General features: G+C 58.5%; 118 protein-coding genes and 7 pseudogenes (1 of these 125 cut by a window edge). 57 read left to right on the forward strand and 68 right to left on the reverse strand.

Going from position 1 to position 112456, the window contains the following annotated elements:
* Window positions 1-143: 143 nt before the first annotated feature.
* From LDL32_RS16615 to LDL32_RS16640, 6 genes are all read left to right on the forward strand, one after another.
* Entirely contained in the window at window positions 144-776 is a 633-nt protein-coding gene (locus LDL32_RS16615; RefSeq protein ID WP_233069017.1) for a DUF3085 domain-containing protein, read from the forward strand.
* A gap of 227 nt (window positions 777-1003) precedes the next feature.
* A complete protein-coding gene (locus tag LDL32_RS16620) occupies window positions 1004-1159 on the forward strand; it encodes a hypothetical protein (protein ID WP_233069018.1) in 156 nt (51 codons plus the stop codon).
* A gap of 69 nt (window positions 1160-1228) precedes the next feature.
* Entirely contained in the window at window positions 1229-2128 is a 900-nt protein-coding gene (locus tag LDL32_RS16625) for an ArdC family protein (protein ID WP_233069020.1), read from the forward strand.
* Window positions 2129-2185: 57 nt separating this feature from the next.
* Window positions 2186-2569 carry a hypothetical protein gene (locus tag LDL32_RS16630; protein ID WP_233069022.1) on the forward strand — a complete coding sequence of 128 codons (384 nt, stop codon included), beginning with the start codon at window positions 2186-2188 and terminating at the stop codon, window positions 2567-2569.
* Window positions 2566-2955, forward strand: coding sequence for a hypothetical protein (locus LDL32_RS16635; RefSeq protein WP_233069023.1), 390 nt, complete (start codon window positions 2566-2568; stop codon window positions 2953-2955). Before LDL32_RS16630 ends, LDL32_RS16635 begins: the two co-directional genes overlap by 4 nt.
* A complete protein-coding gene (locus LDL32_RS16640; RefSeq protein WP_233069029.1) occupies window positions 2952-3458 on the forward strand; it encodes a hypothetical protein in 507 nt (168 codons plus the stop codon). Before LDL32_RS16635 ends, LDL32_RS16640 begins: the two co-directional genes overlap by 4 nt.
* Here the strand turns inward: LDL32_RS16640 and LDL32_RS16645 are convergent.
* Window positions 3455-3967, reverse strand: coding sequence for a hypothetical protein (locus LDL32_RS16645; protein WP_141261639.1), 513 nt, complete (start codon window positions 3965-3967; stop codon window positions 3455-3457). The genes LDL32_RS16640 and LDL32_RS16645 overlap by 4 nt on opposite strands.
* 368 nt (window positions 3968-4335) lie before the next feature.
* On the opposite strand from LDL32_RS16645, the gene ssb reads away from it, so the two are divergent.
* From ssb to LDL32_RS16700, 11 genes are all read left to right on the forward strand, one after another.
* Entirely contained in the window at window positions 4336-4800 is a 465-nt protein-coding gene (gene ssb / locus LDL32_RS16650) for a single-stranded DNA-binding protein (protein ID WP_141261638.1), read from the forward strand.
* A gap of 452 nt (window positions 4801-5252) precedes the next feature.
* Window positions 5253-6560, forward strand: coding sequence for a DUF3991 and TOPRIM domain-containing protein (locus LDL32_RS16655; protein ID WP_233069030.1), 1308 nt, complete (start codon window positions 5253-5255; stop codon window positions 6558-6560).
* Window positions 6557-7231 (forward strand): hypothetical protein, encoded by a 675-nt coding sequence (locus LDL32_RS16660; protein WP_233069031.1) that lies wholly within the window; start codon window positions 6557-6559, stop codon window positions 7229-7231. The genes LDL32_RS16655 and LDL32_RS16660 overlap by 4 nt, the downstream gene beginning before the upstream one ends.
* On the forward strand, window positions 7228-9282 hold the full coding sequence (locus LDL32_RS16665; protein ID WP_233069032.1) for an ATP-dependent helicase: 2055 nt from the start codon (window positions 7228-7230) through the stop codon (window positions 9280-9282). The genes LDL32_RS16660 and LDL32_RS16665 overlap by 4 nt, the downstream gene beginning before the upstream one ends.
* A 611-nt stretch (window positions 9283-9893) precedes the next feature.
* Entirely contained in the window at window positions 9894-10151 is a 258-nt protein-coding gene (locus LDL32_RS16670) for a hypothetical protein (RefSeq protein WP_233069215.1), read from the forward strand.
* 423 nt (window positions 10152-10574) lie between these two features.
* Window positions 10575-10826 (forward strand): antitoxin, encoded by a 252-nt coding sequence (locus LDL32_RS16675; protein ID WP_141261636.1) that lies wholly within the window; start codon window positions 10575-10577, stop codon window positions 10824-10826.
* Window positions 10823-11128, forward strand: coding sequence for a type II toxin-antitoxin system RelE/ParE family toxin (locus tag LDL32_RS16680; protein ID WP_233069033.1), 306 nt, complete (start codon window positions 10823-10825; stop codon window positions 11126-11128). Before LDL32_RS16675 ends, LDL32_RS16680 begins: the two co-directional genes overlap by 4 nt.
* Window positions 11129-11336: 208 nt before the next feature.
* Entirely contained in the window at window positions 11337-11690 is a 354-nt protein-coding gene (locus LDL32_RS16685; RefSeq protein WP_193557698.1) for a hypothetical protein, read from the forward strand.
* On the forward strand, window positions 11654-11920 hold the full coding sequence (locus tag LDL32_RS16690) for a hypothetical protein (protein ID WP_233069035.1): 267 nt from the start codon (window positions 11654-11656) through the stop codon (window positions 11918-11920). The genes LDL32_RS16685 and LDL32_RS16690 overlap by 37 nt, the downstream gene beginning before the upstream one ends.
* A 58-nt stretch (window positions 11921-11978) precedes the next feature.
* Window positions 11979-12338 carry a hypothetical protein gene (locus LDL32_RS16695; RefSeq protein ID WP_233069036.1) on the forward strand — a complete coding sequence of 120 codons (360 nt, stop codon included), beginning with the start codon at window positions 11979-11981 and terminating at the stop codon, window positions 12336-12338.
* Window positions 12339-12786: 448 nt separating this feature from the next.
* Window positions 12787-13221: a hypothetical protein gene (locus tag LDL32_RS16700; protein WP_200410003.1), complete on the forward strand. Its 435-nt coding sequence runs from the start codon at window positions 12787-12789 to the stop codon at window positions 13219-13221.
* Here LDL32_RS16700 and LDL32_RS16705 read toward each other — a convergent pair.
* Window positions 13215-13820 carry a nuclease-related domain-containing protein gene (locus LDL32_RS16705; protein ID WP_233069038.1) on the reverse strand — a complete coding sequence of 202 codons (606 nt, stop codon included), beginning with the start codon at window positions 13818-13820 and terminating at the stop codon, window positions 13215-13217. The two genes, LDL32_RS16700 and LDL32_RS16705, sit on opposite strands and share 7 nt — an antisense overlap.
* A gap of 154 nt (window positions 13821-13974) precedes the next feature.
* Complete coding sequence (locus LDL32_RS16710) at window positions 13975-14388, reverse strand: helix-turn-helix domain-containing protein (RefSeq protein WP_180967607.1); 414 nt, start codon at window positions 14386-14388, stop codon at window positions 13975-13977.
* Between the two features lie 100 nt (window positions 14389-14488).
* Between LDL32_RS16710 and LDL32_RS16715 the strand changes: the two genes are divergently transcribed.
* The 4 genes from LDL32_RS16715 to LDL32_RS16730 all read left to right on the forward strand — a co-directional run bounded on the left by LDL32_RS16715 (window position 14489) and on the right by LDL32_RS16730 (window position 17597).
* A complete protein-coding gene (locus LDL32_RS16715) occupies window positions 14489-15508 on the forward strand; it encodes a zinc-binding alcohol dehydrogenase family protein (RefSeq protein WP_019087275.1) in 1020 nt (339 codons plus the stop codon).
* 77 nt (window positions 15509-15585) lie between these two features.
* Entirely contained in the window at window positions 15586-16020 is a 435-nt protein-coding gene (locus tag LDL32_RS16720) for a cupin domain-containing protein (protein WP_110532226.1), read from the forward strand.
* Between the two features lie 523 nt (window positions 16021-16543).
* Entirely contained in the window at window positions 16544-17224 is a 681-nt protein-coding gene (locus LDL32_RS16725) for a hypothetical protein (RefSeq protein ID WP_113596152.1), read from the forward strand.
* A gap of 70 nt (window positions 17225-17294) precedes the next feature.
* A complete protein-coding gene (locus LDL32_RS16730; protein WP_233069042.1) occupies window positions 17295-17597 on the forward strand; it encodes a hypothetical protein in 303 nt (100 codons plus the stop codon).
* A gap of 352 nt (window positions 17598-17949) precedes the next feature.
* Here LDL32_RS16730 and LDL32_RS16735 read toward each other — a convergent pair whose 3' ends face one another.
* The 5 genes from LDL32_RS16735 to LDL32_RS16755 all read right to left on the reverse strand — a co-directional run bounded on the left by LDL32_RS16735 (window position 17950) and on the right by LDL32_RS16755 (window position 21197).
* Window positions 17950-18357: a hypothetical protein gene (locus tag LDL32_RS16735; RefSeq protein ID WP_233069043.1), complete on the reverse strand. Its 408-nt coding sequence runs from the start codon at window positions 18355-18357 to the stop codon at window positions 17950-17952.
* A 13-nt stretch (window positions 18358-18370) separates the two neighbouring features.
* A complete protein-coding gene (locus tag LDL32_RS16740; protein WP_233069045.1) occupies window positions 18371-19183 on the reverse strand; it encodes a hypothetical protein in 813 nt (270 codons plus the stop codon).
* A 110-nt stretch (window positions 19184-19293) separates the two neighbouring features.
* Window positions 19294-19788, reverse strand: coding sequence for a hypothetical protein (locus LDL32_RS16745; RefSeq protein ID WP_233069047.1), 495 nt, complete (start codon window positions 19786-19788; stop codon window positions 19294-19296).
* Window positions 19788-20618 (reverse strand): hypothetical protein, encoded by an 831-nt coding sequence (locus tag LDL32_RS16750; protein WP_014106792.1) that lies wholly within the window; start codon window positions 20616-20618, stop codon window positions 19788-19790. The genes LDL32_RS16745 and LDL32_RS16750 overlap by 1 nt, the downstream gene beginning before the upstream one ends.
* Before the next feature lie 3 nt (window positions 20619-20621).
* Window positions 20622-21197: a hypothetical protein gene (locus LDL32_RS16755; protein ID WP_048851688.1), complete on the reverse strand. Its 576-nt coding sequence runs from the start codon at window positions 21195-21197 to the stop codon at window positions 20622-20624.
* Window positions 21198-21577: 380 nt separating this feature from the next.
* Between LDL32_RS16755 and LDL32_RS16760 the strand changes: the two genes are divergently transcribed.
* The 6 genes from LDL32_RS16760 (at window position 21578) to LDL32_RS16785 (ending at window position 27361) form a co-directional block, all read left to right on the forward strand.
* Window positions 21578-22330: a Bro-N domain-containing protein gene (locus LDL32_RS16760; RefSeq protein WP_233069049.1), complete on the forward strand. Its 753-nt coding sequence runs from the start codon at window positions 21578-21580 to the stop codon at window positions 22328-22330.
* 59 nt (window positions 22331-22389) lie between these two features.
* Window positions 22390-22683 (forward strand): HU family DNA-binding protein, encoded by a 294-nt coding sequence (locus LDL32_RS16765; protein WP_233069051.1) that lies wholly within the window; start codon window positions 22390-22392, stop codon window positions 22681-22683.
* Window positions 22684-22809: 126 nt separating this feature from the next.
* Window positions 22810-23031, forward strand: a complete 222-nt coding sequence (locus LDL32_RS16770) for a hypothetical protein (RefSeq protein WP_370636785.1) — start codon at window positions 22810-22812, stop codon at window positions 23029-23031.
* Window positions 23031-26249: a MobF family relaxase gene (gene mobF / locus LDL32_RS16775; RefSeq protein WP_233069053.1), complete on the forward strand. Its 3219-nt coding sequence runs from the start codon at window positions 23031-23033 to the stop codon at window positions 26247-26249. The genes LDL32_RS16770 and mobF overlap by 1 nt, the downstream gene beginning before the upstream one ends.
* Window positions 26250-26406: 157 nt before the next feature.
* Window positions 26407-26631, forward strand: coding sequence for a hypothetical protein (locus LDL32_RS16780; RefSeq protein ID WP_167400902.1), 225 nt, complete (start codon window positions 26407-26409; stop codon window positions 26629-26631).
* Window positions 26632-26875: 244 nt separating this feature from the next.
* The gene (locus tag LDL32_RS16785) at window positions 26876-27361 is read left to right on the forward strand and encodes a MucR family transcriptional regulator (protein WP_110570002.1); all 486 of its coding nucleotides are present in this window, start codon (window positions 26876-26878) and stop codon (window positions 27359-27361) included.
* Between the two features lie 389 nt (window positions 27362-27750).
* Here LDL32_RS16785 and LDL32_RS16790 read toward each other — a convergent pair whose 3' ends face one another.
* Window positions 27751-29295, reverse strand: coding sequence for a Fic family protein (locus LDL32_RS16790; RefSeq protein WP_233069065.1), 1545 nt, complete (start codon window positions 29293-29295; stop codon window positions 27751-27753).
* Between the two features lie 306 nt (window positions 29296-29601).
* On the opposite strand from LDL32_RS16790, the pseudogene LDL32_RS16795 reads away from it, so the two are divergent.
* Window positions 29602-29830 (forward strand): annotated as a pseudogene (locus LDL32_RS16795) (MucR family transcriptional regulator); the annotation flags it as partial.
* A 79-nt stretch (window positions 29831-29909) separates the two neighbouring features.
* Here the strand turns inward: LDL32_RS16795 and LDL32_RS16800 are convergent.
* From LDL32_RS16800 to LDL32_RS16865, 13 genes and pseudogenes are all read right to left on the reverse strand, one after another.
* Complete coding sequence (locus LDL32_RS16800) at window positions 29910-30515, reverse strand: hypothetical protein (protein WP_007396654.1); 606 nt, start codon at window positions 30513-30515, stop codon at window positions 29910-29912.
* A gap of 5 nt (window positions 30516-30520) precedes the next feature.
* The gene (locus tag LDL32_RS16805) at window positions 30521-30700 is read right to left on the reverse strand and encodes a hypothetical protein (protein ID WP_233069067.1); all 180 of its coding nucleotides are present in this window, start codon (window positions 30698-30700) and stop codon (window positions 30521-30523) included.
* A 42-nt stretch (window positions 30701-30742) separates the two neighbouring features.
* The gene (locus LDL32_RS16810) at window positions 30743-32047 is read right to left on the reverse strand and encodes a DUF1173 family protein (RefSeq protein WP_233069069.1); all 1305 of its coding nucleotides are present in this window, start codon (window positions 32045-32047) and stop codon (window positions 30743-30745) included.
* The gene (locus LDL32_RS16815; protein ID WP_233069071.1) at window positions 32044-34386 is read right to left on the reverse strand and encodes a type IV secretory system conjugative DNA transfer family protein; all 2343 of its coding nucleotides are present in this window, start codon (window positions 34384-34386) and stop codon (window positions 32044-32046) included. The genes LDL32_RS16810 and LDL32_RS16815 overlap by 4 nt, the downstream gene beginning before the upstream one ends.
* Window positions 34387-34389: 3 nt before the next feature.
* Window positions 34390-34995: a hypothetical protein gene (locus tag LDL32_RS16820; RefSeq protein WP_233069072.1), complete on the reverse strand. Its 606-nt coding sequence runs from the start codon at window positions 34993-34995 to the stop codon at window positions 34390-34392.
* Window positions 34970-36151, reverse strand: coding sequence for a hypothetical protein (locus tag LDL32_RS16825; protein ID WP_233069074.1), 1182 nt, complete (start codon window positions 36149-36151; stop codon window positions 34970-34972). Before LDL32_RS16825 ends, LDL32_RS16820 begins: the two co-directional genes overlap by 26 nt.
* Entirely contained in the window at window positions 36148-36657 is a 510-nt protein-coding gene (locus tag LDL32_RS16830; RefSeq protein ID WP_048855563.1) for a lytic transglycosylase domain-containing protein, read from the reverse strand. The genes LDL32_RS16825 and LDL32_RS16830 overlap by 4 nt, the downstream gene beginning before the upstream one ends.
* A complete protein-coding gene (locus LDL32_RS16835; RefSeq protein ID WP_233069076.1) occupies window positions 36654-37076 on the reverse strand; it encodes a hypothetical protein in 423 nt (140 codons plus the stop codon). Before LDL32_RS16835 ends, LDL32_RS16830 begins: the two co-directional genes overlap by 4 nt.
* Window positions 37073-37321 carry an IcmT/TraK family protein gene (gene icmT / locus LDL32_RS16840; protein WP_233069085.1) on the reverse strand — a complete coding sequence of 83 codons (249 nt, stop codon included), beginning with the start codon at window positions 37319-37321 and terminating at the stop codon, window positions 37073-37075. Before icmT ends, LDL32_RS16835 begins: the two co-directional genes overlap by 4 nt.
* Window positions 37321-38484, reverse strand: coding sequence for a type IV pilus twitching motility protein PilT (locus LDL32_RS16845; RefSeq protein WP_233069086.1), 1164 nt, complete (start codon window positions 38482-38484; stop codon window positions 37321-37323). The genes icmT and LDL32_RS16845 overlap by 1 nt, the downstream gene beginning before the upstream one ends.
* A pseudogene (locus LDL32_RS16850) lies at window positions 38481-39263 on the reverse strand (type IV secretory system conjugative DNA transfer family protein); the annotation flags it as partial. The pseudogene LDL32_RS16850 and the gene LDL32_RS16845, both read right to left, overlap by 4 nt.
* 306 nt (window positions 39264-39569) lie before the next feature.
* A complete protein-coding gene (locus LDL32_RS16860) occupies window positions 39570-40736 on the reverse strand; it encodes an IS110 family transposase (RefSeq protein WP_051672012.1) in 1167 nt (388 codons plus the stop codon).
* A 324-nt stretch (window positions 40737-41060) separates the two neighbouring features.
* Complete coding sequence (locus LDL32_RS16865; protein ID WP_233069087.1) at window positions 41061-41519, reverse strand: DotD/TraH family lipoprotein; 459 nt, start codon at window positions 41517-41519, stop codon at window positions 41061-41063.
* A gap of 220 nt (window positions 41520-41739) precedes the next feature.
* Here LDL32_RS16865 and LDL32_RS16870 point away from each other — a divergent pair, with 220 nt between their 5' ends.
* Window positions 41740-42387: a DUF433 domain-containing protein gene (locus LDL32_RS16870; RefSeq protein WP_048855572.1), complete on the forward strand. Its 648-nt coding sequence runs from the start codon at window positions 41740-41742 to the stop codon at window positions 42385-42387.
* A gap of 4 nt (window positions 42388-42391) precedes the next feature.
* Entirely contained in the window at window positions 42392-42847 is a 456-nt protein-coding gene (locus tag LDL32_RS16875) for a PIN domain-containing protein (protein WP_082071067.1), read from the forward strand.
* Here LDL32_RS16875 and LDL32_RS16880 read toward each other — a convergent pair.
* Both LDL32_RS16880 and LDL32_RS16885 read right to left on the reverse strand, forming a co-directional pair.
* Window positions 42817-43182: pseudogene (locus LDL32_RS16880) on the reverse strand (aminotransferase class I/II-fold pyridoxal phosphate-dependent enzyme); the annotation flags it as partial. The gene LDL32_RS16875 and the pseudogene LDL32_RS16880 sit on opposite strands and share 31 nt — an antisense overlap.
* A gap of 27 nt (window positions 43183-43209) precedes the next feature.
* Window positions 43210-43824 (reverse strand): recombinase family protein, encoded by a 615-nt coding sequence (locus LDL32_RS16885; RefSeq protein ID WP_233069088.1) that lies wholly within the window; start codon window positions 43822-43824, stop codon window positions 43210-43212.
* Window positions 43825-43949: 125 nt separating this feature from the next.
* Here LDL32_RS16885 and LDL32_RS16890 point away from each other — a divergent pair, with 125 nt between their 5' ends.
* Entirely contained in the window at window positions 43950-46847 is a 2898-nt protein-coding gene (locus LDL32_RS16890; protein ID WP_233069089.1) for a Tn3 family transposase, read from the forward strand.
* On the opposite strand, the gene LDL32_RS16895 is transcribed toward LDL32_RS16890, so the two are convergent.
* Window positions 46761-47708, reverse strand: coding sequence for an aminotransferase class I/II-fold pyridoxal phosphate-dependent enzyme (locus tag LDL32_RS16895; protein ID WP_233069094.1), 948 nt, complete (start codon window positions 47706-47708; stop codon window positions 46761-46763). The genes LDL32_RS16890 and LDL32_RS16895 overlap by 87 nt on opposite strands.
* Before the next feature lie 211 nt (window positions 47709-47919).
* On the opposite strand from LDL32_RS16895, the gene LDL32_RS16900 reads away from it, so the two are divergent.
* A complete protein-coding gene (locus tag LDL32_RS16900) occupies window positions 47920-48291 on the forward strand; it encodes a helix-turn-helix domain-containing protein (protein ID WP_048855558.1) in 372 nt (123 codons plus the stop codon).
* Between the two features lie 95 nt (window positions 48292-48386).
* Here the strand turns inward: LDL32_RS16900 and LDL32_RS16905 are convergent, their stop codons facing one another.
* From LDL32_RS16905 to LDL32_RS16965, 13 genes are all read right to left on the reverse strand, one after another.
* On the reverse strand, window positions 48387-51470 hold the full coding sequence (locus LDL32_RS16905) for an ATP-binding protein (RefSeq protein ID WP_233069096.1): 3084 nt from the start codon (window positions 51468-51470) through the stop codon (window positions 48387-48389).
* Window positions 51471-51483: 13 nt separating this feature from the next.
* Window positions 51484-51885 (reverse strand): hypothetical protein, encoded by a 402-nt coding sequence (locus LDL32_RS16910; protein WP_233069098.1) that lies wholly within the window; start codon window positions 51883-51885, stop codon window positions 51484-51486.
* Between the two features lie 274 nt (window positions 51886-52159).
* Window positions 52160-52630: a hypothetical protein gene (locus tag LDL32_RS16915; RefSeq protein WP_023524230.1), complete on the reverse strand. Its 471-nt coding sequence runs from the start codon at window positions 52628-52630 to the stop codon at window positions 52160-52162.
* 187 nt (window positions 52631-52817) lie between these two features.
* Window positions 52818-53096, reverse strand: a complete 279-nt coding sequence (locus tag LDL32_RS16920; RefSeq protein ID WP_003625676.1) for a DNA-binding transcriptional regulator — start codon at window positions 53094-53096, stop codon at window positions 52818-52820.
* Window positions 53065-53337, reverse strand: coding sequence for a BrnT family toxin (locus LDL32_RS16925; RefSeq protein ID WP_014106829.1), 273 nt, complete (start codon window positions 53335-53337; stop codon window positions 53065-53067). The genes LDL32_RS16920 and LDL32_RS16925 overlap by 32 nt, the downstream gene beginning before the upstream one ends.
* A gap of 907 nt (window positions 53338-54244) precedes the next feature.
* On the reverse strand, window positions 54245-54790 hold the full coding sequence (locus LDL32_RS16930) for a hypothetical protein (RefSeq protein ID WP_014106830.1): 546 nt from the start codon (window positions 54788-54790) through the stop codon (window positions 54245-54247).
* Window positions 54791-54807: 17 nt separating this feature from the next.
* Window positions 54808-55362 (reverse strand): hypothetical protein, encoded by a 555-nt coding sequence (locus tag LDL32_RS16935; RefSeq protein ID WP_233069101.1) that lies wholly within the window; start codon window positions 55360-55362, stop codon window positions 54808-54810.
* A gap of 678 nt (window positions 55363-56040) precedes the next feature.
* Window positions 56041-57279: a DotG/IcmE/VirB10 family protein gene (locus tag LDL32_RS16940; protein ID WP_010511977.1), complete on the reverse strand. Its 1239-nt coding sequence runs from the start codon at window positions 57277-57279 to the stop codon at window positions 56041-56043.
* Entirely contained in the window at window positions 57279-58259 is a 981-nt protein-coding gene (locus LDL32_RS16945) for a DotH/IcmK family type IV secretion protein (RefSeq protein WP_029335992.1), read from the reverse strand. Before LDL32_RS16945 ends, LDL32_RS16940 begins: the two co-directional genes overlap by 1 nt.
* A complete protein-coding gene (locus LDL32_RS16950; RefSeq protein WP_141299359.1) occupies window positions 58256-58891 on the reverse strand; it encodes a DotI/IcmL/TraM family protein in 636 nt (211 codons plus the stop codon). The genes LDL32_RS16945 and LDL32_RS16950 overlap by 4 nt, the downstream gene beginning before the upstream one ends.
* A 132-nt stretch (window positions 58892-59023) precedes the next feature.
* The gene (locus LDL32_RS16955; RefSeq protein WP_180999767.1) at window positions 59024-59902 is read right to left on the reverse strand and encodes a hypothetical protein; all 879 of its coding nucleotides are present in this window, start codon (window positions 59900-59902) and stop codon (window positions 59024-59026) included.
* A 248-nt stretch (window positions 59903-60150) separates the two neighbouring features.
* Complete coding sequence (locus LDL32_RS16960) at window positions 60151-60954, reverse strand: helix-turn-helix transcriptional regulator (RefSeq protein ID WP_233069102.1); 804 nt, start codon at window positions 60952-60954, stop codon at window positions 60151-60153.
* A 355-nt stretch (window positions 60955-61309) separates the two neighbouring features.
* Window positions 61310-61687 (reverse strand): hypothetical protein, encoded by a 378-nt coding sequence (locus LDL32_RS16965; protein ID WP_233069104.1) that lies wholly within the window; start codon window positions 61685-61687, stop codon window positions 61310-61312.
* On the opposite strand from LDL32_RS16965, the gene LDL32_RS16970 reads away from it, so the two are divergent.
* From LDL32_RS16970 to LDL32_RS16990, 5 genes are read left to right on the forward strand one after another with little or no spacing between them, the layout of a single operon-like run.
* Window positions 61686-62075: a hypothetical protein gene (locus LDL32_RS16970; protein WP_233069106.1), complete on the forward strand. Its 390-nt coding sequence runs from the start codon at window positions 61686-61688 to the stop codon at window positions 62073-62075. The genes LDL32_RS16965 and LDL32_RS16970 overlap by 2 nt on opposite strands.
* The gene (locus LDL32_RS16975; protein ID WP_233069108.1) at window positions 62072-62659 is read left to right on the forward strand and encodes a hypothetical protein; all 588 of its coding nucleotides are present in this window, start codon (window positions 62072-62074) and stop codon (window positions 62657-62659) included. Before LDL32_RS16970 ends, LDL32_RS16975 begins: the two co-directional genes overlap by 4 nt.
* On the forward strand, window positions 62659-63843 hold the full coding sequence (locus LDL32_RS16980; protein ID WP_233069110.1) for a hypothetical protein: 1185 nt from the start codon (window positions 62659-62661) through the stop codon (window positions 63841-63843). The genes LDL32_RS16975 and LDL32_RS16980 overlap by 1 nt, the downstream gene beginning before the upstream one ends.
* Window positions 63844-63852: 9 nt before the next feature.
* Window positions 63853-65265 (forward strand): hypothetical protein, encoded by a 1413-nt coding sequence (locus LDL32_RS16985; protein ID WP_233069113.1) that lies wholly within the window; start codon window positions 63853-63855, stop codon window positions 65263-65265.
* A gap of 22 nt (window positions 65266-65287) precedes the next feature.
* Entirely contained in the window at window positions 65288-67033 is a 1746-nt protein-coding gene (locus LDL32_RS16990; RefSeq protein WP_233069115.1) for a DotA/TraY family protein, read from the forward strand.
* A 264-nt stretch (window positions 67034-67297) separates the two neighbouring features.
* Here LDL32_RS16990 and LDL32_RS16995 read toward each other — a convergent pair whose 3' ends face one another.
* Window positions 67298-67561, reverse strand: a complete 264-nt coding sequence (locus tag LDL32_RS16995; protein WP_233069117.1) for a hypothetical protein — start codon at window positions 67559-67561, stop codon at window positions 67298-67300.
* Between the two features lie 15 nt (window positions 67562-67576).
* Window positions 67577-68371, reverse strand: a complete 795-nt coding sequence (locus tag LDL32_RS17000; protein WP_233069119.1) for an IS5 family transposase — start codon at window positions 68369-68371, stop codon at window positions 67577-67579.
* A gap of 366 nt (window positions 68372-68737) precedes the next feature.
* Here LDL32_RS17000 and LDL32_RS17005 point away from each other — a divergent pair, with 366 nt between their 5' ends.
* The 5 genes and pseudogenes from LDL32_RS17005 (at window position 68738) to LDL32_RS17025 (ending at window position 71799) form a co-directional block, all read left to right on the forward strand.
* Window positions 68738-69250 carry an FkbM family methyltransferase gene (locus tag LDL32_RS17005; protein ID WP_233069121.1) on the forward strand — a complete coding sequence of 171 codons (513 nt, stop codon included), beginning with the start codon at window positions 68738-68740 and terminating at the stop codon, window positions 69248-69250.
* A gap of 50 nt (window positions 69251-69300) precedes the next feature.
* A complete protein-coding gene (locus LDL32_RS17010) occupies window positions 69301-70137 on the forward strand; it encodes an IS5 family transposase (protein WP_048856220.1) in 837 nt (278 codons plus the stop codon).
* The gene (locus LDL32_RS17015) at window positions 70124-70522 is read left to right on the forward strand and encodes an FkbM family methyltransferase (RefSeq protein WP_370636795.1); all 399 of its coding nucleotides are present in this window, start codon (window positions 70124-70126) and stop codon (window positions 70520-70522) included. The genes LDL32_RS17010 and LDL32_RS17015 overlap by 14 nt, the downstream gene beginning before the upstream one ends.
* Before the next feature lie 105 nt (window positions 70523-70627).
* Window positions 70628-71278: pseudogene (locus LDL32_RS17020) on the forward strand (DotA/TraY family protein); the annotation flags it as partial.
* 23 nt (window positions 71279-71301) lie between these two features.
* Complete coding sequence (locus LDL32_RS17025; RefSeq protein ID WP_233069125.1) at window positions 71302-71799, forward strand: hypothetical protein; 498 nt, start codon at window positions 71302-71304, stop codon at window positions 71797-71799.
* Between the two features lie 405 nt (window positions 71800-72204).
* Here LDL32_RS17025 and LDL32_RS17030 read toward each other — a convergent pair whose 3' ends face one another.
* The 5 genes from LDL32_RS17030 to LDL32_RS17050 form a co-directional block, all read right to left on the reverse strand.
* Window positions 72205-72741 (reverse strand): hypothetical protein, encoded by a 537-nt coding sequence (locus LDL32_RS17030; RefSeq protein ID WP_233069127.1) that lies wholly within the window; start codon window positions 72739-72741, stop codon window positions 72205-72207.
* Window positions 72738-73742: a thiol:disulfide interchange protein gene (locus LDL32_RS17035; RefSeq protein ID WP_233069129.1), complete on the reverse strand. Its 1005-nt coding sequence runs from the start codon at window positions 73740-73742 to the stop codon at window positions 72738-72740. The genes LDL32_RS17030 and LDL32_RS17035 overlap by 4 nt, the downstream gene beginning before the upstream one ends.
* Before the next feature lie 61 nt (window positions 73743-73803).
* Entirely contained in the window at window positions 73804-74190 is a 387-nt protein-coding gene (locus tag LDL32_RS17040) for a hypothetical protein (protein ID WP_233069131.1), read from the reverse strand.
* Window positions 74127-74963 (reverse strand): IS5 family transposase, encoded by an 837-nt coding sequence (locus LDL32_RS17045; protein ID WP_048856220.1) that lies wholly within the window; start codon window positions 74961-74963, stop codon window positions 74127-74129. Before LDL32_RS17045 ends, LDL32_RS17040 begins: the two co-directional genes overlap by 64 nt.
* The gene (locus tag LDL32_RS17050; RefSeq protein ID WP_233069133.1) at window positions 74926-75126 is read right to left on the reverse strand and encodes a hypothetical protein; all 201 of its coding nucleotides are present in this window, start codon (window positions 75124-75126) and stop codon (window positions 74926-74928) included. Before LDL32_RS17050 ends, LDL32_RS17045 begins: the two co-directional genes overlap by 38 nt.
* A 542-nt stretch (window positions 75127-75668) precedes the next feature.
* On the opposite strand from LDL32_RS17050, the gene LDL32_RS17055 reads away from it, so the two are divergent.
* Both LDL32_RS17055 and LDL32_RS17060 read left to right on the forward strand, forming a co-directional pair.
* Window positions 75669-75968: a WGR domain-containing protein gene (locus LDL32_RS17055; protein WP_110569789.1), complete on the forward strand. Its 300-nt coding sequence runs from the start codon at window positions 75669-75671 to the stop codon at window positions 75966-75968.
* 426 nt (window positions 75969-76394) lie between these two features.
* Window positions 76395-77021, forward strand: coding sequence for a MucR family transcriptional regulator (locus tag LDL32_RS17060; protein WP_233069134.1), 627 nt, complete (start codon window positions 76395-76397; stop codon window positions 77019-77021).
* Between the two features lie 45 nt (window positions 77022-77066).
* Here the strand turns inward: LDL32_RS17060 and LDL32_RS17900 are convergent, their stop codons facing one another.
* Window positions 77067-77198 carry a hypothetical protein gene (locus LDL32_RS17900; RefSeq protein ID WP_255673966.1) on the reverse strand — a complete coding sequence of 44 codons (132 nt, stop codon included), beginning with the start codon at window positions 77196-77198 and terminating at the stop codon, window positions 77067-77069.
* A 41-nt stretch (window positions 77199-77239) separates the two neighbouring features.
* Here LDL32_RS17900 and mazF point away from each other — a divergent pair, with 41 nt between their 5' ends.
* Entirely contained in the window at window positions 77240-77557 is a 318-nt protein-coding gene (gene mazF, locus LDL32_RS17065) for an endoribonuclease MazF (protein ID WP_233069135.1), read from the forward strand.
* Window positions 77558-77722: 165 nt separating this feature from the next.
* Here the strand turns inward: mazF and LDL32_RS17070 are convergent, their stop codons facing one another.
* The gene (locus LDL32_RS17070) at window positions 77723-78598 is read right to left on the reverse strand and encodes a LysR substrate-binding domain-containing protein (protein ID WP_233069136.1); all 876 of its coding nucleotides are present in this window, start codon (window positions 78596-78598) and stop codon (window positions 77723-77725) included.
* Between the two features lie 137 nt (window positions 78599-78735).
* Here LDL32_RS17070 and LDL32_RS17075 point away from each other — a divergent pair, with 137 nt between their 5' ends.
* From LDL32_RS17075 to LDL32_RS17110, 8 genes and pseudogenes are all read left to right on the forward strand, one after another.
* A complete protein-coding gene (locus tag LDL32_RS17075) occupies window positions 78736-80379 on the forward strand; it encodes a GMC family oxidoreductase (protein ID WP_233069137.1) in 1644 nt (547 codons plus the stop codon).
* 16 nt (window positions 80380-80395) lie between these two features.
* Window positions 80396-80803, forward strand: a complete 408-nt coding sequence (locus LDL32_RS17080) for a tautomerase family protein (RefSeq protein ID WP_233069138.1) — start codon at window positions 80396-80398, stop codon at window positions 80801-80803.
* A 276-nt stretch (window positions 80804-81079) separates the two neighbouring features.
* Window positions 81080-82450 carry an NAD-dependent succinate-semialdehyde dehydrogenase gene (locus LDL32_RS17085; protein ID WP_233069139.1) on the forward strand — a complete coding sequence of 457 codons (1371 nt, stop codon included), beginning with the start codon at window positions 81080-81082 and terminating at the stop codon, window positions 82448-82450.
* A 300-nt stretch (window positions 82451-82750) separates the two neighbouring features.
* A complete protein-coding gene (locus LDL32_RS17090) occupies window positions 82751-83758 on the forward strand; it encodes an aldo/keto reductase (RefSeq protein ID WP_233069140.1) in 1008 nt (335 codons plus the stop codon).
* A gap of 286 nt (window positions 83759-84044) precedes the next feature.
* A complete protein-coding gene (locus LDL32_RS17095; RefSeq protein ID WP_233069141.1) occupies window positions 84045-84944 on the forward strand; it encodes a LysR family transcriptional regulator in 900 nt (299 codons plus the stop codon).
* Between the two features lie 102 nt (window positions 84945-85046).
* Window positions 85047-85502: an SDR family NAD(P)-dependent oxidoreductase gene (locus tag LDL32_RS17100; protein WP_233069143.1), complete on the forward strand. Its 456-nt coding sequence runs from the start codon at window positions 85047-85049 to the stop codon at window positions 85500-85502.
* Window positions 85503-85534: 32 nt separating this feature from the next.
* Window positions 85535-86749 (forward strand): IS256 family transposase, encoded by a 1215-nt coding sequence (locus LDL32_RS17105; RefSeq protein ID WP_233069144.1) that lies wholly within the window; start codon window positions 85535-85537, stop codon window positions 86747-86749.
* A 66-nt stretch (window positions 86750-86815) separates the two neighbouring features.
* Window positions 86816-87145: pseudogene (locus tag LDL32_RS17110) on the forward strand (SDR family oxidoreductase); the annotation flags it as partial.
* A 140-nt stretch (window positions 87146-87285) separates the two neighbouring features.
* On the opposite strand, the pseudogene LDL32_RS17115 reads toward LDL32_RS17110, so the two are convergent.
* From LDL32_RS17115 to LDL32_RS17205, 19 genes and pseudogenes are all read right to left on the reverse strand, one after another.
* Window positions 87286-88635 (reverse strand): annotated as a pseudogene (locus LDL32_RS17115) (OB-fold nucleic acid binding domain-containing protein); the annotation flags it as partial.
* 335 nt (window positions 88636-88970) lie between these two features.
* A complete protein-coding gene (locus LDL32_RS17120; protein WP_233066064.1) occupies window positions 88971-91904 on the reverse strand; it encodes an IS110 family transposase in 2934 nt (977 codons plus the stop codon).
* On the reverse strand, window positions 91901-93439 hold the full coding sequence (locus tag LDL32_RS17125; protein WP_255673798.1) for a DNA polymerase Y family protein: 1539 nt from the start codon (window positions 93437-93439) through the stop codon (window positions 91901-91903). The genes LDL32_RS17120 and LDL32_RS17125 overlap by 4 nt, the downstream gene beginning before the upstream one ends.
* Window positions 93339-94115, reverse strand: a complete 777-nt coding sequence (locus LDL32_RS17130; RefSeq protein ID WP_159264396.1) for an ImuA family protein — start codon at window positions 94113-94115, stop codon at window positions 93339-93341. Before LDL32_RS17130 ends, LDL32_RS17125 begins: the two co-directional genes overlap by 101 nt.
* A gap of 322 nt (window positions 94116-94437) precedes the next feature.
* Entirely contained in the window at window positions 94438-94590 is a 153-nt protein-coding gene (locus LDL32_RS17135) for a hypothetical protein (RefSeq protein ID WP_233069146.1), read from the reverse strand.
* A gap of 432 nt (window positions 94591-95022) precedes the next feature.
* Complete coding sequence (locus LDL32_RS17140; RefSeq protein WP_233069147.1) at window positions 95023-95502, reverse strand: LysR family transcriptional regulator; 480 nt, start codon at window positions 95500-95502, stop codon at window positions 95023-95025.
* A 117-nt stretch (window positions 95503-95619) separates the two neighbouring features.
* Window positions 95620-96438 carry a formate dehydrogenase accessory sulfurtransferase FdhD gene (fdhD, locus tag LDL32_RS17145; RefSeq protein WP_019091902.1) on the reverse strand — a complete coding sequence of 273 codons (819 nt, stop codon included), beginning with the start codon at window positions 96436-96438 and terminating at the stop codon, window positions 95620-95622.
* Window positions 96439-96476: 38 nt separating this feature from the next.
* Complete coding sequence (locus LDL32_RS17150) at window positions 96477-96899, reverse strand: molybdenum cofactor biosynthesis protein MoaE (protein ID WP_010516127.1); 423 nt, start codon at window positions 96897-96899, stop codon at window positions 96477-96479.
* On the reverse strand, window positions 96896-97138 hold the full coding sequence (locus LDL32_RS17155) for a MoaD/ThiS family protein (RefSeq protein WP_010516126.1): 243 nt from the start codon (window positions 97136-97138) through the stop codon (window positions 96896-96898). The genes LDL32_RS17150 and LDL32_RS17155 overlap by 4 nt, the downstream gene beginning before the upstream one ends.
* Complete coding sequence (locus LDL32_RS17160; RefSeq protein ID WP_010516125.1) at window positions 97126-97788, reverse strand: NTP transferase domain-containing protein; 663 nt, start codon at window positions 97786-97788, stop codon at window positions 97126-97128. The genes LDL32_RS17155 and LDL32_RS17160 overlap by 13 nt, the downstream gene beginning before the upstream one ends.
* Window positions 97789-97800: 12 nt before the next feature.
* A complete protein-coding gene (gene moaA, locus LDL32_RS17165; RefSeq protein ID WP_010516124.1) occupies window positions 97801-98886 on the reverse strand; it encodes a GTP 3',8-cyclase MoaA in 1086 nt (361 codons plus the stop codon).
* A 14-nt stretch (window positions 98887-98900) separates the two neighbouring features.
* Window positions 98901-101204 carry an FdhF/YdeP family oxidoreductase gene (locus tag LDL32_RS17170; protein ID WP_233069158.1) on the reverse strand — a complete coding sequence of 768 codons (2304 nt, stop codon included), beginning with the start codon at window positions 101202-101204 and terminating at the stop codon, window positions 98901-98903.
* A 23-nt stretch (window positions 101205-101227) separates the two neighbouring features.
* A complete protein-coding gene (locus LDL32_RS17175) occupies window positions 101228-101731 on the reverse strand; it encodes a nitrate reductase associated protein (RefSeq protein ID WP_010516122.1) in 504 nt (167 codons plus the stop codon).
* A gap of 55 nt (window positions 101732-101786) precedes the next feature.
* On the reverse strand, window positions 101787-101936 hold the full coding sequence (locus tag LDL32_RS17180) for a hypothetical protein (protein ID WP_010516121.1): 150 nt from the start codon (window positions 101934-101936) through the stop codon (window positions 101787-101789).
* A complete protein-coding gene (gene cydB, locus LDL32_RS17185) occupies window positions 101923-102942 on the reverse strand; it encodes a cytochrome d ubiquinol oxidase subunit II (RefSeq protein WP_010516120.1) in 1020 nt (339 codons plus the stop codon). Before cydB ends, LDL32_RS17180 begins: the two co-directional genes overlap by 14 nt.
* 3 nt (window positions 102943-102945) lie before the next feature.
* Complete coding sequence (locus LDL32_RS17190; protein WP_010516119.1) at window positions 102946-104379, reverse strand: cytochrome ubiquinol oxidase subunit I; 1434 nt, start codon at window positions 104377-104379, stop codon at window positions 102946-102948.
* 800 nt (window positions 104380-105179) lie between these two features.
* Window positions 105180-105572 (reverse strand): hypothetical protein, encoded by a 393-nt coding sequence (locus tag LDL32_RS17195; protein ID WP_233069159.1) that lies wholly within the window; start codon window positions 105570-105572, stop codon window positions 105180-105182.
* Between the two features lie 191 nt (window positions 105573-105763).
* The gene (locus LDL32_RS17200) at window positions 105764-106702 is read right to left on the reverse strand and encodes a cupin domain-containing protein (protein WP_233069161.1); all 939 of its coding nucleotides are present in this window, start codon (window positions 106700-106702) and stop codon (window positions 105764-105766) included.
* Between the two features lie 103 nt (window positions 106703-106805).
* Window positions 106806-107642 carry an IS5 family transposase gene (locus tag LDL32_RS17205; RefSeq protein ID WP_048856220.1) on the reverse strand — a complete coding sequence of 279 codons (837 nt, stop codon included), beginning with the start codon at window positions 107640-107642 and terminating at the stop codon, window positions 106806-106808.
* 206 nt (window positions 107643-107848) lie between these two features.
* Between LDL32_RS17205 and LDL32_RS18095 the strand changes: the two genes are divergently transcribed.
* From LDL32_RS18095 to LDL32_RS17220, 4 genes and pseudogenes are all read left to right on the forward strand, one after another.
* Complete coding sequence (locus LDL32_RS18095; RefSeq protein ID WP_370636793.1) at window positions 107849-108124, forward strand: TetR/AcrR family transcriptional regulator; 276 nt, start codon at window positions 107849-107851, stop codon at window positions 108122-108124.
* Window positions 108124-109080 (forward strand): IS481 family transposase, encoded by a 957-nt coding sequence (locus LDL32_RS17210; RefSeq protein WP_370636796.1) that lies wholly within the window; start codon window positions 108124-108126, stop codon window positions 109078-109080. Before LDL32_RS18095 ends, LDL32_RS17210 begins: the two co-directional genes overlap by 1 nt.
* 14 nt (window positions 109081-109094) lie before the next feature.
* On the forward strand, window positions 109095-110345 hold the full coding sequence (locus LDL32_RS17215) for an IS701 family transposase (protein ID WP_233065037.1): 1251 nt from the start codon (window positions 109095-109097) through the stop codon (window positions 110343-110345).
* Between the two features lie 165 nt (window positions 110346-110510).
* Window positions 110511-111311 (forward strand): annotated as a pseudogene (locus LDL32_RS17220) (IS5 family transposase); the annotation flags it as partial.
* A gap of 100 nt (window positions 111312-111411) precedes the next feature.
* Here the strand turns inward: LDL32_RS17220 and LDL32_RS17225 are convergent.
* Window positions 111412-112146, reverse strand: coding sequence for an SDR family oxidoreductase (locus LDL32_RS17225; protein ID WP_110571303.1), 735 nt, complete (start codon window positions 112144-112146; stop codon window positions 111412-111414).
* Between the two features lie 142 nt (window positions 112147-112288).
* Window positions 112289-112456 carry the end of a TetR/AcrR family transcriptional regulator gene (locus LDL32_RS17230; protein ID WP_233069163.1) on the reverse strand. It continues 405 nt past the right edge of the window, so the window shows 168 of its 573 coding nt (coding positions 406-573); the start codon falls outside the window, past its right edge — the gene reads right to left on this strand; the stop codon is at window positions 112289-112291.

The following is a 112456-nucleotide window of genomic DNA, read 5'->3' on the forward strand; positions in this document are numbered from 1 at the left end:
CCATACTCCCGTGATTGGCCGGGGTCGCGGTCACTGCGGGCCATTCTCGCCCTGGCCCGGAATCACGACTGCGATTACGTCCTGTTTGACGCGGACGGCCCGGTCGATGCTTCGCTTCGTTTCTTTGATGACGATGAAAATGAATGATCGGCAACGGCATCGGGGGTACCACGGTCCAGATGTGCCGGTTCCCATTTCTTAAGGCGGGATACTTCGGTGTTCCGCCTTTTTTGTGTCTTCGCAAGAGGCTCACACAAAGGAATACTGCCATGAAACTTCATTTCGACCGTGCCCTGGTGGCGCGTATTCTTGCTCATGCGCAAGCCGCGAGCGAACATTCCCCTACCTATGATCAGCTTGTTGACCCGGCCTTTCTCAAGGCTGGCGTGTCGTCACGCCATCCGACCGGTGCGGATGTCGATCGTACCAAAATACCGGCAGGCCTCATGCTGGTTGGCGATCATGGGGTGTACCTGATGTCGAATGGTTATCCGGGCTTCAGTGACGCCGAGGGTCAGGCGAACCTTGTCGCCTATGCTGTCGAAGCGGACCCGCGCACATGTCCTGACGACTGGTACGATGTCAAACGCGCGTCGTTTGGCGGTGACGATGGCGCGGAATTTCTTTCCGCCGATACCATCCGCAAGGCACTGGAAGCGACTGCGGGCAGTCGTTTGTGGATTGATGTCACGCCTGCGCGGATCAGTTGCCCCTATCTGGCATCCCCGCAAAAAAACCGATCCGGACGACCGGATGGCGGATCTGGAAAGGCCTGACCTGAATAAAAATACAATAAAAACAAAATATATAAATAAATGAAACAGTAAAGGTAGGAGGCGGGCACCACAGTCCAGCCTGCCGCGCAAGGGGTGGCTCCTCGCCGTGCGCGATGGCTGCGCCATCTGTGCGCGGCTTCGGTGCCGCCGCTGCGCGGCGCCCTTGCCCGCCAGTCTGCCCTGCGGTCGCCGGAAGGGGTCGAAACGCCAGAAAAAAGGATCTGGACATGACTCAGAACCGCATCGTGCCGCCGTCCCGCCCTGCCGCCGAAATCGCCAAATTCGTCGCCATCGTGCTCCTCTGGACGGCCTCCCTGGTCACCTTCCTCCTGTTGCCCGACATCTTCCTCGATCCGTGCACAGGCATCATCGATCTCAGATGACACCCGCATCGCAAGTCGTCTATCCGCGCCGCCCTGAAGGGCGGCGTCTGCATATTCTGGAGACTGATCATGGCCAGAACCGAACGTACCGACATCCATCAGTCCGTCACCGACCGCATCATCCTCGAACTTGAAGCGGGAACCGTGCCATGGGTCTGCCCATGGAACCGCGCGAAATGCGGGATTGCGCTGCCGCGTAATGCCGCGACCGATCGGGCCTATTCCGGGATCAACATCCTGATGCTGTGGGGCGCGGTGGAGATGCAGGGGTTTTCCACCCAGAAATGGCTGACGTTCCGTCAGGCGCAGGCCGAAGGCGGCAATGTCAGGAAAGGCGAGAAGGGAACGACGGTGTTCTATGCTGACCGTTTCACGCCAAAGTCGGAAGCGGGCTCCGATGATCCCCGCCAGATCCCGTTTCTCAAGCGGTTTACGGTGTTCAATGTTGACCAGTGCGAGAACCTGTCAGAGAGCATGGTCGCGCCGACCGCTCTGTTGCCGGAACGCGAAATCGTGCCGCATGCGGAAGCGCTGATGAGCGAAACCGGGGCGGACATCCGTATCGGCGGCGACAAGGCATTTTATGCCCCGGATGCGGACTTCATCCGGGTTCCGCCCCGGCAGTCCTATTTCAACCAGATCGACTGGTACAGAACCGTCTTTCATGAGATCGGGCACTGGACCGGGGCTGAAAGCCGGCTGTCGCGCACTTTTGGCAGGCGGTTTGGGGACCATGCCTACGCGGCCGAGGAACTCGTCGCAGAGATGACATCAGCTTTCGTGTGCGCGGAACTGCAGATCGAACCGACGGTCCGCCATGCTGATTACATCGGGAACTGGCTGGAACTGCTGAAGGCTGACAGGCGCGCTATTTTCACCGCAGCGAGCGCAGCTTCAGCCGCGGCCCAATACATTTTCAGCTCATCGACACGTCAGCCGTCCGTCGGAGATGTGGCTTCTGCCGCCTGAAACCCAACCCTGGAAACCTGTGCGCCTGCGAGGGCGTGCCGGGTGATGGAGTTCATCATGCCTGTCTTTGCCCTGATTGCCACTCCCGCCGTGCGCATCCGTTCCGACGGCTGCGCCATCCTTAAGGCACTGCCGATGGAACACCTTGGTGCACGGGGGATGACAGAAGCCCGGACGCTCGCGGAAATCTCGACTGCCGTAACGCTTTACGGTGAGAGGATCGCCGGCGCGCATCCCGGGCGCTCATTTTCCATCAGTGTGCATATCCGTCGGGGCGATCGTAAGCCACGTGGCTTTGATGCGGCTTACCGCACTGGCGCCCTGGGGACCGACAGATGGGTTCTCATGGTCGATAACGACGCTGATGGCGCGCGGATCCTGCATGGACGATCCGCAGCCGAAACCGGAAACATGGCGTCCTGCAAAGGAGACATGGCATGATCCGCCAGTATTATACGTCTCCATTTCAGGGCGGTAATAACCCGCTCCGGGTCGGGACCATTGCCAGCGGAACCATCTTCCGTCTTCCGGCTCCTGTTTCGGGACGTCCCTATCGGACCCGGCCGTGGATCGTGGAATGCTTTCTGAACGGCACGATGGGGGCGGCTGCGCTGAACCCCGTCACCGGTCTCTGGGAAGACCGTTATATGCGAGGCCGCTCGGATCTGGTCGTATTGCGCAGCCTCGCCAATTCCCGCCGTGTGACCGTGGCAGTGCGCTATCTGGAAAGGATGAGTGAAGAGGGCCTGAGCGAGGGGCATTATCCAGAACTGCCGGATGTGAACCGCTTTCATAACGGCTATCGATGCCGGAGCCAGGTGTCATGACGGCGAGGCCAATCCTGTGCGAGCGGCTTCGGATCCCGCCTTTCGACCCGGCTGTCCTGAAACCCACCCAATGGGCGACCGCCCAGCAAAAGGCAAAGCTTGGTAATGCGATCCTGCGGTTCATCGCACTCGGAATGCCTGCAGGAAAATTTACCCCGGCCCTGTATAACCGCCTGAGCAACATGTTCGGATTTATCGCGCATTATAATCGGATCGGCTTTGCGCAGACATGGTTCGAGAATGCAGCCACACGTCGCGATTTCCTCGATCAGGTTGCGCGACATCCCTGCTGGGGCGACCCGTCTTTTGTCTGGTCGGATGTGGAGAAGGAAATCGGGCAGCGCATCCGCGAGAACCTTCTGGTCGAGGCATGGGCAGCCCGTGCCCGCGAAGAACAGATTGCGCGTGAGAAGTCAGAACTGGCTGGCCTGATGGCAAAGCATGGCGGGACCACAACATCCGCGGTTGCCCCCGCGCCTCCCGTGCAGCCTGGGCTCTTCTAGCCTGCATCCACGCTCCAGGACCCATGCCCATCAAGGCATCTGGCCAGGAACTCCAGCGCTGCGCGTGGGTATTTCCTGATTTCCAGCAGGCTGCCGGTGGGCACCTCCATATGGTAGGCGCCGAGCCGGGTGGCGCAGCGCGGCTGGCCGAGCAGGAATTTTACGCCCCTGCCAGTCCGGACGGCCTGACGCGGCCCGAAAACGCCGACGACGTGACGACCACCAAGGTAAATATCGGCGTTGAACTTGCGCCACAGTGGTGCCCGGACGTCCTGTTCGTCAACGTCGACCTGCACGGTGCAGCAGTCGTTCCACGCAGCCGGCGTGCCATCTACACCATACAGGGTCTGGCAGATCTGGCGGACCGCCTGCTCGTGTTCGGGGAGGAAGGACCAGCCGATTTCCTTGCCGAGAAACCGTCCCCTGTACCGCCCGGCCTGGGTCGACAGTTCGGGATGAAAATCCGCCTTCAGCGTGATGCGGTCTCCCGACACGGTAATCACAGCCATGATGAACCCCCACGTTGGCAACAGGGAAATTCTAGAATGAATACTTTCATTGTACAAGAGAAAACGATATGGGCACGAATAAAAAAAGAACAATAATATGAAAACAAAGACCCCGAAGAAACAGAATTTTGCATCAGTGCTCCTGCCGGGTCTCTGACCTGGTTCCTGCGGTCTGAAGCGGTCGTCGTCGGGCGCAACCCCCAGGCCTTCGGTCGGGACGGCACCGTGAAGCCGCAGGCGCGGCTTCCGCACCATTGCCGCCCCGAGGGGTTGCGCCCGCCGCCTGATACCCGCTTCCGCGTGACCGCACCAGGTCAGAGATCCGGCAGGGGCCGGAGAGGACCGGGAAGGAAAAAAGGAACAGGACCATGAGCCAGTCAGTCAATCGCGCCATCATCATCGGTCATCTGGGCAGGGATCCGGATCTTGCCGCACGCAGGGAGGGGGATGGAAAAATCGCGTCTTTCGGCGTGGCGACAAGCGAAACCTGGACCGATCGCGCCAGCGGCGAACGCCGGGAGAAAACCCAGTGGCACCGTGTCGTCTCTTTCAACGATCACCTGTCGGCCGTGATCGAACGTCGGTGCCAGAAGGGAACCCTGGTCTATATCGAAGGCCATCTGGAAACACGCAAATGGACCGATCAGCAGGGACAGGACCGTTATGTAACCGAGATCATCATCGACCGGTTTGATGGGAACCTGAAGGTGCTGGCCAATGGCCGCAGCACCAGCGATGGACGTTTTGATGAAGAGCGCCCGTCGCGTAGCGCCGCCCAACGACCTGCTCCTGCTGGCGGTGGCCAGGAAATGGAGGACGAGATTCCGTTCTAGCTGCGGTTTTGTCGGGCTGGAGACAGCCCGGCTTCTCTGCCAGGGATATCTTCCGGACAGAGGGTCAAATTCCGGCATTGCGCCTTGGAGATCCACAAGCGTAACTGCCCGAAGTCCCCGCGACGGTGCCTGATGATCGGGTCGGGGGACTGAAAAGCCGGCAGAACCGGTCTGTTATGATAGATTTCTGGGCGGATGGGAACGGGGCGTGCCCATGTTGTTGTACGGGCAGGAGTATCGCGCGTTTCCTCCTCCCGATCCCGGTTTTTTCTCGTTGGTCGCATGATGTGGGCGGACATGGGACATTCCACAGGGAGTGTCCCGTGTCGTGTACGTTCCAGTCTTCCCGTTCTGTCCGGATTGCAGGCGCCTGAAGGCTGCCTTGCCCCTTGCATCCATATCGGGAAGCCGGAACGAAGAAAACATATATGGATACGGACCTAAAGTAATAAATGCCGCTTTTATGCGGCTTGTATTGCTCCGTTCACTATTCTGTTCGCCGATATTATTCGGGAATCCTGCTGTATTGTTTCCAGAAAGGCGGAGCCATTCATGAAAGGATTTATCCCATGGCTTACGTATCGTCTCCAGAAGCGCAGCAAAGGGAGCTTGACGAGCTTCGCAATGCGGTAAACTGCGCGGTTGTGCTTGAAAAAGCCGGGTTCAGGCTGGATCGGCAGGCTACTGCACAACAGTCGGCCCGTAACCTGAAGTTCCGCCGCGACAATGATGTGATCATTGTCAATCATGGCGGCAAGGGCTGGTGGGATCCAAAAGGTGATGGAAAGGGTGACGTGTTCAAACTCGTCCAGTATCTCGATCCGTTAAAAAATCTTGGCCATGTCAGACGGGAACTTCGCGCACTGGTCGGGATGAACCCGACGCTGGAAGTCGCCCAGCGTATCACAGGTGCCAGTGACGGACCGCGCCGTGACCCTGTTGAATTATGGGATCGTCGTTCCGCACCCGGAAAAGGGACGGCAGCGTGGCGCTATCTGACGGAAGAACGGCGGCTGCCCGCCGATATCCTCGCTGCCGCAATCCGGCAGGGTGTGCTGAAAGAAGGCCCACGCGGGACCGCCTGGTTCAGTCACCGCGATATCAGCGGGCAGCTTACCGGGATGGAGATGCGTGGTCCCGAGTACAAGGGCTTTTCGACGGGGGGCGGGGGCAAGCGCCTGTTTGGTTTCCGGGCCGATGGAGGAACCGAACCCGTAACACGCCTTGTGGTCACCGAGGGGGCCATTGATGCCCTGTCTTTTGCCGCGCTGGACCATTTTCGTAAGGGAACATTCTATGCTTCGACCGGGGGCGGCATGAGTCCCGAGGGCGAGGCGAACCTGAAGCTGGTCATGGCGCGTGTCGCGCAGCAGCCGCATGCGCGACTGGTCATTGCCGTCGATAACGATCTGCAGGGTGATCGATACGTTTCGAAATTTACGACATTCGCGCAGGAAGCCGGTCTCTGGTCAGGCCGGATTTCGCCGAAAGTACCTGGAGATGACTGGAACAGGGTGCTGCAGGCACGCGAAGATAAGGCGCAGCCCGGACCTGCGCCTGCAGATCCGCTGTCTCGCCTGTCCGAAGCCCTGACTACCAGAACGGCTGCCAACCCGGCGGAAGTTTCGACGGGTTGGCTGGATCAGGCCGAGACATATCACGCGAAACATCAGAAGGTGCTCTCTGGTCCGGAACAGGGCGCACCACCGTCTCCGACCATATCGCGCTCAGCAGCCCCGTCGCCGGAAGCATCACCATGATCTGGTTCGAACCTTTTGCTTCCCGGATGTGGCGGAGCCGTATTCTTCGGGCTTTCCTGCTTCACGAGCAGGCCAGTACGATCTGGCAACAGCACCGTCCGTCCGGCTGTACCCTCCCTGACTGTTTTGTCGGGATGGGCAACGGGAGCGCCGAGTTCCGCGGTGTGGTGATCGGCGGGACGCGCGACACGTCGCTGCCCGAGGGGTGGGATCTCGAAGCGCTTACCGTTCTCTTCACTGACGATCACGAGGTGACCGTCATTTACGGCTGGCGGGCCACAGACGTGTCGGCCGAGCGATCCTGTTTTCAGGACCATCTCATGCAGGAGAAAGTGATGATGGCTATTTCCAGTTACGCGGATCTGGGGGTTGCGCGCCTGGCCATCAAGGAGGCCCTAGCCGGGGCTTTCGCCCGTTCTGCCCTGGCAGGGGCGATCTGGAACCGCCATGTGTGCTGCCGTGGAATGGGGATCGAAGATGACCTGCCGATCCCCGAGACGGCTGTCAGGCTCTATGAACGTGTCGGTTGTCCGGTCGGGCTGGTTATCGACGGGTGCTGGGAAAGGGGGTTCGGGAACTGGGATCTTTCCTGTCCCGTGACGCTGCTGCTCGCGAGCGGTGAGGTTACCCAGACCCGCGGCTGCCTGGCGGAAGGGATGGAAGAACTATGACGTCCGGGGATCTTTCTGTTCCGCATGCCCTGGCGTCAATCCTCAACGATCTGACGGTGCAGCAACGGTCTGCTGCCATGGCGCTGGGGCGTGTCCTGGTTCTCGCCGGTGCGGGAACCGGCAAGACCAAGACCCTCACAGCGGGTGTGGCGACGCGCATCGAACTCCACGGCATGGTTCCGGGCCAGATTCTCTGTGTCACGTTCACCAACAGGGCGGCGCAGGAAATGCGCAGACGCATTGCCAGTGTTCTGGGACCACATTCGGTACTGCCATGGTTGGGCACGTTTCACGCGCTCGCATCCCGCCAGTTACGGGCCGAGCCCGAGGTGGCGCAGTTGCGTAGCGGTTTCGACATTCGTGATGCAGATGACAGTCTCGCGATCATACGTCGCCTGATCAGGGCGGTTCCGAAGGCGCAACTCCCTGACCCGCAGGAAGGGGCTCCCGGGGATGCCAGGCAGATCAGGAAGATGGCCGAGCGGATCTCACGTCTGAAAGAGAATCTGGTAACACCCGAAACGGCTGCAGCGCATGTCGAGGCCATGATCCGCACGCGGCAGTCGGCAAACCGTTTTGTAGATCATGACAGCTGGCGTTTCGTGATCGGCCTGTACGCCCGGTACCAGGCCGTCCTGCGCGATCAGAACGCCGCGGATTTTGGCGACCTTCTTATGTGGCCAACCCTCGCCATGCTGCATGATCCATCCTATCATCGCCGCTGGACAGGCCGTTTTACGGCCGTCATGGCAGACGAATTTCAGGACGTGAATCATGCACAGCATCTCTGGCGTGCACTGCTGAGTAAAAAATCTGGCGAACTGTTCTGCGTGGGTGATGATTCGCAGAGCATCTATTCCTGGCGTGGTGCAAAAGTCGGGTTTCTCAGGAATTTCTCAACAGAGTTTCCTGGTGCGAAAATATTCAAGCTGGAAGAGAATTTTCGCTCCACCAGCCATATCCTTGATGCGGCGAATGCCGTGATTTCATACGATCCGTCCCGCATCGAGAAGAGCCTGTTCACGCGTCGGGGCGAGGGAATGCCGATCGAGGTACTGGGCTTTTCCTATGCCACCGAGGAAGCCGCCGCGATTGCCCGTGAGATCGGCCGTCGTGCGGCCGCGGGCACAGCCTGGCACGATATGGCGGTCATTTACCGTCAGAACAGGCTGTCGCGGGTTCTGGAGGAAGCGCTGCTTCATGCCCACGTTCCGCATGAGATTGTCGGGGACGTGGGGTTCTATCAGCGTATGGCTGTCAAGGACGCGCTGGCCCTTCTCACACTCTCCGCGTGTCCCGATGAGTCCCAGTCTGATGAGGCATTTCGCCGGGTCGCCAACAGGCCGGTCCGCGGACTTGGAGCAAAAGGCCTGGGAATGATCGAGGCCAAAGCCAGGGATTCCGGACTGTCGTTGTGTGCCGCTGCAACGCGGGTCCGCTTGCCCCTGAAATGTGGACGGGCGCTGGACAGCTTCGTTCAGATCGTCAGGCGGACGGCCTCTCGCGGGAGTGAAACCCTCGGTCAGCGTCTCAACTGGCTGCTTGAGGAAACCGGTTATCTGGACATGCTGCGCGCTGACGACACGGACGATGCAGTCTCACAGCGTGAAAATCTGGCCGAACTGGTTGCGTTGGCGGATGGCTTCCAACGTGTGGAGCATCTGATGGAGCATGCAGCTCTGGCGAGCGTGGCGCCTGGGGAAAAAGGAAAGGATCGGGTGCAGCTCATTACCATGCACCGGGCAAAAGGGCTGGAATTTCGCCACGTGTTTCTGCCTGCGTGGGAAGAAGCTGTCTTTCCTGGCGGCATGGTGCGTAATCTCGATGAAGAACGCCGCCTTGCCTATGTGGCGCTGACCCGGGCGATGGAGCAGGCTACCATCACTTTTTGTGATTACCGACAGGGCGGCTCTTCTGCGCCATCCCGCTTTATCGACGACATCCCACTGCAGAACCGGATTACCGGCTGGAACCATGTTCGGCATGAGCCGCGCCAGACCGGTGGGCGCTGGATGCAGGCTGGGCGCGCACTTGATGCGCAGGGGCTCTGATCATGAGCGATGAACCGTCGCAAGATTTCCTTGGAGGCAGGACGCCTGCGTCTGCGCGATCTGCCCCGTTTCACGGATATGCCCATAGCTGTAAGGCCTGTGGGAAAGGCGCGGTGTTCGGTTTCAATACCCGTGGCGGTGATGACTGGTATTGTGGGGAACATCGGCATCTTGGTCAGGCAATCCCGCCTTCCGGAGTGAAGCCGGGTAGCTGATGTGTTTTTTGATTGTTATTGCTGGCTCTGTTGTTACCTGCGTGATGTGGACCCGCTGGCACCGTCAGATGGGACTGGCATGCGTTCAGCCGGAAACATGCCATGCATCTTCACACCGTACAGACAGTCGTCGGCATAACTGCCCGGCGAGGGCTGTCGGATCATCTCGTCTGCAGGCGAAAACGGCGCAATGGCGCTCCTGCATTAAGGTGCGCTTCGGCCTGTCGGGAGGCAAACGGGTTTGCTCCGCACAGGGGCGCTGCGGTCAACTCCATTACAGTCGATCGGTTTCATTAGCCTGCCAGGCGTTGAACTCATTGAATTGATCTGCTCTGGTGGCCAGCACAGGGCTTTGGCCTTTAATCGTAGCCGCGTAGCTTTAAGGACGTCCGATTCATGGCGAAAACGCCAGTGTTGTCGATTGAACCTGAGGACTGGACTGACGATAAGGCGGCCTTCCTGTCGCTTCTTGAACCGCCGACACCCGTGCGGGATCCGAAGGATCTCCGACTGCACACGCGCCAGCTTGCTGACTTTTTGCGGGTGAAATTCCTGCAACGGTGGGTTGGCGTGGAGATTGGAACCCTTCCTCTTCGCTGTGAAATGGATAGTGGATTACCGTCCCACCGGGCTGACATCCGAGCCTCAGTGTGATCTGGCTCGCGAGAATGAACGTCTTCGTCTGGAGAATCGGACTCTGCGGGAGGAGAGGGAAATCTTAAAAAAACGATCCCGGGCGTATCAGCGCATCGGGTATGCTGAGACGCATCGCGCCGAGGAAAAGGGCCTTCGACGGGTTTACATGGTCAAGACACGCTCCGAACGTTCTTGTTCGCCGTGAGGGTGAATGGATCGTCAGCGATAACTGATCAAAATCCGGACAGGGAGATGGGAAACTGACATTACTGCGGCAGTTCGGGGGACGAGGGATAGAGTCTGCGAAAGACCCGCTCCCTGATCAGTTCCTGCACGATGACAGTTCGTTAAACGGTAGAGATGAGGCGGCTGCCGCGTTTTCCTCGCATCATACCCACATATGTGCTAATGTGGGTTTATGCTTCGCAAGAGAGATATATCATGAGCCGACTGACCATTGATATGACGGATCAGCAGCACCAGAGTCTGAAAGCACTGGCGGCGCTACAGGGCAAGACGATCAAGCAGTATGCCCTTGAGCGTCTACTCCCTGACAACCTTGATACTGACCATGCATGGCAGGAACTTAAAAATCTTCTTAGAGCCCGCGTTCAGGAAGGCCTTGATGGCAAGGTAAGTTCAAAGAGCATCAGTGCGATCCTTGGTGAGGAACTCGATGAGAAGCGTAATTGAAAAGCTACATCCTTACTGAAGCAGCGGAAGCTGACCTGCGTGCGGTCATCCGTTACACAGAAAAACAGTGGGGCGATGCTCAGGTCCGTCGATATGTTGCCGTGCTGGAACAAGGCATTGTCAGTCTCGTCGAGGGGCATAGCGCTTTCAAGGACATGAGCACGCTGTATCCCGGGTTGAGAATGGTGCGGGTCGAGCATCACTACATTTTCTGCCTGCTGCGTGAAGGTGCGCCAGCGTTGGTCGTGGCCATCCTGCACGAGCGCATGGATCTTCTGATCCGCCTAGCAGGCCGGTTATGATTTGACGTCTGCTTTCGGCAAACAGATTGCCGCGCCCTACGTCCGAGAAGAGGGCGACTGCCTGTCTATTCAATTCTCGAAGCAGGTAGGCAGATCAGGGGACCAAAGATCTTACCCGCTTATCAACAAGACAGCACGGCCTTTGCTGGCGTCCCTTGACATCCCATATGAACTTGAGTGGCGGGAGTTCTGGTGATGTTGTAAAGTCATGAGAGGTCTGACAGACGTTGAGTTTGAGCGTCTCTACAGCACGGAAGAAGCCTGTATCGAGGCGTTGATGATGGCGCGTCGGGAGGCATTGATGGCCTGCCCGTCCTGCGGCCACGATCGGAATTACCTCTGTGGTCGCCGGGTGGGGTGCACACGCTGCAACCGTCGCTGGTCGGTCACGGCCGGCACGGTGATGAACGGGACAAAACTCCCCCTCACGATCTGGTTCCGGGCCATGCATATCATGACCAGCACCAAACAGGGTGTTTCGGCCATAGAACTGGGCCGGCGGCTGGGCGTGAGCTATCCGACGGCGTGTGGTACCTCGCCAAACGCCTGCGTCGCGCCATGACCGAACGGGAAACCCGTTATGTTCTTGGTGGTTCTGGTCCGGGCGGTGCCCCGGTCGTGGTCGAGGCAGACGATGTCTATCTGGGGGGCGAGCGCAACCAGGGCTCGGGTCCGGGAGGCAAGACCAGAGTGATCGCCGCGACCGAGCGGTATGAAGACGGCCGTATGGGCCATGTCGCCATGAGGATGGTGGTCGGCTTTACCAGCAAGGCGGTGCGGGCATTACCTTGAAATCCATGAAGTCAATTCGTAGAATGATTGTCATTTTTTTTGGATTTGGAGAGTTGAATTGAAATTAAGAATATCATTCCCAGATAATTTTATATCAGAAATGACTATTGATCAGAAGTTTGTACCTTGCTTATGCAAAATATCACGTGATTTCGAGATAGAATTTAGGGCTCCTCTTCAGGAAGCGGTTGGTATTGTATCTGAATGGGATATTGAATTAATTAACGAAAGAGCTCCTGCTGGTATGGGAGGGAAATACACGTATTACGCAGATGGAGAAATATCTATCCAGCGGATTTCAGATGATATGTATCGTATATTAGATCTAAAGATGTTTTATCCAGCATCCGGGTGGCGTCCTGTTATAAAAGATGGAGATTATGCTGTTCCAAAGGAGGGGCTTTGGGAGATGGAGTAATTTCAGATATCATTTTTTGTAATTATAATTAGATCAATATATAATAAATTAAATATAACATTTGATTTTTAATACAAAAATAAACTAAAATTATAGTATTTATGAGATTTATGAACTTTTAAATTGGCCTCTCAAGTTTCGTGATCACTGGAATCTTGCGGATCAGGAATTGGATGCAGTCCGGATTGAGAATGCAGGAATGGGGTAATCGGGCGCGGGCGGCGCAGGACGGCGACCTGCTCTTGCATGGCCGGGTGCGGCCCAGACATATGTTGGCGAGCTTATGGATAACCGGACAGGACCGCGTTTCGATACAATACGCACGCAGTCACACAGCTGCGATATAATCGGCTTCACACGAGCGTCAGGGCATTGCATCAGACAGGCTGTCCCTGTCCGACGCGTCGGTCTTTAATTGCTTTTCTTTTGGTCGAAGGACGTCTGATTTATGGCGAAAAAGCCAGTGCCGCCGATTGAACCCGATGACTGGGATGATGACGAGGCGGGTTTCCTGCAGCCTCTGGAGCCACCGCCACCCGTCCGGGACCCGACGGATCTCAGGCCGCATACGCGCCAGCTCGCCGACCTTCTCCGGGCCAGATTTCCCGACAGATGGGTCGGTGTGGAAATCGGCACGCTTCCGCTTCGGTGTGAGGATGACCTGTTCTCCGATTTTATCGACCTGGGAGATGGCCTCGGGGTTCGCCTCGATTATGACCCCGAGGAGCCGGAGCGGGTACTCTGGATCAGTGCCGGCAACCGTGACCATGGTGGTGAGCCGCTCGATTTTCCCCGCGATAGCGAGGCCTGTCGCGGGCGCATGCTTTCAACCGGGGAAATCGCGGAACTCCTCGATTTTCTCGACAGGGAGGCTGCTTACTGATGCCTGCTGGCATGGCAGGCAAGCCCGATGCGCCGCCATGCGTCAATCAGTGTGCCCCGTGGCACGTGGCGCTCAAGACCATATAGCAGGGTTTCCAACCCGGAAAGGGAAAGGGTGCACGCCACAAGCGCAGGTGACAGGACCGCAGTTCCCGTCATCACGACGTGGCTGAAGACCTGAATGGTCGGGTCCACGAGGCGGGCCAGCGCGTAGACGGCCCGGCAATGGGCGGCATTCTGCATCACCGGGCTGTAAATCAGCCGGGGCGGGGCGTCGGGTGCCTCGCCTGCAAAACGCTGTCGCCACCGTTCTTCTTCCGGGTGTCCGGTCAGTTTGCCGCCATACCGCTTTGTCTCCACGACATGGATGCCCCGCGGGCTGAGGAACAGGTGGTCAATCTGGGTCGTCCTGCCGCCACCTGCCGGCAGCATGGCGTCGTGCAGCACGGCCAGGCCGCTCCGGTCGAGCACATGGGCTACGGCGCTCTCTCCTTTCTCGCCCTGGATGGCGGCGCGAAAGGACCGCCAGACCTGCGCCTCATGGGCCGTCAGCCGGCACCTGTCGGGAGGCTTCACGCGACGACGTCGAAGTCTTACCACGCAGTTTCCCCCTGTGGTTCCATGGCCCGATAGCGTGTCCCGTATATCTGTCCGTCATGCGACTGGGGCAGGAAATACTGGGAACCGTCTATGTTCCGGGTGAGGGGCCGGGTACATGTCTGCAGCGTGGATGCGGATCACCAACAGTGCCCGCTTACCCGCCAGCCTGAACGCAGGAGACCGGACAATCGGCGGCAGGCTCGTCCAGGTCCGCAGAGGATTCAGGATCCCGCCTGAACCCGGTATTCTCGTCCCCCCATTTCTTGAGGGCCATGATGACCGGCTCCAGGGTCCGTCCCCGTGCGGTCAGGCTGTATTCCACCTTCGGGGGCACCTCGGCGTAGACCGTCCGCAGGACAAACCCGTCCTGCTCCAGTTCGCGGAGCTGCGCCGTCAGCATGCGCTGGGTGATATTGGGCAGGCGCCTGCGGATTTCGTTAAAGCGCAGGGTTCCCTCAAGCAGGTGGTAGAGGATCACCCCTTTCCATTTCCCGTCGATGAGCTGAAGCGTCGCTTCAACGGCACAGCCGGGACTGCAATCAAGTGATTTATGCCGGATACGGGCCATGACGGTATCATTTCCGATACTATGGGCGTTAAAAGTGCGTTCTTGTCCGAACCCAGCATAATGCTCACTGTTCTCCTTCATCAACACAGGAGCAGACATCATGCGCGCCGTCGGTTACCAGACGCCTCTCCCGATCGACAATCCCGCGTCCCTTCAGGACATCGATCTGCCGAAGCCTGTTCCTTCAGGGCGGGATCTCCTTGTGGAAATCAGGGCTGTGTCGGTCAATCCGGTCGATACAAAAGTCCGTCGCAGCGCCGCGCCGGACGCGGGTCAGTGGCGGGTCCTGGGCTGGGACGCCGCCGGGATCGTTGTCGGCACCGGACCTGAAGTCACGGATTTTGCCATCGGGGATGAGGTTTTCTACGCAGGCGCGCTCGATCGCCCGGGAACCGATGCCGAATTCCACCTGGTCGACGAGCGGATTGTCGGCCGTAAGCCCCGTTCCCTGAACTGGGCTGAAGCCGCGGCACTGCCGCTGACAGCGATCACCGCCTGGGAGATGCTGTTCGATCGCCTGGATATCCGTCGGTCAGTCCCCGGCGTGAAGCCAGCCGTGCTGATTATCGGCGGCGCTGGCGGCGTCAGCTCCATCGCCATCCAGTTGGCGCGGGTCCTGACCGATGTCACGGTCATCGCCACCGCCTCCCGGCCAGAAACGCGCGACTGGGTAAAATCCCTCGGGGCACATCATGTGGTGGATCACAGCAGGCCGCTTGCCGCGCAGGTCGCCGCCCTTCCGACCGGCGCGCCCGGCTTCGTCTTTTCCACGACGCAGACCGATCGGCATATGCCAGAGATTATCGCGCTGATCGCGCCCCAGGGGCATTTCGGCCTGATTGATGACCCGGCCGCGCTCGACGCCCTGCCGCTGAAGAAGAAAAGCCTGTCGCTGCATTGGGAGCTGATGTTCACCCGCCCGCTGTTCGGCACAGCCGATATGGGCAGGCAGGGCGAGATTCTCAACGAAGTCTCACGCCTCGTGGATGACGGGCGTATCCGCACCACGCTTGGCAGGAACCTCGGCCTGATCACGGCGGCGAACCTGCGGCAGGCCCATGCCCTGATCGAGAGCGGCCAGGCAAAGGGCAAGATCGTGCTCGAAGGTTTTCCTGGCTGAAATGGAGAAGACCATGACTGAATCCGCAAAAGCGCTCGTCGAGACATGGTGTGGAACATGGGCGGAGAACAGGCCTCATGACTGATGAAGAGCATCTGATGACCCTGAACCGTACCGGTGGACGGTTCGATCTCAACAGGATTGTGGCAGCGTTCCCGCACACTGCGGATACGATGCTGCTGGATACCTATCTGACCGACAGGCCGGAAGCCAGTATCAGGGTGTTCCGGATCTATCGGGACGTGCCGCCGCATTATCATACCCAGTGTGATGAAGTCCTCCATGTGCTTTCCGGCGAAGGGACATTCTGGATTGATGATCCGGCTGAAGAAGCGCCGTTTGTTCCCGGGCACCTGCTGGTCTTTCCGCGGCGTGCGGTGCATGCGGTGCCGCGTATCCTGCGTGATCCTGTCACTTTTCTTGCCATCGACACACCGCGCCGGGCACCGGATGACGTGGTGTTTGTCGATCCTGCCGAAGGCACGCCTTCCGGCTTCATCAAGAGTATCTGAAGGAATGTCGCGGGTCACAGACGAACGGGAGCTGTGGCCCTGCAGCGCATGGCCGCAAAACGCGGCGCAGGTACAGGGCGTCTGGATACGGTTTCCTCTCCCGAAAGGGCCGGTCCGGGAAACATCTCTGTTCAACAGGAAAAAAAGAAAATCAGGGGCGGCCCCTTCGGGGTTCTCTCACTCTGGTTCGCTAAGCGGCTGCGCCGCTAACCTCACTGGAGCCCCCTGCGGGGTCTCCACGCTTTCACGCAACGGTTCGACCGCTCGCCCTGGGGTTCTTCAGGATGAATACTTATGAGATTCCTGATAATACTGCGATTGATAAAATGGGCATAAGGAAATAAAGGGAATAAAAACAATAGTAAACTAATGTTTACTCATAATATATTGTCTTTTTTATTGTATTTATATTCTGTCTGTACTATTCTTTATTTGTGGAGAGGGAAATGGTTCCCGCCACAGACGCCCCGCCCGGTGCTGACACACCGGACAGGGCTGACGCCAGACAGAAAGGCCTAGTTTCATGTCCAACGCTACCAACACAATGACCGCCGCCCTCGCTTCCGCGCAAGAGAAGAAAGCCGCCAGCAAGGCAAAAGCGGGCCAGAAGGCCCCCGCCGCCCGCCGTTTCGAGGAAGCGGCCCGGCGCGCGCCTGTCATCACCATCGAGGCCGCCGAAGCCCTGATCCCCGTTCCCGACCAGATCACCAAGATCGTTTCCCATTTCGGTCTTGAGGACTTCGACGCCGACGCCCTCGCGGAAACGGCCCGGCAGGCTTTCACCGTCATCGCCCGCAGCCTCTCGCCCGTGCTGGTCGTGACCACATGGAACGGCGAGCAGAACGACAAGGGGCTGGAAATGCACCTCCAGCGCATGGCTGGCGCCGCTGTCGCGTCCGCCTTCGGGGCCGCCCAGTTCTATGACGCCAAGCGCGCGCAGGCCCGCGAACTGTCCTCACAGTTCAACGAGTATCGCGAAGAGGACCGGATGGGCGTCGATGGGCTGGAAAACAGGGCGGCCAACGCCCGCCGCTTCGCAGCCGAGCAGGGGATCAAGGCCGCCGCTCTGGTCGCGTCCGCCCGCGGGGCCCTTGCGGCCTACGAGGACATGATCGGCACCCCGTGGAAGCCCTACACGGCCAGCAACGCCCGCACCATCGACCAGCGGGCCGCAGCTGCCGAGATGGACGCCCTCGGCTTCTGACCGACCCGGCCGGACCCACGGCGGGTCCGGCCACCCACGGCAAGGTACCTTTCCGCAAGGATCGACCCGCATGAGCGAATATGAATCCATGGCAGACCGCGACGAAGCCCTTGCGTTTTCGCGTGCTGCGCCCCACCACGCATGGGTCCTGACGGACCGGGACGTCTGGCATCGCAATCCTTTTTATCATGGCCCGGAAATGCCGCACCCCGAAGATGACGGCGCCCATGACTTTATTGCCGACCACGGCATCGACGCATGGCGGGAGGCGACCAGGGCCGCAAGGGCCGCAGCCATCGCCGCAGCCGAAGCGAAAGCGCGCGAGATTGCGGACGCTCCCGACCCCTGGTGGCCCGACGATCCGACGCCTTGAGAGCCCACGCCGCAGGAGCCCGGAAACCGGGTTCCTGCTTCTGGTGTCCGGGGTCGCCATCGTGCTTGCAAAAAAATGCCCTGAAACCAGCATGTCGCCGCGAGGCGCCCGCCTCAAGCCCGCTGCGCGCCGCGCTTCGCGCGGTGAGGGCACGCCCCTTTCAGTGAACAGGGCCACCCGGATCGCAGGGCGGTGCCCCGCGCTCCGGGCAACCCGGTCCACCTCAGGGGCATGCCCTCAGGCTTGACCCGGGCACCTCGCGGTCCTCCCGGCGGGCAGCGGCCTTCCCTGATCCGCTCCCGGGGAAAACAATGTAGGCCATGCAGCATGCCGGACTGTGGAGATGACAAACCTACTGTGTCGCCCTGCCGAACACGAAGCCAAGCTTGCCGTCATTCATGACATAGGGCGTGCAGGTCATGCCGGGATGGACCGCGTCGTAGGGTTTCAGCCACCTTGTGGAGACCCAGCCGGGACGCAATGCGAGGGTCATGCTCCGGACGTAGCCGTTCGTAGGCGGTGCGTCCGTGGCGATGGGGAGTACTGCCAGCGCAGGAGCAATGCTCGGGGCACCGTCCCGTGGTTCGCTCTGCAGCGGGATCGGATGCCTGAAATCCATCATGACCCGTTCCGGCGCATCAAGGGCCATGCATCTGTACCCGTCGAGCGCACGGACCGGGGTTCTGTGCAGCGCGAAGGCCGGGTGGCTGATGCTGCAGGTGAGGGCCGCAAGGATCGCGGCCCGATGGGAAAGCCTCATGCTGGACTCCTCGTCAACCGGTCAGGATCGAACTGGACGCGGCACTGCCCATTTTTGCTGCGACCGCCGCGCGCCATTGGCCGACCGTGGTGGTTGAACTGATATTGTTCCCCGACATCGCCGTACTCGATATGTAGGACGACATGAGGCTGCTGTCGTCGGCCGTCGCGATTTCAGCGCCCGCGCTCGGGCCAAAGTTATAATAGGCCCGGGCATCAAGGGCTGTCGGGTTGCTGATGCCACTCTGCTGCAGGCTGGTCGCGGCATCCTTGAGATACTGCGCTGCAGCTACCGCCTGTGTTGCCGGGTCCTGCTGGCCCGCCGTGCCGCTGGTGATGGATGAGGCCAGCGAGGGGTCTGCTGCCAGTGCCTCTCCGAGGGTCTGGCTGTAGGTCCCGTTGCTCATCTGGAACGCGCCGGTGATCGTACTGCCGTTTCCGGCCGTGTAGAGGTTCTGGCAGCCGGATTCCACCACGCAGGTCGCGGCGAGCGCTGATGGATTGACGCCCAGCGCCTCGGCGTTCTGGGCTGCCGCATAGCCCCAGGATTGCTGGTATAGGGTCTCGAGCGCATCGCTGTCGGACGTGCCTGCTGTCGCTGTCTGGGTGACGGCGCCGCTTCCGCTGGTGGCCTGGGCTGTGCCCGTCGTGTCCGGGGTCCAGCCACCGAGCCCCGGTTCCTGATAGGTTGCGTTGACATGTGTCGGGAGCCCGCCCGGCACGTTTACTGTCTGTGCGTGCCCGATCGGCGGCGCGACGAGGCCGCACGTTACGAGGACCACGGTCGCTTGCGTCGTGCGGCGGCATGGAAAGGGGAGCCGGATCACCTTGGCCTCCTGTTGCGAGGCGGACAGGATCGGCCAGCATCATGCGACCTGTGTCAGTACTTCGTACGGCGTTTCAGTTCTGGCCCTGAGCATGTCCGTTGTGGGCACGCTCAGGGCATCCGTCCGAGCGCAAATCCTGCTATCAGGACGATGGAACTGTAGCCCAGGATCCGAAAGGCCGTCTGCAGGTTGTACCGTCTGGTCATGGCCGTGGCCTGGCTCTCGATGGCGCCCCTTAATCCTTTCGTCATATCCGCCGTGATCGCGAGGAGTTTCTTCTCGACCAGTTTTTCGTTGATGGTGCGCAGCGTGTGCACCGCTTCAATGCCGTCCCTGAGGTGGCTGCGTATGGCGATCGTGTCCTGCGCCAGGGTTTCGCGCTGCTGTTCGGCCACCAGCCTGCTCTCGGCAATGGAGCGGATGGAGGCGCGCCTGGCTTCAATGCAGAGGGTGCCGATCTGGTCTATCGCTGCGACCAGCGCCGAAAGCACTTCGACTTCGGGCGCGATCGGACGCTCGATCCACTGGGCGGCGACCCGGCGCAGGTTCTCCATTCGGACCGCGAATTCACGGTCTGCCGCCTCGATGTCGCCCTGGGCTGCCATCAGACATTCTCCATAACCACGTCGGGCAGTCCCTTCGGCATCCGGGGCAGATAGTCCGCTCCGAGGTCGCGCAGGAAGAGGGGCACGTCCCGTTTGAGCCAGCGATTGACCCGTAGCCTGTCGAATACCGAGCTTTTCGGCTGTCCGGGAACCGGCTTGTTTGCAGCAAAATCCATGAACGACTGCCCACGATCGGCGATTTTCTTCAGCCCGTTGATCGCGGGGAACACACCGTGCGCGGCTCCTCGGTCCAGAGCGTTGAGCACCGCTTCGTTTTCGAGGATCTGGCTTACCGCCTGCGGTGTGTCGATACCGACGGGAAGCAGGCCTTCATTTATGACAATAGCCGTGCGGGGCGGCAGGAAACCATGCTGCTCCTGAAGGTCCTGCAGATAGTCGATGTCCGCATTCTCCATACCGATCATGAAGATCGTCACAAGCGAGACCCCGAGCTCGTCCAGCGCCGCGACAAGGGGAGATGAGCGGATCAGTTCGTGCATCGCGGTCCATCCTCCCCCGATGTCGAGAATCGCATCATGGCGGGATTCAACCAGTTTCTCGATCTGCCCTTCCAGCCAGGCAGCCTGCCCGGTCGGGGACATGCTGTCCGCTTCCAGAACCTGTGGACCAAGCGATGAAAGCGTATGCGAGCGGTTCATGGAATCCGTGTTCCAGATCTCCGGTCTGCCTCCCTGCTGGGCCGTGATCTCGGCCAGTGATTTGAGGAATGTCGTCTTTCCCACCCGCTGGCGCCCGATTGCGACGAGCAGGGTTGGGCGTGTCACCAGTTCCGTTGGTTCTGCGGCGTCTGTGATCGTGGCGGATGCCATGCCTTACTCCCGATGAAAACCGGGCTCCTTTCGCTTCAGCCGCGCAAGAAGATCCCGCTTGATGGCCTCGGCCCGGGCGCGACCAATGGGGAAGTTCTTCTCCCCGGTTGTCTCGCTGTCCGAGCACACTGGCACTGTCGCAGGCAATGATGCGACCTGTGCGTTTTCTTCGGCGGGCACTATTTGTGCGGGAACGCCAGTTCCATCGGGCGCGCAGCTTACGCGACCGTCATCGACAACAGCGGGCCTCCAGCCGCGAGGGAAGCGGCTGGGTTGCATGGCGCTTTCGGTGTCAGGAGATTGTGGAACCTGTTCAGCTTCCGGATGCATGCGGCGGGTGCCGGCCATACGGCGCCAATAGCGCTCCATACGCTTCATCGCTTCCTTTTCGTCCGGAAGGTCAAGGCCATCTTCTCGGGCTGCCGCAACATAGGGAGCCCAGGAATCCCCTTTTGATCGCAGTGCGCTTATGTCCTCGCAATTGGTGAGCAGCCACCGATAGAGAGGTGTCGCACTGTCTCGGGCCCTATGGTTCTCAATGAGCGATTTCAGCCGTTCCTTGCCGAACCTGCCTGTCATGATTCATCCCCTCCTGCATCATCATACCTGGGGCGCAACTTCGTCAGCATGCAGATTCTCACATGTGATCTGCGCGCGCATACTCATGAACGACCCATATCCCTACCCTTGACGCACGGACGGAACGACTGTTTCACGACCCAACGACTACCCTTACGACGACCCATTGACATACCCGAGGCCGACATCGCAGCTACCCATAAATAGCCGGTCCTCATACACCATTGCACCGTTGGTGCGGGCGGCTTCGCCGCCAGGAGCGGGGGAGTTGGAAAGGGTATAAGCAATGCTTAGACCCTTCCGGATGCCGCTGAGCCCATTTTAACAAGAGGTCGCATGTTCCCCGCGCACAATCTCCTTAGGAAAAGGGGAGATATGAGATGCGAGATACCATCCCTAACAGGCCACGAGTCAGGAAGCCGGTCAGTGATCCGGTTCAACCTATTCTGCATAAAAGCGAACGAGACTATCTGACATTCGAAGACACCCGGATCTCAGTTCAGGAAGTCACCGGAAGGCGATGGATTTCGGCGCGGGAGATTTGCTCCATATTGGGCCTCAGCAATCCTTCTGCGACGGTCAAACGGCTTGATGATGATGAATATTGCCGTATTGGCGTGGTGACGGCAGGCGGGATGCAGGACCAACTCTTCGTTAGTGAAAGCGGAGCCAATCACCTGACGTTCATTTCTCGAAAGCCTGTTGCCAAACGGGTTCGGCGCTGGATTACTGGAGAGGTGATGCCACAGATCAGTCGAACCGGTGCCTATATCCCCGGTGGATGCCCCGGAAGTGGCGTGCAACTTGCAGTCACCAGCAGCCAGATGGATCTTCTCAGGCGCCTTTCTCGGCCCGGTCCTCACATGGTTTTTGTGATGCCGGGACAGGAGCCATACATTGAGGAGGTTGATCCTCACCAGTTCATTCGCGATCTGGATCGTCACGACGTGGAGGGGCTGGTTCATGCCATGAACCTGATCGGGTCGGTCTGGAGCGTATGCCGCAAAATCGACGGGGTGATGTATTGTTCCGCCGTTCTGCAGAGTGGTATTGGTCGCCAGCTTGATGACGCCATTCGCATCGGGGTCGACCTGTCCCGCAGCATCATCGTGCCCACCCGAGAGAAATCATAAAGCCGCCACGGTTGTGATTCGATCTTTTCGTGTCACCTTAATTGAAAGAGACAACGTTGATGAAAATTACCGATCTGATTGACCGTATCGCCGAAGCCACGGGCGGCACGAAGGCCGATGCGAAGACCGCTCTTGAGACCGTCCTGACCTCTATCGTTCAGGCTGCAGAGGTCGGCGACGAGGTATCGCTGCCCGGCTTTGGCAAGTTTACCGTCCGGCACACCGCTGCCCGCATGGGTCGCAATCCGGCGACCGGTGCTGAGATGCAGATTCCGGCCTCGCGCAAACTGGTTTTTGCGCCGGCCAAGGCCGTCAAGGACCAACTCACCGGGGCCAACCAGAAGAAGGCCTGAACGGTCGCATGATTCCGCGTCACGCTTCCCGTGATTCTGACACGGGGGGTGACGATGATGAGCGAGTCAGTCGGAAAACCTAACACGACCGCAAGTTGGGACGACGATATCCGGGAACGGCTTCGAATGATCGAAGACAAGCTGTCCCTGATCATTGAAATTCTCGCCCCGAAGGAATCTGATGGTCCGACACTTGATGAGATCCTCGGCCGACTGGTGACACTTGTCGCCGCGCAGGGCCCTCTTCTCAGGCATATTGACGCCACAACCGGCAGAACCCTCGATATTCAGGAGGGCCGGGCGCCCCGCACCTCTCGACCCGAGGAAAAGGACGGAACGGGTGTCTGATGATGACGTTCCGGAAAATCTCGGCTGAGAGCAGCGGTCGCCTGATCACTGCCTATTTCACGCAGGAATTGCCAGATCCGGAACACGACTTCCGTACCCAGCCCGGAAAAGTGCCTGACGCGGATGGTGGCCGACTGACCAGCTATTACACCGGTCGCGATGGGCGGGCCTCGTGGCGACCGGACATGCGACCCGAGATTGCAGCGGCTCTTGGCATTGATCCGAAGACACCACCGAAGAACGCGCAACTCAATCGCCTGTTTGAAGCAAAGAGGGCCGATAATGGCGATGACTGGTCAAGGAATGCCCGCAAGATCAGTGCCTATGATCTGACCCTGGCGCCACACAAATCAGTTACGCTTGCGGCCGAGTTTGCGCCGACCGAAGCCGAGAGGGCAGCCCTCTGGCACGCCATTGATCGGGCAAACGACGCCACCATGCTCTATGTCGCGCGGGAAATCGGCTTCGCGCGGCGCGGTCATGGGGGCGAAGACGGTGCCAACCCGGGCGAGGTCGCCTGGGTGTCATTCCGGCATGATACCGCGCGCCCGACGGTCGAGGCGCGTGACGCGGGGACAGGCCAGACCTATCTGATCGATACGCCAACAGGCGGCGATCCCCATGCCCATATCCATAATGCCCTGTTCAATGTCGTGGTTACGGAAGAGGGACATGTGGGTTCACTCGACACGAAGCGGCTGCGATCGCGCGTTCACGAATTTGGAGCATATTTCCAGGCACAGCTCGCCGATGAACTGCGCCGGATCGGCATCGCCCAGCAATACGATGCGAATGAGCAGGCGACGGTCATCTCGGCCGTGCCGCAGGATATATCGGATTTCTTCAGCAAGGGACGACGGAACGTCATCAGGGCGGCCAAGGAGTACGCCGCGGCGGAAGGAGCGGACTGGGCGCATATGCCGATCGACCGCAAGCGCCGCATCCTGTCCATGGCCGGCCTGGCGGCCCGGCTCGACAAGGACAAAGGCACGAGTGACCATGAGATATGGCGCGCGCAGGCCAGGCGTCTTGGCTGGGAGGAAAAAAGCCTGCTTGGCACGCCAGTAGCGCCCGTGGGCGCCAGGGAACAACGATACGATATTGCCTACCGTTTCGCTGCCCGTCATCTCGCAGGGGAGTTTGAAACAGCCGCCGTGATCGATCACGACAAGCTCAGAACGTATGCTGCCCGGGGCCTGATCGGCACCGGTATCGAGGGTGGCGTGAAGGACATTGATCATGTCGTGGCCCTTATTGAACAGCGTGGTCTTGAACTCGGCGGGGAACGGGTCTCGCTGATTCAGGAGATGCGTGGCGACAGGCTGAGGGTGACGAATTCCGCGCAGATCGCCATCGAGGAGAACCTCGCGATTCAGGCGGCTCGTGCTTCAGGAGACCGAAGCGGGGCGCTGTCGGACCGCCAGATCACAGAAGCGATCGGACGATCATCTCTCGACTTCGCAAGCGATCATGGAAAGACCCAGAAGGCTGCGATCTACGCTCTCGGCCGGGGCGGTGCGCTCTCCATGCTCACCGGTGTCGCGGGATCAGGGAAGACGGCCCTGTTGTCTCCGCTGGTTGATGCGTGGAAACATGATACGCGTTATGACACGAATGGTCGCAGGGTTATCGGGATTGCCAATGCCTGGCGTCAGGCGGACGCATTACGTGAGGCCGGCATCTTTGACACGAGCGCGATGCTGCCCTTTCTGGCGCGGCTTGAGCGCGGTGACGTCGATGTGGACCAGAATACGGTGCTGGTGATTGACGAGGTCGGTCAGGTCGGCCCGCGCCAGCTGCTTCGCCTGTTACAATTGCAGCGCGATACCGGCTGCACGATCAAGGCGCTGGGTGACCATGAGCAGGCGCAGAATATCGAGGCAGGGGACTCCATCGAGATGCTGCGCCGGGTTCTGGATCCGGAAGATATGCCGGAACTTCTGTCCAGTGTCCGGCAGGTATCAGCGAGAAATCGCCAGATTGCTGATCTGTTTCGTGGCGCAGAGCCGGAAGATAGCGATCTGGAAGCCCACGAGTTCAGGGGGGCTGCGGCCAACGCGCATACGGACGAGGAAAATGATGACGACGTCCGTAACAGGTTCCATCTGAAGGAAGTCCGGAATGCGATCGATATGAAACGGACGGATGGAACGATCCGTCTGGTCGGCGGCGACCATGAGGAAGTCCTGCAGGATATTGCCCGGCTGTATGTGACGCGTCGCGATGCCCTGATAGCCGAGGGTGCCGGCCCGCGGCGTGGTCGGACCAAGACGATCAGCATGTCGGCGCTGACCAATCAGGATGCTGCCGATCTGAGTCGGGCAGTCCGTAAAATCCTGCAGGAGCGCGGCGAGATCTCGACGCATGAAATCACCGTGCAGGCTATTGATCAGCGTGGCGAAACCTATGATCTCGCGATCGCTACGGGCGACCGGCTTCGGCTGTATCGTCGGACATGGGGCAGCGTGGATGGAAAGGGCACCACGGTTGGAAATAACGGCGATGTGGTGGAAGTTCTGGCCCATGGCGATGCGGGGCTTCGCGTCCGCACGAAGGACGGGCTTGTTGCCGATGTCGAATGGCGGCGGCTTCGTGACGCGAAGACTGGTCGGCTACTGCTGGGGTTCGGGCATGCCATGACGATTGATGCGGCACAGGGGCTTACTTCAGATGAGCACATCAATGCCCTGCCGCGAGGCGTCGAACTGGCGACGGGATTTACCTCATACGTCGCGGAAAGCCGGGCGCGTGGAACCACATGGACCATGATCTCCGATGGCGCGACGTTTGAGGCGGTCCGGAACCAGAGGCCGCTCGGGGATACGACGCCCATCACCAGTGACGATCTGTGGAATTACGTGGCAAAGAAAATGGCGCATAAACCATATAAATCATTGGGCACGGATCTGGTTGCCCGAACCCGCAAGGCCCGGGATGCGAGGATCCGGGAACTGATCGTGCTTGGGCGCATGCAGGAGACACTGACGAAGTCAGGTCGCCCCTATGGAAGGGAGATTATTCTGGAAACGCAGGCGCGGCAGGCCGAGCGCCTGCATAAGGCGCGTCTGGCCGAGATCGACGCCAGGCTGCAGGTCATGATCAGGAACGCACCAGCGGTCATGACGGGTGCGGAGCAGACGCTTCGGAGCCAACGGGCCGCCCAGGTGCTGGGCAGGCGTCCCCCTGTGCCATCTGCGTCGCCAGGCGCCGCCAGCTAGAGCGTCCGGCTTTCTGCTGTTCTCACCCGTATCTGGATCCCGCTGACAGTGTGCCATACCGCGACAACGTCTCAGATCTGACGCACGCTTTGGTCATTTGCGCAACGAAGTCGGATGCGTATCGTTAGGCAGGCGGGGAGCAGCAGATAACAGGCCAATGATGGACGATGTGTCTTTCCGGGGAGATCCTGATCCGTTCGACTGTTGGTTGAAGAACGAATTGCGTGCGCGGTTCAATGATGTTGTGCGTGAACCGATCCCTGAAGGTCTGCTGCGCATTATTGGCGCGACTGAAGCTTCCGCTCATGTTCACGCCTCAAGACCTTCCTGGACCGAGGAGGAAGCTGTGTCTGAGTGTTCTGCTGACACCGACTCCAGATGATTTCGTATTGCAGATACGGCGTCTTGATGCTGTGCGGGAAACGGGTAACAGGATTGCTGTAGAAAGCAAGAAGTGTTGACGGTCAGATAAAATACAGATGAGCAGGCACAGGATCCTATCGGATATCTGCTCAAGAGCATACCTGTTTTGCAATCTGCCAAATCCTCGAAAACGTCGAGGAATATTCCCAGTAGCGGTGTTATATACAGGGCCAGAGTTTTTTCGTCTGTTGAGGTGATGGACAATGCCCGAAGAACAACAAAGACAGCTGGCGCTGACCGTGGAAATCATAACTGCTTATGTATCGGAAAATAAAATATCGCCGGACGAACTTATCAGGCTGATTGGGACTGTTTACAATTCATTGTCCGTCCCGACTGCTTCGGGCGTAAAAGAACAGATACCTGCCGTTCCCATCAAGCGGTCCGTATTTCCGGATTATATCATATGTCTTGAAGATGGGAAAAAGCTGAAAATGCTCAAACGGCATCTGCAGGCGTCCTATGGCATGACGCCTGAAGAATATCGGCGGAAATGGGGACTTCCACCTCATTACCCTATGGTCGCTCCCAATTACACAGTACGCCGATCGGAACTTGCAAGAGAGATTGGGCTGGGGCGGGATATAATGTCCACTGCCACCAAATCTGGTGATGAGGGCGCGACAGAACCTGCATTGTCTGACAGGCCGCAAGGACGTCGCCGGGGTAGAAAGAAGGCCGTCCACTAAAAGGGGAACGCGCCGCCGGACCAGGCGGCGCGGCGATCTCCTGGCTCAGGAACGCAGCAATATGAGAAGGCAGAACTTCTTGGCTACGCCGTAGGGTGCCGACTGGGGCTGTTCCTGTTTGACCGGACCATGATCCAGTTCGGGGCGTTACGTCGATAAATCCGGACGAAAGATGCCTTTTATACAATCCAGGTTGCGGATCGCGATCCTAAGCCCTTGCGTTATGCACCTTGTGGAAGAATTCAGTTCTCAGTGAAAACCCATAAGCGATGACTACAAAGTTGTGCTCTCACGAGGGAAGCCTGCCTTTTCCGCTCGGACAATCCTTTTGCAGATCCCATGTCTGGTGACGGACAGCTTTCTCCTTATCACGAGCGGTCCACGTGTAATCATTCAGAGAATGAACGCCTCAGCGCCTCAGAGATGGCGTTCCAAAGCCTGAATTTTTCGATCATGGGATATTCTTTCTGAATCTTGCCGCTGGGTATGAAACGAGTATCCCGTAATGACCTGATGATGCGGTCGGCATCCATATCCGGCATTTCAATAAGCTCCTTGAGTGCCTGCCGGGCATTATGGTGCGACCGGAGATATATGGCTTCCTCTTTCATGTGGTGCTTGATGGTCATCTCTAGTGCTGCGCTGAGATAGATAACGTGGGGGGCGAAATTGATATAGCGCCAGGCCGGTCTCGCCAGATCAGGGTTCGAGAAGTCGAGATTGGATTTTATCCCATCAGGATAGGTCTTCATGTCACGATCGAAAGAGACATGATCCGTGATCTGTCGCATCAGGGGTTTTGAAACCCTGTCCAGAATCTGGTCGTAGTTTCGCCTGCTTGTCGGGTCTCCAATGATCGTAGCTGAGATGGGGAGGATGATCTGGTCGGGGATGGCGCCGTCCCGCCTGAGAACATCATTTATCAGGAACCGGTGGACACGGCCGTTCCCGTCAGAAAGAGGATGGATGTAGACGAACCCGAAGGCTGCCACGGCGCTACGCATGACAGGAGACTGTTCTTCAGTCCTGTCGAGGAAAATTTTTAATCCCTCAAGCATATCCGCTACGTCTTGTGCGGGAGGCGCGAGGTAGTGAACAACATTCTCGTACCTCATCGTGTATTCTCCAACGAATACCGGAGACAGTCGCAAGCCAAAATGCTCGGTTATTGTGACGTCACCGAGGATGTTGCGTTGCAATTCGGCAAGGTCAGTATCTGTCAGGGGGACTGTCCCTTGCCCGGTTCTCGTGGCGAGTACGTGGCTGAAGCGCTGGATCCGGTCAAATTGATGCGCCTCGCCTTCAATGGTGAAACTTGCCTTGCTTTCACGATTTGTCAGCCACACTGCGGCCCGGGCAAGCATGCTCTCGCCGAACTCCTGCACCAGTTCACCGTAACCGGCAGATACGTCCATCTCCGCAGCCGTCTTGAGTTGACTGGAAAGCGGGATAAAGGGGCAAAAAAAGCGGTTCCCGGGCATGTTGTCACGGACGCGCCATCTGCTGACGTTGCTCGTTTTGTCCGGAGAAGCTGTTACCTGAAAAGATGCGTCCAGTGCGAAGACGTAGTTGCCGCCGAGGTCGACTGGCGGCACGAGCGTTTGTCCGGTGACGAACTCAAAGAGAAATGACGCCCGTCTGGCATATTGTCCGGTCGGTGCACTGTTTATCCACTCCTGGACAAAACCTGGTCCGGTCTTCGCAAAGACGCGCGCCAGTAACTCCAGGCTGGTGGGTTCGTGTCGCAGATGAAACTGCAGATGCGCGGCCGCCGTGTCGGCCGGACGCATGTTTTCGGGATATGTCTCGATGCTGTATAAATTATGATGACTGCTCGACCGGCGACTTCCAAGCTGGCTTTTGACAGCCAGTCCACCGAATGGCTCTGCATCATGTTTCAGTGCGAGCCACATGCCGCCAATCGGGTCCGCCATTGGAGTTAGATTCCTGCCGAGTTGTCCAAAACCGTTTATTGATGCTTAAAATCGCATATAAACGGTGCCTTGTGTAAAAAAATATATGTGGACAGCCGTGGCCACGCGTATGCTTTCGTCACTTCGTCTTTGTGATCAATAATTCCCATTCGCTGAAGCGCCCTCACGGCGTTGATTTTCACTGAGAACTGATGGTACGGATCAACTGCGGCGTGATGGTTTCCTCCACTGGACAGTCAACTCTTCAGCATCCTCTCAGGACCACTGCGAGCCGTCCACACCATCAGTTCTCAGTGAAAATCAACATCCTATGGCGTGACGCTTGAAGAATATCGGCGGAAGTGGGGACTTCCGTCTCATTATCCTATGGTCGCTCCCAATTACACAGTGCGCAGATCGGAACTTGCACGAGAAATCGGATTGGGGCGAGACATAACGTCTGCTGCTACAGAACCTGATGGTATGGGCGACGGAACCGGCATTGCCAGAGAGGTCGCAGGAGAAGCGTCGGGGCAGAAAGAAGGCCATCCGCTAAAAGCGGAGCGCGCCGTCAGACGAGGCGGCGTGGCTGTTCTTTTGATTCAGTCATGATGATGAACAGACGGCTGTCTACCTTATATCCCGACGCTAGAGTCCGGCAGACGAAAGATTCCTTTTATACAATCCAGATTGCGGATTGCGATCTGCGTGTGTGTCTTTTCCCGGAAGGCGCTACCGGGATAGAGTTCGCCGCCTTCCTGGAAAAGGCCGCGCACCGTATCATAAGGTGCGAGATGAGACCCTGTGGCTTCAATAGAATCGTGAAGATACCTGATAACAGCGCAGTCGAGGTTACGAAAAAGTTTATCACTATTTACGTCGTGCCGGGAATCATGATTCACCGGCATCGGTATATCATCCGTGCTTAATGTCTCTCGCAGGCCTTCATAGGCGGTCTTGAGCATCTCCAGGTCTTCGCGTGTCGTTAAATCAAGACAGTTGCCCAGATCTACGACCAGACCAATAACGAACGGTTTGAAACCGGAATCCCTGCGCTGTTTCTGATATGCCCATTCTTGCGCACGTAACGGGTCGGACTCCCAGACATAGAAACCCGGTCCAAGCCAATCGTAGTCGGTCTCCGACGGAGTTGGTGCGCTTTCTCCGTTAATCAGTTTCCGGCCGACCTCTTCAGAACAACCATGATAACCGAGTACAAAAGATGTATGAAGAGCTGTCAACGCAGTTACGCTTTAAGCATGCCCTCAATGCGTGGGTCACGCGTGTACTCTTTGGTAACCGCACCTTTGCTATCGATAATCCCCATTCGCAGCAAAGCCGCATGGGCTGTCCGCTTGCTCTTCGTGTTCGCAAGGGTTTGCTTTCTTATTGCTGCCAGAGCAACCTGATGGGGGTTCAGCTTCATGATGCTATATATAAGGCAGCCAAGTGAAGAAGTCACCCTGTTTTATCTCAGCCTGCCTGATGGAAAAGGCGGCATCCGGCTCCCTGTTGTCGCATCCCATGACCACCATCCACCCGCTCCGAAGGTCGCGTCGTAGTAATTTTCCTTTTCGGCTCGTCTGGTAGTGTAGGCCTCGTTCGTGCGACCGAAAACTTCCATTGGATATCCGTCATTCCGCGCCGTGTCCTGCAGGATGAAATCCGGGAAAACGAGATCCCGTTCCGCGTCGAAACGCAGTGGTTTTTCGAATGCGCGTCCCGCTGCCACGAGGGCATCGGCTACCGCCAGTTCATGGCCGCTTTCGAAAGGAAGCATGCTGCGAGAGACGGTCATCAGGGCAGCAGTCCTGACTTCCGCCTGGATCCAGCCCCTCCACCGGCTATTGGGGGCTAGGATGTTTCGTGCCGTCACATAGAGCAACGCCACAACATGTGCCTGCCGCGCCGTTTCGGGCAGGGCGAGTGTGGCTGCCGCCAGTTGGTGCGACCGGGCAAGACGGTTCCTCTCGGCCGCAGGCACTGTGAGAAAGCAGCGGTAACCGTTGCGCTGACCGCTCAGGGCCATCGTGAAATTGCCCCTGGGATCTGGTTCCAGAGCCTCCACGAACCCGATCAGGAACAGGTGGTTTTCCTGTCCTTCTGTCCTGACAATGGCGTGGAGACGCCGTCCGAACTTTTCATGCCCTGGGGCAACAGGGCATAGAAGATCGGAGATCAGTCGGCCCTGCGCCCGGATCCGGGTTCCGGCAGAGGCGATCCGGCCCAGGGCCACTGTCGGTGTGCGGTGTCTGGCAAATTGCGGCCGCCATTCGGTCAGCCCCGCCCGCTCCCACAGGAGATGGAGCAGCCCGAGAGGCGTCATCCGGCGCTGTCGCGCCTGTCCGGGCCGATCTGAAGCAGGCAGCGGCGTGTCATCGACTGGCCGGGGTGGTCCCTTGCGGCGCAGGCCGATCGACAGGGTCACAGCGACATCCCCATCCTCACCCTCGCGAATTACGCTATTTACATAGCTGGCGCGCCCACTTTTCTCCGGATCAGGCTTGTAGAAGGGGCATGTCTTTTCATGAAGTGGCCCTTCGTTTGGCCAGACGGCGAGGTGATAACTGTGACTGTCCGCCCGGTAACGGATCTGTAGAGGCAGTGAGGCCCCGCGATGCTGGCACAGGCATCGCGCCTTGTCAGAACGCTCCGCGCTCCGGCTCTCATCATATTTTGCCTTCAGGCGGCGTTCCCACCGCTCCGGGTCAGTCCGGCGCCATTCGAGCTGGAACCTTTCCCCGCCGGGAAGGATGATGATTGTGCCGGTCATGCCGAGGTTTTTTCTCGCAATATCCTGATCTGGGCGAGGATTTCCTTTTCGGTCACCCCGGTGCTGGCCGCGCCCTCCTTCGGTGCGCCTTTTGTCATCGCGTCCCTGACACCCAATATAAGCAGTGCCTGACGCCGGGCTACACCGGGCTGCTGGTCCACGCGGCGTTCAATAGCCTCCAGGCGTCCAAGCAGGTGACCGTCGATGGGAGGTATGGTGCGGGGCGGTGTCCGAAAACCGGGTTTCGGGGTGGAGGCAGCATCACGCAGCATATAGGAGAACGGTGTCAGCATGTCTGTTCCGGCTGTGTGTTCATTCCCCTCATCGTCACTGGCGGTCGCAACCCGGCGTGGTGCGGCGGCGACTGCTGCACCAATCTGCGCAAAATTGCGCAGGATGTCTTGAGAACCTGGACCGAGGCGGTCGACTGCTTCCTCGAGTGCGCGAACATCCGGTTCGTCGTGTACCGTGGTCAGTTCAGACTGAAACAGGCCACCTTCGATCGTCGCGAGGAGGGCGAGCAACTGCTGGTCCGGGGGCACCCGATTCAGGTCCAGCGGCGCTGCAAGCATGACCGGCTGGGCCATGCGGATCGCGCCTGACCGTCCATTGACGGCGGCAAAGAACGTCTTCGAATGGACGATGCGACCGGCATACATCGTTATGGCCTCGCCCTCGATGAGTGACTGAAGGTCTGCCCAGGGAATACGGGCGACTTCCCGGACTTCGGCACCCCGTCCTTCCCGGTAACTGCCAGCGGAGTTGCCTTCGAAATGCGTGGCCTGACTGACCTCGATCCGATCGGACTGCTTTTCGATCCACTCGCGCGTGCGCATGGCATCCTGCAGGCGCATGGCGTGGGTGAGGTTGGCGTTGCCGAGCAGGGTAAAGGCTTTGTCGCCGATGCGTGTCGTGAGACCCGGAAGATCCTGAAACCCCAGCCAGAACATGCAGTTCAGGCCGCGTCCCATGGCCAGCTGCCGGTCCATGCCGTCCGTGACGTAGGCGGAGAGTTCGTCGTAGAAAAAATGGAACGGCGCGTCGCCGCTGCCTGCCTTGAGCTTGAAGACCTGCTCGGCGGGGCCGTCAAGGCGGGCGCCAAGAAGCTGGGCCATGACGCCGCGACCGGCCGCGACCACGATCTTGCCCAGTCCGGCCAGCGTATCCGAGGAATTCTCCAGTGCGGGCAGTGTGACGACAAGAATGCGGCGGTTCAGCACCACATCGCGCATGTCGATATCAGGGATCTGGGCGCGGAAGATGTGCCCGAGACTGACGCCAAGCTGCGTGAAGACCCGGGTGAAATACATCTTGGCGTAGCCATGCTGCTCGCTCGGTTTGTTTTCCTTCTGCTCATTCCACGCCAGAGAGGAATCATATCCTGGCAGTTCGCCCAGATAGGCCTGGGCCGGATAGAGGATATCATCGGGAATTTCGGGAACGCTGATCTCGATGGGGTGATCGGAGCCGGGGTTGCGGATCAGGAACACACGATGGCGGGCCAGCGTGCCGATCCAGCGCAGTTCCATGGCGTAGCGCATGGTCTCGATGTTGATCGGCACGCCGTGCGTGTCGCGCATCCAGGTCAGCACCGGCGCGATCGTGCCGGCAAGGCCGACGGCACGGTCCCGAAAGACGCCGTTGGCGTCGTTGCTCGACGGCTCACCAAGCTGGCTGACCAGCATTTCACGTATGGCGTCGGCATTGCCGGTTGCAAACGGATTGAACGTATTGGACTGGCGGATGCCGCTTGCGGTCAGAAAATTGAGATTGAGCACCTGGTCATCCAGCCCGAAGCGGCGGGCAAGCGCCAGCACATCGCCGTGGACCGTGTTGTCACCCTTGCCGTCGATCAGGATGAACCCGGATCCGTGCGCAAGAGGATTGGCCAGCAGGGAGATGGCGGATGTCGTTTTGCCTGCACCCGTTGTGCCGGGCACGGCGGCGTGCTGGCGCCCCGCGTCGGATGAAAGCCAGAGTTGCTGGCCGGTCAGTCCGTCCGTTCCAAGATATATGATGCCTGCCGCCGCCCGCGGCCGACGGGTTTTGGGATCAAGATCGTGTTTGTCCTTCAGGCCGGAATACCTGGGCAGATGAAAAGGCAGCACGGGCTGGCGGGTCATGACCCAGAGCGTCAGGCAGAGGGCGAGGGGAAAGGTGATCCCGACGATCGCGGGAGCCAGCACGCTGAGCCCTGCCAGAATCATGAGGGCGAACCCGGAACTGCTGGATTGCAGCTCTTCGGCGATCCGGACCGTGAAGGGACGCGTGTCGCGATAGGTGGAGCCGTGTTTGAGTTGCTGGTGGACCTGCGGTCCGCCGATCTCGCGCTTCACCATGCGTCAGTCTTCCAGCCCGAAAGGAGATTTTCCCGTGTCGATCGTGGGCGCCACGGGAGCGGTTGGTGCCGTGGGGGAAACCGGCGCCGTCGGCGCTGTCTGCGCTTCGCCTGGGGGTTGCGGATAAGTGACGACAGGCCGCTGCGTCATGATGCGTCGTGCAGCATCGATTTCCGCGCTCGCCGGGTGACCGTCGGGATTGCCGACCACATTTCCATCGACCGGCATGCGCGCGCCCGGGACATAAGTTGAGCGGACCCCTGGCGCGCCTTCGTCCGTCATGGGCGCGCCGGAAAGTGGGGGTAGAATTGCCGGCGGCCGTAGCATGCCAGTGGGTCCGGTGTCGGGAACGGCGCGGTCGGAAACCATGGCCTGACGTGTGCCGATGATCAGGATGGCGGCCAGCCCCCCGGCGATGAGCGCGGGCAATGCTTTTTTCAGGCGCCCGCGCCGTGCTGCTGCCGCTTCTGGTAAAGTCGGTGCCGCATCGCTCGTCTCCGTCTGCCCGAAATCAGATCCAAGATGGAAATGGAGCGGCTGTAAGCCTGTCCCGTCGAGTTCAATGGTGATGGGCGCCCGGCCATCAGCGTGCAGGATGATACGGGTCATGGGAAGATCCTTGTGCTTCGGGCATCGGGCGCAGGACGGCGAGTGCGTTCTCAACCGCAGGGATGTAGATCGGACGCTGGTAGCGTCGCTCTTCGCTCCAGTGCGCACGCGCGCCGGCGGCCTCGATGCGGGGATTGGGATGAAGGTCTTCAGCGGGGATTTCAGCAGGAAAGCCGAGTGAGTGCAGCGCGTACCACAATGATCGGTCGATAAGCTTCACGATGGCGAATGAGGAGGGTGCCAGTACGCCCGCCTGACGCCGGGCCTCGTGCAGCAGGGTCATGAGCGCGGTCACGCTCCACCCGCTGCGCTCGCAGACCGTATCGATACAGTTTGTGATTTCCTTGTCCTGCAGGGCAGAGCGGGCGCTGCGCATAACGGACTCTGGCACCGTGAGCGGCGCCAGCGGACCATGCGGACCATCAAGGCCAGCGTCGGCCAGACCGGCAGAGAGTCCACCAAGCAGGGCGAGGGCTTCCAGGCGCCTCTGGAGGTAGTGCATCGCAAAGGCAACGAGAAGCACCTGTTCGACAGGGGATGCGGCGTTGATGCTGGACCAGTGGCGGCCCAGCTGGCGCGTGAACGCCTCGAGCGCGCCGGTTTCACTGTAGCGGCCCTGTGCATCGACAGCGAAGCGCGCGCCCCATTCGGCACGTGTCAGGGCCGGGTCCGCCGGCAGCGGGATACCATCAGTGGGCGTTACAAGCCTGTCCAGTCGGCGTCGGACGAAGCCTTTCAGTGTTGGAAACATTTCTGCCTGGACCGCGATCAGACCTTCCAGATCGAGCGCTTTTGCAAATCGGCCGGGGGCAGCACGCCACATGCATAACCCGCCCATGAGGGCAATCACGATGGCCACCGGCCATTTCAGGGCATTGCCCAGGATCGCAAGGCCATAATAAAGCTGGATCGCCCGCACCAGGTCCGGTCGATATTGCGCGGCCTGCAACTGGAAGCGCAGGCGCATCAGGTCGGGATTAGACGTATGCAGCAGGTTGATCTGCCCCAGCATGGCCCGCAGATAGAAGGCCGTGATCTGCGTATGCCACAGGCTCCAGGCCATGTAGCTGAACAGCAGGACCCCGACGATGATGATGATCGAGGAAAAGAGCAGATAGTCATCGCTGGATGACCATGGGACGCGGTTTGTGCTCATGAGCGATCATCCCTGCGGTTTCTGGCCATCATCGTGAGGGCGATGTCGTAGAAACGCCGGAGATAGGCATTGCCATGGCGTGGGGTATGAGAGTGATAGAATGCCACGGCCTGCCAGAGGTCGCCGTGTGCTTCGTGCATCGCCTGACCAAGGATCCAGGCGCCTGCCTCGATATTGGCGCACGAACTGTCGCGCAGCGCCGCATAGGTTTGCGCGGGCGTGCTGTGCCATCGCCTCGCGATGCGATCGACCCATGTCGTGTTGACCTGCATCGGCCCGAGATCCGCCGTGCCGTTACTGTTCGGGCTGACCATTCCGGGGCGGCCGGCCTCGACATAGAGGAGGACGAGCAGCACGCCACGGGGCACGCCGGAAATTTTTGCCGAAGCCTCCAGACAGGCTGCAATCTGGCGGCCATTTTCTTCGATGCTCGCGGCGCGGGCGGTCGTGCTGGCGGCAAAAAGGGGAAACGCCCCGAGTGCCGCCAGAGCGAGGCGGGGGATCATGTCGCCCCCTGCAAGGTCGGCGCGAAATCGGCAATCCGGCCATGGGCTTCGCCCCAGAAGTCGATCAGATGATTGAGGACCAGCGCGTCGTCCATCTCCGCAAGCCTCATCGTGACATCGATCAGACATAACATCACGACCGTAAATGAACCGGCGCGCACCTTGCGGACGGCATAGCCGAGCGCGCTGTCGGGCGTCCTGCTGACATCAAGGGCAAAGCCCGTTCCCGTCAGTTCCAGCCACAGGGTTTCGGCACTGATCAGGAAAACGGGCAGATAGGCTTCAGGGTGTGCGGCGTCAGCCGGTGATACGACCACCCGTTTTCCGGTGCCACGGTCCAGCAGCTCAATCGGCTTGCCGATTTCGGCCAGAAGCCGTGTCTGCGCCGCACTGATCGCCGCCAGGTCGATCGCGCTCATGAGAACCGCCTCCTTTGCCATGTCGGTAGGGCGGTGCGGACCGGCCCGATGAGGAAGCGTCGCATGGAGCGTATCGCGGCTGGCAGCGTCAGCCCAAAAAACGAGATCGTGCCGAAAAACACCACGCCGAAGACCCCGATCAGCAGGGTGGCGAGGCTCCAGTGTGTCACTGAGATCAGAATGGGAAAGCAGCTGCGGGCATCGAGAATGAAAACCCGGACAGGATAGGCCGTTGCACGCCACATCACGCGTCTCTCCTTTCTTCTGCCAGAGCGGTGTCTTCGGTGATCAGATCGGCATCAAGCAGTTTGCGGATGGCTCTGCCGAAGGACTGGCCCTGCGCCTCGACCGCGTCGGCCACGACGTCGGGCCAGTCCGTTGGCTCGGTCCGGGTCAGCTTGCGGCGCAGATCACGATCGAAAGTGAGGAATTCGCGGATCGCAACACGCCCGCCACCCTTGCGGGGCACAAGGCGCTGGTTGATGCAGAACCGGAGCGCCTGAGCGAGGGCCGAGACCAGGTTGTCACGTTCCGAGGGGGGACAGAGCGCGATCGCGCGCTGGATCATGAGGGAGACGCTGTCTGCATGCAGCGTCGTGCCCAGAATACCGCCCATCATGGCGATATTGATGGCTGCATTCATGGTCTCGCCGTCCCGACATTCCGTGATGATGCCATCGCTCATCTCGCGGCGTGTCAGGCTGCGGGTGAACGTGGGAAAAGTCAGGGTGGGGGGGCGGATCTCCGTCTGGCTGATCCGCGAGCCTGAAGGCGGTCGCAGGTCGTCCAGCAGGAACTCGATGGGTTCCTCGCCAGTTGCCATGTCGCAATATACGGTCGGGTCCATGAGTTTTTCGATGGCGAGCCCGAATTGCAACGTGGTCTTTCCGGAACCGGTTGCCCCACCAAACAGGACCATGCCGCTTTTGAGCCTGTTCGTGTCCCGGATTTCCTGCTCGACCATCTGCTGGTCAAGGCTTGCGGGGCGGGCGGGGATCGGACGCATGACGATGTGGACGCCGCTGCCCCGCTTGACCGAAATGGGTGAAAGATTGATCCGGAAACGCAGATTGACCTTGCGGTCCAGTGCCACGCTGTAGGCCGTATCGAGGATATGGCCGACACCAAGCATGGCCATCCCGTCAGAGGCATAGACATGGCCGACGATATCCGCCAGCGCGAGGGAGTCCGTCGCTTTGCATGTGGCGTAGCGGATCACGCCGTGCACCTTGATCGTGACCGGATGGCCGGTCTTAATGTCGATGCGCGAGGCGCCGAGGCCATGCGCCCAGCGAAGGAGGGAGTCCAGCCCCGGCGCGTTACGCCGTCGCTCCTCGACCCAGGCAAACGCTTTCCTGCCTTCATCCGGCCAGCATTCGTCGGTCGTGACGGGGACGGTGATATTCATCGGCAATGCTCCGGATAACCGTAATCGCTTCCGCGCCGGACGTGGCCCTGAAGCCCCGGCTGGCTCGCGATCCGGATCGTGCGGTCATTGAGGTGGAGGGTGTCTCCTCCTCCCACGGCGTCCTGGTGCTCGAACACGACGCGCGGTTCTTCGACGCGCCCTGCGTTCAGCAGCACCCGGTAGCGGGCCATGCCGGTAATGTCGCGCTGCAGGCGCGACAGATCGGAGAGGAAGATCTCGGTTGCCTGCTTTTCTCCATCTGCCCAGCCTTCGGCCACCCACTGGTTCCAGTGTGACACTTCCGCCTTTGTGCGAGGCAGGGCCGCCGCTACCGGGTGATGCGGTTTGCCCCATGTCCGGACGAGATACGTGCGCCAGTCCGGGGGCGCGGATGTCAGTTGTGCCTCCCGGGTGATCTCGAAAACACATTCTGTCTCGTGCGCCACCTGGCCGGTGTCATTGAGCGCAAAGGCCATCTGTGCCTCGGTGACGATCGGGGGCTGCATGAGGGTCTGGCCACTCCCGATCGGAAGCACGATCGATCGGAAATCATAAGTGGCGTCGAGTGTCTCCTCATGGCGCCGCAGCATCTCGTTGATGGCGAATGCCCGGGCGGCCAGACCGCCCTGCGCGCCGTAAATATGCGCGGCTTCCCGAAGCTGGGTGCTTCGGCCGGGTTTCAGGTCATCGCCTGGCTCGTCATTGGGGCGGGTGTTCTCAAGGGCCTCAAGAGAGGGGGGCGCTTCGCCGCCGACCACCTCGTCGAGCGTTGAGGCCCCTCACATGAGGAGTTTCACGTCAATGGCCACTTTCACTGCGAGATCATTTTTTCTTCTCCGTGTTTTGGATCCATGGTCTGAGCCTGTTTAACGACTACCGGCGCGATGCCGCACCTGTAGAACCTCACATCCGGTCGCCGCTCGCGCGCGGCAGCACCACTATCCCGCATTCGGGGCAAAGGCTCAGGAGAACGGGACCATTCTGAAAGGTCGGCATTGCAAGCCATGGGGCCGATCGGTCCGTTCACCTGGATCCACAGGACTGATCAGGTCCTGGGGATGGGGTTTATGTCTGTGGTGTTTCCATCAGCGGGACGCCGGATGCGCGCCATCGATAACGACACCACTCGTGACATATTTCCAGAGCGCAACAAGAAGCTTGCGGGCCAGGGCAACGATCGCCGTTTTGCGGCTCCGGTTACTTCTTGCGCCCACGTGTTCATGGAACCACTGCGCCAGCGCGGTGTCAGGCTGGTAGCGGAGCCACAGCCAGGCAAGCTGGATCATGGCCGTGCGCAGGCGCGGATTACCGGATTTCGAGACGCCTTGTTCACGGTCGATCGATCCGCTTTTCCACGGCGAAGGCGCCAGACCGGCATAAGCCGCGACCTGCCGCCTGTTGTCGAAATGCCGGAACAGTCCTTCCTGCGTCAGAACGGTGGCAAACTCGGCGCCAATCCCTCTGAGACCCTGCAACAGGACAACTGGCGAACATTGATTGTTGTCATTCACTTTTGCCAATTCGTCCCGTTCGCTCTCAACCATTTTAATCTGTTCCATGAGAAGTTCGATGCGGTCCAGTTCTCGTCCGATCTGCGCCTTGAGATGCTTCGGCAAGGGATGACCATCGCCCGTTCGCAACTCGTCGAGACAGGCACGCCGATCCCGTCGCAGCGGCCGGTAACCTCGAATGCCCTGGCTCAGCAGCAGGCCCTGGACGCGGTTGATATGCCGCGTGCGCTCGCCCACCAGAACCTTACGCTCCCGACTGAGACGTCGGCGGTCTTCCTCTTCCCGTGATGGAGGGCGGACCATTGAGCAGACCCGTGCCTCTCCGCGTTTGAACGCCAGCAGCGTACGGACCAGCATCTCCCCGTCGATACGATCCGTCTTTGCACGCCGGTGCTTGCGGGGAACTGCGATCGACGCCGCATCGACGACATGGCTCTCGATCCAGTCCTCCTGCTTCAAGGCTCTATCGATCCAGAATCCATCCAATCCGGCTTCCTGAATCACCACAAGCGGAAAAAGTCTTCCTTCCCGAGCGCGGGCCTTGTCACGAAGACTAGTGAAACAGCCGAACAGGCCCGCAATATCGCCACCTTGAACCGAGTGGCGCGACATCTTCTCGCTTCCGGGTGAGAGCGATGTGACCAGCCAACTCGATTTTCCAAGTTCCAGTGAAACGAAGATCGCGCCAAGATCAACGCGGATAGCGACCGGGGTCGTGGGATGATCAGATGCCTCGAGCATGGTTCTGCCCTCCAGAGAGTTTCAGCAAGCACACTCTGACACGGCGCGGCTCGCTATCCACTCCTCATGGAATCTGTCACCGGTTTATTGATGGGATTGGCAAGGGCGGGATCAGCCCCGTCCACCTGATCCGCACCCGGCTGGGGCGGCTGTGGCTCCGGGACCAATGTGCCGCTGCGGGCCGATGGCGGGGATGGAGACGATGTCGGTAGCCGGACGTGCTGCCTCTCCTCAATGACAACCTTCGCCGCGGAGACAGACGCTGCATGGGTCGGGCTGCCTGCGGCCGTCACGACGATGGCCGAAGATAGAAAGAGCGCCATCTTACGCATGCCAGGCCACCGTTATCGCGTGGTGAAGCGGGTCTACCGAGACCATGGCCTGATCTCCGGCCTGATCGCCCAATGTCCGAAGGATATCCACCACGGCGGCAACGCTGTTGGTCGCGACGCGCATTGCTCGGGGATGGCCGGTGACAGTCACGCTATAGCCAATCTCCTGGCCGAGTTTTGCGACGGCGTTGCCCAGCGGGCCGTCCCACACGAACCAGATCCGGCGGGTCAGGTCATCGGGGAGCGGGGGCGGGTTGGCAGATGCCACGACCGGAGACGGGCGGATACTGCCAAGTTCCCGAAGATCAGTCGTGGTCTCTGCTCTTGACCGCTGCAAGGCCAGTTCAGGATTGGCCATGCCGGTCGTCGCAATGGGAGAAGGTGACGACAGGCTCTGCGCACAGGCGTTGAGTGCCATGGGCAAAAGAAAAATGAGCAGAGAATGTTTCATGAGCTTCTCCGGATGATGGGAGAAGCTTCGAAGATCATCTTGCGACTGCTACAGCAAAAATTGGCTGCGTTGCTTTTTCTTCCATGTGAGTCTCGAGAGCAGATCTGGGTCTTTTTCGGGATTTTGTTTCACCAAATTGACCCGCAGGGTCATGGCAGGCGCTTAGTACGACTTGATATATCCTAATTATTCCCTATTATGGGATGCATTGGAGGCGCACATGATAGAAATCCAGGCCGTTACCCTACGCGAAGCGCAGTTTCTGATCGGTATGTCGGAAAAGGATATCAACCGGGCAATTGATCGTGGGGAAGTAGAGAAGATCAGCGAACCGGAAGAGAACATGCCGGTTCACGGCGTAAGGAAGGGGCGTAGGCGGGTACGAAAGATCGGGCTCTCGGAGTTGTTGTTTCTGGCGCTTGAAAAGCAGATGCATGCGGATCTAACTCCGATGGGGCGTCGGAAGCTGTATCAGGCCTTCAAAAAAAATGAAGCAAAAGCCAGAACCGTAAGATTTGGTCCTTTTAAAGCGAATATTACCGAAATTCATCGTAATTTTCTATCCAAATACAAGAAACTCCTCGACGCCAAGAAAAATATATTGGAGGAGGATGGGACTGATCCTGTTATAAAGGGAACGGATATATCTGCTTATCGTGTTGCTGCCCTCGCACAGGGACAGACAATCAAGGAGATCAAAGCGGACTATCCGACCCTGACCGAGGAACAGATTGAATCTGCTATTGCTTACACGGAAGCTTATCCCAAACCTGGGCGTCCATATCCGGTCCGTAGTTTCCGGCGGGCGGCTGGTGCGTTGGCGGAGATGGGTATTTTTGATGCCGTAGAAAGTGGGACTGAGTCCTGATCTCATGTTGCGTCCACTTTACCTGATTGACACGAATGTTTTCCGCGCGATGGGAGATGCCGGTAATTCTTATGTCAAGGCGTGGCTCGACACGATTGACGACGATCAATACCGGATCAGCCCCATCGTTTATCAGGAAATGCGTGAGGGGCGAGAAAGGGAACGGATCCGTCTCGAAAAAAAAGGACAGGATACTGCACGCGTGATTGCGCAACTCGCAGCATTGGACAATTTCGAACGGGAATATGCAGACCGTCAGATGCCGATCACAATGAAGATCTCTGGGGAAGTTGCCCGTATGCTGGGTGTAAAAGGAAAAAACGAGCGGGATGTCGTGCTGGCAGCTACCGCCCGAATTCACGGCATGATTATTGTGACTCGCAATGTGGCTGACTTTGCCGGTCGGGACGTGGATGTGCTTAATCCTTTTCAGCAGAATCCGCAGGTGCGGCGCGTCTGAGCTGGAGCATTGGCCAGCAAACAATTTTTCTGCTGCCGAAACCATGGGACCATGCGGCGGATGGCTTCTTCAATCTGGTCCGTTGCGACCGCAAAGCTGAAACGGATGAAGTATTTCCCGTCTACGGGGTCGAAATCAATGCCCGGTGCTGTCGTAACACCCGTATCCAGCAACAGGCGCTTGCAAAACGCCATGCTGTCATCCGTCAGGTGCCGGATATCGGCATAGATATAGAACGCTCCATCTGGTGGCGCGATATGGCGCAGCCCCATTTCGGGCAGGGCACGCAACAGCAGGTCACGATTGCGCCGGTAGGTTTCCATATGCCCTTCAAGGGGTCGTTTGCGGGAGGGGGCGAAATCCTACGCTAAGCCGAGGACGCGCTTTCCGTAGTCCCTAAGTTCGCCCTTTGGGCCGACATATCGATAGAGAGTGACACGCTGGATCCCGAGCTCCTTGCACAGATCGGAAACGGAAGTGTCGCGCTGCGCCATGGCGGCCTGAGCAAGACGCACCTGTGCTTTGGTCAGGGCGAATTTTCGGCCGCCTTTGCGACCGCGCGCTCTTGCGGCGGCGAGGCCGGCCATAGTCCGTTCGCGGATCAGGTCACGCTCGAACTCGGCCAGGGTGGCGAAGATACCGAACACCATGCGCCCGGATGCGGTCGTGGTGTCGATCTGAGCGCCCTTTCCGGTCAGCACCCGTAGGCCGATATTGCGATCCGACAGATCCTTCATAGTATTGACCAGGTGGGCAAGCGACCGCCCGAGGCGGTCTAGCTTCCAGACCACCAGCACGTCGCCGTCGCGCAGGGATTTCAGGCAGGCGGCCAGTCCGGGCCGATCATCGCGGCCGCCGGGGGCGCGATCCTCATAGATGTTGTCTTGTTCGACGCCGGCGGCGCGCAGGTCGTCGTGCTGTAGGTCGAGGGACTGCGAGCCATCGGCTTTTGAGACGCGTGCGTATCCGATCATCATGTTTCTTAAACGTTGGTTTGAGGCGGCGCGCTGACCACGAAAGATTTGTTCGCTAGAAATGTATCTTAACCAGCTTCATAAACAAAGCGTCTTGAACATTATCAGTTTTTGAAAAAGGAACATGAATGCCGCGCCGCGTCACGCTCACCGATAGACAGAAGGACGCGCTGCTGCGCCTGCCAACCTCCCAGACGGATTTGTTGAGGCACTACACGCTGAGCGATGAAGACCTCGGCCATATCAAGCAGCGTCGGCGCGCTCACAACAGGTTCGGCTTCGCTCTGCAATTGTGCGTCCTTCGCTATCCCGGCCGGGTGTTGGCTCCGGGCGAACTGATCCCGGCGGAAGTCGTTGAATTTATCGGGGCGCAAATTGGCCTGCGTGCTGACGATCTGGTTGAGTATGCCGCCCGCGAAGAGACGCGGCACGAACATCTTGCCGAGTTGCGGGCGCTCTACGGATTCCGTACCTTCTCCGGACGTGGCTCACGCGAACTAAAGGACTGGCTGTTTCGGGAAGCCGAGATGGCGGTGTCGAACGAGGATATCGCCCGCCGCTTCGTGGCTGAGTGCCGACGCACCCGCATGGTTCTTCCTGCAATATCGACGATCGAGCGGCTTTGCGCCAAGGCCCTGGTCGATGCTGAGCGGCGGATCGAGACGAGGATCGCCAGCCGGCTGTCCGTGGCCATCCGGGAGCAGTTGCTGTCATTGCTCGAGGAGACGGCTGACGACCGGGTGACTCGCTTCGTGTGGTTGCGCCAATTCGAGCCTGGGTCGAACTCTTTGTCGGCTAACCGGCTGCTCGACCGGCTCGAATACCTGCAACGTATCGATTTCTCCGAGGATCTGCTGGCCGGTGTTCCTGCTCATCGCGTGACACGTCTGCGTAGGCAGGGCGAACGGTACTATGCAGATGGCATGCGCGATCTTCCGCAAGACAGACGGCTTGCTATTCTGGCCGTTTGCGCGTCGGAATGGCAGGCGATGCTCGCCGACGCCGTGGTCGAAACCCACGACCGGATCGTCGGCAGGCTCTACCGTGCATCAGAGCGCATTTGCCAGGCGAAGGTCGCCGACGAGGCGAACGTGGTGCGCGACACCTTGAAATCCTTCGCCGAAATTGGCGGAGCCCTGGTCGATGCACAGGACGACGGCCAGCCGCTGGACGACGTCATTGCGCGTGGATCGGGTTGGGACGGTTTCAAAACTCTTGTTGCAATGGCAACACGACTGACCGCCACCATGGCGGACGATCCGCTCAATCATGTGCTCGATGGCTATCACCGTTTCCGCCGGTACGCTCCTCGCATGTTGCGCCTGCTCGATCTGCGGGCTGCGCCAGTCGCGCTGCCGCTTCTGGAAGCGGTGACGGCCCTGCGCGCCGGTGTGAATGATGCCGCGCGTATCGGCTTCCTTCGGCCTAGCTCGAAATGGCATCGTCATCTTCGTGCCCAGGCGATTGGCGACACCCGCCTCTGGGAGATCGCGGTGCTGTTCCATCTGCGCGATACGTTCCGCTCCGGGGATGTCTGGCTGGCCAGATCCCGGCGCTATGGCGATCTGAAACATGCACTCGTCCCGGCACAAGCCGTTGCGGAAAGCGGTCGACTCGCCGTGCCATTGCGGCCGGAAGAATGGCTGGCGGACCGCCAAGCTCGTCTCGATATCCGGTTGCGCGAGCTTGGCCGTGCGGCACGCACGGGCACGATTCCCGGCGGTTCGATCGAAAACGGCGTTCTGCATATCGAGAAGCTCGAAGCCGCCGTGCCGACCGGCGCCGAAGATCTGGTACTCGATCTCTACAAGCAGATCCCGCCCACGCGCATCACCGATCTCTTGCTGGAGGTGGATGCAGTGACCGGCTTCACCGAAGCGTTCACGCATCTGCGCACTGGAGCGCCCTGCGCCGACCGGATCGGGCTGATGAACGTCATCCTTGCGGAAGGGATCAACCTCGGCCTACGCAAGATGGCCGACGCGACGAACACACACACCTTCTGGGAACTGATCCGCATTGGACGGTGGCATGTCGAGGGCGAAGCCTACGACCGGGCGCTGGCCATGGTGGTCGAGGCGCAAGCAGTGCTACCAATGGCCCAGTTCTGGGGCATGGGCAGCTCGGCCTCGAGCGACGGCCAGTTCTTCTCCGCCACGGAACAAGGCGAGGCCATGAACCTGGTCAACGCGAAATACGGCAATACCCCGGGCCTGAAGGCTTATACCCACGTCTCCGACCAATATGCGCCGTTCGCGACCCAGGTGATCCCTGCGACGGCGAGCGAAGCTCCTTACATCCTCGACGGCCTGCTTATGAACGATGCCGGCCGCCATATCCGCGAGCAGTTCGCTGATACGGGCGGCTTCACCGATCACGTCTTTGCCGCATGCGCCATTCTCGGCTATCGGTTCGCTCCGCGCATTCGCGATCTGCCGTCCAAACGGCTCTATGCATTCAATCCCATGGCCGCCCCGGCCCACCTGCGGGCCATGATCGGCGGAAAAATCAATCAGGTCATGATCGAGCGCAACTGGCCCGATATCCTGCGCATCGCTGCCACCATCGCTGCCACCATCGCGGCCGGAAGCATCGCGCCAAGCCAGATCCTGCGCAAACTTGCCTCCTATCCGAGGCAGAACGAACTGGCCACGGCTTTGCGGGAGGTCGGCCGCGTCGAGCGGACCCTGTTCATGATCGACTGGATTCTGGATGCCGAGCTGCAACGCCGTGCCCAGATCGGGCTCAACAAGGGCGAGGCCCATCACGCGCTGAAACGAGCCATCAGCTTCCACCGGCGCGGCGAAATCCGCGACCGTTCCGCCGAAGGCCAGCATTACAGGATCGCCGGCATGAACCTGCTAGCCGCCATCATCATCTTCTGGAACACCATGAAGCTGAGCGAAGTCGTTGCCAGTCACAAACGCGAGGGAAAACTGCTATCGCCCGATCTCTTGGCCCACGTCTCTCCGCTCGGATGGGAGCACATCAATCTCACCGGAGAATATCGCTGGCCAAAGCCTTAGCGTAGGATTTCGCCCCCTCCCGCAAACGACCCCTTCAAGCTCATCGCGGCAATCGAAGGCGGCGAGGGCCGCGTGCTGGCTGAGGGCGGCGGGCGGCAGGAACAGATTGCCCATCCGCGCACGGGCGGCTTCCACCTTGGCTGGCGGGACAACCAGCCACCCCAGCCGCCACGGCGCCATGCTGAAGTATTTGGAAAAACTGTTTACCACCAGCGCATCGGAATCATATTCCAGAATACTGTGCGCGCGTTCGCCAAAACTCAGACCGTGATAGATTTCATCCGATATGATGCAGATCCCGTGCGCGCGACAGACGTCAACGATGCGCCGTATTTCATCAGGAGACAGGATGGTACCGGTGGGGTTGGCGGGACTGGCCAGGATCAGTCCGTCGGGAACGGGTTCAAGCGCTGCGATGGCGCGGGAGGTCAACTGGAAGCGTTCTTTTTCCCCACACGGAATTTCAACCGGTTCCATATGGAGCGAGCGCACGACATTGCGGTAGGCCACGTAGCCCGGTCGCGCCATGGCCACATGCGCGCCGGGCACAAAGCTGGTCATGAGCGCCAGAACCAGCGCGGGTGATGCGCCACAGGTCAGGATAATCTGCTCAGGCCGGAGCGAAACGCCATATGTTTCGTGATAGTGCAGGGCGATCCGCTCCTTCAGGGGCTGGCTTTCCCAATAGCCCATGGGGTCGGTCGCCAGTACGTGCTGGGCGCGTTCGATCGCCGCGCTTGGCGCGCCGGTGGAAGGCTGACCAAATTCCATATGAATGATGCTGCGGCCCTGCGCGGCCAGTTCATGTGCCAGTGCGCTGATGGACAGCGCGTGGAAGGGATCGATTGGCGGCACAGGCATCATGACCTCAAGGTGGAGAAAATAGACTTATAGGGCGATGATCGCCCTGCGACCAGAAACTGCCCTTGGAAATCAGGCGGCCTGCCCACCGTTTTCTACGCGACGTGCCATCTCCTGCCAGGAACGTGTTGTGAAGGGCAGAGGATGGAGTTTACAGAATTCCATATTTGACGGTATAAGGCACTTTATCTGCCAAATATGAGTGATAGTAATGGGCTCACCAAAATCCCGCTCGGCTCTTGAACAACTGGGGCGTGATCTTCGTGGCGCGCGCCTGCGGCGCGGCATAGCGATAGCCGACCTGGCCGTTCGTGCCGGCACGTCAGCAAGTTCCATCGCGCGCCTGGAAAAGGGAGACCCGGGTGTGGGGATCGGCACTCTGGCCGACGTGCTTGTCGTGCTTGGTCTTCTAGACCGGTTGGCCGACCTGATTGATATCCGCAAGGATGATCTGGGACTGGCGTTGACTGCTGAACGTCAGCCTCGTCGAGGCCGGTCTTCTGCGGCCACGTTACGCAAGCAACAGGATAAGGCCAGGCATGGGGGAGCGGATGTTATTGATATGGACGGTGCTTCGTTCTGATGCCTGATTTCAGCGCCAATATCGTACTCGGCGTTTGCTTCAACATCGCTGTAACATTCAAGACGTGAGGCAGTCAGGCGAATATCGGTCACTTTCTACCCAGTGGTAAATTCGAGTTCCGATTGTTCATCAATGGCGCGCAGGGTCTCGTACAGTCCTGCAGCCACGCCTCTGCCGCCTACGATCTCATCCGCCAGTTCATCCAGAACGCCGGCAAATGCTTCATCGGTCGCGAGACCGAAAACATTCATGCGCTCGCTTTTTCTGCGTTCGATCTCGCTATTTGCCGTTCCCGAGGGAAATACGGTGGCGAGCATCCGCAGGGCGCGGGCAAAATGGATCCGTTTGTAAAGGCGCGAACGGAGCGCCGTGTCGCCAGGCGTTGTCGAGAAAGACCAGAGTTCGATTGGCCCCAGGACGTTCACCAGAAGCTGTTCATACTTTGCTTCTCCAGCCGACATGTCCACGAAGAATGGCGCACCATTCTTTCCCGGTCCCGGCAGTGCGTTGCGGATCACATAGGCGCTGGCATCGGACAGCTTAAAGCGTCGGATAAGGCTGTCTGCCGTCTCCTGATCACCGCATTTGAGGACCCATCGGGCGGTTGATATCTTGTAGAGGTCCTCGCTGAAATCGGTATGGTTCTGTGAAATGAAGGCGAGTTGGACGTTGTGCTTGCGCCCCTCGCGGCCGTCGCGGACAGCCTGCTTGTCTACCTGGGGCGCTGGTTCGGTACGGTGCCACTCATCGAAGTCGACACGCTTCGTCGTTTCATACATCTCAGTGAAGCGGGCGAGATGATAGTCCCGCATGGACGGGGGCATATGCGGGTCGTCGGCATAATCGGGATGGAGAAAGAAATTCCGGGCCAGGATATGGCGGCCAAGCATATACATGAGCGCTGTCTGGCGGTTGGCCGCGGGAGAGCCGGATGGTGCAACCTCGGCAAGATCGAGGACGATCACGCGCGCGTCCCCCATATCCAGCCTTGTCGGGGACGCCAGCATGGGAAAATTCTTGATCACGTTCATGATGTAGCGATCAAACGTGTCGATCAGGCTTTCTCCAGTTTCCAGGGTGATCTTGGAATAGCGTTTTTCGATTTCCGGGCTGCGGGCCGCAATCAGCAGATCCTGCAGGACCGGTACTGCATGGCGCTGGGCAAAACCTGCAAGGCGGTATTCCCTGAGATTGACAAGGGCATCGACGACATCCCGCCACCATGTCGGATCGTCCTCTCCCGCATGGTGGGGCAGGCTGATGCCCAGCGATGTTATTGCGGCATCGACGTCGGGCTCGATCCCTGGAGTGTAGATTTTGGGCGTGCCCCCCTGCACCCCGGTACAGAGGCGGTAGGCTTCATCAATCACGTCCTCTACGAGATGGTCCATGCCCTCCCACGGCCTGCCATCCAGCGGCGCGGCAAGGAGCGAGATGAAATTCTGCAGGAAGACGCGCTCGAGTGGTAGGGGATATTCCAGCCCGACCTGGGTATCGAAGACATTGACCTCGAAGCCCGGGATTGCCTGCATCTTAACGTAAACCGCCTCGTGCTGGCGTTCTGGCCCAAGCGCGTTGCGTAGCATCTCGATCAGTCCGCGCGAAGACGGTCCGATGTCGAGCTTGCCGATATAGGGGAGCTTGGTGCCGTGGCTGCTGATCGCGGCGCTGCTGAGGATCAAGCCCAGCAGAATGGTATTGGCCAGAACGGATTTTCCGCCGCCAGGCGGGGCTACGATAATGTCTACGACGGATGGGCGTAGCCCGCCCCCGGTCGGATCGTAAGGCCAGATTGAACCATCGGGCTTGCGGAAGAGGATGGATCCTTTCTGCCACGGTGACGCACTGCGTGCCCACGGCATCATGGAGAACGCGTCACCGACAAGGGCGAGCGATGAGGTCGCAGTCGAACCGAGCGCCAGGGCAGGGACAGAACCCATGGCCGCTTCCAGAGGATCTCCGGAAATCCGCGTTGTCTTGCTGTTGCCCCACGCATCAATCGCCTGGGAGAGGTCCGACGCCTGCCGTCGCAGCTTCGCCTCTGCTCCGACCGGAGCCCAGGTTGTGGCGGTCATGCGCATCCGCACGGAATTATGGTTGTTTTTCTGGCGCTCCAGCTTGAGTGCGGCAAACGCCCGTCGAATGTCGCTATTTCCGGGGAACATCGCCAGAAACCCGGCTCCGGCTTCCTTGAAGCCGAAGGCGGCGCGGCCACCGCCCTCCAGGATCATGGCGCTGCGCCATGGCAGTCTCTTGCGGCCAAGCACGCTGGAGAGTTCGGAGAACGGGCGCGGATCCTCTGGGCCAATCGTCATGTCGACCGGGGCGTATGTATAATCCCCCACGGTCACGAGCTGTCCGCCTTTCGTTTCGGCGTCGGCATTGAAGATCTGGTCCCGGATCGCTGGCCAGAGCAGGCCCTGCGGATGTGGCTGCGGGTCATCCAGATCGTCAGGAAGCCGTGGCATGACCCGGTCACCCAGCAGGGTCGGTTTCCAGGCGGAGCCCGCCGTTTCACGATAGGTCGCTTCGCGCGCGACCTGCAATGCCTGATGTGGACCGAGGAATTCGCAGGAAATGTCGAACCCCTGCAGGGCAGCCTGGACGCGCGAAATGAACGATTCATGGCGGGCTGCCATGATATCGGAGCGCAGGGCAAAACGTTGGGTATTGCCCACGCGGGGAAATTGGGAGGCAAGGGTCCTGCGCTCCTCTGCCACCTGTTTGCGGTCCTCACGTGTCAGCACGCTGGGCCGGGTCCACAGGACGTAACAGGTGGCCTCCCAGCGCATGACGTTTGGCCAGCGCCGGCGCCTCTCTTCGATGACGTCCGAAAGATCCGCTCCGATCTGTCGGGCTATGGACCGGCAGCCATTGAGGCTCAGGCGGTCAATCTCGATACCCGAGCGCTCGGGATCGGAAATATACCATCCCACGATGGCATGGCCACGCTCTTCAAGGAGGCCCTGCAGTTCGATACGCTGCTGCTCGGCGAGTGCTTCCACTTCCTGTCGCGTGCACATGCGACGCAGGCCATTGATGCGCAGTACGGAGACATATTCACCGCGTTTGGTGATGAGATGGTCCCCGTGCGTACTTTCCACATCGCAGAATGAGGCAAGGGGCTGGCGCAGCCCGAGGCTGATGCCGGCCAGCAGACTGGAAAGAATGCCGCCCATTGATATGATCCTGTCATGTCATGACCGGTTGGGGATCGGCATCAAGCCATTCCCTGACAAGTGCGGGGTAGATGTCGGTGGGGCCGTTATAGAAACGGCCCAGGGGGAAGAGTCGGATGCCGTCCATCAGGGCGGTCGTGCTTTCATTGATCTGCGGGTCAGCCCGGTTCGCCATCAGCAGGGCAGTCGCCAGCAGTCGGGGAGAGGTTGTCTCCAGCCGCCGCCGGGCTTCGGTCGTTCGCGCGTGCAGAGCGCGGAGCAAAGCGAGAGCGCTTTTGCATTGCGCAGGCATCATCGCGGTATCCGACCCTGACGCGATCGCGTCCATTGCACGATGCCAGACGGAATCCTGTCCGTTTGGCCCATTGCCGAGCGTCTGCATGAGGGCCTGATGCGCGCAGCGGGTCAGGGTCATGATGCGGGTCTGCGGCAGTTTCGGCCACCATATCAGGACGGCTTCGCGTTCGATGGTCGGACGGGTTGGATCCTGCAGGATGTTGCATAATGCGCAGACAGGCCCAGGTCCGTCACCGTGCCATGGAAACCTGCGACCAGGCGTTATCAGGTCGCAGCAGGCACATGTGAAAAGGCCCGGCTCACCCATCTCCCCGGCGCCTGGCGCTGACGGATCCCATGGGCGCGGCAGCAGCCGGAAAGACTGTGTAAGACGGGCCATTGTGATCGGGTTCCTAGCCGCCGCTCGTGAACTGATAGGCTTGAGCCTGCGTACCAACGGTTGCCGAGCCACCGGACGCGGTGTTGGCAGCCTTGTTGATCCACTGCGGACCCGTTGCGAAAAGACCGCACAGCACGATGCCGGCGATTGCCATACCGACCTTTCCGGGCGAACGGTTCTGTTCGTTGCGGCTCTGCCAGGCCGCCCATACGCCGCCGATGAAGCAGATGAAGGCAGCGACATACATGCACGCAGCAGCGACAAAGCCGCCCGCTGTCAGCCCTTCCTGGGCGGTGGCCTGCATCTGGGCCCCGATACCGTTTGCGCTGCCGGTTGCGGATTGGGCCAGCGCATGGCTGGCAATGAGGATCGGGACGTACAAAGTACCGAGCGCCGTGACGGCACGCTGTCTGTATCCGACCCGTTTGGTCACGAGACGCGTCAATCGCGCCGCGTCGGGGGTGCTTGTGCGAGAGAGGTTCATGGTCAAGGGCTCCGTTAAAGAGGGAGGCATGTCCCTCAGAGGAGTCTTCGGCCAGTAACATGCGACTGCGGATATTTTTTCCGAAAAAATCTACCTTGCCAAACATTACACTATGACTTCGGTATAAAAATGGCTATCCGGCGTTTGGGGTTGATGGGCTGAATCCCCGGCTCGTTGGGAAGGCAGCTCAGGCCACCGCCTGAGCTACCATATCGGGGTGCCGTCCGATGACCCGAACGTAGGCTACAGCGAAGTCGGGGGCCATCGCCCGTGCCTGCTCCCAGTCCCGTAACGTACCGACAGGAACGCGGAAACGGCTGGCAAACTCGACCTGAGACAGACCGAGATCGTTACGGGTTTTACGGATCAACCGCGCCCTTTGCCCACGCTCCATGCCTTCGATGGATACCGCGCGGTCTTCGGAATCCGCCGGATCAGCAGGCAGAATGATATGCTCTCTCTTCACCTTTGTTGCTCCTTCTCACGGAAATAAAGCGGGGCAGATCGTCCCGCCAGACAAACACACCGGTGAACAGCTTCTCGCCCACGACGCCAACCACTTTGTAGCGATCCTCCTCATCCTCAATGCGGATGGTGGGCAAGATCAGGTGATTATCGTCCTCGAAAATACGGTCGCCAAAGGCCAGAGACAGTTTGTGCTTTTTTTGGTTGGCGAGGTCTTTTGCGGGGTCAAACCTGTCATCCATGAGACGATAATACGGGATTACCGTAGTTACTGTAAAGTGAAAACTACGGGCATCCCGCAACTCTTAGCCATTTCGACAGGTCGCCATCAACCTCGTATGCCCGATAGCATAAAAATCCGGGGCATATATATTTATCCAGAATCGCTCGAATATTTAGTAATAATGAAATATTTCTTGTTTAATTTCTAGAAAATATGAACAGTAAGCGAAAGTGATCGAGCGTAGTTTAGGTGCTGCCGCGAATACATCCCTATTTTTGTACGGACCTCAACTTTGATGGGTCTGTTACCCTCATTATAAACAAGTTTCACACGGTCAACCGTTGGTTGGAATGGACGATAAATTTTCAATTATCCTTGATAGGCATTTTAGAAATACCATAACCAAGAACACCAATGATGATTGGCAGGCCAATGAAGGCGAAGAACTGCATAAAGGTCATTCTCGAAGCTACCCTAAAACGGTCTGTGCCCGTTGAGGGAGAAAATATGCCATTCCCAGCCAGAAAGCGACTCCCAAGATAACGATATGAGTAGGAATGCGGTTGGCTGTCAGATTAAAAAATGACGCAGCCAAAGGAGATAGGACACCTAGCGAAAGGCAAGATCCCGCAGCGGTATCCTGCAGGTTTGCCCGCAGCTTGGTCCGCTCGTTATGAACAAGATTACCCATCCCACCCATCGCGTTCGGCGGCTTCAAGTTCCCTCGCGATCAGGCGGCGGATTGCTCCAGCACGGTTCATGCCTTGGCGCACGGCCACATGTGGCCATCTCTCCAGATGGCGCGCGCCCCGCTTTTTCGGGTTATTATTTTCCAATTTTATCATGTTTATCGGTTATTAAAAAAATGCGCAGGAAGAAAGTATCGAACCTTGGCCAATCTCAGCGCTACGGGTTGGGTCATGATTTTAGCCGGACATTGTCCAGTGGCTCAGGATCCAGGTTGCTTCCTTGACGGGATTGAGGAGGATCACGCCGAAAACGAACTGGATGAGGCAACTGAGTTTTGAGCGGTTTGTTTTTCCGGTCGCCGACGCGTTCCACGCAACGACCGCCATGAACGCCGCCCAGGCGCCGAACATTTCGAAGAACAGGGCGAAATCACTGACGATTGACAGGATGGCATCCTCTGGGCCAGTCCCGGAAATGACGCTTCCCGTCGTCGCTTCCGTGTAGCCGGTGACAGAAGCTCCCAGCGCAACCTGCGTATCGAGACCGGCAGAGGTGGTGGATTTGGTGAGTATCCTGTCAAAGGTGGCAAAGACGCCGGAAAGGACAATCCCGATCCAGGGCACCCAGGGACGGCCGACGAACGGGTTCTGGGGCTGGCGCTGCTGCCATAATCCCCATGCCCCGGTCAGGAAGGCAATCCACGCTGCAATATAGCAGGCCATTGGCAGCAGCCAGGCCATGGCGAGAGCGAGATCGTTGACGAGGTTGACCAGACCTTGCACGTCGATGTGTCCTTGCCTTACTGGATGATGCCGCGTTCAGCCTGGATCACCCACATCGTGCCGCGTTGAGAGATGGCGCGCACACGCCCATATCCGCGGAGATCGGTGCCGATTTCGATTTCGGACTGTGGCGGTTGCCCGGCCGGCGCCGCGTCGTCCTGCACCATGGCAAGTTGGGGAGATGCGGCAAGTATCCGGTAGTGGGGGGTCCATGTCGGGGGCGGAGCAGGAGGCGTCGGGCGCATTTTCGCTGTCCGGGACGCTGGAGATTGCGGCGGCGTTGGTGCTGGCCGCGGCTCGGCCGCCGCGGCTTCCAGGGCTGCCCGTGCCTTGTCGGCCGCGGCGCGTGTGGCGGCCGGTCCATCTGACGGGGGAGCTTCGGCGTCGGCCACGGCCCGTTTCGCTTCGAGGAGCGACATCCGGCGGTTGAGATCCGAAGCCTTTGCCGTATCGGCGATACGCAGCCGGTCAATATCCTGCCGGAGTGCTGCGATGTCGCTGCGGGTCCGCTGCACCAATGCTGCTTCTTCCGTTACAAGCTGCAGCACCTGCAACTGGTCGTCAGATGTCATGGGAGCCGCTTGCAGGCGGCTTGCTTTCTGGACCGCATCGTCCGTCGGAACAGCCTTTTCGATGCCAGTGTCGTGTTTCTGCGCGGGCGTGTTCTCGGCCGACGGGGTAGCCGGTATTGGGCTGGCGGGATGGGGCGGCTTTTTCATCGCAAGAAGTGCCTTGAGATCCTCATCTGTAGCCGAGACCTGAGGTGCCGGCGGTGATGGCGATGATGTAGGTGAGTGTCCCGGCGCGGGAGACGCTTTGGGGCCTGATGGCAGCGGGGCGGAAATCATTCCGACTTCCTGGGCCACGGGAGACGCCTGCCTCTTTGTTATGCCCATCACGAGGAAGAGGGAGAGCAGACTGCCGACGGCAGTACCCGCAATCATGACCTGCCTGCGACGCGGAAGCGCCCTGAAAAGGGCTATGGCATGTGGAACGGGTCGGTTCCTGTCAGGTGCTGCTGTCACAGGTTGAAGGTGAGGGGAGGGAGGCTCGGCAATTGTGTCCGGTTCAGGCGAAGGGTCAGGCTCTGGCGTCGTGCCCAGTTTGCGAAACGGAACAGGTTCAATGCCGCGATCCGCGCTGAACGGATCCCGGGACGTCGTTGCGGTTGCGGCTGAGGTCATGGTGAATGCTGCCTTCTGGTAGAGAGTGCAGAATTCGTCGATATCATGCGACCGGTGCCCGAAAACTTACTTCTTCATGACGACGTCCGACATGAAGATCACGCCAACACTGACCTGAGCGGCAAGATTTACGCGCGGCTGGGTCGGCATCTGCTGCATGAGCGCGCTGTTGACCTGCGAGGCCGCCGCACCGGCCGCTACCCCCAGTTGTTGCGGGAAGTTCAGTGACTGGACGTAGTTGACGTTGCCGAGGGCTCCGATCGAACCGGTCGTGTTCGACGTCATCTCGATCGCCTGCCCGAGCCCCTGGACAAAGGCGGCAGCGGCGGGAAGAACAAAGCGCTCGACGTATAGCTGGTCAACGCTTGAGGCCACCGCAGCTTCCATGGTGTCCGGCGCAACCACCATACCTTCGACCTGGATCGGGGTTGGATCATTTTTATGGAAGACCTGATCAACGCGGACAACCAGCCTGTTCAGATGTCCCCCGGCCCTTCTGACGGATGCTTTCATCCTGTCGCCAGCGAGTGGACCTGAATCAGCTTCCAGGATGATTTCTCCCCCGAGATCGCTGTTGGTTGCTGAAACCGTATGGGCGTAAATCCCCCGCCCGGCAGGAACAAGGACGCGGGAGAGGCCCGTCTGGGAATTTGCTGTCGCCGCCGAAGTTATTGAAGGGGAGACCACCGGTTTCTTTGTCTGCTCCCTTCCGGTTTCCGTCTTTTCATACAGGACATTTGTGACAGGAAAGCGTCCATCAAGACGGCCTGCAAGATCCATGATCGCATGTCTGTATGCGGCGATTGCGTCCTTCTGGAGCTGCGGGTCACGTGGCATGGCAGCACGGAAGGCTGCATCCGTCTGCACTGGTACGACGGGAACGCTTGGCACGACCTCAGGCGCGTGCGGGGCTGGCGCTGCGGCGGCCTTGGCCATCGCCGGGTTGACGTCCGCCCCGACCTCCTGGGCGACCGCGGGCGGGGGAGGCTTGTCGTCGGGATGGGTGGGCGTGCCCGGTGCAATATCGGGTGAATACGATTGTCCCGCAGTCTGTGCCCGGTCTGCCTCGTCGCGGATCTGATCTTCGCGGAGTTCCTGCTGGCGCGGATTGGAATTCAGGCCGCCGGGCAGGGGGTTGGCGGCGGGCGGCCTGCCGGGGTCCGAGCGTGGAAGCTCCTTACGGTGGATGGTGGAGATGAGTAGCGTGACGCCAAGAACGGTGCCGATACTCCCAAGGATTGCGAGCAGACGCCGGTTTCCGCCCCGCGACGCATCACTGAGCAGCTGGTTGAACCTGGGTTTCATCACTGTGCGTCCCTGATATGGGCCGAGACCGTCCGTCCCGCATCGGAGAGAAGGACAACGGGGGACTCATGGAAGGCATAGAGCGTGTATCCCCCTTCACCCTGCTCCATGCTGTCCGAGGAGGGCGTCATGAGATGAAGGCGCGTGCGAAGATAGACCTCGTTTCCAATCCGCCAGGCGCGCACGTCGTCGGGTGAAATACCCTCGACGGCCAGCGGAACGGCTGACGCTGGTGGAATGCCGCTTAGCATGGCGTTCATGTAGGGCTCGCCTGTCGCGGGCACTCCGGGGCGGCTGTCGACCGGCTCCCGGGCATTGGGCCCGCCCTCGGACATGCGAACGGTCAGGTTGTCATCGTAGGATCCACGTCCCGCGATCAACAGGAAGGAGACCGGCTTTGGCGCGTTCTGAAGCGTTACGAGCAGTCCACCTCTGGGCTGGAGCGACATCGGTTCGATATTGATGGTATTGGAGCCCTTGAACGGGACGCAGGTATAGAAACCCGTTGTCTCAACCGCAGGATTCCCGGCTGATGCGCTGCTTTTTCCGGAAGCACAGTTCGTGCTGCCGTCCGGGTTGGCGGAATTGCCAGACGTATTCCATGCGATCGGCCAGGGCTGTCCCGTGCTGTCCACGAAGGACAATGCGGTCGGATAGCCTTTTGTCGTAAAGATCAGGCTTGTCTGCTGACCAGGCGCAAAGGAGACACGGATCGCCGGGCGCGCATTAGGGGTCGCGAATTCCGTGCCGACCTGCTCCGTGGCACGACGCACGTCCTTCAGGCGTTCCCCCAGCCGAAGGATTTCTTCGGGGGTGAAAGGAATGGCCTCATGCTCGGCCTCACCTTCGGCTGCTGTATCAGGATCGTCTGCGGGTGTCGTCGCCGCCGGTCCGGGCTGTGATGGCTGCTGTGCGAGTGCCGCAAGTGGCAGGATGGACAGGGTCAGCGGAAAGAGAGAAAGAATTCGCACGGTTGTCACTCCCTCCCCGACGAGACGACAAGCTGTTCGATGGCCAGTCCATCCGGGTGATCCAGGTCCTCCACGCGATCAATCGTCACGGTCGCCATCAGCACTTGCGTATTCTGCTGGTTCACGTTTTCGCAGGTCTGGATGAAAGGAAACTGTATTACGTAGCGCGCGTGTCCCTGCACGACTGTCTCGGCGCGTACGGTCGCGGCCCGTGTCGGCTGCGCATAACAGAGCAGTTTTGCATCCCTGAGTTTCGCCAGATTCCCCTGCGTAATGAAAGACTTTGCAAAGGTGTTCCATCCGTTGAGCGTGTAGTGAGCGCCCGCGGTGTTCATCTGGGTTGGAAAATCACGATAGTTGATGTTGTAGGGTGCGATCGCCCATTTGACGGCCCAGCCGAGAAGCTGATCCTGGCCAAGTACCGGACTGGTGAGGGCCACGGCCGGTCGGGGAGCATTCTGGCCGTCAACGTAGAAATAGAGGGGTGTGGGCGGGTGTGCACGGATATAGGCGTCGTGCGCCGCGAACACGATGACCACGCCCGCCAGTGCGATGTTGAGCAGCAGTGATCTGTCTACAACAATCCCCTGAAAGTCGGGGTCGGTAAGCCGCCTGGTTACTGCGGAATTAAACAGCCGCATGGCGCGCCTCCCTTACGGGGGCATGAAAAAAGGTGGTCATCACTCTACTCTCATTTCCCGACGGTGATGAGAGCAGGCTGGAAGTCTATCTTGCGACCGGCACGTTTTTTCTTTGACGGTTCCCGCTACTACTCAGGCGGCAATGCCATGCGTGGCGGCAATGCTGCGGCGGTATCGTCTGCTGACCCGGTCACCACCCTTGCGGGTGGTCCAGAAAAAGCATCCGCTCTTGCAGAGGCATTCCCGCCGGATGTAGTGGTGTTCGCCGATATAATATTCGGCCCTCGCGTGAATGAACCAGGGCACTTTGGCGCCGCGTCGTGGCGGAAGCTGTTCCCAGCAGCTTTGGGATTTCAGCGCGCTTTCCGAAATAAGGAAGTCCCGCGCAATTTCACGCGGGTTCTGAAATGCAAAATGGCGGTATGCGATTTCAATGTTGGCGGCCTCGTGCCACCGTACCTTGTCTCCTCCCTTATGTCCTGTGAGGGTCAGCTTGTTGAGGCTGTTCCTGACAAGCCATGTCCGTCCCCGCCGGGCTTCATGAGGAAGCAGGGAGGCCTGTTCCCATGTCAGGACAGCTTCGGGATCTGCGGGAATGGCGCTCCGCTTTTCGGCAAGTATGGTCTCCGCCTGTATTTTTGAGAGCCTGATGCGCGGTGGCAGGCCAAGCTGCTTTCTTTTTGCACGGACGCTCCCGGCCGAGCGGCCAAGCATCTCGGCTATGTCGGCGGTTTTATCACCACAGAGCCAGCGTTGGCCAAGGATGAGCAACTGGGTCCTTGTCCATGCTCCCCTGCGTGCAGGCGCTTCATAAAAAACATTCTGGGGTCGGTCGGCCCATTGCGCGACTGACTCCTTTACCTCCTGCACTGTCAGGGTAAGCATTGTCGCTACAAGGACCTCGTCGCACAGCCTGGCATAGAGGGCGCGCGTCATTTCTGGCGTGGGATAGGTCTGAAGCCATGTAAACAGACCGTGTTTTATAACCTGGCCGAACGATGCTGACTTCATGGCGGTATGCCCTCGTCATCGCGTTTTCGGGATAGGCTGCGTGTTTTGGGAATAATATCTCTTAAGCGTTATATAACCGTCAAGAAATAAATAGCGCAGAACGCGCTAATATGACTCCGGACGCGGTTTCCGGTCCGCGTTGGTGATCAGCCGGGGCACATCACCTGGAATGGACAGTCCAAGGCATAGTGCCTGCCATAAGAAAGGAGACCCCTTTCCTGGCAGCCTCCATACCTTCATGCACCCGGTCAGTGGTTTGCGATATCGTCGAGGTGACCAATAATGGACTCGAGATCAGCGAGGGCTTCGAGTTGTGATTGCGCGGACATTGCCCACGCGGTCATGTCCAGGGAACGCAAAAGGTCTGCGTCGTCATGTATTCCCGGGATCAGGTAATAAACGGAGACAGACAGTCCTTCGGCAATGCGATAAACCGTTTCAAGGCTTGGATTTCTGAGTCCTGCTTCGATCAGGCTCAGGCTGGTCAGGGAAACGTGTGATTTATGGGCGATCTGGCTCGCTGTTGCCCCCTGAAGCGTCCTGAAGATCTGAATCCTGCGCCCAAATATCTCGAGGAGGTCCTGCCGTTCCCCCGAGGTGAAGGCGACACTGTGTGAATAATGATCGATTGGCAATCTGGCCGGTATTTCCGGCAGGTTAAACGTCTTTGAAATATTGCCAATAATCTCGCGTAATTTCTGGATTGCCAGATTGTAGTCCGAATACTGCTTCATGGTCTTTTTCAGCTGCGTGGCGGATGCCACCAGATCCAGATGGGCAAACCATGTACCTTCTGGTGCACCTTGCGGAAGAATATCGCGCGGATCTATTTCAAATACCCGTAGCAGCGCCGATAATGTTTCCAGGGAAACCGGACGACCTGCTTCGATGCTCCGTATGACCGATACATTCAACCGTGCCAGTTTGGCGAGGTGCACCTGCGTCCAGTCAAGCGCAGTTCGCCTGTCATAAATGATTTCCCCGATGTCTCTATATAATTGGCCGGATGCAAATAAAGCCTCGGCTTGCATCTTGCCATTGTCATGGGACATTTTCGTTTACTCTCACGGTGGGCATTTTCCTCAGCAAAAGAAACTTCCAACATCCAGAAGATATCGACTGGTCACGTTCTAACAGGAGATCATGCGTGACGGAACGTCATGATAGTCGAGTTGGAGCCCGCAAAAAAGGTGTCTGAAGTCGCAAAGGCCGCTGCTCTGATCAGGAGAACTTGATGGAGACACTCATATGCCTGTTATGCCTGCCGTGGTTATGGCGCTGGCCTCTGGCCCCATATCTGTCACACCTGCCGCGTTTCATCTGGTCCAGACAACCTCTCCGGACACTCCGCCCCAGTCGGCATTGACGTTGCCCTCAACGGGGACGACCGGCGGGGAGACCTTACCCTCACCGGGAGATGCTGGTCAGGAAGGGCAGGGCGTATTGCCGGGTAATGGTACGGATCCTCGAACATCCGGCAATGTTCCAGCCCGTCGATATTTCCATATCGCCAGTGGATACGGAAAGCAGGTTCCACTTGGCTTCGCCATACGCCAGATCGTTCCGCATGGGGTGCGTGTCGTGTTCGCGGCAGGAGTAGACACCAGCGTTCCTGTTGACTGGCAGGGCGGCCGGGAATGGAACAAGGTTCTGGCGACCACGGTAGCCCAAGCGGGCGACGTCATTGATGTCGGCCGTAATAAAGTCGCGGTCCGACGTCGAATTCGCTGACCGGTCGCATGATGGCCCGACACCTTCGTCGTAATCACCCGAGGAAGGTTCCATGAACAAGCCCTCATCCGTCAGGAAATCCGGACCTCCCTCCCCGATGCCCAATATCTCCCTTGCGCTGGATGCGCTCGGCGAGATCTGGCGCATCAGGGGCGGAGAGGATGTCATCGCGATGTTGGACAACGACATGACAGCGAGGACGGCGTGGCACGCCATCCTCGCTGGTGTCGCGCCGCATGAATGGCCTGATCTTGTCAGCTCCCTTGACGCGCTGATCCCCTATCTGCGCGGCCGCAGGGACCTGTTGTCGGCGGACAGCCCTTTTGGACGGGGCGTGATCTCGGAAAGCAGGCGCCAGGCGCTTCATCGCCTTCTTGCTCCGGAAAGGATTGCCCTGCTGGAGGCTGTGACGCGTCCGGCTACACGTCAGGAGGCCGCATGATCGGTCTGCGCTTCCGTGTCCTGTTGTCAGTGGCTGCCGCTCTTGTATCGATACAGGGGCATGCGCAGACCACGTCATCAGCCGCCGCTGGTGCCACGACATCTACGGGAAGCGTCGGCTGCGCCGCCCTGACCCAGGCGGCGGCAACAGCCGTAAACGAACGCGTTCAGGCCAACGACGCCTATGAAAAGCAGCCGGATAGCGTCAACGGCCTGTCCTGCCTGAGCAATTTTTTCAACGGCACCGGACTGAATCTCATCACGAACGGCCTTGACCCCGCAGCCCTCCTGCAGGCCGTCGAGGGCCAGATAGGCGGCCAGGTCTGTCAGGCCGCACAGGCGGCATGGGGTAACGCCATGGGGTCGACCCAATGTGGACTCAGTCTGTCGGGCGTTAACCTGGGGCTCGGTTTTGGCTCGAGTAGCGGACTCATGTGTCCGAGCCTGAGTTTCGGTGGTGGTGGGCCGCCAATTGCGACCGCCATTGCGGGGACGTCGAGCGGTACGACTGACCTGTATATCAACGGCTCTCCCCAGCTTCCGACCGGATACAGTCTGAGCAATCTCGTGGACGGAGCGTTCTGATGCGCAGGCTGCAGATGGTCGCCATTGGTGCCGCTTCGTGCGTCTGCGTGCTGGCAGTCACGCCGCGTCCGGCATACGCGCTTTTCAGTGATGCTGCGGTCGTTGCAGCGATCAAGCTTCTCCAGGCGTTCACGGGCAACGCCCTCAATACGATGACGAAAAACCTGACGGACAGCATCGATTCAAATCTCAGTAGCCTTACAAACCCGAATTCCGTGGCGTCTCTCCTGACGAAGGGTTTCACGCAGGTTGCCAATTATGCGAAAGCCCAGGTCGGTGCACAGTCGCAACTTATGGATGCCCAGGACGCGGCGATGGCCGGATTTCTACGGCGTCAGCAGGAAACCGGAATCCGGGACGAGCATATGATGAATCCGGAATTCTGCGCGGGCCTTGATGCCCAGCAGTCCACCGTGGCCGCGTCCAAGGCGGCTCGATCCGCGGTGTATGCCATTGCGACCGTGAGCGATCCGCGTGGTGAGGCAGGTCAGGGGACGCCCTCCTATTACGGCAAGTCACAGGGCACGGATGCGAATATGTCCCTGCACCTCAAGCGCTACTGTTCATCCGACGACCTGGCGCAGGGGCTCTGCTCTTCCGTGTCCCGGCTGCCGAACGCCGACCAGCGTGCCGCCAGTCTGTTCGGCGCCGATACCCTGTCTGCGGATGGCGCAGTGGATGCAGCCAATGATTATGCGACCACGCTCATCCAGCCGGTAGCACCGGCGGCCCTGCGTGGCGAGCAGCTCTCCAGCCTTCGGGGACGTGAGGCCGCAACCCGGCGGCGGTCATACAACAGCCGTATGTCTCTCGCCCGTTGGGTCACGGGCTACGTCACATCTCTTGGCGTTCCGTCCGTCACGCTGACGCAGGACCAGAAGGCCGAAATGACGGCCGAGGGGCTCGCACCGCTCGACAAGGCGTCATGGCTGCAGGCCATGGCGCTGGAAGTCAATCGCAGGGTCTCCAGCGTAAGCTGGAACGCCTCGCTCCAGGCAATGCCTCCCGCGTCCGTCATGCGCGAAGTTGCCACCGAGATGGCGCAGTCCAATTACCTTGCGCTGCAGAACTACCGTCTCGGGCTCTACCTGGCGACCATGGGAGCTGCCCGGGTTGCGCAGGAAGAAGAGGTCGCCTTCAAGGACGGCCTGACACCGATGCCTTCCCCCACGATCAATCCCTAGAGGTTTGCCATGTCTGAGTCCCAGCAGAAAACCGGCGATATCGAGGATGTGCTGAAAACTCTTGATCGCGTGCAGTCGGAATACAGGAAGCAGGCACCCGGGCAGGCCGCCGCATATGATCGGCTGCGGCAGGAATCCCGTGAGCCTGACGTCCATAATGATCCCGGCTTCCGTACGCGCGTCGCATACGCCGTGCAGGATGTAGAGCGTCTTTTGGGACCGACGCTGAACGATGATCATCCGCTTCATGCGGAGATGACGGAGCGCGCGGCGCATTACCAGGGTCTGAACGAACCTGTGGTCGCTGCGATGATGCGTGAAACGCATCGCCTTCAGCAGCCAGAAGTAAACGCGATACGGACACTTGCCAGCGAACTGGTTGAAGGACGTCAGGATCCGGATCACCCGGACATCGCGCACACCATCGAGAACCTGAGGGCGACCGTCTTTCCCGAACCAGGGCACCAGCCAGCTCCAGGGCATGACCATGCGGCCGGGTCTGCGCACGATGAGAAAGGTCAGCCGGACAAAACCCGAGGAATGGCGTCGCCCGGGGAGGGCGCTCCGCCTGGACCGGAGCAGTCGGCCAGCAGCCAGCCCGGACAGACCCATACGACGGATCCTCAGAAGGACTTTCGAGAGAAACAGACAGGTCCGGCAAAAGATGCGCCGGAAAGCCGATCGACGATGGATGGCAACGGAACAAAGGAAAAGGCGGCAGCGAACACCCGGGAAATGAACGCGGCGGCCAGGGATCAGGAGGACGTCAAGGTTATTCGCGGTGGCGGCTTTGCCCGCCTCGCGGAAGCGATTGCCTCGCGCATTGATAGCCAGCCTGCGAACCCGGCATCATCATGGATGGAAAAGGCCGCCGATTTCAGCACCCGGCTGCACAACGCGCGTGACGAAAAGAGCCTGGAGGCGACCGAACGTCTGGGAAAGCAGGCGGTGGAGGCCCTGCGTGACCTCAGGGAGCGGCCAGCTTCCTCGATCATGGCGGCGATTTCAGATGCAGGAAAGGGCGACCCTGACGGTGTTGCCGGTGTGTTGTCGGAGATGAAGGCCGGTGGCCGGTATGCCGATCTGCATAGCCAGTTTGTGACGGAGAAACGGAATAACCAGGCGTTCGCGGCGCAACTGGAGAATGTCACCAGCAGGCTCGAAGCCTACGGAAAGGGAAGGGAAGCCGCCGAGGCAACAGGCCAGCGCATGGGAATGCCCGGCAGTGTGACGCAGCGCTTCACCCAGATCGATGCCGAGATCGGCAGAATTGCTGCCGAAGTGCCCGGAAAAAAAGAGGGAGCCAGTGCCTTGGAAGACATGAGCGAGAAGGTCCGCGAGATGATGCACAAGGCTGTGACTGCGGTCACGGACTTCATGACGCGGATGAATCCCGGTCCCACCGCCAGTCCTGCGCCGTGACTGTGCTGCTGGAGGACAAACCATGACGCCCTTTCGTCGCCCTGTATTCGCCATCCTGCCACTCCTGTTACTGTCGAGGCTTACCGTGTCCGCGGCAGCGCAGACGGTTGTTGCGACCGGTTCGGGAGATGCAGCCAGCAGCATGGGCTATAACGTGACATGGGACCTGCTTGATCCGGGCAGTGACTGGGCGGCGCAGGTCATCCGGTCTGTATTCCCGGTTTTCGGGCAGGATACGGGCGCGCCCAGCATCGGCAACGAGGCGACCGTCATAGGAACCATGATCGGGTGGTTCTCCGGGTTCGTCATGGCATTTGCGATGGCGGTCGTAAGCTATATCTACTTCATGAACATCCACCGGGGTGCAGAAACAGCGCAACTCCTTGGTAACAACCAGACCAGCATGTCAATTGTGCGGATCGGGATTGCGGCCATCCTGATGTGGCCGTTGCCGACAACCGGTTTCAATGCGGCGCAGGCCGTTGTCGTGCAGGGTTCGCTCTGGGGCATCGGTATGGCGAAGGTCGTCTATGACAAGGCGAAGCAGGCAATCGGACCAGACGGCAAGGTCATCGCACAGCCCCTTATCCCCGGCACAAAGGGGATTGTGACCGGTCTTGTGAAAAATGAGTTCTGCCGGGCCATTATTAACATTGCTGCGAATAACACGAACCTGATTGCAGCCCCGACCGGGCAGACCGTCCTGTCCGTGACCGGCGGGAAGATGGGAATCATCAACTATTCTTACAATATGGCAGCCGGCGCAGGAGACGGGACACCGGTTTGCGGGGCCGTAAGTCTGCAGGCGCCCAATACTGACGCAGTGAATCTGGCCGGTTTCCAGGTCGACCAGGCGGGTATGCAAAAACAGGTTCTTGATTCCGTGATCCTTGGCGACATTCGCAGCCAGGTTGCGCAGGTCGCGCAGAATTACTGGCAGACGAAAACGACAGCGTCCCTGGCCCCACTCATGACCATCATCGTCAATGCCACCAACGATTATGCGTCGCGTCTCACGACGCAGGCGGCACAACTGCGTTCGAAGCTTCAGGACACGGTCAACAATCAGACGCTCGCGCTCCACCAATGGGGGATTTCGACGAACGGAGATGCGGTCAACACCAGCAACCAGATGGATAATCTCGGGTGGACCGGCGCAGGAGCCTACTATCTCGAATTCGCGCGCCTCAATGGCCAGACCCTGTCTCTTATGACCGCAACGCCAACCATCACCACGCCATCCTATTCCGGTCTCGGAAACTATCTTGCCTCGGACATTGCGCCTCTTGTGCAGTCTGCGGACACCTTTATGGAAAACATCGACAGCATGGTTGCGACGCAGGATGGCGTGACCGCGCCGGGCGGGAATGCTGACCTGTACACGGGCGCGATACCGGGTGGAGACGGTGCGGGAGTGCTCGACCAGCTGTTCCGCGCCCTGCACCTGAACGATTACGCCCTGCAGATCGTGACCGGATTTATCGAGCCGTCCGGGACGAACGGCTACTGGACGGATCCGTTTGGCAATCTCATGTCACTTGGAAACTGGATGATCACGACCGCCCTTCTCACGATGGGCACTGCGTCGGTTCTTTCTTCTACGGCCGGGACCGTCGGTATCGGCGTGCTGTCGCTTCTGAGCGGGAATCCTGAAGGTGCCGTAGCGGCAGGGGCCGGGCACGCGCTAATGCACTTTTTTGGCGCGCCGATTATCGGCGGCTGTTTCGCCATGCTTAGTGACTGTTTGAAAAGTACCAAAACGGGGTGAAACCTTGAGTCAAGGTAAGGCAACTTCTCAAGGGTTTGGGTAGCCACCTCATAACCGTTAGGGTGCTAACTATTTATAGATATTTGGGTAAAAACTAAAAACAGGGTGCAATCCGAACCCTGTTTTGATACGATAGGAGAATGGAAATGAAGAAAGTCAAAAGTGCAATAACTAAAATCTTGTTTTATTTTCTGAAAGGCCACATTGAAGCAATAGCCTGCCAGCAAGTTCAGTTACATATGTTTGATTTTCATATGCCACTTTCTATGGAACAACGAAAGTCCCTTGATAAGAAGTACCCCGGTTTATTTCTTTAATTTTTTCATAAACGCTGATATAATCAGAGGATCCATAAAAATATATTTCCCACTTTCCTACATTTTCTGGAAGAAAGTGTAAATCAACCCAGTCTTTAGAACGCAATGATTGACCAACTATATAATCTGTTTTACGATCAATAATTATAGCGCCCCTACAATTCTCCATGGCATGATAGTCAATTTTTTTAAAACACGAGGGTATTTCCATAGATATTCTCCTACCTCACACCGGCACCAGCCTTCTCAGCATCAAGCGTATGAAGGCCAGCCGTATCATGCCGCAACTGTGCGACATGCTTCGTTCGTGATCTATGGTTAGCCGCCGGTAATCACCAAGCCAAGCGAAGCCTCGTTCTACCACCCATCTGTTTTTGGCTGGCACGAACCCGGTCTTGGCCGTGGTATGGTTCTGTCCGATCTCCAGCACAGCTTTGAAGGCGCTTTTGACAAAGCCAGTCAGGAGATTCCCTCGAAAACCCTTGTCAGCCACTACCTTTTCGACACGGGATTTCTTTACCCGCTTGCGATATTTGGTCAGCACCTTCTTGCCGCCCTTGGTGTCGTGGCGGTTGGCCGTGGTCATGGAAACATCAACCAACAGGCCAAGGCTATCGGTCGCAATGAAGCGTTTGCGTCCCTTCACGCGCTTGCCGCCGTCATACCCACGGGTCTCGGCACTGGCGCATTTGCCCGTTTTGACGCTTTGGCTGTCAATTACGAGCAATGAGGGCTGCTCATCCCTACCGGCGGCTTTTCTCACCATGCTGTATAGGTCGTAGTGGATACGTCGCCATCGGCCCCGCTTTTGCAGGTCAGCAAAATAGCCGTAAACCGTTCGCCACGGCGGGAAATCCTTGGGCAACCCACGCCATTTGCAACCATGCGTCACCACATACATGATGGCATCGACTACCCGGCGCATGTTTGTTTCCCTCGGACGGCCACCTTGCTTTGCCCTTGGGATGTGACGCCTGATTAACCTCCACTGTTCATCAGTGAGGTCCGTGTCGTAGCTCATTGGTATGAACACAACTCAAACATCGTTCCACTATATTAATGACGGTTGCTAAAAAATCAAGTTACATTTTTGTAATGTCGTTATAAATCAGTCTATTAGACTTGCCTGTAGTAGTGCAACCCTGCATGTGCTATTATATAGCTGCGCTTGGCAGCGCGTTTGAAACAAGGCGGCCCCTATGTCGGGTGGCCTGCCGAATACAACACCCGGACCTATGTCCAGCGGTGAACAGTGAGTGCTGTTTGTCGTCTATGAAAATAGGCAGGGCGTGGGTTCACCTTGTTTCACACGCTGCCAACCGCCCGACGCCAGGAGGCGTCGGTTGATCAAACACGTCCGTGGCAGGACGATGAAACATGGTGAATAATGATTCTTCAAAAGGTGGCGGAATCACCGCCATTCGTTGTGCCTATTCAGGAACATAACATAAACATACAACCCTTCGGTACTTACCCTCCAACCAAAACACAGCAATGGATACGCAAAATCTTTTTCGATACCCCGTTGGGATATATGAAATTGAGGCGCCCTTTCGTTGAAAAGTTCAAGCAGGAGTGTAAAGGAGGCCCGGTAGACTCCTACTTGTTTGGTATGAAGGTTAGGTTTTATCCGCAGGACAACCAGACTGATGCAAAATCGGCGGTATGCGGTAATTGCTACAACTCCAAAGAGTGGAGGTGGCTAGACAAGTGCCTTCCTACTGGTGGCACCTTCATTGATATTGGTGCCAATATGGGGTTCTTTTCCCTGTTTGCTGCTACCAAAAGGGCTACCATCATCGCCATAGAACCACAGCCTACTCTCTTTGAAAGGTTGTGCACCAACATGGCTCTCAACGGTATTGAGGGGTATCTAAGAGCCCGATCCGAAAGTTTTTGAACAATACCAGCCTGTTGTGATTCATCCGTCTTTGCAGAGAGATGGAGTGAATGGTGACATGGACTGGTATTGCCCGGCGCGAGTATAGCCGGGAAAGATTGCGATATCCATCGGACATGACGGACGGGGAGTGGACTTTGATCATGCCATTTGTGCCCCCGGCGAAACGGGGCGGTCGTCCGCGCACGACGGATATGCGCGAGGTGGTCAATGCGATGCTCTACATAGCCTCGGCCGGGTGTGCGTGGCGTCTGCTGCCGAAATGCTTTCCGCCGGTCTCGACCATCAGGCGCTATTTTTACGCCTGGCGTGATGCCGGAGTGTTCGAGGTCATGAATACGGTGCTGGTCATGAGCCTGCGCGAGATCGAGGGACGTGACGCCTCTCCGAGCGCGGGCGTGATTGACAGCCAGTCGGTGAAAACCACGGAAAGCGGCGGGATTTCGGGCTATGACGCGGGGAAGAAGGTCAAGGGCCGCAAGCGCCATATCGTGACGGATACCTGCGGCTTCCTGATCTTTCTCCTCGTTCATGCCGCTGATATCCAGGACCGTGATGGGGCCGTTGATGTTCTGGCAGCGATACGCAGGCGCTTTCCCTGGCTGCGCCACATCTTCGCTGATGGCGGCTATGCTGGCGACAAATTGCGATCCGCGCTCGCCTCCATGGGAAAATGGACCCTCGAAATCATCAGGCGGTCCGATACGGTGAAGGGTTTTCAGATCCTGCCGCGTCGCTGGGTGGTGGAACGGACATTCGCATGGCTGGGACGATGCAGGCGGCTCGCCAAAGATTGGGAACAATCCATTGCTTCCTCAACCGCATGGACATTGATCGCCTCAATCCGAATGCTCACACGACGGACAGCAAGGCATTGTCAGGGTTGAAAAACTTTCGGATCGGGCTCTAATCAAGGCTGCCGTAGGTGAAAGAGATGAAACCGGCACGTTGATCCAGACTAATATGGATTACGGTGGTGGCACCATTGGTCAGGGTAAAGGAGAAACCGTTCGTATTCGTCCTTTGCTGGATATATTGAAGGACTTGAACGTAAATAAAATTGATGTGTTGAAGATAGACATTGAAGGGTATGAGGATAAAGCTTTACTGCCCTTTCTGGCTACTGCTCCTGCCAGCCTGTTACCTGATCACATCATCATGGAATATAGTGAGCGTGATCGCTGGCAATCAGACCTGATGAGCAAACTGAAACAGGTTGGGTACCTCCGAAAGGCCCGCAGCCGAGGCAACATTCTTATGTCACGAAAATAGGTAAATCAGCGGGTAGGTGGTTCATAACCACCTACCCATTTTTGTGTGTTTGTTCGTTGGTATATCGGCGACAAATGCCACGTTTTGGGACTTTTCAAACAGTCACTTATGCCAGGCCTCACCATCGCCTATGTCATCCCGATGATCCCATTTGTCATGTGGATGTTTGCCGTGGCTGGATGGTTCATCATGGTCTGTGAGTCCGTGATTGCAGCGCCTCTGTGGATGCTCGCGCATATGACCATAAACGGGGAGGGGCTGCACGGTCATGCAAAACAGGGTTATGCCCTTCTGTTCAATGTCATCTTCCGACCGGTGCTGATGCTGTTCGGGCTTTTCCTCGGATATTTTATATTTGATTCAGTGTCGTGGCTGATCCACATGTGTTTCGGCATTGCGGCCGGACTGGTGCTGTCAAACGGTTGGATCGTGAGCAACTTCCTCGGCATGATTGTTCTGGTCAGCCTGTTTGTCATGATTCATGTCACTTTGGCGTTCATTTCATTCAGGATGATCTCGATCCTGCCCCAGCGGGTTCCCGCCATGATCGGATTTGGTGACGTGGACCGGGTCGACATCGACCAGTTCAGCCGGGACGCCGCCGTTGTCGGTATGGCAGGCACGTTGCTCTCGATTCAGCAGTCTCTGGCAGGAAATAAAGCAGATAATCAGAATGGGCCGGGACAGGGCAACGGTGGCATATCTTCTGGTGCTCGGGCCCTGATAAGTGATACAACAATGAAAAAGAGTGTCTGACTTTAGGGTCAGGAGGAACCGAGATGTCGAACTATGGTGGCCTGAGCGGGGCTGCAGCGTTCATGTTGGGGCGTGCATCGCACCAGTACGAACAGACGCTGGGAAACTCCATACAACGTGCGCTTTACGGCCGACGGTCTGCGCGACCGACAGAAGCCGATGAACTCGCTGACCTGCTTTCGCAGATGACAAGTTTACTGCGACAGAAGAACGCGGAATCTGACAGACTTGAGGAGCATCTGCTCAGATCCAGGGAATATGCTTCTGGTCTGGAGGCTCAGATCAAAGGCCTGAAAGACACCCTCGCTCTTGCAGATGCAGCAACTGCGCGGCAGGCAGCTCAACTCAAGGCTGCGGGGGACCGAGAGGAACGCTTGGCGTGCGATCTTGCGGCAGCCCACGACAAATACCATCGACTTAGCGATGATCATACAATGCTGAAGACCAAAGCCGAGAACATGGAACGACGCATTCGAGGCTATCTTTCCATGGAAGACGAGTGGAGAAAGCAGCAGTCCTAGTCGCAAGATACTTGGTCAGGATGGTCTCCTCTAAGCGGGAGACCATTCGTGAAACATTTCATTCTGCTTCTTGTTCTCTCCCCATGGCTTGCGGCATGCAGCGCTGGCAACGTGTCATCCGCTGCCCATGTGCATGGCCCAAAGGCTCCCCCAACCAGACATGCGCGTTATGATCCGCACGCTGCATACGGATCGACACGCGTAATCTGGACACCCCCCACGTACGATCGCGCCGGTACGATCGTCCGGCCTGATGATCCACGGGCGATGTCGGGGCGCGAGGATTATGAACACGCCTCCTGGGCAACAGGCGCTCAGGGCGGCGACAAGAACGCGCCACCCGGCACGTTCTGAGTGCTCCGCCGATCCTATCTATTCACCAGCGTAATGCAGATGGACTTGCGGTTACGGCCTGCGGGGAATGAGGCTGTCAGCGGTGGCGACAAATTGGCGGGCAGAACCCAGGCGGCGTTCGCGGATCTGCCAGTTGAGCCACGCGTTCTGAAACGCCACGAGTGCCAGAAATGTCCAGAAGGGCGCGAACTCCAGCGCAGCAAGGAGTTGGCTGCCCTTCCAGTGGGAAAGGAGCATTTCTCCGGCCCAGCCAAGAACCAGAACAACAGCGAGCATACTGGCAGCAAGCGCCCGTCTGTATGTCTCATGCTGTCTCTGATTGAGCAAGATCGCCACAACGCAGGGTTCGACGCAATATTCGGCAGCGATCGCGGCGATATCAATAGGGGTACCGTCTGGCGCCCGCGGGCCCTGCATACCGACTTTAGGCTTCAGTAATGCCTTCCCGAGGGCTTCAATCAGCGCGGCATTTCTCGTCACATCGGACCAGGCGACCAATGTACGTGGATCGCCAATCACGAGGCGGGCAAGCTTGCGCGTTCTTGCAAAAAAACGTCGCGGGCCGGTCTGGTCCTGTCGTGTCTTCATTGCGAGACCGAGGTGAGAAACGTGGCGACATCCGTGGGAACTCCATCGAGCCGGCCGATCCCGCCATTGCGGTGCATCCAGACGAACGTTGGTGTCCCTGTGAGCCCTATCTGCCGTGCAATCCGGGTATTACGGGCAAGCTTCTCCCCACTATCCGGTTCAGGTGCAGCCAATCCCGGGTTTAGACGACCGTTGACCCACGCTTGTGCCATCTCGTTTGCCGGGAGCGACAGCATGGCTTTCGCATTGACGGTACTGGCGCCGTTATCCTCGTAATCAAGCAACGACAGCGGGACTATTTTCAGGCGAACTTTCCCTGCATCGATTGCGGGCTGAAGGATATGCATCGCTTTCATCGAGTAGATACATTGCGGGTCTATGAACATCATGACTTCCGGGGCTGAAGGTGTCCCTATAAGGCCTCCCGAGAGACCCTGGAGCCCGGACTGTTCGTTAGCGTCGGATGAAGGGCCAGAGATACTGATTTCCGGTACGGCTCCCGAAATGCCCCTGATCTGGTCTTTTGTGATGTCCTGTCCAGTGGCGCCCCACATGCGGGCCGCGACTGCTGCCTTGCCATCCGGGGTCGCATAGACGACCTGAAAACGGTTATCCGCCCGAACAAACATTCCCCTGATGCCATCGACCGGTGCGAGATCGTGGGCGCGCGATCCGGCCAGGGAACGTAGGGTGTCGTATGGTACCGGGATCAGCGTGCCGCTAAGCACGATCGCATGGCTTTCCGGAGCGAAAAAGACGAGGAGTTCGTTCCGGGTATGGGCGATGCCAGCTTCGAACCCGTGGAAATCGGGTAATTTTTCGATGTTGGCCCCTGCGATGCCAAGATGGGCGACTGCATCGGTCCTATCTTTATCATTGTGTTCCAGGGGCGGCCCTATGGTATCGCTCCTGGACTCAATCGGAGTAGACACAGAGCATTGCTGTCCTCGCGCTGGCGCGTGCATGAGCAGGAGAAATGGCAACACGTAGAAACTGCGCATGGCGGACTCCGGACAATACCTATGTCCCGTACGCCCTGATCATGCGACTGCGATTAAAAAATCATTCCTTTTCGTTCCCCCTTTCTCGAGACAGGGGATTTTCAAAAGGGGGGTTGATCGGGGAGAGAATAAACGTCTCTCCTGCTTCGCTTCCTAACTCCTCGACCGACATCTCGCTTATCATTTTTACAAGAATATCAACGCGGAGTTGCAAATAATGGGAATTCGGGTGGTCGTCTTTCAGCTGACGGCCTTTTTCGTGGCAAAGCACCAGAATGGGGTGCAATGATCTTGCCTGCTCACGCCTGGCAGTTGATGTTTTCACTGGAGAAGCAATGTATTCAATATTGCATCTCAGCGCTAAGAGCCCGATCCGAAAGTTTTTCAACCCTGACAATGCCTTGCTGTCCGTCGTGTGAGCATTCGGATTGAGGCGATCAATGTCCATGCGGTTGAGGAAGCAATGGATTGTTCCCAATCTTTGGCGAGCCGCCTGCATCGTCCCAGCCATGCGAATGTCCGTTCCACCACCCAGCGACGCGGCAGGATCTGAAAACCCTTCACCGTATCGGACCGCCTGATGATTTCGAGGGTCCATTTTCCCATGGAGGCGAGCGCGGATCGCAATTTGTCGCCAGCATAGCCGCCATCAGCGAAGATGTGGCGCAGCCAGGGAAAGCGCCTGCGTATCGCTGCCAGAACATCAACGGCCCCATCACGGTCCTGGATATCAGCGGCATGAACGAGGAGAAAGATCAGGAAGCCGCAGGTATCCGTCACGATATGGCGCTTGCGGCCCTTGACCTTCTTCCCCGCGTCATAGCCCGAAATCCCGCCGCTTTCCGTGGTTTTCACCGACTGGCTGTCAATCACGCCCGCGCTCGGAGAGGCGTCACGTCCCTCGATCTCGCGCAGGCTCATGACCAGCACCGTATTCATGACCTCGAACACTCCGGCATCACGCCAGGCGTAAAAATAGCGCCTGATGGTCGAGACCGGCGGAAAGCATTTCGGCAGCAGACGCCACGCACACCCGGCCGAGGCTATGTAGAGCATCGCATTGACCACCTCGCGCATATCCGTCGTGCGCGGACGACCGCCCCGTTTCGCCGGGGGCACAAATGGCATGATCAAAGTCCACTCCCCGTCCGTCATGTCCGATGGATATCGCAATCTTTCCCGGCTATACTCGCGCCGGGCAATACCAGTCCATGTCACCATTCACTCCATCTCTCTGCAAAGACGGATGAATCACAACAGGCTGGTATTGTTCAAAAACTTTCGGATCGGGCTCTAAAATCGCCTGAACCAGCGTCAGGCATAGCTGTCCGGATTGTTCGTCATCGATAAGCTCGAAACGCGAGCGAAGTTCATCAAACTTCATGTCATCCTCACACGGATCAAGACGAACACACTGAAGCAACGTGGTGCACCGTTGCCATGTTTCTTACGGAGCGCTGGAGCGGCATAACCCGATATACTTTGCTATTATTGACGATTTTTGTCGTGATTTAATCTGGTCACATAGCTCCACGGACTCATGATCAGGCTGCTCAATCTACACGATTCCGTCTTGTTGTAACGTATATCTCATCATTGTTACCAAGTGTATCGTCTATGTTCTGCGGGCAACGCATGTTCGAAACATCCAGAGTGCTCTTTGGCTGATCGATTGACACTCACGCCTGAGTGGCGAGAAAAAGGGTCTTCTACGTCATCTTCCGACCGGGTTGTGGCTTGAGGCCACCATCAATGTGCTGGATGATTGACGTATCGGAAGACATCCGCATCGTACCATCCGACCTATAGATCGCAGGCAATGATCCATGCATGCTCCACGCGGCGTTGCAAAAGGCTGAAAGGAGTTCAGAATATCTGTACTTGAATAATAGATCATGTTAGCATCATGCGATGCGCAGGACCAATATGACATCCAGAAGATCAAGGAGCGCCGTTCCCCCAGGGAAAACAATACAGCTTGGACTGTTCCCGCTATCTGTCCAGTTGCGTCGTATTCAACCCAGTTTCAATGAGTGGCGGTATTACGGACTGTCAGTTCAGCCCGACCTGTTCGGTGGTGCCGCGCTTGTTCGTAACTGGGGCAGGATCGGGACAGCTGGCACCCAGCGCGTGGATCTCTATCCCGACGAAGGCGCCGCGGTGAATGCTCTGACCGCGATGATCCGTTATCGCTTGAAACGCGGCTATATCGTTACACAGTCATGACTGGCTGCATTACCTGCAGGGGTAATCCGGTGTGATCATCAGACAGGTGAAAGAGATAAATACTGTATCCGCTCACCACGTCATGGAAAATTCGTGTGTGGATATATTCGGACTAAAAAACTTATCATCGACATTGAGGTGAGCCGTAGTTTTCGTGAAAGGCCCGCTGCATAAGCCAGTTTACGCCGTCTGATAGCGTAATCAGGGGCAGGCTCCGCCGCATACAATTTGCGTAAAACTTGATGTTCATGGTGCAATGTGATCGATGTAGGCAACGTGCCGCAATATATAATTCAGCTTTCGATACGCCATATTTTGCCGATTGCATAAAGACTTACACTCCGGCAATGTTATTCGGTAAAAATATAGCGGAGAGGCTTTATCATGGACCAATCGGACGACCTATCCCCGGCAATTGTAATTGCCATGAGCGACATCGTGGCAGCGCATCTCGGCAATACCAATACCTCTCTGCCGACAGAACATGTCCCGGCGTTTATCCGCGATGTCTACGCTGCTATCCGCGAAACAACACCGGCCCCAGAGAAAAACAGCAGCACTCCGGCCCAGCAGCCCGCAGTTCCAGTCGGGCAGTCGGTATTTCCTGACTACATCGTCTGTCTGGAAGATGGCAAAAAACTCAAAATGCTCAAGCGTCACCTGCAGACAAGGTATGGAATGACGCCAACGCAATACCGAGAGAAGTGGCAGCTTCCTATGGATTATCCCATGGTTGCTCCGGAGTATGCCAAAATGCGGGCGGCTCTGGCGCGAGACGCGGGCCTTGGACGTAAGGTTTTGGTGCCCCAGACCGCTCCCGTGGACGAAGCAACCGCAGCACCTTCTGTCGATAGTGCGACGAAAGAAGTGTTGGTCGACACTGCTGAGGCTGTAGTACCCCCCAAAAAAACGATTTCGAAGCGATCCAGGTCGTCGGCAACTGAAACAGGATCTTCTGCGGCATCGCCAAAGAAAACGCCGGGTTCCAAGACTTCAGCGAGACCGCGTGGGGTACGGAAGACCGGCACGAAAGCAAAAGGGGCCAAGGTCTGACTGATCAGCCCGGCCTATCGGGCTTGGTTATAAGGCAGTCAGGCATCACCCGAACTTCAGGATGATCAGATGATGAATGTCCATGAGGAAGGTGATCGAGTTATCATTGAGCCAGTTCGCGCCACACCGCCCAAACTGGAAGATCTCGTCGCCGGGATTAGCGATCTGAACGGGCATGATGAAATTGACTTTGGACAGTCTGTAGGTGACGAAAGCTGGTGAGCATCAAATCCCAGGTCACGTGGGTTCCTGATTGCGGCGACATTGTTTGGTTGGAATTTGATCCTCAGGCAGGGCGGGAACAGGCTGTGCATTGGCTAGCGGTGGTTCTCGCCCCTGCGAGTTATAATGCCAAAGCGGGGATGGTGCTTTGCTGCCCCATGATCACTAAAATCAAAGGCTATTTGTTTGAGGTGGCCGTGGTCGGAAAACCCGCCAGTGTGGTCCTTTCTGATCAGGTGAGAAGTCTGGATTGGCGGGTGCGGAACGCGAAGCTCAAAGGAAAGCTCTTCAGGCCGGGAATATGGATCAACTGACAGACTGATCCTGCAACCGGATTTCCATGTCTTATAATATTTGTTATGCCAACAAACAGTTCAGGTTGCCTCCTGCGGGTGATGTATGGAAGTCGCTTAGCAGTCTGTCGGGTTGGGAATGTTAACAGATCATAACCTCTAGTTAACGATAAGCTGAAATGCAGTCTAATCTGGCCGTCGCATCAGCCTAAGCCATTCTTTGGCAGCGCCCGAAAGATAGCCGCCGCGCCGCCAGGCAAGTGTCATATGCCAGAGCATGTCCGGATCATTGAGTGCGATGGCCCGAATGCCGTCGTGCTGACGGGTTTCCACCATCATGCGGGGTAGGAAGCCAATGCCCAGTCCCGCCGCGATCAGGTCAAAAAGGAATTCAACCTGTGTTGAACGGGCCGTGACCTTTGGCGTAAAGCCGCTGCGACGGCAGGCCGCAAGCACGATCTGGTTCAGTGAAAATCCTGTCTCGAACAGCAGAAAGGGAGAATCAGCGAATGCGGTAATCGAGACTGATCTACGCGCCATCAGCGGATGGCCCGCCGCGACCACCGCTACAACAGGTTCCACGCAGACATCTTGCCATGAGAACTCATCGGGAAAGGGAAGAAGCAGGCCAGCAAGATCAATCTCGCCCGCGCGCAGCAGGTTCATCAGATCCTGGCAGCCGCGTTCGATCAACTGGATCTTGATACCGGGATAACGGTCACGGAACGCCACGAAAGTCGGCGCGAACAGCGTGTCGCTGCCGATCGGTGGCAGGCCAAGCCGCAATTCACCGTGCTTCAGCCCACGCAATTCCCGCAGTTCCACCAGCAGGTCGTCGCGTTCAGCCAGGATCGTCTGGGCCCGGCGCAGGACCACATCGCCAGCATCAGTCAGCGTGATACCCGGGGCCGCCCGGTCGATCAGGACAAGGTCCAGTTCATCTTCCAGCCGCTTCACCGCCTTGCTTACGGTTGACTGGGTGGACAGCACCGCCTTGGCCGCCTGCGAGAAACCACCTTCGCGCACGACCGCGATAAACAGTCGTAATATATTGATATCCATATTCTATTCCATATCGGACTTATGTTCATTCATCCAATTCGTTTTTTTCACGTCCACGTCATTTCCCGCGCTGCATCCAGGGGAATAATCCTCTCTCCACCGGCCGCAGAGCCGGGCAAGGGGGAGGAGTTCGTCACATGGCGACTGGAACCGAAGACTTTGGTGACTTTGACTATATTGTAATCGGCGCGGGCAGTGCGGGTTGTGTACTTGCAAACCGTCTCAGTGCCGATCCACGCAACAGGGTGCTGGTTCTGGAAGCCGGCGGCAACGACAACTGGATATGGATCCATATCCCGGTCGGGTACCTGTTCGCGATGGGTAACCCGCGTGCGGACTGGATGTTCAGGACCGATCCGGAATCCCATCTGGGCAACCGCGTGCTGAATTACCCGCGTGGACGGCTGCTGGGCGGGTGTTCGTCTATCAACGGCATGATCTACATGCGCGGGCAGGCCGCCGATTATGATGGCTGGCGGCAGATGGGCAATACGGGATGGGGATGGGATGATGTCCTGCCCTATTTCCTCAAGGCAGAAGATAACTTCGCGGGTGCCAGCGCCTTTCATGGCGTGGGTGGGCCGCTGCATGTTGACCGGCAGCGGTTGCGGTGGAAACTGCTTGATGCCTTCCGCGACGCCGCCGCACAGGCGGGCATCCCGAAGATAGACGACTTCAACCGGGGTGATAACGAAGGGTCATCCTATTTTCAGGTAACGCAGAAAAACGGGTTTCGCTGGAGTGCGGCGCGCGGCTACCTGCACCCGGTCATGAAACGGCCCAACCTGCGCGTGCAGATCGGCGCACTGGTTCATCGCATCCTGTTCCGCGATGGTCGCGCAATCGGGGTGCGCTTTGAAGTCAACGGTGTGGTCCGGACTGTTCATGCCCGTGCCGAGGTAATTCTGTCGGCCGGCGCTATCGGGACGCCTGCAATCCTTCAACGTTCGGGCATCGGGCCGGGGGAACGACTACAGGAGTTTGGCATCGAGGTCGTACGGGATCTGCCCGGCGTGGGTGAGAACCTTCAGGACCACCTGCAGATCCGCAGCGCTTACAGGGTCAGCGGTGTTGAAACGCTCAACACCGAAGCCGGATCCCTGTTGGGCAAGGCGAAGATCGGCCTGCAATATCTGCTGACCCGGTCCGGCCCCATGTCGATGGCGCCAAGCCAGCTGGGTATCTTTGCCCGCTCCGGCCCCCGCTATGCGACGGCCAACCTGGAATATCATGTCCAGCCGCTCAGCCTTGCGGCCTTCGGCGGCAATCTTGATCCGTTTCCAGCCTTTACTGCGGCGGTGGCCAATGTCCGCCCCGAAAGCCGGGGCAGCGTCCACCTTAAATCTGCTGACCCAGCCGTGCCGCCCGCCATCCACCCCAACTACCTCTCGACGGAAGAAGACCGACGCGTGGCGATTGAGTCCGTACGCCTGACGAGACGGATAGTGGGGCAATCCGCACTGGCACGCTACCGGCCAGAGGAGTTTCGTCCCGGTCCGTCGGTACAGAGCGATGCCGATCTGGAACAGGCGATCGGGGAAATCTCCACCACTATCTTTCACCCCGTGGGCACCGCCGCCATGGGGCAGGGATCGCAGGCCGTGGTTGACCACGAACTGCGTGTACATGGCATGGCGGGGCTTCGTGTCGCGGATGCCTCGATCATGCCGCGCATTACCTCGGGCAATACCAATGCCCCGAGCATCATGATCGGTGAGAAAGCGTCGGCAATGATCCTCAATGCCGCCAGATTACCGTCAACCCCGGCGCTTGTCGCCTGAAGCAAGGACTGATTACATGCCTCTTATTCGTTTTGACATGCTTGAAGGCCGTTCCGAAAAAGAACTGACCGCCATACTGGATGCCGCCCATCAGGCGATGCTGGACGCCTTCGGCGTGCCGCCACGTGACCGGTACCAGATCATATATGAACACAAGAAAAGCCGTGTGCGCATTGAGGATACCGGACTGGGTATTGCGCGTACTGACGATGTGATGATCATCTCGGTTACCACACGTCCGCGCACGGTCGATGAAAAAACCGCCTTCTACCGCCTGTTGACCGAGGCCCTGACCGAAAAGTGTGGCATCGCGTCCAGCGACGTGATGGTCAACTATGTTGAAAACACGGATGCCGACTGGTCTTTTGGTAACGGGGAAGCCCAGTTCCTGACCGGCAAGCTCGGGACGCCTAAAGTCTCGTGATTTGAAGACGGACAAGGCCGAGATCCTGACTCGGTCTTGTCTTTTAAGTATATCACAATCCTCGTCCATATAGACAATATCTTGCGCGGTTGTCGTAACGAATGCACTGCGATGAAATCATTATTTTCAGTGACCAAAAATAGACGTCTTTTATTCTATCTGACCGGCCGTTGTGCAAATCCTAAGGGGTATTATGCATTAGGCGCGAGTATGGCGGCTGTACACATGGCTACACCGATTATCCTTTCCATAATCAATAAACAGGGGAACGGACCAATGAGTTTTTACCAGACCCTCAACCCGACCACGGAAACCGTGGAACGCACGTTCGAACTTCACACCGCCGCGCAGATGAAGGCGATTATCGATCGCGCGGACCATGTGTGGAAGACCGACTGGAAAAAGCGCGACATCGCAGTCCGCAAGGTCATCATGTCAAAGGCCGCCGACCTGCTTCGCCGTGACCGCATGAGACATGCACGCCTGATCGCGACCGAAATGGGTAAGGCGTTGCCTGACGCGCTGGAAGAAATCGACATCACTGCCGACATCCTCTCTTACTATGCCGAGGGTGCGGAGAAATTTCTCGCTCCCACGACCCTGAAGGTCAAGGAAGGCCATGCAAAGATCATCAACCAGCCGCTTGGCGTAATCTACTGCATCGAGCCCTGGAACTTCCCCTATTACCAGCTTGCCCGCGTGGCGGGGTCGAACCTGATGGCAGGCAATGTGGTCATCGCCAAGCACGCGCCCAACGTGCCGCAATGCGCGCTGGCCTTTGAAAAGCTGTTCCATGACGCGGGCGCGCCTGTGGGCATCTATACCAACATCTTCCTCAACAACGACCAGTCCGCCGAACTGATCAAGGATTTCCGTATCCGTGGCGTCGCCCTGACCGGCAGCGAACGCGCGGGCCAGACGGTTGCGGCCGAAGCGGGTGCGGCGCTGAAGAAGGACACGATGGAACTGGGCGGCAGCGATGCCTTCATCGTGCTCGATGACGCGGACCTTGAACTGGCAATCAAATGGGCGACATGGGGCCGGTTCGCCAATAACGGGCAGGTCTGCACGGCGGCCAAGCGGATGATCGTGCATGAGAAGGTCTACGACGCCTTCCTCGCGGGTCTGAAAACCGCGATCACGCAGTTCCGCATTGGCGATCCGCTGGCTGAGGGTACCACCCATGGCCCGATGAGCAGCAAAAAGGCGCTCGACACCGCACTTGCGCAGACCGACGAAGCCGTCAAAGCAGGGGCAACTCTGGTGGCTGGTGGCAAGCGAATGGACCGCAAAGGCTTCTTCATGGGACCGACCATCCTGACCAATGTGTCAAAGGACAACCCGGTCTTCTATCAGGAGATTTTCGGCCCGGTCGCTGTGGTACATAAGGTTGCCTCGGAACATGAGGCCATCGAACTGGCCAATGATTCTCCTTACGGCCTCGGCGGGTCCGTGTTCTCCCGTGATCTTACACGTGCCGAAAAAGTGGCTGAACAGGTCGAGACCGGCATGATGTTCATCAACACCGCGACGGCTGCTGCACCGGAACTGCCCTTTGGCGGGATCAAGAATTCGGGATTTGGCCGCGAACTGTCCTTCCTCGGCATTGAGGAGTTCATCAATCGCAAGCTGATCCGCGTCGCCTGACAGGCATGATGCCGTTTCCTGTCCCGGATAAACTCCTGTCCGGGACAAATCTGCACTGCCCAAAAAGGCAAATGTCAACAGTGGTCGAGTGATACTGGCGAATGGAGCATGTCTGCTTTGCGAACCGGACAATTAGGCATCAAATGGCAGACATGAGGGCGACTGTCGCCCGTCCGCTTGTTCCATCAAACGGAAAATTCGTTCCGTTCCAAGGAACGAAAAGCTGCACGGAAGAGAGGTTATCGAAAGATAGCCTGTGTGGTAGAGTTCTGCTTCAGGAAACAGGGATTTTTCTTAAGTATGAAATTGCGGCAACTTGGTAAGAGCGGCTCTCAGGTATCCGAAATCGGTCTTGGGTGTATGAGCATGTCCGGCATGTATGGTCCGGCTGATCGGAAAGAAAGCATCGCTACCATCCATGCCGCGCTGGACGCCGGGATCACGCTTTTCGACACCGGCGATTTCTACGGCATGGGCCATAACGAGATGCTGATCGGTGAGGCGATCAGGGATATTCCTCGCGACAGATTCCTCGTCAGCGTCAAGTTTGGTGCAATGCGCGACCCGGGTGGCAACTGGGGTTCCTACGACGCGCGGCCTGCTGCCATAAAGAACTTCCTGGCCTATACCCTGCAACGGCTCGGGCTGGATCATATCGACATCTACCGGCCTGCACGGCTGGACCCGGCAGTGCCTATTGAAGAGACGATTGGCGCCATCGCCGAGATGGTTCAGGCCGGTTATGTCCGGCATATCGGCCTTTCGGAAGTTGGCCCGGAAACCATTCGGCGCGCGGCTTCCGTCCATCCGATCAGCGACCTTCAGATTGAATATTCGCTGATTTCGCGTGGTATCGAGGACAAAATTCTTCCTATCTGTCGTGAACTCGGCATCGGCATAACAGCCTATGGCGTGCTCGCGCGTGGTCTGATCAGCGGGCACTGGCAAGGGGCAAAGGGGCCAGGGGACTTTCGGGTTCGGAGCCCCCGCTTTCAGGAAGGCAACGTCGAGCGTAATCTGGCTCTCGTGGAGACATTACGCGGAATTGCAGCCACCAAAGACGCAAGTGTGGCCCAGTTGGCAATCGCCTGGGTGGCCGCACAGGGTGACGACATCGTGCCACTTGTAGGAGCCCGCCGGCGCGATCGTCTCTCCGAGGCGCTGGGAGCGCTCGATCTTACGCTGACGCCCGACGATCTGGCTGCTATCGAGAAGGCTATTCCCAAAGGGGCTGCAGCCGGGGAACGCTACGATCCGAAACAGATGGCGGTACTCGACAGCGAGAAATCGGGGTTGGGGAAGGGTTAGGCGTAAGATAGAGCTGGTGCGGGTATCTGGGCTGCACGGCTCTTATCTTTACCACCCTCACAGGCGGCGCTCTTCAGCTTTTTTCAGATTGGCAGATACAGACACTTACGTCCGCTTTTCGGAATTTAGCATGATGCTTCCTGTGCCCGTCATGACGGCATATCCCGTCAATCCGCTACACTCCCAACTGACAGATCATATGGGTTGGAACGATCGATCGCCCATAACCCCATAAACGGGCCGGAAAACCGAACCAGAAAAACTTGGTTTTGTGCTAAAGAGGAGTATGTCCGACCGCTACTATTCTGATCTTCGCGCACTGTGCTGTATTATCGATCGAGGCAGTTTCGTTGCCGCTGCGAGAGAACTTTGCGTGTCGCGTTCAGCGCTCAGTGAAACGATCCGCCGACTGGAAAACTTTGTTGGCGTTCAGCTCCTGAACCGAACGACACGCAGTGTCAGCCCCACGCCCGCAGGAGAACGTCTGGCTGTGCGGTTTGGACTGGCGTTCGAAGAAATCGGGGCCGCTTTAAGCGAGGCCGGTGCAATGGGCGGCGAAATCGCTGGTCCGGTGAGAGTTCACGCGCAACGTCTTGGTTATGAGCTTTTTCTAAAACAGCTCCTGCCTGACTTTGTCCGACGTTTCCCCCGGATCAGCGTCGAGGTGCAGATCGACGATGCCGAAGTAGATATCGTACAGGAACGGTTCGACGTCGGCATACGGCTTGGGGAAATGCTGGATCAGGATGCTATTGCGTTCCCGCTTCAGTCCGGTTTGCGGCAGATTGCCGTTGCCGCCCCGGCTTACCTCGAACGGCACGGAGCGCCACTCCATCCGCGGGAGCTCCGCGATCATCTCTGTCTCGGTTTTCGCTGGCCGGGGCATGCTGCCCTGTACAACTGGGAATTCTGTGAAAACGGCGTCTGGTTCTCCGTGGCCGTATCCGGTCCACTGACCTTCAATGATCAGAGGGCAGCGCTTGATGCCGCCGTTGCTGGCGCGGGCATCGCATTATGGGTTGAGAGCGAGGTCCAGCCGCTCATCAAAGCCGGCCATCTTGTTCCCTTGCTGACAGAGTATTCCGCCGCTTTTCCAGGCTTTGCGCTTTACTATCCTCCGCATCGTCATCGCTCGACTGCGGTGAAGACCTTCATTGCCGCTGTGCGCAGTGCGAAGAAGCCGTGACCGATTGTACCTGCCCAGCCGTACAACACATCCCGAATATCCGGTATTAAACTTACGGCCCGGTCACTCCAGATGATGTTCTCGACATCAGAGGAGGTTTGTATGGATACGGAAAACACAGCAGGAAATTTTGCAGGCAAGGTCGCGATTGTCACCGGCGCTGCAAGCGGGATCGGCCGCGCAACTGTGGAGCTACTTCATGCGCGTGGTGCATCGGTGATCGCGGAGGACTACGATCCCGGTGTCAACGCTCTTGCCCGGCCTGGCATCTTCCCACTCGTCGGGGACGTGGCAGCAGAAGGCGCTGCCCGACTGGCCGTAGCAACGGCCGTCGAGCAGTTTGGTCAGCTGGATATTCTCGTAAATAATGCGGGCATCATCATCAACAAGCTGGTGGTGGACATGACTTCTGAGGACTGGGACCGCATCTTCGCCGTCAATATCCGGGGCGTGTTCCTGCACTCGCGTGAGGCGATGCGTGCGATGATCCCGAACGGGAGCGGAGCTATCGTCAATGTCGGATCCTATGAGAGTGTCCGATCTTCTGTGTATAATTGATCTGGTCCATACTTCACCGAAAGGAAGTATGAATGACCATCTCGATGGAAATCCTCGACGAATTGCTGACGGGCGTGAAGCGTCCTGAAGACCTGCTCGGAGACAGCGGGTTGCTGAAGGAGCTGAAAATTCGGCTCATGGAGCGTATGCTGGGTGCAGAGTTGAGCGCGCATCTGGGCTATGAGGAAGGCAAGGCTGCCCCGCCGGGCCAGTCGAACCGGCGGAATGGCTCCACGACCAAGGTGCTGAAAGGCCAGGACGGCGCCTTTCCGGTGACGGTGCCGCGCGACCGCGACAGCAGCTTTGAGCCGGAGCTTATAAAGAAGGGCCAGACCCGGATCGACGGGATCGACGACAGGATCATCGGTCTCTATGCCGCCGGTCTGACGGTCCGGGACATCCAGACCCATCTGCTTGATCTTTATGGCCTGAAGGTCTCTCCCGACCTGATCAGCCGCGTCACCGATGCCGTGCTGGACGAGGTCCGGGAGTGGCAGGGCCGGGCGCTGGATCGGATGTATCCCATCGTGATCTTCGATGCCCTTCGGGTAAAGATCCGCGATGCTGACAGCCGGACCGTTAAAAACAAGGCGGTTTACGTTGCTCTCGGTGTCACCCGCGAGGGAGTGCGCGAGGTTCTGGGGCTCTGGATCGCCGAGAATGAAGGCGCCAAATTCTGGCTTTCGGTCATGAACGAGTTGAAGAACCGGGGCATCCAGGACATCCTGATCGCGGTCGTGGACGGGCTGAAAGGCTTTCCCGAGGCCATCACCGCCGCCTTTCCCGAGGCGATGGTTCAGACCTGTATTGTTCACCTGGTGCGCCACAGCCTGAACTTCTGCTCATGGAAGGACCGCAAGGCCGTGGCTGCCGACCTGCGCCGGATCTACGGGGCGGCGACCGCTGACATGGCGGCCGCAGAGCTCGATGCGTTCGAGGAGAAATGGGCCGGGAAATACGCGTCGATCGCCCCGGCATGGCGCCGGGCATGGCCAGAAGTGATCCCGTTTTTTGCCTTCGATCCGGCGATCCGCAAGATCATATACACTACGAACGCCATCGAGAGCCTGAACCGGGTCATCCGCAAATCGATCAAGACGCGCGGTTCGTTCCCGACCGACGATGCCGCAACGAAGCTGATCTACCTGGCGATCCGCAGCTTCGAGAAAGACGGGCGGAATGTTCGGGAATGGTTTGCAGCCCGCAACCAGTTCGCCATAATGTTCGGCGAGCGCTTCGCCGCTTGAGTATCTGAAAACCCATGGGCCAGGCCAGATACACAGACTTCAGGACACTCCCGATCCTATGCATGCTTTCAGACCTTTCCATCGATCGCAGCTTATGCCGCGTCGAAGGGTGCCCTTGCCCAGTTCACTCGGACACTCGCAGTGGAAGCAATTGGTCATGGGATCCGGGTGAATGCCGTGGGCGCGGGAGATACCGTCACCAATATTCTCAACCATATTCACGCGGACGGCCCATCAGCCCTTGCGGACTATGGCAAACACGCTCCTATCGGACGCGCGGCTCAACCAGAGGAGATCGCCAGGGTGATCGCCTTTCTCGCATCCGACGAGGCCAGCTTCATGGTCGGGTCGATCACAATGGCAGACGGTGGGAAAAGCGTAGTACTTCCCGCCTGATCAAATCATTTCCGCTTTCCACTCTCTCCCTGCTTGTCATGGCCACGTCTGCTTTGCGGAACGGGCTATGACCGAGCGGATGACTGGGATGAAGGCGTAAGCAGACATCACGAACTTGGATTATCCTGCTGACACAACATTCAATGAAAATTCCGGGCCTTCACAAAGATATTTTCGACAGACCTGTCCTGATCTAGGTTGGAGAAAGCCTGCAGCGACCGATTCCCCACATCGGCCAGCAGGTGGGAAAGATCCACGATCTCACGCGTCACGAGATGCACCACCTCCCCTTCCTTCTGCAGTCGCCCCACAACTCCCAGCATCTGTCCTGACAGGACTACACGACGGAAACGCTCGAACATATCGGGCCAGATAATCACGTTGATCGCCGCCGTCTCATCCTCCAGCGTCATGAACACCACGCCCTCGGCCGAACCGGGCCGCTGACGGACCAGCACCAATCCTGCCACCGACAGGCTGCTCCTGTCCCGGGCCTCCAGGGCCTGCCGGCACGTCACCATCCCGCGTTCGCTAAGATCATCGCGCAGGAAAGCCACGGGATGATCCCGCAGGGTCAGGCCAGTGCGGTTGTAGTCGCGCGCGACCTCAGCCCCGTCCCGCATGGGCTGGAGCAGCACCTCAGGTTCTTCCGCCTCACGCATGACGGCGGCCGCGGCAAACAGCGGCAGAGGTTCGTCACGTAGTGCTTTGATCGCCCACAGCGCCTCGCGCCGGGCCAGACCCAGCCCCGGCCGGAAAGCGTCCGCCTCGGCCAGATGGGTCAGGGCCACCCCCTTCACCCCTGCCCTACGCCACAAATCGTCGACCGAGGCAAAGGGGCGGTTGCCCCGCACCGCCACGATGCGGGCGGCATCCTCATTGGCCAGCCCTTTCACCAGGTTCATACCCAGACGGACGGCAAACAGCCCGTCATCCCGCTCCGGGCCTTCAAGCGTGCTGTCCCAGCGCGAGGCGTTGATGCAGATCGGTCGGATCTCGACCCCGTGCTCGCGCGCATCGCGCACAAGCTGGGCCGGGGCGTAGAATCCCATGGGCTGGCTGTTCAGGAGGGCTGCCAGAAACACATCCGGATTGGCGCATTTCATCCAGGATGACGAATAGGCAAGGATGGCAAATGAGGCGGCATGGCTTTCGGGAAAGCCGTAACTGCCAAACCCCTCCAGTTGCTGGAAAATGCGCTCGGCAAAGGTCTCGGGATAACCGCGCGCCGTCATGCCCTCGATCAGGCGCGTGCGGAAGCGCGAGACCGTGCCGGTGTTCTTGAAGGTGGCTATGGCGCGGCGCAGCTGGTCGGCCTCGGAGGCCGAAAACCCGGCGCAGACCATGGCCACCTGCATCACCTGTTCCTGGAATAGCGGAATGCCCAGCGTCTTCCTGAGCACCTTTTCGAGTTCCGGCGTCGGGTAGACTTCCTTTTCCTGCCCGGCCCGCCGGCGCAGATAGGGATGCACCATGTCGCCCTTATGTGGACGGCCTTTACGATGCAAGAGGTCACATTGATTGCATTGTCGTATCTTTCTTCTGCGTATTTTCGCTCCAGCGAAATGCACTGATACTGTCATGATGTGGAGATCCGGTCAGATGCGCCCTTATGTCCGGCCTGTTTATGCGAAATCCTTCGCTGGCCATCATGGGTGTTCGCTTGCGTGTCAGGCACCAATCTGGATCTCGTGCTCAATGGCACATGGGGACATTCGGTATTGCCTGAACTGCTTCTGATTACAGTCTTTCCCATCACGCGGTCAGTGCATACTGCCGGATCTACCGGAGCTTATTCCGGTATCCATCATCCTGGTGGTACATGTCAGACTATAGCGACACTGCGACCGGCCGGACGATAGATCTCTTTGCGCGACAACAAAACCCAGATGATCCGGGCCAGCTTGTTGGCTAACGCCACGGTTGCCAGACGGCCCGGGCGACGTTCCAGAAGCTTGCAAAGCCATACTCCCGCAGCGCTATCCCATTTCTGTGCGCGGTAAAGCATGGATGTTGCGCCCAGAACGAGCATCTTTCTTATTTCCCGGTTGCCCGTTTTGGTAATTCTGCCCAATCGGGTTTTTCCGCCCGATGAATGCTGGCGCGGTACGAGACCAAGCCAGGCTGCGAAGTGCCGGGCCGTATCGAAAGCCCCAATATCGGTAACAGACGCGACAATCAGGGAGGCGGTTACCGGACCAATGCCCGGGATGGTCAAAAGACGGCGAGCATCTTCATCCTGTTTGGCATGTGTCCGGATACCTCCTTCCAGGTTTTCTATGCTTTCGTTCAGTCGACCATACTGTTCAAAGAGCAGCATGGTTGTCTGTTTCAGGGCATCAGGCAGATTGGATGAGGTTTCGATTTTCGCCAGAAGTTCGGGGAGACGGGCATTTCCAAGGGGAACAATCAAACCGAATTCCGCTGCAAGTGCACGCAACGCATTCACCAGCATCGTTTGCTGTTTGACCAGAAGGGTACGAGTTGAGTGCAGCGATAACAGGCTTTGCTGCTCCCGATTTTTAATCGGGACGAAGCGCGTGTCGGGATGGATCGCGGCAAGACAAATCGCGGCGGCATCAACAGCATCGTTTTTCTTGCCACGTTTGACAAATGGTTTGACCATTTCAGGGGGAATGAGTTTTACCTCATGACCGGTGTCACGGATGACACGAGCCCAGTGATGCGACGTGCTACAGGCTTCGAGTACGACCAGGCAGCGCTCCAGCTTTTCAAAGAATGAGATAACTTCACTCCGCCCGAGTTTCTTCTTGAGCAGACATTTTCCGCTTGCGTCCGTGCCATGCACTTGAAAAACAGACTTGGCGATATCCAGGCCGATTATGGTAACTTTCATCCGGGCGGTCTCCTCTGAATGGTCTTCCGACCTCATCATGGCACATTGATGTCGCATGGAGGCCGTCCACCCCATCTGGATGGGGCCGGGCCGGACGATGGCCACCTCGATCACCAGATCATAGAACACCCGGGGCCTGAGCCGCGGCAGCATGGACATCTGCGCGCGGCTCTCGATCTGGAACACCCCGATCGTGTCCGCCTTCCGGATCATGGCATAGGTGCGCGGATCCTCGGCCGGGATGGTCTGCAGCGTGTAATGCTGCCCCTTGTGTTCGGCCAGAAGGTCCAGCCCCTTCTTCATGCAGGTCAGCATGCCAAGGGCCAGCACATCCACCTTCATGAATTTCAGGACGTCGATATCGTCCTTGTCCCATTCGATGATCTGGCGAGCGTCCATGGCCGCCGGTTCGATCGGCACCAGTTCGTCCAGCCGGTCATGGGTCAGGACAAACCCGCCGGGATGCTGCGACAGGTGGCGCGGCACGCCGATCAGGCACCGGGCCAGATCCAGCGTCAGCCGGATCCGCCGGTCGGACAGGTCGATCCCCGTTTCATCCAGCGCGTCCTCATCCAGCTTGCGCCCCCAGCCCCAGATCTGCCCGGACAGGGTGCGGATCAGGTCTTCGGGCAGGCCCATGACCTTGCCGACATCGCGCAGCGCCCCCTTCGCACGGTAGCGCGTGACCACGGCCGTAAGGGCGGCGTGGTTGCGGCCATAATGACCATAAATCCACTGGATCACCTGCTCCCGGCGCGCATGCTCGAAATCCACGTCGATATCGGGCGGCTCGCGGCGCTCTTCGGAGACGAACCGCTCGAAGAGCAGCGACGTCCGTGCCGGATCGATGGCGGTAATGCCCAGCACGTAGCAGACAGCGGAATTGGCCGCCGATCCTCGCCCCTGGCACAGGATGCCCTGCGAGCGGGCGTAACGGACGATGCTGTGGACGGTCAGGAAATACGGCGCGTAATCCATGCGCCCGATCAGGGCAAGTTCATGGTCGAGGGTTTTTCTGACCTCGGGCGGAATGCCTTCGGGATAGGCCGTTGCCGTCCCTTCCCAGGTCAGGGATTCCAGCGCCTGCTGCGGCGTCAGGCCGGGGATGGAGACCTCGTCGGGATACTGGTAGGCCAGGTCATCAAGGCTGAAGCGACAACGGGTCACGATCTCATGGGTCCGGTCGATCGCTTCGGGATAGCGGCTGAACAGCCGGGCCATTTCTGCAGGCGGCTTGAGGTAGCGGTCCGCATGGCGCTCACGCGCGAACCCGGCTTCGTCGATGGTGGTGTGGTTGCGGATGCAGGTCACCACATCCTGCAGGATGCGCCGGTCATGGGTGTGGAACAGCACGTCATTGGTCACGACCGCTGGCACACGCGCCTGCCGGGCGAGGTTCGCCAGTTCATACAGCCGCATCTGGTCATTGGGCCGGCGCCGCAGGGTCAGCGCCATATAGGCCCGGTCGGCAAAGGCGTCCTGCAGCTTGCGCAGATGCAGGGCGCAGGCATCATCCGCCGTGTCCGGGAGCAGGATCACAAGGAGCCCTTCGCCCCATGCCACCAGATCCTCCCAGAGCAGATGGCATTTCCCCTTCCCCGCCCGGGCCTTGCCAAGGGTGAGCAGCCGGCACAGGCAACCATAGGCGGCTCGGTCCGTCGGATAGACCAGCACGGGCGCGAAATCGGCAAGGTCCAGACGGCAGCCCACGACCAGGCGGATGCCGGTCTCTTTGGCAGCGACATGGGCCTGCACCATGCCCGCCAGGGAATTGCGGTCGCAGATGCCCAGCGCTTCAATGCCAAGGGTCTTCGCCTGCTCGAACAGTTCAATCGGTGAGGACGCGCCGCGCAGGAACGAGAAATAACTCGTCACCTGCAGTTCGACGTACTGCACGCTCATTCAAAGAGACCGTGCAGGAACCAGCCCTGCGAACCGGTCTCGCCATGTTCGCCATCCCCGGTCCGGTAAACCCAGAATGTCTCGCCGCTGGTATCTTCCACCCGGAAATAGTCCCGCACGGTGGTCAGTTCGGCATCCCCTTTCCACCATTCGCCAAACACGCGCTCAGGGCCATCGGCGCATCTGATCCGGCGGCGGATGCCGCGCCAGATGAAGAAGACCGGCGGATGGTCGGGCAACATCGCCATGGTCTGGATCGGCTCGGGACGGGGCAGCAGGCGCGTGGGGCGCGGCCAGTGATCCGGCCACTCCTTTCCGTCCTCGGGTGCGAGTGCGGGCACGCGGCAGACGGCCCGCTCTGGCACATCGCTTTCCACCGGGGCGAAGCGATACAGGGCCTGCGTGCCGACGCGGTTGGCCAGGGTATCGATCAGGTCGGAGACGTCGGCCTCTTCTTCCTCGATCAGGGCGGAGACACCCTGGCGGTGCAGGATCGGCTCGGCCAGCGACGCGGTCAGCACCATGCGCTCGATCCCGAAGCCCGGATCGATGGTCTCGATCCTGTCACAGAGCAGACGGGTCAGGCGTCTGACATCCCGCACCGGCAGGGCCGTGGCCACGCGCAGGGCCTCGGTTCGGCTGTCCACCCGGTGCAGCAGCAGGTCGAGGCGGCGCACGCCCTGCTCGCGTTCCTCCAACCCGGCGCACAGGGGCGGCACGAGTTTGGTGATGTAGCGGGCAATGGTCTCGGCTGCGCTGATCGGTTCGGCAAAGTTCCGGCTGACCTGCACCGGCGCCTGCAGCCGGACCGGGACAATGGCTTCCGCCTGCCGCCCGAAAGCCTGGTCCAGCCTGCGGGCGACATCCAGGCCGAAGCGCAGGGCCAGCGGTGCGCGCGGCATACCGGCCAGCGGGCCGATGCGTGACACGCCCAGCCCATGGAGGCCATCAATGATATCCTCTGGCAGGCGCAGGGCCTCGATGGGCAGGTCGACAATCGCTGCCGCCGTCTCACCGGGCGGCACGAGGGTGATACGTCCCCGGCCATAGCGCGCCAGCGCATGGGCGGCACCCCATGTATCGGCAATCGCGGCCCGGGCCGTCATTCCGGACTTCTTCAGGCGGGTGACCATGTTCTCCAGCATGACGGCCTCGCCCCCATGCAGGTGATCGGCACCGGTCGTATCCAGCACGATGCCGTCGGGTGGATCGGGGGCCACGATGGGAGCGATGCGGTGCTGGAACCACAGCGCTAGCCGCTCCAGCCCTGCCCGGTCACCGTCCGGGTCGGCATCCATGATGAGCAGATCGGGATGGAGCGCCTGCGCTTTCGCAACAGGCATGCCGGGACGCAGGCCCAGCCTGCGGGCGGCGAGATCGACCGATAGCACGACCCGTCGCCGCCCTTCCCGTCCGACGAGCGCCAGCGGGCGGTCAGGCGCGGGCGCGTCGGTTCCCAGCCGCTTCCTGAGCCGGTCTGTCGGCCAGAGCGGCAGGTAGAGCGAGACGACACGGTGCCAGTCTCCCTTTGGCATCACAGGCCTCCACTTCAAAATCGGCGCATTCGCCCGCGCGGGCACGGATCAGTTCCAGCAGCCAGCGGGACCGGCCGACGCCGGGCACTGGCAGCGGCACGGATGGGAGGACGGATACCCGCCACCGGGTGACCGAAGCGGTGGGCTGGCCGAAATCCGCCGCATCCGTCTGCCGCCGCCAGCGCCGTATGGCGATGCCCAGTGCGCCGGATGTCTCGGCCGCCAGCTGCAGGCGACGTGACGCGGTCATGGACAGGCGGGCCACCTCGGCGACGACTGCGCCCAGCCCCTGATGGCGCAATGCCTCCTCGAAACAGGCCAGCACATCGACGTCCGAACTGGCTGCGACATAGATGGTCCGTCGCGCCGACAGGCCGACCTGCTGCAGTGCGGGGGCATACAGGTCCTGACGGGTGGCGATCCACAGTACCTTGCCCCTTGTCCGCGCTGCGATTCCGGCGGAAAACAGGCCGGATGCCGCTGCATTCAGGGCGTCATGGCCGCCGCCTGCCACTTCATGCAGCGCGCCCAGCGCCAGTCCGCCGTCTGGCAGGCGACCGTCAATCTCGGGCACCCCGAAGGGCAGCACGCCCCGCCTGCGCCGGCCCTGGCCTTCGAGGCGGCTGACCTGTGCTCTCAGCGCCTCCAGCGCGGGACGTGGTTGAGATGCGGGCATGGGGTCGGACAGTCCATTCGGGTGTTTCTGGCATGGAATCAGTGATTGTGTTCGTTATTTGTTCTGGTACGGTGACGAATGTCAACCCATCCTGGAAAAGCGACTGTGATCCGGACGCGGGTACAGGCCTGTCGGCCGATCGTGGCTTGATGAAAACTGTCTGGATTGCAGGGGTTTATCAGGAACAGTCCGGCCATCCCCATCCTGCAGGGTGGATACTGCCCGGCAGGGCACTCATATCCGGACTCGCGAAAGAAAAGCGTGAGGGGCAACCTCTATGCGATAACCAGTAGCCAGCAGGGGATCCGGGAGGCGGACAGAATCACGCCTGAACGTACCGCCAATCCAATCTTCCGCCTTTATCGGACATTTTCTCCAACACCGGTGATCGGGCCAATACGAATATCCGCACTCCCGCCTCGCCGTGGTAGCGACGCTGGAAAAGGGCGAAGCATTGCTGTGTGATGTCGCTCATAGCCTTTTCCGAACCTGAGCGTCCGCCAGATGGGAAATAGTGGTCTATTCACAAAGCCGAACTGTTCCCGCCCGTCAAAATATCTGAATCTCTGCGCTCTCGACTGACGTTGCCAAATCCTCGAAACATGAAATGACCCACGCGGCAAACTCGAGGCACAGATTTATGCGCGTAGCCCAAATGTAAAATATGAAGTCGGCGGGTGTGGCAGATCATGATTGAAGCATGAATCAGTTCCAGGAAAGTAATCTCAGGCCAGACTATCGATTTTACGCCTGCAGTTCGGAACCCCACATCGACAAATTTCCGGCAACGCATGCTCCGGCTGAGCAAGATAAGAGGGAACTGTGCTGCGGCTTCCCAGCTAATCTCATCGCCAGGCGGGAAATCGTAAGATTTAGCGCCAGCTAGAACCTGTTTTTCCTTATAAAGTTAATGCATGACAAAGGCCGGGGCTTTGGGACACTCCTCACAATACATGATCCCGATATCTATCTGCTTTATATTCAGCTTTTCAATGATCTCGGCATTAGACAGAATCAGAACATCACAGATGAAATCCCCGATATGATCCTTCACAAGATCCATCAGAAGAGGAATGACATGAACTGCAATTGGAACTACGCCGATTTTAATTGTACCAGCCAGCTTCTGATGAGATAGGGAGACGACATTCTGGATTTCTAAAACTCCTCGCAGAATTTCATGTCCCCATCTGAGGATCTGGACACCTTTCGGCGTCAGGCCAAACACTTTCCTCTTCCGGTCGACAATAACAACGCCAAGCTCTTCCTTCATGACACGTATGGCACGTGAAAGGGATGGCTGCGATACGTTGCATGCAGCCGCCGCCTGCGAGAAGCTCTTGAATTTGTCTATCTCCCGAAGATAGTACAACTGCTTGAGAAACATGTCATACCCCGCGAATACATACTCGCTGGCGACCGGGGCGCGCGATCATTTCCCTATGGATGTGATAATTTTCTTCATGTTCCGGAACGAACAGGATAATGGAAGCTTTTTATTTGTTCAGGATGTGGGATACAATCCCGTAAGACGCCTGCCGCCGCAGAACAGCGTCTGCTCGTCCTGTCGCGCAATGGCAATTAGAGTCTGGTTCATCTTTTCAGCGGTACGGAAGGCGCGATACGTCGGGGCGGAAATCGCGACCACGACGGCAATACCGGCCCGCACTGTCTTGAGCGCCATCTCAAACGAATACCGGCTTGTCAGCAGACAGAAACCCTCGTGGAAAACGTCGGGGTGGCTCGCACGCACACCAATCAGTTTATCAAGCGCATTATGTCGGCCCACGTCCTCCCGGATCATGTGAATATTGCCGTTATTATTCGCCCATGCAGCGGCGTGGACCATCCGTGTCGCCGCGTTCAGCGTCTGCCACTTCCGCAGTTCATGCAATGCATTGCGTATTGCTGTTACCGATAGGGATGGCCCCTCCCCCAACGGGGCTGCTGCTACAGCGTCATATTCCGGTACAGTCTCACTGCCGCATATGCCACAACTCGAATGCCCTGTCTGCATGCGGACATTACGGCGCATGAGTCGCGTCAGCGCCCTGCCCTTTATAAAAATATCAAGGGTCAGACCGTCTTCGGCTGCTACAATGTTCACCGAACGAATATCTGCGACTGAACCGACGATCTGTTCGGTTATACAGTATCCATGGGCGAAGTCCTCCAGATCTGCAGGCGTCATCATCATTGTGCCATACGGAAAGATCCCGTTGAACAGGAGGCTGACCGGTACTTCTTCTGCCACGTTCAGGCTGAAGTTCTCATTCGGACAGGACAGGGCACTGACATCTAGCGAGTAAAAAAGAGTGGACATTACGGCAGCCTCGAACTCAGGTGGGCACGGTTCAGTAGTCAGAGGGTGTGGCACGGCACCCATCCGACCTCACCGCTCGCATAATGCTCCTTTTTCCAGATCGGAACGCGCTGCTTGATTTCATCAATGATGTAACGGCAGGCACTAAAAGCCGCATCGCGATGGGCAGCGGAGACACCAATCCATACTGCCGTTTCACCGACCGGCAGGTACCCAGTCCGATGCATGGCGGTTGCACGGCAGATGGCAAAACGCTGTTTCACCTCCTGCACGATGGCCTGCCCTTCCGTCAGCGCCAGTGGGACGAACGCATTGTAATCGATGCCGGACACGGTCTGACCTTCGTTTGTCTCCCTGACCCATCCCTCAAAAGAACAGAATCCGCCTGCTTCAGGAACCATCAGCGCCCTGCGCAGGGCGCTGATGTCAACCGGCGCATCCGCCATGATGAAGTCGCTCATCCGCCTGTCACCGGTGGTATGAAGACAACATGATCACCTTCGCCCAGAGGCTGCTCCCACGGGGCGAAGGCAGCGTTGATCGCAACACGCATGCAGGCGGGCGCCAGCGCAAAGCCGTATGCAGCACGGAGTTCATCATACAGTGCGGCGGCCGTCGGGGCCGATGTGTGCCGTCTTTCGTGTGCCCGTCCGACTTCATCCTGAAGCTGGGCGAAATACTGTAACTCTATGTTGGGCATTTTACTTCCTGATCAGAACATCCAAGGCGTTTCAACACCCGGTCACGTTCATCAGGTGCATTGACGTTTTCCAGCGCACCTGTTTTTTTTACTTCGAGGAGACGAACCGTTGAATGGGTGAGCATCTGGCGTGGCCGGATCTTCTGCCTTGCCGCCTGCCTGTACAGGGCGGCCAGTGTCGCGGGCTCCCATATCGTACACAGTGGCTCGGGCAATCCGTCGCTCTCACTCAGATAGGCCGTGGCGGCCAGATCCGCGTCGCGTCCCTGAACAAGGGTTGCAAGCGTCATATCATCCAGCATCGGCAGGTCGCAGGCGACAACAAGCCATGCCACATCCGGATAAGCCATATGAGCCGACAGCACGCCGACCATTGGCCCGCCGTCAAGCATGTCCTTGGTCTCCTGCCCGTCCATGATACAGGGATAGGACGCCCGAAGCGGATCATGGCCCTGATCAGACCGTATCGAGATAAAACAGCGCCCAACATGCCGCTCAAGCTGGTCAAAAACACGGGCAAGCTGCGGGCGGCCAGCATAGGACAGGGCCGCCTTGTCCTGCCCCATGCGGCGACTTTCACCACCGGCCAGGACCAGCCCATACAGTAATGCCGTCATGACCTGCTGGCCGGAGAAGATTGGGATGCGCATAAAAAATCCATGTCATCCCCCGATATAATGCATTTCGATTTTTTCCTGCCGGGATGCCTTTTCCCCGCTGACCAAGAATGCCGGCTGACGCGTGCGTTCCTCGCTGTAGCGATCCGTCCGGTGGCGCCAGATCCGCGACAGGGCTGCCCGCAACTGTCTGTCAGCTTCCGCGTCACTGGCGCGCCCGCGCAGGAGCGTGCGCAGATCCGTGCCGGTCGTAGCGAAAAGACAGGTATAAAGCTTGCCGTCAGAAGACAGCCGCGCCCGCGCGCATGCACCACAGAATGGCGCGCTAACGGACGAGACAAACCCGATCTCCCCTGCCCCGTCCACATAGCGGTAACGCCGGGCCACCTCACCGTGATAGCGGGGCGGCAGCGCTTCAAGGGGCCAGCGTGCTGCAATGCGGGCGCGCAGTTCGCCTGAGGGCACGACATCGGCACGCTCCCACCCGTTACGATTGCCCACGTCCATGTATTCGATAAGCCGGACCGTTACACCCGTATTGCGAAAGCGTGCCAGAATATCCGGCACGCCCGCATCATTCACGCCCCGCTGAACCACGGTGTTGATCTTGACGCCGCCTTCAAAGCCTGCGGTACATGCGGCATCGACGCCCTCCAGCACGGCAGGGAGATCACCCCTGCCGCCGCTCATATGGGCGAACACGGTAGGATCAAGACTGTCGAGGCTGACCGTCACGCGCCGCAGCCCCGCCTGGCGCAAGGCTGGAGCGAAGCGCGGCAGCAGCACGCCATTGGTTGTCAGCGCCACATCGTCAATGCCCGGCAGGGCGCTTAGGCGCTGCACAAGATCAGGCAGACCGGGCCGCAGGAGGGGTTCCCCGCCGGTCAGCCGTATCTTGGTCACACCCAGTTCGGCGGCAAGCCGCGCGATCCGTTCGATCTCGTCAAAATCCAGCCGTTCCTTCGGGCCAAGAAACCGGAAGCCCTCGTGATAGGTCGCTTCGGGCATGCAGTAGGGACACCGGAAATTACACCGGTCCATGACCGAAATACGCAGGTCACGCAGCGGGCGGCCAAGCTGGTCGACAGGCGGCACGGCGCGGGCCGCGCGGCTGTTCTGATCGTCATCCATGGCCGCCTGCCCTGTCAGCCCGCAATCCGGATGTGCGGTGCGGATGCAACACTTTCCACAACCTTGACCGGAATGGATTTCGCTGCGGGCGTTCCACTGATCTCGTCAAAATAGTTCAGCGGCAGCAACGGGTTCAGTTCCGGGTAGTATCCGGCAATGGCACCGCGCGGCATGGGGTAGTCGAGCACGTTCAGGCCATCGACATAGCGCCTGACCCCGTCGTCGCTATAGGTTTCCAGCCCGATCACATCACCATTCGCCAGACCGCGTTCTGCCATGTCCTCTTTATTCATGAAGATGACGAGGCGGGTGTTGTACACGCCGCGGTAACGGTCACTGTTGCTGTAGATGGTCGTATTGTACTGATCGTGCGAACGGATGGTGGCCAGACGCAGCATGGCCGGGTCCTTGACCGGCACATCGACTTCCAGCCCCGGCAGCACGAGGAAATTCGCCTTGCCATTAGGCGTCTTCCACACGCGGCGACGGGGTGGAATGTCGAGGTGGAAGCCATGCGGGTTCTTGATCCTTTCGGAAAAATCCGCATAGATTTCAGGATAGACGTCGGCAATCCTGTCCCGGATCAGCGTGTAGTCGACCATATAATCCGCCCACGGCGTGCGGGAGTTGGGCAGCGTTGCCATAGCCATGCGGCACACGATCTCGGTCTCTGGCAGTACGTGTTCGCTCACGGGTTCGAATACGCCACGCGATGCCGTGACATTCGCCATCGCATCCTCAATGGTCACGAACTGCTCGCCTGCCTGCGTGCGGATGATTTCCGAGCGGGCGACAACCGGCAGGATGAGCGCGTCCCTGCCATGCACCAGATGCCCCCGGTTCAGTTTTGTCGCCACGCCCACCGTCAGGTTGAGGTTGCGCATGGCGGCGTAGGAGCGGTCCGTATCGGGCACGGCGCGGATGAAATTGCCCCCCATGCCAAAAAATACCTTGGCGGTGCCCGCTTCCATCGCCTCGACCGCTTCCAGCACGTGGTGCCCATGCTCGCGCGGTGGTTCAAAGCCGAAGACATCCCGCACGCGGTCCAGATAGGCCTGGGTCGGTTTTTCATCAATGCCCACCGTGCGGTCGCCCTGCACGTTGGAATGGCCACGGATCGGCGCGATACCGGCGCCGGGCTTGCCAAAATTGCCGCGCAGCAGCAGCAGGCTGGCCACCTGCTGGATCAGGCGCGATCCTTCCTGATGCTGCGTAAGCCCCATGCCATAACAGATGATCGTGGCATTGGATTTCATGTAAATATCCGCGATCTTGCGGATCTGCTCCTCGGTTATGCCCGAGATGCGGGTGATGTCCGCCCAGCTACAACCCATGACATCATCACGCAGGGCTTCGATGCCTGCGGTGTGTTCGTGGATGAAGTCAAGGTCCAGCACGTTCTCGCCGCGCGCCTCGGCCTCAAAAAGCGCCTTCATCATGCCCTTGAAGATGGCAAGATCGCCACCGATGCGCACATGCACGAATTCACTGGAAATCGGGGTCGAGCCGAACGTGCCCATCTGCAAGATGTCCTGCGGCTCGGTAAAGCGGATCAGCGCCCGCTCGGGCATCGGGTTGATCAGCACGATCGGTACGCCGCGCTTGCGGGCTTCCACCAGGTTGGTCATCATGCGCGGCGAATTGGTGCCGGTATTCTGGCCCACCACGAAGATTGCTTCGGCATGCTCGAAATCGCCCATGACGATCGTGCCCTTGCCAATGCCGATGGCAGGCGGCAGGCCACGGCTGGTTGGCTCGTGGCACATGTTCGAGCAGTCGGGGAAATTGTTGGTGCCGAACTCACGCACGAAGATTGAATACAGGAACGCGGTCTCGTTCGCCGTGCGGCCGGATGTGTAGAACTCGGCCTGGTGCGGACTGTCGAGGGCACGCAGGTGCTGGCCGATCAGGGCAAAGGCGTCATCCCATGCCACGGGCACGTAGCGATCACTTTCGGCATCGTAGCGCATCGGCTCGGTCAGGCGGCCCTGCATTTCCAGCCAGTAATCGCTTTTCTGCATCAGTTCGGTGACGGTGTATTTTTCAAAGAATTCCCGCGTTACACGTCCCTTTGTGGCTTCATGCGCCAGCGCCTTGGCCCCGTTTTCACAGAATTCCAGCGTCTTGCGATGATCGGGGTCGGGAAATGCGCAGCTGGGGCATTTGAAACCGCCCGGTTGGTTCATGGACAAGAGCCCGCGCGATCCCTTGACCAGCACGCTCTGCTCCATCAGCACTTTCGCGGTGGCCCCGGCCGCCCCCCACCCACCTGCCGGATGATGATAGGGTTTGTATTCAGGCGTTTTTTCGTTGCTCATGCTCTTGACCCTCTCGGCTTCATTCAGTTGGGCAGGCGTGTGTGGGCACCCGCATCATGTAGCACCCCGGCATGGTGTTGCAGCAGGCCGAATTCCCGCATGGCGGGCACGAAGTTTTCATTTTCATGCTTTGAGCGGGCCAGCTTGACCAGCGCAAATCGCTGGAGCGGCTGCAGGGCGGCCCATTGCGCAGGCGTTGGGGGCGCTATGCCATCAGCCTGCGCCTGGGTCCTGACCGCATCGGGCATGTGGTCCGCATCGCGCCAGGCTTCCAGCCCACGGGTTGCAAGCTGGCGCAGCGGTTCGTCGCTGCGGGTTGCGATCAGGTGGGCGACCAGTATGCGGTAGGCGGCCTGTTCGGGCGCGGTCTCGCACGGCAGGTCGGCAAGCTGACCCCTTTCCTCGCGTGTAAAGCGGCTCCACTGGCGCAGGCTTAGTTTGATGCCGACAATATCAAGCTTCTGGCGCGCGATCATTGGAATGCACCGCAGGGAGCCTGCGAAGTCACGTTCAAAGTCAAAAAGCATTGGACCAGATCCCTTATCGGAAGGCGGGGAATATCAGGCGGCCCTGCCGCCCGTCTTATTTGGGAACGATCAGGTGCAGCAGGGATGCCGCCCCGAAAAACACGCCGGTGCTCAACGACCAGATCACAACAAACCATGCAATCCGTGCCCCGGCGCGTGGTGGCGCGTTATCGCCGTTCCCCTGGACAATATCAGTGATACCCATCGGTTTCCGTCACCTTTCCGCGAAAGACATGGTAGGAATAGATCGTGTAGGTCAGGATGATCGGTAGCAGGATGGCGGTGCCGATTAGCTGGAAGAACTGGCTCGATGGCGGGGAGGACACATCCCACAGCGTCAGGCCCGGCGGCACGGCATAGGGCCATACCGTAATCCCCAGCCCGGACAGGCACAGGAAGAACCAGCCCAGCGCGCACAGGAACGGCCCCTTCGTGTGCCCCCTGCGCAGCCCCATCACAAACAGGGCACCCAGCACCACCACAAGCACCGGCACGGGGGCGACGAACGCGATGTTCGGCCAGTCGGTCCAGCGGCGCAGGTAGGGGGCATGCAGCAGCGGTGTCCACAGGCTGACCGCCACGATGCCGATGAACAGGCCCACGGCCAGCCGGGCAGCCCAGCGGCGGCATGATGCTTCCAGCACGCCAGTGGTGCGCCAGATCAGCCACGTTGCCCCCAGCAGGGCGTAACCGCACATGACGGACAGGCCACACAGGATGCTGAACGGGGTCAGCCAATCGAGCGGGCCACCGGCAAAGGCGCCATCCACAACCCTGATCCCCTGCACCACCCCGCCCAGGATCGCGCCCTGGCAGAAGGCGGCGATGGCGGAGCCAGCCATGAAGCCAGCATTCCACATCCCTTCCCGTCCCGTGCTGCGTGTCATGACCCGGAACTCAAACGCCACGCCGCGAAAGATCAGGGCCAGCAGCATCAGCACGATCGGCAGGTAGAAGGCGGGCAGCAGGGTGGCGTAGGCACCGGGAAAGACGCCGTACAGCACCGCCCCGCCCAGTACCATCCACGTCTCGTTGCCATCCCAGACGGGGGCGATGGTGTTGACCATCACATCCCGACGCTCCGGGTGGCGTTCAAGCGCGAACAGCATGCCGATGCCAAGGTCAAAGCCGTCAAGCACCACATAGATCGAAATGGCAGCCACCAGAATGACGGCCCACACGATGGGCAGCCAGTATGCGAAGTCCATCATGCCTCAGGCTCCTTTGCCAGCAGAGGGGTCAATCACGCCTGGATGCATGCTGGTGGCCAGAATCCCGGATGCGTGAGATGGCGGGGTATCGTGCTCACCCTCCTGCGGCGCACGGCCCAGCATGCGCACCAGAATGCCCATCCCGGACCCGAACACGAGCACATAGACCACCACGAACGCCGTCATTGAAAACGCCAGGGAAGACAGGGCAACGGGCGATACGCTGTCAGACGTGCGCAGCAGGCCATAGACCGTCCATGGCTGGCGCCCCACTTCGGTCGTGATCCAGCCACACAACAGGGCCAGGAAGCCCGCAGGTGCCATGCAGAGTGCGACACGGTGGAAGAGCGGATTGGTAAACAGGGTGCTGTTGCGCCGCAACCACAGCGACCACAGCCCCACCAGCATCATCAGCATGCCAAGGGCCACCATGATGCGGAAGGAGAAGAAAATGACCGGTGAAGGCGGCCGCTGGTCACGCGGAAAGTCCTTCATGCCCGGCACCTTGCCGTTCAGGCGGTGCGTCAGGATCAGCGATCCGGCCAGCGGCAGTTTGACAGCATAATCCGTATGCTCAGTCTTCATGTTGGGAATGCCGAACAGCAGTTCGGGCGCATGATCTTCCGAGACCCAGTCCCCTTCCATCGCAGCAATCTTGGCGGGCTGGTATTTGAGCGTGTTCAGGCCATGCGCGTCGCCAGCAAGGATCTGGAGGGGGGCTACGATCGCCGCCATCCACATGGCCATGGAGAACATGACCCGCACCGGCTCGCTGGAGATCTTTCCGGCCTTGCGGGCCCTGAGCATATGCCACGCCCCCGTGGCCCCCACGATGAAGGCAACCGACAGGAACGCCGCCAGACCCATATGCACCAGGCGGAACGGAAAGGACGGGTTGAAGATAATGGCCAGCCAGTCAGCGGGCATGAAGCGCCCGGTGGTCGGGTCAATGGTGTAACCACGCGGGGTCTGCATCCATGAATTGGAGGACAGGATCCATGTCATGGAAATCAGGGTGCCGACCGATACGCAGCATGTGGCTGCAAAATGCAGTTTGCGCCCCACCTTGTTCATGCCGAACAGCATGACGCCGAGGAAGCCTGCCTCGAGGAAAAAGGCGGTCATGACCTCATAGGACAGCAGCACGCCGGTAATCGGCCCGGCTTTTTTGGAAAAGATCGACCAGTTGGTGCCAAACTCATACGACATGACCAGTCCCGAGACGACGCCCATGCCAAAGACAATGGAGAATACCTTGATCCAGTACCGGTACAGGTCAAGGAATACGGATCGTCCGGTCCTGAGCCACAGCCCCTCCAGAACAGCCAGATAAGCCGCCAGCCCGATTGAAAAGGCCGGAAAAATGATATGGACGCCTACGGTAAAGGCGAACTGAAAGCGCGCCAGAAGGAGTGCTGGATCATGTGCGTACTGCATCGATACTTTCCAAAACTTATGACGAGAGAAATAGAAAATATAAATAAATTCTCGGCATAGTGGTTCCGCAAGCAATGAACTGGCCAGAAAGGCCGCTACATGCTCCGGTGTCGTGGAAACGGTAATAGATCAATCAGACGTATGACGTCCAAGAGGCATTATACATAAAATCATAAGCAGCGTTTATAACTGCGCCATTTATACGATATGTATAGTTATATGGAAACATAGACAATCGGAAATATCAATCCCCGATCATACGATATTTAGCGCAGTTCTCTGGCTTTTAGGCACATCACGGCCGCATCGGTTGCTTCAGTTATCCATTCTGAATATGATGCAAACGAGGCAGAGCTTCCCCGTAGACCTGTTATGTCTGCATTCCTGATCATACGGAATTGAATGGAAATGCGAGACGCATGGCCGCAAAAAATGCCGGCGTGATGGCCGTAACGTTTTGCGATGTGACGCTAATCTTGGAGTTCCCTTAAGAGATGGTGGCTGGTTTTGTGTGCTTTAAACTCTCAGGGCACATCGGAAGACAAATATCAGTCATCTGCATGATCCCGCCTGGAACCTGCCAGTCAACCGCACAGCGTAGGGCTCCGTGCACGACGCAACAAACGACTAGGGTTCTTTATTTGGAAATGAACCAACGCCAGCAATACGTTCGTGTCAGTATCTCTATTATTACCTCGAGCATGCCCGAGCATAGCGATATCGCCATACGGGACGGTATCATATTAGATTAACGCGAACCGGGCAGAGCGTGGCAGGACATTTCCCGGATAGTAATAACACTACTGAACATACGTGGACTCTGGCTGGATCTTTGCCATTTCTGCACGGGAAAAATCCTGAACCTGGAGATAGCTTGAATTATCCCCAACAAAAGCACAGTGACAGACATGTGTATCATAAAACACGTAAACCGGGGTTCCGTTCAGCATCATCATCTGCAACGTATTGGGTTCGATGGATTTCGACCATGACTGCGCATGAAATTCGTCAGATGAAAGACGCTTGAAATGATTTCGTGCCAAGCGTCGATCATAGGCCTGATCGACATCCGCAGGCCATGTGCAGTCGGTCAGCAACACAACCAGACTCAATATCCCATAGGCTTTCATACCCGTTTTCATTCTCTTACGACCCGACCAGTCAAGAAAATATCTTAAGATCTGGCGCCGCAATCTCAATATTCTCCTTGCCCCAGCGATGCCGGTCGTGTCGCCAACTTCGATTACTCCAGGTGCTCATAGAGGAGACGCTGCAGCGGAGATGATGGGCGGGAGAGCACAAGAGCGTTAACATGACGCCCTCCCGCTGAAGAAGTCATGAAAGATGCGCAATAAAATGTGTGACTTCCTTGCGCATCCCATCCTCAGGCGAACCGAATATCCAACGTGCGGAGATACGTCTGCAGGCCGGCGTCCTGTATCGGGATCAGTCGGGCCTCAGCACCGGACTCATTGAAGTGCGCATGCCAGTAGCCCGGCGGGGTCACAAAAACGCATCCTGATTCCCAGTCTACCCGCGTGGGGTCCTTGATCTGGCCGTTTTCGTCGAGTTCGGTGCCAACCAGGGAATAGCAGCCCGGCTCGCACTCGACGATATAATCCAAAGCAATGGACTGATGGCGGTGCGGCTTCTGTTCGGTACCCGCACCAATCGTCCCATACATCGCCCAAAGGGTATGCGTAACAGTCCGCGTCAACGGAAACTCTTCGGCAGCCAGCAGAACGCTGATACGGCTCCGCTCCGCAGCTGCTGGTGAGCGCCTCACCCGGTCAAGTTCCCGGTTCGCATCCGCGGATCGAAACAGAACAGGGCGGAACCGGGCCGTATCAACGCGCACACCAAGATAGGTCAGCAGCGGCGCATCGTGTACTGCATAAAGCGCAGCGTCAGACGAGGCCGTAAGCGTGGCGCCGTCAATGGCGGGAACAGCGAAGAAGTCGCCATGGTTCCACTCGAACGCAACATCGCCGTTGACGGCGCGCCCCTGGCCACGGATGACATAGAACACGATCGATGTCGCATTCGGCTCCATTTCGATCGTATCGCCTGCGTTGATGCGGACAAAGCTTGCCAGCAAGCCGGGACCTGTTGCCGGACCCGGACACTTCAAAGCTGTGCTCAGATCAAGAGGAACGATCCGACTTTCTCCGTCCGCATACAGCGATGGAGAAAAGAAGTGGTAGGGGACACGCGGCGTCAAGGTCGGCCGGATCGGATTGGCGGCCTTGCTATACTCATAGAACTGCCCCTGGGCGACGGTGTCACGCACGTCGTTCCTGGGATCAATCACCAGACTATCCATTTTTGCTCTCCATTCTGTCGCGGAGCCAGATAATGGCACGCGATGCTCTGGATAACCGGCCTGGCATTGCTCCAGCTACCTAAGAGCCCGATCCGAAAGTTTTTCAACCCTGACAATGCCTTGCTGTCCGTCGTGTGAGCATTCGGATTGAGGCGATCAATGTCCATGCGGTTGAGGAAGCAATGGATTGTTCCCAATCTTTGGCGAGCCGCCTGCATCGTCCCAGCCATGCGAATGTCCGTTCCACCACCCAGCGACGCGGCAGGATCTGAAAACCCTTCACCGTATCGGACCGCCTGATGATTTCGAGGGTCCATTTTCCCATGGAGGCGAGCGCGGATCGCAATTTGTCGCCAGCATAGCCGCCATCAGCGAAGATGTGGCGCAGCCAGGGAAAGCGCCTGCGTATCGCTGCCAGAACATCAACGGCCCCATCACGGTCCTGGATATCAGCGGCATGAACGAGGAGAAAGATCAGGAAGCCGCAGGTATCCGTCACGATATGGCGCTTGCGGCCCTTGACCTTCTTCCCCGCGTCATAGCCCGAAATCCCGCCGCTTTCCGTGGTTTTCACCGACTGGCTGTCAATCACGCCCGCGCTCGGAGAGGCGTCACGTCCCTCGATCTCGCGCAGGCTCATGACCAGCACCGTATTCATGACCTCGAACACTCCGGCATCACGCCAGGCGTAAAAATAGCGCCTGATGGTCGAGACCGGCGGAAAGCATTTCGGCAGCAGACGCCACGCACACCCGGCCGAGGCTATGTAGAGCATCGCATTGACCACCTCGCGCATATCCGTCGTGCGCGGACGACCGCCCCGTTTCGCCGGGGGCACAAATGGCATGATCAAAGTCCACTCCCCGTCCGTCATGTCCGATGGATATCGCAATCTTTCCCGGCTATACTCGCGCCGGGCAATACCAGTCCATGTCACCATTCACTCCATCTCTCTGCAAAGACGGATGAATCACAACAGGCTGGTATTGTTCAAAAACTTTCGGATCGGGCTCTCAGAGAACAGCATCGGTTAATTGATCGCATCTTCATGTGCATCATTTTTACCAATAGAGAAAATACACCCCTTCGCTTCTGCATGCACATTTCATGATTTGATGCATACAAATACGAGACCAGAGTGCAGCAATGTCGAAAATAACGAACTTTGCTCGCTCTCCGGGCCGCCCTCGCAATCATAAAGTTAGACCGATCGTGTTGGCGGCGACCCACAAACGCGTTCTGCAACACGGTTGTTCTGCTGTCGGCATCCAGATGATTGCTAAAAAAGCAGGGGTTGGCAGACAGACGCTCTATCGCCGATGGCCTAGCTGTCAGGTTGTGAGACGTCATTGGGATGATGTAGCGTGGGCAATACCGCGTTACGTTCTATGGTTTTCTTCCGTTTGCAGGGAGAGCGAATGATGCTTCAGATCCATCCACAGGCACGCACGACACCGGCCGTCCGGGCTGCCATAGCGCGTTCGTCAGAACCGACATCCGTGCTCGCCAGACGCTACGGGATCAGCGATGAAACTGTCCGCAAGTGGCGCAGGCGTGGCTCAGACGCCTGCCAGGACCGCAGCAGCCGTCCCTGGAAACTGGCCTGGAAAGCCTCGGAGGAAGAGCGCGCCATTGTTTGTCAGCTTCGGCGTTCTACCGGTTTTGGCCTGGATGACCTGACCTTTGTCATGCGGCATTTCCTGCCACATATGAATCGGGACAACATTTGGCGTATTCTGAAAGATGCTGGATTGAACAGGCTGCCTCCTGCTCCAAAGACCGGACCAGTTCGGGGACAGGGAACATTCCGGGATTACGATCCCGGTTATGTCCATATCGATGTGAAACATCTGCCAAAATCGCAGACAGCAGATGGAGAACGGCGGAAACGTTTTCTCTATGTCGCCATTGATAGATGCTCCCGTTCGGTCCATCTGGCCGTCTATGACGCGGAGAATACCGATAATTCCGTCGATTTCCTCAAAGCTGTCAAAACCGCCTTTCCTTTCCGAATCACCCATATTCTGACCGATCGTGGCTCGTGCTTTACGGCGGATGCCTTCGAAAAAGCCTGTCATGATATGGGAATCGACCGACGCCGGACCAAAGCTTACTCCCCTCAGACCAATGGAATGGTCGAACGCTTCAATGGCCGTGTCGCGACAGAGGTGTTGCCGGTCTGTGTCTCAAGCCATAAGGATCTGGAAATTCTACTCAGAGGCTTCTGTTTCGCTTACAATCATCGCCCGCAGCGTGTTCTGGGCGGCATATCCCCTGCCAAGTGTATCTCCTCATGGCTTGAAAACCATTCCGCGTTCCGTAATCCTGATCATATCAAACCGGCTAGCACTACAGTTGCATTTTATGATGAGTTCTGACTCTATGGCTCACCATGATTCAGGATTTCATGAATGGCGGGGCGTCAGTTGAAGAGACGCTGGAACTGTGGGCATCCGGGCTTCGGGCAGCAAAGAAGCGGATTGTACCGCTGTTTACGCAGAAGCGTGTTGCGGCTTCTGCGTGTGCCTTCCTTGATGTCCTGATTGGTAACGAACCGCGCAAGACAGGATGGATGCGTGCGGAAGCAGCAGGAGATCCTGGTCCGTGGCGGCAACAGGCGCTTCTGGGTCGCGGGCAATGGGATGCCGATGTCCTTCGTGATGTCGTCAGGGACCATGTGGTCGAGCATCTGGGCACTGAAGAGGGCGTACTGGTCATTGACGAGACCGGTTTTCTGAAGAAAGGCCAGGCCTCCTGCGGCGTGGGGCGGCAGTATACGGGTTCCGCCGGCAAGATCACGAACTGCCAGATCGGTGTGTTTGGCGCTTATGTTTCGGAACGGGGGCATGCCTTTATCGACCGCGCCCTGTATCTTCCAAAAGACTGGACATCAAAGCCTGAGCGCATGAAGCGGGTTCACGTTCCTGATGACGTAGTGTTTGCGACCAAACCGGCACTGGCATCGAAGATGATCGAGCGGTGTCTGGATGCTGGTGTGCCTTTCCGTTGGGTTGCTGCGGACAGCGTTTACGGCGTGGGCGACGTGGAACGCACGCTTCGCCGGGCAGGAATCGGATATGTCCTTGGGGTCAAGGGCAATCACTGGTTCGGATCATGGGCAATGGAACCGCTGATTGCCGGAGAGGCGAAAGATATTGCAGCAGGACTGCCAGACCAGGCCTGGCGTCGTCTGTCAGCGGGGCACGGCACAAAAGGTGAGCGGCTGTATGACTGGGCGTATCTTCCGCTTGCTGACCTGGATGCTGAAGAATTTGACTGCCCTATAGCCGGACCATGGACACGTGGCCTGCTGATCCGCCGGAACATCGCTGACGGGGACCTTGCCTATTTTACGACCTGGTGCCCGAAAGGGACAACCACGCAGGAACTGGTGAACGTCGAAGGGACGCGCTGGAGAATTGAAGAAGGGTTCGAGACTGCAAAAAACGAATTCGGTCTCGATCATAACGAAACCCGCTCCTGGCATGGATGGCATCGGCATGTCTCCCTGGTCATGCTGGCCTATGCCGTCATGGCCAGTGTCCGTTACCAGGCAAACTCACTGAAACCGAAAAAAACACCGCACAGGACACGACAGTCCTCGTCCGCTGGTCCATCCAGGAAATCAGGCGCCTCGTCGTAAAACTCTCACAACGCAGGTTACCCGTCGCTCACATTCTCAGATGGTCCGTCTTTCGACGAACACATCAGGCCAGTGCCATCCGCGCGCACTCTCGCCATAAAATGCAACTGTAGTGCTAGGTTTCGTGGACAAAGGTTGACAGTAACGTCCATGATTGATTCAAAGCTGCCTTTTGGAGGCGTTGTTGGGCGAGCGAATTGGGCTTTCGGACGAGGAATGGGCCATCATCGGGGCGCTGCTTCCGCCTGAGAGGGGTCGTGGCTGCCGTCCTGCGCAAGACAATCGTCTGTATTTCGAAGGCATGATGTGGATTGCCCGAACCGGATCGCAGTGGCGCCACCTGCCTGATGATTATGGCAAGTGGAACAGCGTGTTCCGACGCTACCGACGATGGGTGACGACAGGCGTGTTCGATGCGATGCTCGAAACCTTGGCTGAAATGGTCGAGCGGGATACCACTGCCGACATGATCGACAGCACGGTGGTCCGGGCACATCATTGTGCTATCGGTATAAAAAAGGGACACAGGAAACCGAGGCGCTTGGCCGATCGCGCGGTGGTTTCACCACCAAACTGCACGCCCGATGCGACGCCAGGGGACGCCCTCTCGGTTTTGTCCTGACGCCGGGACAGACCCACGATATTCAGGGTTTCGGCCCGCTGTTCCGCATGATCGCTGACAAGATCGAGGCGTTACTGGCAGACAAAGGTTACGATGCCGACCTCATTCGCGAGGAACTTGCCAAGGCCGAAATCGAAGCCGTCATCCCGAGCAAAAGCAACCGTCGCAATCCTGTACCTCATGATAAAACCAAATATCGCTGGCGCAATCTCGTCGAGCGCCTGTTCAACAAACTCAAGAACTGGCGACGCGTTGCCACCCGATATGACAAAACCAAGGAATCATATCTTGGCTTCGTCAGTCTCGTGTCAGCACTCCAGTGGATACCCTTTGTCCACGAAACCTAGTCGTGACATCATGAAGCCGGTCGACGAAATCCTCGATTATGCCAATGACGTCTCACAACCTGACAGCTAGTAAAAACAAACAATATTTTGAACAGCGTTAGCTCTGAGCCGTTGGACGAATGACAATACTGCCAACATCTACTTCAGGGGGCTGTTCAAGCGCATAAAGGACACCACGTGCAATGGCATCGGGAGAAATCGCGATTCCTCCCAACCGCTCCTCAATCTTTCTCTTTGTCGCCTGATCAGTGATCGTGTCACCGAAATTAGTGGCTATGATACCTGGTGACACTTCGGTTACGCGAAGGTGTGGTCCCGCTTCCTGTCTTAACACTTCGGTTGCAGTACGGACTGCATTTTTAGTCGCAGCATAGACACCCATTGTGGGCAAGATCTGAATGCCGGCTGTTGAAATGATATTGACCACATGCCCTTTTCCTTGGCGTTCAAATACCGGAAGGGCCGCAGCAATCCCGTAAAGCGTGCCACGAAAATTCACATCAATCATGGCATCCCAATCATCGACACGTAACGCATCGAAACGGGATATCGGACCAATTCCAGCATTGTTGACGATCACGTCGAGCCCTCCCGCCTTCTCGACTGCGAACGCAACAAACTCTTCAACGTCGCGACGATGACGCACATCTGTTTTTTTGAAAGCGGCTTTCCCACCTGCCTCGATAATCTTGTCCACAATGCCTTGAAGCGCGTCTTCATTACGAGCTCCCAGCACAACGAATGCGCCACGCTCCGCAAGCAGTTTCGCGGTCGCTTCGCCAATTCCGCTGCTTGCGCCTGTAATCGCGACAACTTTTCCTTCTACGGTCATTGATAATCTCCTTTAAAAAAGAAATATCTACGAACCAAAAGATTATCTATAAAATAACATCTATGAAACTAGCGCAATCGTCTAAATCTTGGACTTGTAACGGTTTTGTGCCAGCGGCGCTGCGCCGGAGCGGACGGCAGTTCTATGGTGGCGACGGGGAATCAACACCGAGGCCGCGAAAGAGAAGTGCCAGGATCCGCCTTACCTGCGCTTTGCCGTCCGAAGTGGGTGAAATTCGGAGTAGTAACGCCAGTAGCGTCAAAACATCTTCAGGATGAACGCCTGAATGTATTTCCCCCCGTTCTTCGCA

Source organism: Komagataeibacter sp. FNDCF1, from assembly GCF_021295335.1.
In the GTDB taxonomy this organism is placed as follows: domain Bacteria; phylum Pseudomonadota; class Alphaproteobacteria; order Acetobacterales; family Acetobacteraceae; genus Komagataeibacter.

Bases quoted from the DNA above. Each gene is read 5' to 3' on its own strand.
- LDL32_RS16615 (WP_233069017.1), top strand. From the start codon at position 144: ATGATCGGCAACGGCATCGGGGGTACCACGGTCCAGATGTGCCGGTTC.
- LDL32_RS16620 (WP_233069018.1), top strand. From the start codon at position 1,004: ATGACTCAGAACCGCATCGTGCCGCCGTCCCGCCCTGCCGCCGAAATC.
- LDL32_RS16625 (WP_233069020.1), top strand. From the start codon at position 1,229: ATGGCCAGAACCGAACGTACCGACATCCATCAGTCCGTCACCGACCGC.
- LDL32_RS16630 (WP_233069022.1), top strand. From the start codon at position 2,186: ATGCCTGTCTTTGCCCTGATTGCCACTCCCGCCGTGCGCATCCGTTCC.
- LDL32_RS16635 (WP_233069023.1), top strand. From the start codon at position 2,566: ATGATCCGCCAGTATTATACGTCTCCATTTCAGGGCGGTAATAACCCG.
- LDL32_RS16640 (WP_233069029.1), top strand. From the start codon at position 2,952: ATGACGGCGAGGCCAATCCTGTGCGAGCGGCTTCGGATCCCGCCTTTC.
- LDL32_RS16645 (WP_141261639.1), bottom strand. From the start codon at position 3,967: ATGGCTGTGATTACCGTGTCGGGAGACCGCATCACGCTGAAGGCGGAT.
- ssb (WP_141261638.1), top strand. From the start codon at position 4,336: ATGAGCCAGTCAGTCAATCGCGCCATCATCATCGGTCATCTGGGCAGG.
- LDL32_RS16655 (WP_233069030.1), top strand. From the start codon at position 5,253: ATGCCGCTTTTATGCGGCTTGTATTGCTCCGTTCACTATTCTGTTCGC.
- LDL32_RS16660 (WP_233069031.1), top strand. From the start codon at position 6,557: ATGATCTGGTTCGAACCTTTTGCTTCCCGGATGTGGCGGAGCCGTATT.
- LDL32_RS16665 (WP_233069032.1), top strand. From the start codon at position 7,228: ATGACGTCCGGGGATCTTTCTGTTCCGCATGCCCTGGCGTCAATCCTC.
- LDL32_RS16670 (WP_233069215.1), top strand. From the start codon at position 9,894: ATGGCGAAAACGCCAGTGTTGTCGATTGAACCTGAGGACTGGACTGAC.
- LDL32_RS16675 (WP_141261636.1), top strand. From the start codon at position 10,575: ATGAGCCGACTGACCATTGATATGACGGATCAGCAGCACCAGAGTCTG.
- LDL32_RS16685 (WP_193557698.1), top strand. From the start codon at position 11,337: ATGAGAGGTCTGACAGACGTTGAGTTTGAGCGTCTCTACAGCACGGAA.
- LDL32_RS16700 (WP_200410003.1), top strand. From the start codon at position 12,787: ATGGCGAAAAAGCCAGTGCCGCCGATTGAACCCGATGACTGGGATGAT.
- LDL32_RS16710 (WP_180967607.1), bottom strand. From the start codon at position 14,388: ATGGCCCGTATCCGGCATAAATCACTTGATTGCAGTCCCGGCTGTGCC.
- LDL32_RS16715 (WP_019087275.1), top strand. From the start codon at position 14,489: ATGCGCGCCGTCGGTTACCAGACGCCTCTCCCGATCGACAATCCCGCG.
- LDL32_RS16720 (WP_110532226.1), top strand. From the start codon at position 15,586: ATGACTGATGAAGAGCATCTGATGACCCTGAACCGTACCGGTGGACGG.
- LDL32_RS16725 (WP_113596152.1), top strand. From the start codon at position 16,544: ATGTCCAACGCTACCAACACAATGACCGCCGCCCTCGCTTCCGCGCAA.
- LDL32_RS16730 (WP_233069042.1), top strand. From the start codon at position 17,295: ATGAGCGAATATGAATCCATGGCAGACCGCGACGAAGCCCTTGCGTTT.
- LDL32_RS16735 (WP_233069043.1), bottom strand. From the start codon at position 18,357: ATGAGGCTTTCCCATCGGGCCGCGATCCTTGCGGCCCTCACCTGCAGC.
- LDL32_RS16745 (WP_233069047.1), bottom strand. From the start codon at position 19,788: ATGGCAGCCCAGGGCGACATCGAGGCGGCAGACCGTGAATTCGCGGTC.
- LDL32_RS16750 (WP_014106792.1), bottom strand. From the start codon at position 20,618: ATGGCATCCGCCACGATCACAGACGCCGCAGAACCAACGGAACTGGTG.
- LDL32_RS16755 (WP_048851688.1), bottom strand. From the start codon at position 21,197: ATGACAGGCAGGTTCGGCAAGGAACGGCTGAAATCGCTCATTGAGAAC.
- LDL32_RS16760 (WP_233069049.1), top strand. From the start codon at position 21,578: ATGCGAGATACCATCCCTAACAGGCCACGAGTCAGGAAGCCGGTCAGT.
- LDL32_RS16765 (WP_233069051.1), top strand. From the start codon at position 22,390: ATGAAAATTACCGATCTGATTGACCGTATCGCCGAAGCCACGGGCGGC.
- LDL32_RS16770 (WP_370636785.1), top strand. From the start codon at position 22,810: ATGATCGAAGACAAGCTGTCCCTGATCATTGAAATTCTCGCCCCGAAG.
- mobF (WP_233069053.1), top strand. From the start codon at position 23,031: ATGATGACGTTCCGGAAAATCTCGGCTGAGAGCAGCGGTCGCCTGATC.
- LDL32_RS16780 (WP_167400902.1), top strand. From the start codon at position 26,407: ATGATGGACGATGTGTCTTTCCGGGGAGATCCTGATCCGTTCGACTGT.
- LDL32_RS16785 (WP_110570002.1), top strand. From the start codon at position 26,876: ATGCCCGAAGAACAACAAAGACAGCTGGCGCTGACCGTGGAAATCATA.
- LDL32_RS16790 (WP_233069065.1), bottom strand. From the start codon at position 29,295: ATGGCGGACCCGATTGGCGGCATGTGGCTCGCACTGAAACATGATGCA.
- LDL32_RS16805 (WP_233069067.1), bottom strand. From the start codon at position 30,700: ATGAAGCTGAACCCCCATCAGGTTGCTCTGGCAGCAATAAGAAAGCAA.
- LDL32_RS16810 (WP_233069069.1), bottom strand. From the start codon at position 32,047: ATGACCGGCACAATCATCATCCTTCCCGGCGGGGAAAGGTTCCAGCTC.
- LDL32_RS16815 (WP_233069071.1), bottom strand. From the start codon at position 34,386: ATGGTGAAGCGCGAGATCGGCGGACCGCAGGTCCACCAGCAACTCAAA.
- LDL32_RS16820 (WP_233069072.1), bottom strand. From the start codon at position 34,995: ATGACCCGTATCATCCTGCACGCTGATGGCCGGGCGCCCATCACCATT.
- LDL32_RS16825 (WP_233069074.1), bottom strand. From the start codon at position 36,151: ATGAGCACAAACCGCGTCCCATGGTCATCCAGCGATGACTATCTGCTC.
- LDL32_RS16830 (WP_048855563.1), bottom strand. From the start codon at position 36,657: ATGATCCCCCGCCTCGCTCTGGCGGCACTCGGGGCGTTTCCCCTTTTT.
- LDL32_RS16835 (WP_233069076.1), bottom strand. From the start codon at position 37,076: ATGAGCGCGATCGACCTGGCGGCGATCAGTGCGGCGCAGACACGGCTT.
- icmT (WP_233069085.1), bottom strand. From the start codon at position 37,321: ATGTGGCGTGCAACGGCCTATCCTGTCCGGGTTTTCATTCTCGATGCC.
- LDL32_RS16845 (WP_233069086.1), bottom strand. From the start codon at position 38,484: ATGAATATCACCGTCCCCGTCACGACCGACGAATGCTGGCCGGATGAA.
- LDL32_RS16860 (WP_051672012.1), bottom strand. From the start codon at position 40,736: ATGCTCGAGGCATCTGATCATCCCACGACCCCGGTCGCTATCCGCGTT.
- LDL32_RS16865 (WP_233069087.1), bottom strand. From the start codon at position 41,519: ATGAAACATTCTCTGCTCATTTTTCTTTTGCCCATGGCACTCAACGCC.
- LDL32_RS16870 (WP_048855572.1), top strand. From the start codon at position 41,740: ATGATAGAAATCCAGGCCGTTACCCTACGCGAAGCGCAGTTTCTGATC.
- LDL32_RS16875 (WP_082071067.1), top strand. From the start codon at position 42,392: ATGTTGCGTCCACTTTACCTGATTGACACGAATGTTTTCCGCGCGATG.
- LDL32_RS16885 (WP_233069088.1), bottom strand. From the start codon at position 43,824: ATGATGATCGGATACGCACGCGTCTCAAAAGCCGATGGCTCGCAGTCC.
- LDL32_RS16890 (WP_233069089.1), top strand. From the start codon at position 43,950: ATGCCGCGCCGCGTCACGCTCACCGATAGACAGAAGGACGCGCTGCTG.
- LDL32_RS16895 (WP_233069094.1), bottom strand. From the start codon at position 47,708: ATGCCTGTGCCGCCAATCGATCCCTTCCACGCGCTGTCCATCAGCGCA.
- LDL32_RS16900 (WP_048855558.1), top strand. From the start codon at position 47,920: ATGGGCTCACCAAAATCCCGCTCGGCTCTTGAACAACTGGGGCGTGAT.
- LDL32_RS16905 (WP_233069096.1), bottom strand. From the start codon at position 51,470: ATGGGCGGCATTCTTTCCAGTCTGCTGGCCGGCATCAGCCTCGGGCTG.
- LDL32_RS16910 (WP_233069098.1), bottom strand. From the start codon at position 51,885: ATGACCCTGACCCGCTGCGCGCATCAGGCCCTCATGCAGACGCTCGGC.
- LDL32_RS16915 (WP_023524230.1), bottom strand. From the start codon at position 52,630: ATGAACCTCTCTCGCACAAGCACCCCCGACGCGGCGCGATTGACGCGT.
- LDL32_RS16925 (WP_014106829.1), bottom strand. From the start codon at position 53,337: ATGGATGACAGGTTTGACCCCGCAAAAGACCTCGCCAACCAAAAAAAG.
- LDL32_RS16935 (WP_233069101.1), bottom strand. From the start codon at position 55,362: ATGACATCTGACGACCAGTTGCAGGTGCTGCAGCTTGTAACGGAAGAA.
- LDL32_RS16940 (WP_010511977.1), bottom strand. From the start codon at position 57,279: ATGAAACCCAGGTTCAACCAGCTGCTCAGTGATGCGTCGCGGGGCGGA.
- LDL32_RS16950 (WP_141299359.1), bottom strand. From the start codon at position 58,891: ATGCGGCTGTTTAATTCCGCAGTAACCAGGCGGCTTACCGACCCCGAC.
- LDL32_RS16955 (WP_180999767.1), bottom strand. From the start codon at position 59,902: ATGAAGTCAGCATCGTTCGGCCAGGTTATAAAACACGGTCTGTTTACA.
- LDL32_RS16960 (WP_233069102.1), bottom strand. From the start codon at position 60,954: ATGTCCCATGACAATGGCAAGATGCAAGCCGAGGCTTTATTTGCATCC.
- LDL32_RS16970 (WP_233069106.1), top strand. From the start codon at position 61,686: ATGAACAAGCCCTCATCCGTCAGGAAATCCGGACCTCCCTCCCCGATG.
- LDL32_RS16965 (WP_233069104.1), bottom strand. From the start codon at position 61,687: ATGGAACCTTCCTCGGGTGATTACGACGAAGGTGTCGGGCCATCATGC.
- LDL32_RS16975 (WP_233069108.1), top strand. From the start codon at position 62,072: ATGATCGGTCTGCGCTTCCGTGTCCTGTTGTCAGTGGCTGCCGCTCTT.
- LDL32_RS16980 (WP_233069110.1), top strand. From the start codon at position 62,659: ATGCGCAGGCTGCAGATGGTCGCCATTGGTGCCGCTTCGTGCGTCTGC.
- LDL32_RS16985 (WP_233069113.1), top strand. From the start codon at position 63,853: ATGTCTGAGTCCCAGCAGAAAACCGGCGATATCGAGGATGTGCTGAAA.
- LDL32_RS16990 (WP_233069115.1), top strand. From the start codon at position 65,288: ATGACGCCCTTTCGTCGCCCTGTATTCGCCATCCTGCCACTCCTGTTA.
- LDL32_RS16995 (WP_233069117.1), bottom strand. From the start codon at position 67,561: ATGGAAATACCCTCGTGTTTTAAAAAAATTGACTATCATGCCATGGAG.
- LDL32_RS17000 (WP_233069119.1), bottom strand. From the start codon at position 68,371: ATGAGCTACGACACGGACCTCACTGATGAACAGTGGAGGTTAATCAGG.
- LDL32_RS17005 (WP_233069121.1), top strand. From the start codon at position 68,738: ATGATTCTTCAAAAGGTGGCGGAATCACCGCCATTCGTTGTGCCTATT.
- LDL32_RS17010 (WP_048856220.1), top strand. From the start codon at position 69,301: ATGGTGACATGGACTGGTATTGCCCGGCGCGAGTATAGCCGGGAAAGA.
- LDL32_RS17025 (WP_233069125.1), top strand. From the start codon at position 71,302: ATGTCGAACTATGGTGGCCTGAGCGGGGCTGCAGCGTTCATGTTGGGG.
- LDL32_RS17030 (WP_233069127.1), bottom strand. From the start codon at position 72,741: ATGAAGACACGACAGGACCAGACCGGCCCGCGACGTTTTTTTGCAAGA.
- LDL32_RS17035 (WP_233069129.1), bottom strand. From the start codon at position 73,742: ATGCGCAGTTTCTACGTGTTGCCATTTCTCCTGCTCATGCACGCGCCA.
- LDL32_RS17040 (WP_233069131.1), bottom strand. From the start codon at position 74,190: ATGGACATTGATCGCCTCAATCCGAATGCTCACACGACGGACAGCAAG.
- LDL32_RS17045 (WP_048856220.1), bottom strand. From the start codon at position 74,963: ATGGTGACATGGACTGGTATTGCCCGGCGCGAGTATAGCCGGGAAAGA.
- LDL32_RS17050 (WP_233069133.1), bottom strand. From the start codon at position 75,126: ATGAAGTTTGATGAACTTCGCTCGCGTTTCGAGCTTATCGATGACGAA.
- LDL32_RS17055 (WP_110569789.1), top strand. From the start codon at position 75,669: ATGACATCCAGAAGATCAAGGAGCGCCGTTCCCCCAGGGAAAACAATA.
- LDL32_RS17060 (WP_233069134.1), top strand. From the start codon at position 76,395: ATGAGCGACATCGTGGCAGCGCATCTCGGCAATACCAATACCTCTCTG.
- LDL32_RS17900 (WP_255673966.1), bottom strand. From the start codon at position 77,198: ATGCCCGTTCAGATCGCTAATCCCGGCGACGAGATCTTCCAGTTTGGG.
- LDL32_RS17070 (WP_233069136.1), bottom strand. From the start codon at position 78,598: ATGGATATCAATATATTACGACTGTTTATCGCGGTCGTGCGCGAAGGT.
- LDL32_RS17075 (WP_233069137.1), top strand. From the start codon at position 78,736: ATGGCGACTGGAACCGAAGACTTTGGTGACTTTGACTATATTGTAATC.
- LDL32_RS17080 (WP_233069138.1), top strand. From the start codon at position 80,396: ATGCCTCTTATTCGTTTTGACATGCTTGAAGGCCGTTCCGAAAAAGAA.
- LDL32_RS17085 (WP_233069139.1), top strand. From the start codon at position 81,080: ATGAGTTTTTACCAGACCCTCAACCCGACCACGGAAACCGTGGAACGC.
- LDL32_RS17090 (WP_233069140.1), top strand. From the start codon at position 82,751: ATGAAATTGCGGCAACTTGGTAAGAGCGGCTCTCAGGTATCCGAAATC.
- LDL32_RS17095 (WP_233069141.1), top strand. From the start codon at position 84,045: ATGTCCGACCGCTACTATTCTGATCTTCGCGCACTGTGCTGTATTATC.
- LDL32_RS17100 (WP_233069143.1), top strand. From the start codon at position 85,047: ATGGATACGGAAAACACAGCAGGAAATTTTGCAGGCAAGGTCGCGATT.
- LDL32_RS17105 (WP_233069144.1), top strand. From the start codon at position 85,535: ATGACCATCTCGATGGAAATCCTCGACGAATTGCTGACGGGCGTGAAG.
- LDL32_RS17120 (WP_233066064.1), bottom strand. From the start codon at position 91,904: ATGAGCGTGCAGTACGTCGAACTGCAGGTGACGAGTTATTTCTCGTTC.
- LDL32_RS17125 (WP_255673798.1), bottom strand. From the start codon at position 93,439: ATGCCAAAGGGAGACTGGCACCGTGTCGTCTCGCTCTACCTGCCGCTC.
- LDL32_RS17130 (WP_159264396.1), bottom strand. From the start codon at position 94,115: ATGCCCGCATCTCAACCACGTCCCGCGCTGGAGGCGCTGAGAGCACAG.
- LDL32_RS17135 (WP_233069146.1), bottom strand. From the start codon at position 94,590: ATGAGCGACATCACACAGCAATGCTTCGCCCTTTTCCAGCGTCGCTAC.
- LDL32_RS17140 (WP_233069147.1), bottom strand. From the start codon at position 95,502: ATGTTTCTCAAGCAGTTGTACTATCTTCGGGAGATAGACAAATTCAAG.
- fdhD (WP_019091902.1), bottom strand. From the start codon at position 96,438: ATGTCCACTCTTTTTTACTCGCTAGATGTCAGTGCCCTGTCCTGTCCG.
- LDL32_RS17150 (WP_010516127.1), bottom strand. From the start codon at position 96,899: ATGAGCGACTTCATCATGGCGGATGCGCCGGTTGACATCAGCGCCCTG.
- LDL32_RS17155 (WP_010516126.1), bottom strand. From the start codon at position 97,138: ATGCCCAACATAGAGTTACAGTATTTCGCCCAGCTTCAGGATGAAGTC.
- LDL32_RS17160 (WP_010516125.1), bottom strand. From the start codon at position 97,788: ATGCGCATCCCAATCTTCTCCGGCCAGCAGGTCATGACGGCATTACTG.
- moaA (WP_010516124.1), bottom strand. From the start codon at position 98,886: ATGGATGACGATCAGAACAGCCGCGCGGCCCGCGCCGTGCCGCCTGTC.
- LDL32_RS17170 (WP_233069158.1), bottom strand. From the start codon at position 101,204: ATGAGCAACGAAAAAACGCCTGAATACAAACCCTATCATCATCCGGCA.
- LDL32_RS17175 (WP_010516122.1), bottom strand. From the start codon at position 101,731: ATGCTTTTTGACTTTGAACGTGACTTCGCAGGCTCCCTGCGGTGCATT.
- LDL32_RS17180 (WP_010516121.1), bottom strand. From the start codon at position 101,936: ATGGGTATCACTGATATTGTCCAGGGGAACGGCGATAACGCGCCACCA.
- cydB (WP_010516120.1), bottom strand. From the start codon at position 102,942: ATGATGGACTTCGCATACTGGCTGCCCATCGTGTGGGCCGTCATTCTG.
- LDL32_RS17190 (WP_010516119.1), bottom strand. From the start codon at position 104,379: ATGCAGTACGCACATGATCCAGCACTCCTTCTGGCGCGCTTTCAGTTC.
- LDL32_RS17200 (WP_233069161.1), bottom strand. From the start codon at position 106,702: ATGGATAGTCTGGTGATTGATCCCAGGAACGACGTGCGTGACACCGTC.
- LDL32_RS17205 (WP_048856220.1), bottom strand. From the start codon at position 107,642: ATGGTGACATGGACTGGTATTGCCCGGCGCGAGTATAGCCGGGAAAGA.
- LDL32_RS18095 (WP_370636793.1), top strand. From the start codon at position 107,849: ATGTCGAAAATAACGAACTTTGCTCGCTCTCCGGGCCGCCCTCGCAAT.
- LDL32_RS17210 (WP_370636796.1), top strand. From the start codon at position 108,124: ATGCTTCAGATCCATCCACAGGCACGCACGACACCGGCCGTCCGGGCT.
- LDL32_RS17215 (WP_233065037.1), top strand. From the start codon at position 109,095: ATGATTCAGGATTTCATGAATGGCGGGGCGTCAGTTGAAGAGACGCTG.
- LDL32_RS17225 (WP_110571303.1), bottom strand. From the start codon at position 112,146: ATGACCGTAGAAGGAAAAGTTGTCGCGATTACAGGCGCAAGCAGCGGA.